Origin of the sequence: Rhodococcus sp. B50, from assembly GCF_013602415.1 — a bacterium.
Taxonomy (GTDB): Bacteria; Actinomycetota; Actinomycetes; order Mycobacteriales; family Mycobacteriaceae; genus Rhodococcus.
The window spans coordinates 4939867-5053255 of record NZ_WPAG02000002.1; the positions used below are offsets into that span (position 1 = coordinate 4939867).

The 113389-nt window shown below is 68.3% G+C and carries 108 protein-coding genes and 1 riboswitch (1 of these 109 cut by a window edge); of the genes, 52 read left to right on the plus strand and 56 right to left on the minus strand.

What is annotated here, in order from left to right; translation table 11 throughout:
- The first annotated feature begins 10 nt into the window (after nucleotides 1-10).
- From fgd to GON09_RS22990, 3 genes are all read left to right on the plus strand, one after another.
- Nucleotides 11-1024, plus strand: a complete 1014-nt coding sequence (gene fgd, locus GON09_RS22980; protein WP_213933910.1) for a glucose-6-phosphate dehydrogenase (coenzyme-F420) — start codon at nucleotides 11-13, stop codon at nucleotides 1022-1024.
- Between the two features lie 124 nt (nucleotides 1025-1148).
- Complete coding sequence (pta, locus tag GON09_RS22985) at nucleotides 1149-3233, plus strand: phosphate acetyltransferase (protein WP_213933911.1); 2085 nt, start codon at nucleotides 1149-1151, stop codon at nucleotides 3231-3233.
- The gene (locus GON09_RS22990; RefSeq protein WP_213933912.1) at nucleotides 3230-4444 is read left to right on the plus strand and encodes an acetate/propionate family kinase; all 1215 of its coding nucleotides are present in this window, start codon (nucleotides 3230-3232) and stop codon (nucleotides 4442-4444) included. The genes pta and GON09_RS22990 overlap by 4 nt, the downstream gene beginning before the upstream one ends.
- Before the next feature lie 7 nt (nucleotides 4445-4451).
- Here the strand turns inward: GON09_RS22990 and GON09_RS22995 are convergent, their stop codons facing one another.
- From GON09_RS22995 to GON09_RS23005, 3 genes are read right to left on the minus strand one after another with little or no spacing between them, the layout of a single operon-like run.
- Entirely contained in the window at nucleotides 4452-6779 is a 2328-nt protein-coding gene (locus GON09_RS22995) for a serine/threonine-protein kinase (protein ID WP_244865619.1), read from the minus strand.
- A 5-nt stretch (nucleotides 6780-6784) separates the two neighbouring features.
- Nucleotides 6785-7747, minus strand: a complete 963-nt coding sequence (locus tag GON09_RS23000) for a glutamate ABC transporter substrate-binding protein (protein WP_213933913.1) — start codon at nucleotides 7745-7747, stop codon at nucleotides 6785-6787.
- On the minus strand, nucleotides 7744-9096 hold the full coding sequence (locus tag GON09_RS23005) for a hypothetical protein (protein ID WP_213933914.1): 1353 nt from the start codon (nucleotides 9094-9096) through the stop codon (nucleotides 7744-7746). Before GON09_RS23005 ends, GON09_RS23000 begins: the two co-directional genes overlap by 4 nt.
- A gap of 135 nt (nucleotides 9097-9231) precedes the next feature.
- Between GON09_RS23005 and GON09_RS23010 the strand changes: the two genes are divergently transcribed.
- Nucleotides 9232-10110 (plus strand): NUDIX hydrolase, encoded by an 879-nt coding sequence (locus GON09_RS23010; protein ID WP_213933916.1) that lies wholly within the window; start codon nucleotides 9232-9234, stop codon nucleotides 10108-10110.
- Between the two features lie 69 nt (nucleotides 10111-10179).
- Here the strand turns inward: GON09_RS23010 and thiE are convergent, their stop codons facing one another.
- Nucleotides 10180-10869 (minus strand): thiamine phosphate synthase, encoded by a 690-nt coding sequence (gene thiE, locus GON09_RS23015; RefSeq protein WP_213933917.1) that lies wholly within the window; start codon nucleotides 10867-10869, stop codon nucleotides 10180-10182.
- A gap of 26 nt (nucleotides 10870-10895) precedes the next feature.
- Nucleotides 10896-11008: riboswitch (TPP riboswitch) on the plus strand.
- On the opposite strand from thiE, the gene thiO reads away from it, so the two are divergent.
- From thiO to GON09_RS23045, 6 genes are all read left to right on the plus strand, one after another.
- A complete protein-coding gene (gene thiO, locus GON09_RS23020) occupies nucleotides 11005-12069 on the plus strand; it encodes a glycine oxidase ThiO (RefSeq protein WP_213933918.1) in 1065 nt (354 codons plus the stop codon). Its footprint overlaps the riboswitch before it by 4 nt.
- Nucleotides 12066-12281, plus strand: coding sequence for a sulfur carrier protein ThiS (gene thiS / locus GON09_RS23025; RefSeq protein ID WP_213933919.1), 216 nt, complete (start codon nucleotides 12066-12068; stop codon nucleotides 12279-12281). The genes thiO and thiS overlap by 4 nt, the downstream gene beginning before the upstream one ends.
- A complete protein-coding gene (locus GON09_RS23030) occupies nucleotides 12274-13059 on the plus strand; it encodes a thiazole synthase (RefSeq protein ID WP_307854474.1) in 786 nt (261 codons plus the stop codon). The genes thiS and GON09_RS23030 overlap by 8 nt, the downstream gene beginning before the upstream one ends.
- A gap of 211 nt (nucleotides 13060-13270) precedes the next feature.
- Entirely contained in the window at nucleotides 13271-14200 is a 930-nt protein-coding gene (locus tag GON09_RS23035) for an ABC transporter ATP-binding protein (protein ID WP_213933920.1), read from the plus strand.
- On the plus strand, nucleotides 14200-14979 hold the full coding sequence (locus GON09_RS23040; RefSeq protein WP_213933921.1) for an ABC transporter permease: 780 nt from the start codon (nucleotides 14200-14202) through the stop codon (nucleotides 14977-14979). Before GON09_RS23035 ends, GON09_RS23040 begins: the two co-directional genes overlap by 1 nt.
- Before the next feature lie 71 nt (nucleotides 14980-15050).
- The gene (locus GON09_RS23045) at nucleotides 15051-16523 is read left to right on the plus strand and encodes a M20/M25/M40 family metallo-hydrolase (protein WP_244865620.1); all 1473 of its coding nucleotides are present in this window, start codon (nucleotides 15051-15053) and stop codon (nucleotides 16521-16523) included.
- Nucleotides 16524-16535: 12 nt separating this feature from the next.
- Here GON09_RS23045 and thiD read toward each other — a convergent pair whose 3' ends face one another.
- Nucleotides 16536-17381 carry a bifunctional hydroxymethylpyrimidine kinase/phosphomethylpyrimidine kinase gene (gene thiD, locus GON09_RS23050; protein WP_213933922.1) on the minus strand — a complete coding sequence of 282 codons (846 nt, stop codon included), beginning with the start codon at nucleotides 17379-17381 and terminating at the stop codon, nucleotides 16536-16538.
- 156 nt (nucleotides 17382-17537) lie between these two features.
- Here thiD and GON09_RS23055 point away from each other — a divergent pair, with 156 nt between their 5' ends.
- Nucleotides 17538-17921 carry a GNAT family N-acetyltransferase gene (locus GON09_RS23055; RefSeq protein ID WP_213933923.1) on the plus strand — a complete coding sequence of 128 codons (384 nt, stop codon included), beginning with the start codon at nucleotides 17538-17540 and terminating at the stop codon, nucleotides 17919-17921.
- Here the strand turns inward: GON09_RS23055 and GON09_RS23060 are convergent, their stop codons facing one another.
- Genes GON09_RS23060 through GON09_RS23070 form a run of 3 tightly spaced genes read right to left on the minus strand, consistent with a single transcriptional unit; the run spans nucleotide 17922 to nucleotide 20319 of the window.
- Nucleotides 17922-18725, minus strand: coding sequence for an exodeoxyribonuclease III (locus tag GON09_RS23060; RefSeq protein WP_213933924.1), 804 nt, complete (start codon nucleotides 18723-18725; stop codon nucleotides 17922-17924).
- An 18-nt stretch (nucleotides 18726-18743) separates the two neighbouring features.
- Nucleotides 18744-19709, minus strand: a complete 966-nt coding sequence (locus GON09_RS23065) for an N-acetylglutamate synthase, CG3035 family (protein ID WP_213933925.1) — start codon at nucleotides 19707-19709, stop codon at nucleotides 18744-18746.
- A 10-nt stretch (nucleotides 19710-19719) separates the two neighbouring features.
- Nucleotides 19720-20319, minus strand: coding sequence for a peptide deformylase (locus GON09_RS23070; protein WP_213933926.1), 600 nt, complete (start codon nucleotides 20317-20319; stop codon nucleotides 19720-19722).
- A 132-nt stretch (nucleotides 20320-20451) separates the two neighbouring features.
- On the opposite strand from GON09_RS23070, the gene GON09_RS23075 reads away from it, so the two are divergent.
- The 4 genes from GON09_RS23075 (at nucleotide 20452) to GON09_RS23090 (ending at nucleotide 23506) form a co-directional block, all read left to right on the plus strand.
- Nucleotides 20452-20802 carry a DUF3263 domain-containing protein gene (locus GON09_RS23075; RefSeq protein WP_016935504.1) on the plus strand — a complete coding sequence of 117 codons (351 nt, stop codon included), beginning with the start codon at nucleotides 20452-20454 and terminating at the stop codon, nucleotides 20800-20802.
- A gap of 95 nt (nucleotides 20803-20897) precedes the next feature.
- A complete protein-coding gene (locus GON09_RS23080; protein ID WP_213933927.1) occupies nucleotides 20898-21545 on the plus strand; it encodes a LytR C-terminal domain-containing protein in 648 nt (215 codons plus the stop codon).
- A 91-nt stretch (nucleotides 21546-21636) separates the two neighbouring features.
- A complete protein-coding gene (locus GON09_RS23085; RefSeq protein WP_213933928.1) occupies nucleotides 21637-22284 on the plus strand; it encodes a superoxide dismutase family protein in 648 nt (215 codons plus the stop codon).
- A 100-nt stretch (nucleotides 22285-22384) separates the two neighbouring features.
- Nucleotides 22385-23506, plus strand: a complete 1122-nt coding sequence (locus GON09_RS23090; RefSeq protein ID WP_213933929.1) for a glutamate--cysteine ligase — start codon at nucleotides 22385-22387, stop codon at nucleotides 23504-23506.
- Between the two features lie 31 nt (nucleotides 23507-23537).
- Here GON09_RS23090 and mnhG read toward each other — a convergent pair whose 3' ends face one another.
- The 12 genes from mnhG to GON09_RS23150 all read right to left on the minus strand — a co-directional run bounded on the left by mnhG (nucleotide 23538) and on the right by GON09_RS23150 (nucleotide 39201).
- Nucleotides 23538-23867 carry a monovalent cation/H(+) antiporter subunit G gene (mnhG, locus tag GON09_RS23095; protein WP_213933931.1) on the minus strand — a complete coding sequence of 110 codons (330 nt, stop codon included), beginning with the start codon at nucleotides 23865-23867 and terminating at the stop codon, nucleotides 23538-23540.
- The gene (locus GON09_RS23100) at nucleotides 23864-24124 is read right to left on the minus strand and encodes a monovalent cation/H+ antiporter complex subunit F (protein ID WP_213933932.1); all 261 of its coding nucleotides are present in this window, start codon (nucleotides 24122-24124) and stop codon (nucleotides 23864-23866) included. Before GON09_RS23100 ends, mnhG begins: the two co-directional genes overlap by 4 nt.
- Nucleotides 24121-24669: a Na+/H+ antiporter subunit E gene (locus GON09_RS23105; protein WP_213933933.1), complete on the minus strand. Its 549-nt coding sequence runs from the start codon at nucleotides 24667-24669 to the stop codon at nucleotides 24121-24123. Before GON09_RS23105 ends, GON09_RS23100 begins: the two co-directional genes overlap by 4 nt.
- Nucleotides 24669-26258, minus strand: coding sequence for a Na+/H+ antiporter subunit D (locus GON09_RS23110; protein WP_213933934.1), 1590 nt, complete (start codon nucleotides 26256-26258; stop codon nucleotides 24669-24671). The genes GON09_RS23105 and GON09_RS23110 overlap by 1 nt, the downstream gene beginning before the upstream one ends.
- A complete protein-coding gene (locus GON09_RS23115; RefSeq protein WP_213933935.1) occupies nucleotides 26255-26935 on the minus strand; it encodes a Na(+)/H(+) antiporter subunit C in 681 nt (226 codons plus the stop codon). The genes GON09_RS23110 and GON09_RS23115 overlap by 4 nt, the downstream gene beginning before the upstream one ends.
- On the minus strand, nucleotides 26932-29769 hold the full coding sequence (locus tag GON09_RS23120) for a Na+/H+ antiporter subunit A (protein WP_213933936.1): 2838 nt from the start codon (nucleotides 29767-29769) through the stop codon (nucleotides 26932-26934). Before GON09_RS23120 ends, GON09_RS23115 begins: the two co-directional genes overlap by 4 nt.
- A 202-nt stretch (nucleotides 29770-29971) precedes the next feature.
- Complete coding sequence (locus tag GON09_RS23125) at nucleotides 29972-31165, minus strand: hypothetical protein (protein ID WP_213933938.1); 1194 nt, start codon at nucleotides 31163-31165, stop codon at nucleotides 29972-29974.
- Nucleotide 31166: 1 nt separating this feature from the next.
- Nucleotides 31167-33365 (minus strand): AAA family ATPase, encoded by a 2199-nt coding sequence (locus tag GON09_RS23130; protein ID WP_213933939.1) that lies wholly within the window; start codon nucleotides 33363-33365, stop codon nucleotides 31167-31169.
- 46 nt (nucleotides 33366-33411) lie between these two features.
- Nucleotides 33412-34317 (minus strand): CDP-alcohol phosphatidyltransferase family protein, encoded by a 906-nt coding sequence (locus GON09_RS23135; RefSeq protein ID WP_213934606.1) that lies wholly within the window; start codon nucleotides 34315-34317, stop codon nucleotides 33412-33414.
- Nucleotides 34318-34325: 8 nt separating this feature from the next.
- The gene (locus GON09_RS23140; protein WP_213933940.1) at nucleotides 34326-35048 is read right to left on the minus strand and encodes a phosphatidylserine decarboxylase; all 723 of its coding nucleotides are present in this window, start codon (nucleotides 35046-35048) and stop codon (nucleotides 34326-34328) included.
- 116 nt (nucleotides 35049-35164) lie between these two features.
- Nucleotides 35165-35629, minus strand: a complete 465-nt coding sequence (locus GON09_RS23145; RefSeq protein WP_213933941.1) for an SRPBCC family protein — start codon at nucleotides 35627-35629, stop codon at nucleotides 35165-35167.
- Between the two features lie 92 nt (nucleotides 35630-35721).
- Nucleotides 35722-39201 (minus strand): TM0106 family RecB-like putative nuclease, encoded by a 3480-nt coding sequence (locus GON09_RS23150; RefSeq protein WP_213933942.1) that lies wholly within the window; start codon nucleotides 39199-39201, stop codon nucleotides 35722-35724.
- A 172-nt stretch (nucleotides 39202-39373) separates the two neighbouring features.
- Here GON09_RS23150 and GON09_RS23155 point away from each other — a divergent pair, with 172 nt between their 5' ends.
- Nucleotides 39374-39877 carry a pyridoxamine 5'-phosphate oxidase family protein gene (locus GON09_RS23155; protein WP_213933943.1) on the plus strand — a complete coding sequence of 168 codons (504 nt, stop codon included), beginning with the start codon at nucleotides 39374-39376 and terminating at the stop codon, nucleotides 39875-39877.
- A 23-nt stretch (nucleotides 39878-39900) separates the two neighbouring features.
- Nucleotides 39901-40701: an SDR family oxidoreductase gene (locus tag GON09_RS23160; RefSeq protein ID WP_213933944.1), complete on the plus strand. Its 801-nt coding sequence runs from the start codon at nucleotides 39901-39903 to the stop codon at nucleotides 40699-40701.
- Here the strand turns inward: GON09_RS23160 and GON09_RS23165 are convergent.
- Nucleotides 40643-41227 (minus strand): DUF1707 SHOCT-like domain-containing protein, encoded by a 585-nt coding sequence (locus GON09_RS23165; RefSeq protein ID WP_213933946.1) that lies wholly within the window; start codon nucleotides 41225-41227, stop codon nucleotides 40643-40645. The genes GON09_RS23160 and GON09_RS23165 overlap by 59 nt on opposite strands.
- 108 nt (nucleotides 41228-41335) lie before the next feature.
- On the opposite strand from GON09_RS23165, the gene GON09_RS23170 reads away from it, so the two are divergent.
- Nucleotides 41336-41884: a PadR family transcriptional regulator gene (locus tag GON09_RS23170; protein WP_213933947.1), complete on the plus strand. Its 549-nt coding sequence runs from the start codon at nucleotides 41336-41338 to the stop codon at nucleotides 41882-41884.
- On the opposite strand, the gene GON09_RS23175 is transcribed toward GON09_RS23170, so the two are convergent.
- On the minus strand, nucleotides 41859-43109 hold the full coding sequence (locus GON09_RS23175) for an NAD(P)/FAD-dependent oxidoreductase (protein WP_213933948.1): 1251 nt from the start codon (nucleotides 43107-43109) through the stop codon (nucleotides 41859-41861). The genes GON09_RS23170 and GON09_RS23175 overlap by 26 nt on opposite strands.
- A 122-nt stretch (nucleotides 43110-43231) precedes the next feature.
- Between GON09_RS23175 and htpG the strand changes: the two genes are divergently transcribed.
- The 5 genes from htpG to GON09_RS23200 all read left to right on the plus strand — a co-directional run bounded on the left by htpG (nucleotide 43232) and on the right by GON09_RS23200 (nucleotide 49788).
- Entirely contained in the window at nucleotides 43232-45157 is a 1926-nt protein-coding gene (htpG, locus tag GON09_RS23180; protein ID WP_213933949.1) for a molecular chaperone HtpG, read from the plus strand.
- A gap of 22 nt (nucleotides 45158-45179) precedes the next feature.
- Complete coding sequence (locus GON09_RS23185; RefSeq protein ID WP_213933950.1) at nucleotides 45180-45956, plus strand: HAD-IIA family hydrolase; 777 nt, start codon at nucleotides 45180-45182, stop codon at nucleotides 45954-45956.
- A 115-nt stretch (nucleotides 45957-46071) separates the two neighbouring features.
- On the plus strand, nucleotides 46072-46596 hold the full coding sequence (locus GON09_RS23190; RefSeq protein ID WP_213933951.1) for a DUF6764 family protein: 525 nt from the start codon (nucleotides 46072-46074) through the stop codon (nucleotides 46594-46596).
- A gap of 257 nt (nucleotides 46597-46853) precedes the next feature.
- Nucleotides 46854-48479: a chaperonin GroEL gene (gene groL / locus GON09_RS23195; RefSeq protein WP_024101799.1), complete on the plus strand. Its 1626-nt coding sequence runs from the start codon at nucleotides 46854-46856 to the stop codon at nucleotides 48477-48479.
- 292 nt (nucleotides 48480-48771) lie between these two features.
- Nucleotides 48772-49788: an alpha/beta hydrolase gene (locus GON09_RS23200; protein WP_213933952.1), complete on the plus strand. Its 1017-nt coding sequence runs from the start codon at nucleotides 48772-48774 to the stop codon at nucleotides 49786-49788.
- Between the two features lie 599 nt (nucleotides 49789-50387).
- On the opposite strand, the gene GON09_RS23205 is transcribed toward GON09_RS23200, so the two are convergent.
- On the minus strand, nucleotides 50388-50591 hold the full coding sequence (locus GON09_RS23205; protein WP_213933953.1) for a PspC domain-containing protein: 204 nt from the start codon (nucleotides 50589-50591) through the stop codon (nucleotides 50388-50390).
- A gap of 194 nt (nucleotides 50592-50785) precedes the next feature.
- On the opposite strand from GON09_RS23205, the gene GON09_RS23210 reads away from it, so the two are divergent.
- Nucleotides 50786-51628: an NADPH-dependent oxidoreductase gene (locus tag GON09_RS23210; protein WP_213933954.1), complete on the plus strand. Its 843-nt coding sequence runs from the start codon at nucleotides 50786-50788 to the stop codon at nucleotides 51626-51628.
- A 13-nt stretch (nucleotides 51629-51641) separates the two neighbouring features.
- On the opposite strand, the gene GON09_RS23215 is transcribed toward GON09_RS23210, so the two are convergent.
- Nucleotides 51642-51995 (minus strand): hypothetical protein, encoded by a 354-nt coding sequence (locus GON09_RS23215; protein WP_213933955.1) that lies wholly within the window; start codon nucleotides 51993-51995, stop codon nucleotides 51642-51644.
- A 160-nt stretch (nucleotides 51996-52155) separates the two neighbouring features.
- Here GON09_RS23215 and GON09_RS23220 point away from each other — a divergent pair, with 160 nt between their 5' ends.
- Entirely contained in the window at nucleotides 52156-53013 is an 858-nt protein-coding gene (locus GON09_RS23220; RefSeq protein WP_138844132.1) for an alpha/beta hydrolase family protein, read from the plus strand.
- Here GON09_RS23220 and GON09_RS23225 read toward each other — a convergent pair.
- From GON09_RS23225 to GON09_RS23240, 4 genes are read right to left on the minus strand one after another with little or no spacing between them, the layout of a single operon-like run.
- Nucleotides 52999-54828: a bifunctional sugar phosphate isomerase/epimerase/4-hydroxyphenylpyruvate dioxygenase family protein gene (locus tag GON09_RS23225; protein WP_213933956.1), complete on the minus strand. Its 1830-nt coding sequence runs from the start codon at nucleotides 54826-54828 to the stop codon at nucleotides 52999-53001. The two genes, GON09_RS23220 and GON09_RS23225, sit on opposite strands and share 15 nt — an antisense overlap.
- Nucleotides 54828-55694, minus strand: coding sequence for a shikimate dehydrogenase (locus tag GON09_RS23230; RefSeq protein ID WP_213933957.1), 867 nt, complete (start codon nucleotides 55692-55694; stop codon nucleotides 54828-54830). Before GON09_RS23230 ends, GON09_RS23225 begins: the two co-directional genes overlap by 1 nt.
- A complete protein-coding gene (aroQ, locus tag GON09_RS23235) occupies nucleotides 55691-56185 on the minus strand; it encodes a type II 3-dehydroquinate dehydratase (protein ID WP_213933958.1) in 495 nt (164 codons plus the stop codon). The genes GON09_RS23230 and aroQ overlap by 4 nt, the downstream gene beginning before the upstream one ends.
- Nucleotides 56182-57540 carry an MFS transporter gene (locus GON09_RS23240; protein WP_033096161.1) on the minus strand — a complete coding sequence of 453 codons (1359 nt, stop codon included), beginning with the start codon at nucleotides 57538-57540 and terminating at the stop codon, nucleotides 56182-56184. Before GON09_RS23240 ends, aroQ begins: the two co-directional genes overlap by 4 nt.
- Before the next feature lie 100 nt (nucleotides 57541-57640).
- Between GON09_RS23240 and GON09_RS23245 the strand changes: the two genes are divergently transcribed.
- Entirely contained in the window at nucleotides 57641-58645 is a 1005-nt protein-coding gene (locus GON09_RS23245; protein WP_213933959.1) for a LacI family DNA-binding transcriptional regulator, read from the plus strand.
- A gap of 53 nt (nucleotides 58646-58698) precedes the next feature.
- Here GON09_RS23245 and GON09_RS23250 read toward each other — a convergent pair whose 3' ends face one another.
- Nucleotides 58699-60717: a prolyl oligopeptidase family serine peptidase gene (locus GON09_RS23250; RefSeq protein ID WP_213933960.1), complete on the minus strand. Its 2019-nt coding sequence runs from the start codon at nucleotides 60715-60717 to the stop codon at nucleotides 58699-58701.
- On the opposite strand from GON09_RS23250, the gene GON09_RS23255 reads away from it, so the two are divergent.
- Both GON09_RS23255 and GON09_RS23260 read left to right on the plus strand, forming a co-directional pair.
- Nucleotides 60716-62050 carry a wax ester/triacylglycerol synthase domain-containing protein gene (locus GON09_RS23255; protein ID WP_213933961.1) on the plus strand — a complete coding sequence of 445 codons (1335 nt, stop codon included), beginning with the start codon at nucleotides 60716-60718 and terminating at the stop codon, nucleotides 62048-62050. The genes GON09_RS23250 and GON09_RS23255 overlap by 2 nt on opposite strands.
- A gap of 30 nt (nucleotides 62051-62080) precedes the next feature.
- Nucleotides 62081-62926 carry an SDR family oxidoreductase gene (locus GON09_RS23260; protein WP_213933963.1) on the plus strand — a complete coding sequence of 282 codons (846 nt, stop codon included), beginning with the start codon at nucleotides 62081-62083 and terminating at the stop codon, nucleotides 62924-62926.
- A 37-nt stretch (nucleotides 62927-62963) separates the two neighbouring features.
- Here GON09_RS23260 and GON09_RS23265 read toward each other — a convergent pair whose 3' ends face one another.
- A complete protein-coding gene (locus GON09_RS23265; protein WP_213933964.1) occupies nucleotides 62964-63254 on the minus strand; it encodes a hypothetical protein in 291 nt (96 codons plus the stop codon).
- Between the two features lie 204 nt (nucleotides 63255-63458).
- Between GON09_RS23265 and lpdA the strand changes: the two genes are divergently transcribed.
- The 5 genes from lpdA (at nucleotide 63459) to GON09_RS23290 (ending at nucleotide 68893) form a co-directional block, all read left to right on the plus strand.
- The gene (gene lpdA, locus GON09_RS23270) at nucleotides 63459-64862 is read left to right on the plus strand and encodes a dihydrolipoyl dehydrogenase (protein WP_213933965.1); all 1404 of its coding nucleotides are present in this window, start codon (nucleotides 63459-63461) and stop codon (nucleotides 64860-64862) included.
- 269 nt (nucleotides 64863-65131) lie between these two features.
- Entirely contained in the window at nucleotides 65132-65944 is an 813-nt protein-coding gene (locus tag GON09_RS23275) for a class I SAM-dependent methyltransferase (RefSeq protein WP_213934607.1), read from the plus strand.
- Nucleotides 65944-66276 (plus strand): cupin, encoded by a 333-nt coding sequence (locus GON09_RS23280; RefSeq protein WP_213933966.1) that lies wholly within the window; start codon nucleotides 65944-65946, stop codon nucleotides 66274-66276. The genes GON09_RS23275 and GON09_RS23280 overlap by 1 nt, the downstream gene beginning before the upstream one ends.
- Nucleotides 66277-66345: 69 nt before the next feature.
- Nucleotides 66346-67443, plus strand: coding sequence for a ferredoxin reductase (locus tag GON09_RS23285; protein ID WP_213933967.1), 1098 nt, complete (start codon nucleotides 66346-66348; stop codon nucleotides 67441-67443).
- Between the two features lie 28 nt (nucleotides 67444-67471).
- Nucleotides 67472-68893 (plus strand): fatty acid desaturase family protein, encoded by a 1422-nt coding sequence (locus tag GON09_RS23290; protein ID WP_307854475.1) that lies wholly within the window; start codon nucleotides 67472-67474, stop codon nucleotides 68891-68893.
- Between the two features lie 72 nt (nucleotides 68894-68965).
- Here GON09_RS23290 and atzF read toward each other — a convergent pair whose 3' ends face one another.
- The 13 genes from atzF to GON09_RS23355 form a co-directional block, all read right to left on the minus strand.
- Nucleotides 68966-70654, minus strand: a complete 1689-nt coding sequence (gene atzF / locus GON09_RS23295) for an allophanate hydrolase (RefSeq protein WP_213934609.1) — start codon at nucleotides 70652-70654, stop codon at nucleotides 68966-68968.
- 65 nt (nucleotides 70655-70719) lie between these two features.
- On the minus strand, nucleotides 70720-74361 hold the full coding sequence (gene uca / locus GON09_RS23300; protein ID WP_213933968.1) for an urea carboxylase: 3642 nt from the start codon (nucleotides 74359-74361) through the stop codon (nucleotides 70720-70722).
- A 101-nt stretch (nucleotides 74362-74462) separates the two neighbouring features.
- Nucleotides 74463-74993: a carboxymuconolactone decarboxylase family protein gene (locus tag GON09_RS23305; RefSeq protein ID WP_213933969.1), complete on the minus strand. Its 531-nt coding sequence runs from the start codon at nucleotides 74991-74993 to the stop codon at nucleotides 74463-74465.
- A gap of 65 nt (nucleotides 74994-75058) precedes the next feature.
- Nucleotides 75059-75742 carry a GntR family transcriptional regulator gene (locus GON09_RS23310; RefSeq protein ID WP_213933971.1) on the minus strand — a complete coding sequence of 228 codons (684 nt, stop codon included), beginning with the start codon at nucleotides 75740-75742 and terminating at the stop codon, nucleotides 75059-75061.
- Nucleotides 75742-76434 (minus strand): urea ABC transporter ATP-binding subunit UrtE, encoded by a 693-nt coding sequence (gene urtE / locus GON09_RS23315; protein ID WP_213934610.1) that lies wholly within the window; start codon nucleotides 76432-76434, stop codon nucleotides 75742-75744. Before urtE ends, GON09_RS23310 begins: the two co-directional genes overlap by 1 nt.
- Complete coding sequence (gene urtD, locus GON09_RS23320) at nucleotides 76434-77216, minus strand: urea ABC transporter ATP-binding protein UrtD (protein WP_213933972.1); 783 nt, start codon at nucleotides 77214-77216, stop codon at nucleotides 76434-76436. Before urtD ends, urtE begins: the two co-directional genes overlap by 1 nt.
- The gene (urtC, locus tag GON09_RS23325) at nucleotides 77213-78349 is read right to left on the minus strand and encodes an urea ABC transporter permease subunit UrtC (RefSeq protein WP_213933973.1); all 1137 of its coding nucleotides are present in this window, start codon (nucleotides 78347-78349) and stop codon (nucleotides 77213-77215) included. The genes urtD and urtC overlap by 4 nt, the downstream gene beginning before the upstream one ends.
- Nucleotides 78349-79233, minus strand: coding sequence for an urea ABC transporter permease subunit UrtB (gene urtB / locus GON09_RS23330; protein WP_213933974.1), 885 nt, complete (start codon nucleotides 79231-79233; stop codon nucleotides 78349-78351). The genes urtC and urtB overlap by 1 nt, the downstream gene beginning before the upstream one ends.
- Nucleotides 79234-79266: 33 nt before the next feature.
- The gene (gene urtA / locus GON09_RS23335; RefSeq protein WP_213933975.1) at nucleotides 79267-80541 is read right to left on the minus strand and encodes an urea ABC transporter substrate-binding protein; all 1275 of its coding nucleotides are present in this window, start codon (nucleotides 80539-80541) and stop codon (nucleotides 79267-79269) included.
- 235 nt (nucleotides 80542-80776) lie between these two features.
- A complete protein-coding gene (locus GON09_RS23340) occupies nucleotides 80777-81658 on the minus strand; it encodes a type IV toxin-antitoxin system AbiEi family antitoxin domain-containing protein (RefSeq protein WP_213933976.1) in 882 nt (293 codons plus the stop codon).
- Nucleotides 81659-81821: 163 nt separating this feature from the next.
- Entirely contained in the window at nucleotides 81822-82223 is a 402-nt protein-coding gene (locus GON09_RS23345; RefSeq protein ID WP_213933977.1) for a PPOX class F420-dependent oxidoreductase, read from the minus strand.
- Between the two features lie 19 nt (nucleotides 82224-82242).
- Nucleotides 82243-83655, minus strand: a complete 1413-nt coding sequence (gene ramB / locus GON09_RS23350) for an acetate metabolism transcriptional regulator RamB (protein WP_213933979.1) — start codon at nucleotides 83653-83655, stop codon at nucleotides 82243-82245.
- Between the two features lie 53 nt (nucleotides 83656-83708).
- Nucleotides 83709-84854, minus strand: a complete 1146-nt coding sequence (locus GON09_RS23355) for a globin domain-containing protein (protein ID WP_307854477.1) — start codon at nucleotides 84852-84854, stop codon at nucleotides 83709-83711.
- A 534-nt stretch (nucleotides 84855-85388) separates the two neighbouring features.
- Between GON09_RS23355 and aceA the strand changes: the two genes are divergently transcribed.
- The 4 genes from aceA (at nucleotide 85389) to GON09_RS23375 (ending at nucleotide 91245) form a co-directional block, all read left to right on the plus strand.
- Nucleotides 85389-86678: an isocitrate lyase gene (gene aceA, locus GON09_RS23360; RefSeq protein ID WP_016931981.1), complete on the plus strand. Its 1290-nt coding sequence runs from the start codon at nucleotides 85389-85391 to the stop codon at nucleotides 86676-86678.
- A gap of 137 nt (nucleotides 86679-86815) precedes the next feature.
- Complete coding sequence (locus GON09_RS23365) at nucleotides 86816-87712, plus strand: 3-hydroxybutyryl-CoA dehydrogenase (protein ID WP_213933980.1); 897 nt, start codon at nucleotides 86816-86818, stop codon at nucleotides 87710-87712.
- A 105-nt stretch (nucleotides 87713-87817) separates the two neighbouring features.
- Entirely contained in the window at nucleotides 87818-90109 is a 2292-nt protein-coding gene (gene metE / locus GON09_RS23370) for a 5-methyltetrahydropteroyltriglutamate--homocysteine S-methyltransferase (protein WP_213933981.1), read from the plus strand.
- A gap of 77 nt (nucleotides 90110-90186) precedes the next feature.
- Nucleotides 90187-91245, plus strand: a complete 1059-nt coding sequence (locus GON09_RS23375) for an NAD(P)-dependent alcohol dehydrogenase (protein WP_244865622.1) — start codon at nucleotides 90187-90189, stop codon at nucleotides 91243-91245.
- A gap of 55 nt (nucleotides 91246-91300) precedes the next feature.
- On the opposite strand, the gene GON09_RS23380 is transcribed toward GON09_RS23375, so the two are convergent.
- Together GON09_RS23380 and GON09_RS23385 are read right to left on the minus strand one after the other, a co-directional pair.
- Nucleotides 91301-92083, minus strand: a complete 783-nt coding sequence (locus GON09_RS23380; protein WP_213933982.1) for a SigB/SigF/SigG family RNA polymerase sigma factor — start codon at nucleotides 92081-92083, stop codon at nucleotides 91301-91303.
- Nucleotides 92080-92499 (minus strand): ATP-binding protein, encoded by a 420-nt coding sequence (locus GON09_RS23385; RefSeq protein ID WP_213933983.1) that lies wholly within the window; start codon nucleotides 92497-92499, stop codon nucleotides 92080-92082. The genes GON09_RS23380 and GON09_RS23385 overlap by 4 nt, the downstream gene beginning before the upstream one ends.
- Before the next feature lie 307 nt (nucleotides 92500-92806).
- Between GON09_RS23385 and GON09_RS28795 the strand changes: the two genes are divergently transcribed.
- Nucleotides 92807-93250, plus strand: a complete 444-nt coding sequence (locus GON09_RS28795; RefSeq protein WP_213933984.1) for an STAS domain-containing protein — start codon at nucleotides 92807-92809, stop codon at nucleotides 93248-93250.
- Between the two features lie 188 nt (nucleotides 93251-93438).
- Complete coding sequence (locus GON09_RS23395; protein WP_213933986.1) at nucleotides 93439-93945, plus strand: hypothetical protein; 507 nt, start codon at nucleotides 93439-93441, stop codon at nucleotides 93943-93945.
- Nucleotides 93946-93969: 24 nt separating this feature from the next.
- Here GON09_RS23395 and GON09_RS23400 read toward each other — a convergent pair whose 3' ends face one another.
- Together GON09_RS23400 and GON09_RS23405 are read right to left on the minus strand one after the other, a co-directional pair.
- Nucleotides 93970-95223 (minus strand): glycosyltransferase, encoded by a 1254-nt coding sequence (locus GON09_RS23400; RefSeq protein WP_213934613.1) that lies wholly within the window; start codon nucleotides 95221-95223, stop codon nucleotides 93970-93972.
- A gap of 124 nt (nucleotides 95224-95347) precedes the next feature.
- A complete protein-coding gene (locus GON09_RS23405) occupies nucleotides 95348-95704 on the minus strand; it encodes a hypothetical protein (protein ID WP_213933987.1) in 357 nt (118 codons plus the stop codon).
- 278 nt (nucleotides 95705-95982) lie between these two features.
- On the opposite strand from GON09_RS23405, the gene GON09_RS23410 reads away from it, so the two are divergent.
- The gene (locus GON09_RS23410; protein ID WP_060650863.1) at nucleotides 95983-96183 is read left to right on the plus strand and encodes a hypothetical protein; all 201 of its coding nucleotides are present in this window, start codon (nucleotides 95983-95985) and stop codon (nucleotides 96181-96183) included.
- Nucleotides 96184-96258: 75 nt separating this feature from the next.
- On the opposite strand, the gene GON09_RS23415 is transcribed toward GON09_RS23410, so the two are convergent.
- From GON09_RS23415 to GON09_RS23430, 4 genes are all read right to left on the minus strand, one after another.
- Nucleotides 96259-97701 carry an alpha,alpha-trehalose-phosphate synthase (UDP-forming) gene (locus GON09_RS23415; protein ID WP_213933988.1) on the minus strand — a complete coding sequence of 481 codons (1443 nt, stop codon included), beginning with the start codon at nucleotides 97699-97701 and terminating at the stop codon, nucleotides 96259-96261.
- Nucleotides 97702-97839: 138 nt separating this feature from the next.
- Entirely contained in the window at nucleotides 97840-97986 is a 147-nt protein-coding gene (locus GON09_RS23420) for a hypothetical protein (RefSeq protein ID WP_213933989.1), read from the minus strand.
- 76 nt (nucleotides 97987-98062) lie between these two features.
- Nucleotides 98063-98629 (minus strand): type 1 glutamine amidotransferase domain-containing protein, encoded by a 567-nt coding sequence (locus GON09_RS23425; RefSeq protein ID WP_213933990.1) that lies wholly within the window; start codon nucleotides 98627-98629, stop codon nucleotides 98063-98065.
- Between the two features lie 93 nt (nucleotides 98630-98722).
- On the minus strand, nucleotides 98723-100249 hold the full coding sequence (locus GON09_RS23430) for an FAD-dependent oxidoreductase (protein WP_213933991.1): 1527 nt from the start codon (nucleotides 100247-100249) through the stop codon (nucleotides 98723-98725).
- Between the two features lie 188 nt (nucleotides 100250-100437).
- Between GON09_RS23430 and GON09_RS23435 the strand changes: the two genes are divergently transcribed.
- Nucleotides 100438-101493 (plus strand): alpha/beta hydrolase, encoded by a 1056-nt coding sequence (locus GON09_RS23435; protein ID WP_213933992.1) that lies wholly within the window; start codon nucleotides 100438-100440, stop codon nucleotides 101491-101493.
- 55 nt (nucleotides 101494-101548) lie between these two features.
- Here GON09_RS23435 and surE read toward each other — a convergent pair whose 3' ends face one another.
- Together surE and GON09_RS23445 are read right to left on the minus strand one after the other, a co-directional pair.
- Nucleotides 101549-102340 (minus strand): 5'/3'-nucleotidase SurE, encoded by a 792-nt coding sequence (gene surE, locus GON09_RS23440; protein ID WP_213933993.1) that lies wholly within the window; start codon nucleotides 102338-102340, stop codon nucleotides 101549-101551.
- Nucleotides 102337-103293 carry a 1-phosphofructokinase family hexose kinase gene (locus GON09_RS23445; protein ID WP_213933995.1) on the minus strand — a complete coding sequence of 319 codons (957 nt, stop codon included), beginning with the start codon at nucleotides 103291-103293 and terminating at the stop codon, nucleotides 102337-102339. The genes surE and GON09_RS23445 overlap by 4 nt, the downstream gene beginning before the upstream one ends.
- 115 nt (nucleotides 103294-103408) lie before the next feature.
- On the opposite strand from GON09_RS23445, the gene GON09_RS23450 reads away from it, so the two are divergent.
- The 4 genes from GON09_RS23450 (at nucleotide 103409) to GON09_RS23465 (ending at nucleotide 106537) form a co-directional block, all read left to right on the plus strand.
- Nucleotides 103409-103852: an SRPBCC family protein gene (locus tag GON09_RS23450; protein WP_213933996.1), complete on the plus strand. Its 444-nt coding sequence runs from the start codon at nucleotides 103409-103411 to the stop codon at nucleotides 103850-103852.
- Complete coding sequence (locus GON09_RS23455; protein WP_213933997.1) at nucleotides 103849-105441, plus strand: phytoene desaturase family protein; 1593 nt, start codon at nucleotides 103849-103851, stop codon at nucleotides 105439-105441. The genes GON09_RS23450 and GON09_RS23455 overlap by 4 nt, the downstream gene beginning before the upstream one ends.
- 198 nt (nucleotides 105442-105639) lie before the next feature.
- Nucleotides 105640-106266: a HemK2/MTQ2 family protein methyltransferase gene (locus GON09_RS23460; protein WP_213934614.1), complete on the plus strand. Its 627-nt coding sequence runs from the start codon at nucleotides 105640-105642 to the stop codon at nucleotides 106264-106266.
- A gap of 4 nt (nucleotides 106267-106270) precedes the next feature.
- Entirely contained in the window at nucleotides 106271-106537 is a 267-nt protein-coding gene (locus tag GON09_RS23465) for a CDGSH iron-sulfur domain-containing protein (RefSeq protein ID WP_213933998.1), read from the plus strand.
- Between the two features lie 209 nt (nucleotides 106538-106746).
- On the opposite strand, the gene GON09_RS23470 is transcribed toward GON09_RS23465, so the two are convergent.
- Complete coding sequence (locus GON09_RS23470) at nucleotides 106747-106902, minus strand: DUF6131 family protein (protein WP_006552398.1); 156 nt, start codon at nucleotides 106900-106902, stop codon at nucleotides 106747-106749.
- 219 nt (nucleotides 106903-107121) lie between these two features.
- Here GON09_RS23470 and GON09_RS23475 point away from each other — a divergent pair, with 219 nt between their 5' ends.
- The 3 genes from GON09_RS23475 to GON09_RS23485 all read left to right on the plus strand — a co-directional run bounded on the left by GON09_RS23475 (nucleotide 107122) and on the right by GON09_RS23485 (nucleotide 109161).
- Nucleotides 107122-107667 carry a Dps family protein gene (locus GON09_RS23475; RefSeq protein WP_213933999.1) on the plus strand — a complete coding sequence of 182 codons (546 nt, stop codon included), beginning with the start codon at nucleotides 107122-107124 and terminating at the stop codon, nucleotides 107665-107667.
- Between the two features lie 34 nt (nucleotides 107668-107701).
- The gene (locus GON09_RS23480) at nucleotides 107702-108808 is read left to right on the plus strand and encodes an NAD-dependent epimerase/dehydratase family protein (RefSeq protein ID WP_213934000.1); all 1107 of its coding nucleotides are present in this window, start codon (nucleotides 107702-107704) and stop codon (nucleotides 108806-108808) included.
- 80 nt (nucleotides 108809-108888) lie between these two features.
- Nucleotides 108889-109161, plus strand: a complete 273-nt coding sequence (locus GON09_RS23485; protein ID WP_213934001.1) for a hypothetical protein — start codon at nucleotides 108889-108891, stop codon at nucleotides 109159-109161.
- A gap of 79 nt (nucleotides 109162-109240) precedes the next feature.
- Here the strand turns inward: GON09_RS23485 and GON09_RS23490 are convergent, their stop codons facing one another.
- Nucleotides 109241-110260 (minus strand): iron-containing redox enzyme family protein, encoded by a 1020-nt coding sequence (locus GON09_RS23490; RefSeq protein ID WP_213934002.1) that lies wholly within the window; start codon nucleotides 110258-110260, stop codon nucleotides 109241-109243.
- Nucleotides 110261-110353: 93 nt separating this feature from the next.
- Here GON09_RS23490 and GON09_RS23495 point away from each other — a divergent pair, with 93 nt between their 5' ends.
- From GON09_RS23495 to GON09_RS23510, 4 genes are all read left to right on the plus strand, one after another.
- The gene (locus GON09_RS23495; RefSeq protein WP_213934004.1) at nucleotides 110354-111211 is read left to right on the plus strand and encodes an SDR family oxidoreductase; all 858 of its coding nucleotides are present in this window, start codon (nucleotides 110354-110356) and stop codon (nucleotides 111209-111211) included.
- A 71-nt stretch (nucleotides 111212-111282) separates the two neighbouring features.
- Complete coding sequence (locus GON09_RS23500; protein ID WP_213934005.1) at nucleotides 111283-112218, plus strand: helix-turn-helix transcriptional regulator; 936 nt, start codon at nucleotides 111283-111285, stop codon at nucleotides 112216-112218.
- Nucleotides 112215-112778 carry a dihydrofolate reductase family protein gene (locus tag GON09_RS23505; protein ID WP_213934006.1) on the plus strand — a complete coding sequence of 188 codons (564 nt, stop codon included), beginning with the start codon at nucleotides 112215-112217 and terminating at the stop codon, nucleotides 112776-112778. Before GON09_RS23500 ends, GON09_RS23505 begins: the two co-directional genes overlap by 4 nt.
- A gap of 63 nt (nucleotides 112779-112841) precedes the next feature.
- Nucleotides 112842-113063, plus strand: a complete 222-nt coding sequence (locus tag GON09_RS23510) for a hypothetical protein (protein ID WP_213934007.1) — start codon at nucleotides 112842-112844, stop codon at nucleotides 113061-113063.
- 61 nt (nucleotides 113064-113124) lie between these two features.
- On the opposite strand, the gene GON09_RS23515 is transcribed toward GON09_RS23510, so the two are convergent.
- Nucleotides 113125-113389, minus strand: the final stretch of a protein-coding gene (locus GON09_RS23515) for a polyphosphate kinase 2 family protein (protein ID WP_213934008.1). The gene runs 593 nt beyond the window's last position; 265 of the gene's 858 nt are visible here — the last part of the coding sequence; the start codon falls outside the window, past its right edge; its stop codon occupies nucleotides 113125-113127.

Genomic DNA, 113389 nt, shown 5'->3' on the forward strand with positions numbered 1-113389 from the left:
GGAGGAATCGGTGGCTCAGGGTCTGAAGTTGGGATACAAGGCGTCGGCGGAGCAGTTCGGTCCGCGTGAGTTGGTGGAGTTGGGTGTGTTGGCCGAGGCGCACGGGATGGATTCGGCGACGGTGTCGGATCATTTCCAGCCGTGGCGGCACAACGGGGGGCATGCGCCGTTCTCGTTGGCGTGGATGACCGCGGTCGGGGAACGCACCGAACGCTTGCAGCTGGGCACGAGCGTGCTGACCCCGACGTTCCGGTACAACCCGGCGGTGATCGCGCAGGCCTTCGCGACGATGGGGTGTCTGTATCCGGGGCGGATCTTCCTCGGGGTCGGCACCGGTGAGGCGCTCAACGAGATCGCCACCGGATATTCCGGGCAGTGGCCGGAGTTCAAGGAGCGTTTCGCCCGGCTGCGGGAGTCGGTGCGGCTGATGCGTGAGCTCTGGCAGGGCGATCGGGTGGATTTCGAGGGGGAGTTCTATTCGACGAAGGGCGCGTCGATCTACGACGTGCCCGAGGAGGGTATCCCGGTCTATATCGCCGCGGGGGGTCCGGTGGTGGCCCGTTATGCCGGGCGGGCCGGGGACGGGTTCATCTGCACCTCGGGCAAGGGCATGGAGCTCTATACCGACAAGCTGCTGCCGGCGGTGGCGGAGGGGGCGGGCAAGGCCGACCGGGATGTCGCCGGGATCGACAAGATGATCGAGATCAAGATCTCGTACGACACCGATCCGGAGCTGGCGTTGGAGAACACGCGGTTCTGGGCGCCGTTGTCGCTGTCGGCGGAGCAGAAGCACAGCATCGACGATCCGGTGGAGATGGAGGCGGCGGCCGATGCGTTGCCGATCGAGCAGGTCGCCAAGCGGTGGATCGTGGCGTCGGATCCGGACGAGGCGGTCGAGCAGGTCGCGGCGTATGTGGAGGCGGGGTTGAATCATCTGGTGTTCCATGCTCCGGGTCATGATCAGAAGCGGTTCCTGGAGTTGTTCGAACGGGACCTCGCTCCGCGCCTGCGCGCACTCGGTTGATATCCACGGAAGAAGGTGCCGCCTCTCCGCAGGGAGAAGCGGCACCTTCTTCCGTGTCATCAGCTTTCGGGGCATGTGGGTGGGTACAGCGGACGGAGCAAAGTTTGCCGTTAGGGTGGGATCCATGAGTGCTGCTGCAGAGTCCGTCTCGAGCATCTACATCGCAGCTCCGGAGGGGGACACGGGGAAATCGACCGTCGCTCTGGGCGTGCTGCAGACGCTGTGTGCGTCCACCGCCCGCGTCGGCGTCTTCCGGCCCATCGCGCGCTCCGACAGCGACACCGACTACATCCTCGAACTGCTGCTCGAACACACCACCGTCGATCTCGGTTACGAGGACTGCATCGGCGTCACCTACGACGACGTCCACGACGACCCCGACGCAGCGCTCAGCGACATCGTCGGCAAGTACCACGCGGTGGCAGACCGCTGCGACGCCGTCGTCATCGTCGGCAGCGACTACACCGAGATCGCCAATCCCAGCGAACTGTCGTACAACGCCCGCATCGCGGCGAACCTCGACGCTCCTGTGCTGCTCGTCCTGCGTGGCGCCCGGCGCACGCCTGCCGAGGTGGCCCAGCTCGCCGGGGTCTGCGCGAACGAACTCGCGGCGCAGCACGCGCATCTCGGTGCGGTCGTGGTGAACCGCTGCGATCCCGACGCTCTCGACGACATCGCGAAGGCGCTCGGCGACCGCACCGAACCGGTGTGGACGCTCCCGGAGGTCCCGGCGCTGGTCGCGCCGACGATGGCGGAACTGCAGACCGCGATCGGTGGGGAACTCTACAGCGGCGACCCCGACCTGCTGCAGCGTGAAGCACTGCGCATCATGGTCGGTGGCATGACCGCCGAGCGGATCCTCGAGAGACTCACCGACGGCATCGTCGTGATCGCACCCGCAGATCGCTCCGACGTCATCCTCGCACTCGTCAACGCCAATGCCGCCGAAGGATTTCCGACGCTGGCCGGCATCATCATGAACGGCGGTCTGCTGCCGCACCCGATGATCGCGCAGCTCGTCGCCGCTCTGAAGCCGTCGTTGCCGATCCTCACCACCGACCTCGGCACCTTCGACACCGCGTCGGCCGCCGACCGCACCCGCGGTCGCATGGCACTCGGTGCGCAACGCAAGATCGACACGGCGCTCGCGCTGATGGAACGGCACGTCGATTCCCACGCCCTGCTCGACCGGCTGCGACTGCCGCGCCCGTCCGTGACCACCCCGCAGATGTTCGAGTACCAGCTCATCGACCGGGCGCGGGCCCAGCAGCGCCACATCGTGCTGCCCGAGGGCGAGGACGACCGCGTCCTCCGGGCGGCGGGGCGCGTGCTCCAGCGCGGCATCGCGAAGCTGACGATCCTCGGCGACGAGGCGGCCGTCCGCCAGCGGGCGTCGGAACTGGGGGTCGACCTGTCGGAGGCGCAGATCCTCGACCCACGCACCTCCGAGCATGCCGACCGCTTCGCGGAGGAATACGCGCGGCTGCGTGCCCACAAGGGCATGACCGTCGATCGCGCACGCGAGATCATGCGCGACATCTCGTATTTCGGCACGATGATGGTGCATCTGGGTCTGGCCGACGGCATGGTGTCGGGTGCGGCGCACACCACCGCCCACACCATCCGTCCCGCACTCGAGATCATCAAGACCGAGCCCGGCGTCTCGACGGTGTCGAGCATCTTCCTGATGTGCCTCGCCGACCGCGTGCTCGCCTACGGCGACTGTGCCGTCGTACCCGACCCGACCGACGACCAGCTCGCCGACATCGCGATCTCGTCGGCCGCAACCGCGGCCCGGTTCGGGATCGATCCCCGGATCGCGATGTTGTCGTACTCCACCGGTGAATCGGGTTCGGGTGCCGACGTCGACAAGGTCCGCACCGCTACGACATTCGTGCGGGAGCGGCGATCCGACCTGCTCGTCGAGGGGCCGATCCAGTACGACGCGGCGATCGAACCGACGGTCGCGAGCGCGAAACTCCCCGACTCCGACGTCGCCGGCCGCGCCACGGTGTTCATCTTCCCGGACCTGAACACCGGCAACAACACCTACAAGGCCGTGCAGCGCAGTGCCGGTGCCATCGCCGTCGGACCCGTCCTGCAGGGTCTGAACAAACCGGTCAACGATCTCTCTCGAGGCGCCCTGATCCAGGACATCGTCAACACCATCGCCATCACCGCGATCCAGGCGCAGGAGGAAGACGCGTGAGCAGCCCGAACCCCGCTACCGCAGGGACCGTCCTGGTCCTCAATTCCGGATCGTCGTCGATCAAGTTCCGGTTGATCGAACCGGAGAGCGGGAACTCGTCGGCACACGGACTGATCGAGCGCATCGGAGAGTCGGAGGGCAGGATCGTCTTCCACCACACGACAGGTGTGGACGAACGCAACGATGCGATCCCCGATCACCGGACCGGACTGCGTGCGGTGCTCGAGATGCTCGAAGGGCTCGGCCGGCCCCTGCACGAGGTGGGCATCGTCGCGGTCGGCCATCGACTCGTGCACGGCGGCAAGGTCTTCTACGAACCCACACTCATCGACGACGACGTGGTGCGCGCCGTCGACGAATTGTCGGTCCTCGCGCCCCTCCACAATCCGGCGAACGTCGTCGGGATGGAGGTCGCCCGGGAGGAACTTCCCGAGGTGCCCCACGTGGGTGTCTTCGACACCGCCTTCTTCCACGGTCTTCCGGCACGCGCCTCGACCTACGCGATCGACCGTGACGTCGCCCGCAAGCACGACATCCGGCGGTACGGATTCCACGGCACGTCGCACGAATACGTGTCGGGGCGTGCCGCGGAGTTCCTCGGACGCGACATCGCGGACCTGAATCTGATCGTGCTCCACCTCGGCAACGGTGCGTCGGCGTCGGCGATCGCGGGCGGGAGTCCGATCGACACCTCGATGGGGCTGACCCCGCTCGAAGGTCTCGTCATGGGTACGCGCAGCGGTGACATCGACCCGGGTGTCGTCATGCACCTCAACCGGGCGGCCGGACTGAAGGTCGACGCCATCGACGACCTGCTCAACCGGCACTCGGGCCTGAAGGGGCTGTCGGGTGTCAACGACTTCCGGGCCCTGTTGAAGCTCGTCGGCGAAGGCGACGAGGACGCGCGACTCGCGTACGACGTCTACGTCCACCGCATCCGGAAGTACCTGGGCGCCTACACCTTCGAACTGGGGGGTGTCGACGCGATCGTCTTCACCGGCGGCGTGGGTGAGAACAACGTCGATGTCCGGCGCGACAGTCTCGCCGGTCTCGATCGCCTCGGCATCGTCGTCGACGACGTCCGCAACACTGCCGACGAGAACGGGGAACGCCGGATCTCGGCGGACTCGTCGCACGTGGAGGTGCTCGTGATTCCCACGAACGAAGAACTCGCCATCGCCCGAGCCGCAGTGCAATTCGCTCGACGCTGATCCTGGGTCAGGTCAGGCTGCGCGGCCGGATCGCGTTCGCGAGATCGACGAGTGTGTAGCGGTGTGTGCGGGAGGGTGCGTTGCGCGCCAACTGCCGCAGGGCCGCTTCGGCGCCCAGACGGAGTCCCTTCTCGGTGAACGGCACGTCGAGGATACGGTCGTATTCGCGACTCGACGCCCGCCCGCTGCGCACCCATTCGAGCGCCGTCCCGAGCACGAGCGCGCGCATCTGCAGGGCGCGGCCCTCGTCGGGTGGCAGCGACGCGATCCGGTGTGCGGCCTCGCGCAGATCGACCTCCGAGATCTCCTCGACACGACCGCCCCGCAACAGGACCAGAGCGGCGGTCATGGTCGCGGCGCTGTGATGCCGGGAGGTCATCGGCACTTCGTCGAGAACGTCTACTGCGGCGCGGATCTCGTCGCGGGCGGTGAGTTGGCGCGCGAGCCCGAAGGCGGCGCTGACGACGGCGTGATCGGTGCGCCACACGACCCGGTAGGACTCCTCGCAGAAGCGTCGCCACGCGGCCGGATCGTCGCTCTCCCAGTGCTGGAGCGTCAGTTCGGCGGTGGCCCCGAGCGCGATCTTCGGGGCGATCTCGCCCGGGAGTGCCTGCAGCACCTTGTCGAACCGCGCGAACGCTGCCTCGTAGTCGTCCTGCAGCAGTTCGGCGATGCCTGCGTACCAGTCCATTCGCCAGTCGTTGCCGAAGTCGCGTTCGAGGCGGGTGAGGATCTCGACGGCGCTGTCGACCTGCCCGAGATCGAGATACGCGCGGGCCTCGGCCAATGTGATCTCCCTGGAGAACGACACGTCGGACGCCCCGACGACCCGCCCGACACCGTTCTCGCGCGCGTGCCGGAGGGAGTCGAGGGTCTGCTGTGGTTCGCTGTGCACCGCGGCGGCGAGGAGCGCGGCACTCGGATCGTTCGGATCGAGCAGAGGGACCGGCAGCGCGGCCGCGACATCCTGTCCCCGCAGCTTGGCGTCGCGTTCGATTCCGTCGGCGTACACATCGGTGGGCACGAGCGCCTCGTCGGTACCGAAGGTCGTCCGGGGTGGGCTGAACACACCGGACAGGCCGGGATGTTCGGTGCCGAGCTTCTTCGACAGGATCTCGCGCAGCACACCCGTGAGCTGTCCCTGTAGTTCGTCGGCGGACGAGAAACGCTGCTGAGGATCGGGATTCGTGGCCCGTAGGAGCAGTCGGTGGAAGGAGTCGAACTCGGCGAGCAGGGGTGCCTGCTCGGGAGTGGGCAGACCGTCGCGGTAACGTCCCTTGTCCGACGGCATGTCGAGGGTGAGCACTGCGAGGGTGCGTCCGACCGTGTAGATGTCGCTCGCCACCGTCGGCCCGGTCCGGACGATCTCGGGTGCCTGGTATCCCGGCGTCCCGTACAGATAGCCGTATCCCTCGATCGCGGAGACCGCGCCGAGGTCGATGAGCTCGATCTGCTCGTCGGTGACCATGACGTTCTCGGGCTTGAGGTCGTTGTAGACCAGTCCGATGTCGTGCAGATACTGCAGCGCCGGAAGCACTTCGAGCATGTACGCGATGGCCTGCTCGACGGGGATGCGGTTCGGTGGAGGATAGTTGTCGAGCACGGTACGCAGGGTGTGACCACCCAGGTACTCCATGACGATGTATCCCATCGGGGTGCCGTCCGGCGAGGGATGCTCGACGAAGTTGTAGATCTGCACGATGCTCGGATGGCTGACCTCGGCCAGGAACTGGCGTTCGGCCACCGCGACCGCCTGGGCTTCGGCGTCGCCGCCCTGCAGCAAACCCTTCAGGACCACCCAGCGGTCGCTGACGTTGCGGTCGATCGCCAGGTAGATCCACCCCAGTCCGCCGTGCGCGAGGCAGCCCTGCACCTCGTACTGCCCTGCGACGAGATCGCCGCGGTGCAGGGCCGGCGTGAACTCGAAATGGGTGCCGCACTTCGGGCAGTCGCCCTCGGTGGGCCCCGGACCCGAGGGGGTACTGCGGCCCACCGGTTGTCCGCACTTGGAGCAGAACCGCTTTCCCTCGGACACGTGGGGGTCGCGGAGCACTGCCTCGACGGGGTCCTTCGCGGTGGGGACCGGCACGTCGACGAGGCCGGCGATGCGGCGACGCTGGGTTCCGCGCGGACGCACGCGGCGGCTCGACGAGCGTTGCGAGGACGAACCGGACCAGATCGAGGACCGCTGGGTGGATTCGGGCAGCGTGGTGGGGGCGGGGCTGCGTTCGGTGGAGGGGCCTCGTTCGGTGGCAGGCCCGGAGTCCACTGTCCGTTCGGTGGCGGGCCCGGAATCGACCGACGGGGTGTCGGCCGGTTCGGGTTCGTCGGACATGGCCGTCACTCCCGGTAGTTCGGTGTCGGGGGTGGCGGTGTCGGACCGAGCACCCGCAGGTACTTCTCGTACAGCGCCGTCCACGTACCGTCGGAACGGATCCGTTCGAGGGTCGCATTGACGAACCGTACGAGCTCGTCGCTGCCCAGCCGGATCCCGATACCGTACGGCTCGGATCCCAGGGAGGGACCGACGAGTTCGAGATAGGGGTCCTGCGAGGCGAGGCCGGCGAGGATGGTGTCGTCGGTGCTCACGGCGTCGACCTGCTGTTGCTGGAGGACGACGAGACAGTCGGCCCACGACGGCACGGTGAGGATCGACGCCGACGGCTGCACCTCCCGCATCCGGAGCAGCGACGTGGTGCCGTCCACGATGCAGACGCGCCGGCCGGCGAGATCGGCGGCGGCGCGGATGTCGGAACCCTTGACGACGAGTACTCGTTGCTGGGCGCGGAAGTACTCCGTGGAGAAATCCACCTTCTCGCGTCGGGCACACGTGATGCTCATCGTCTTCGCGACGATGTCGACCGTCGAATCCTGCAGCGCCTTCTCGCGTTCTGCCGAGCTCAGGATGCGGTAGTCGACGAGGTCGGGGTCGCCCAGGAGGTCGCGGGCGATCTCACGGGCGATGTCGACGTCGAAGCCCGTGATCCGTCCCGTCGCGGGATCGCGGTAGCTCATGAGATTGCTGCCCGTGTCGAGGCCGACGATCAGCCGGCCGCGCGCCCGGATCCGATCGATCGCGGGTCCGGTCGCGCCCGGATCAGGCGGCAGGGATGCGGTGGGGTCGCCGCAGTCGGGAGCGGGCGGCGTGGCCACCGAGGACTCCAGCAGCCGCGCGTTCTCGGGGAGCGGGACGGATGTCGTCGAACCCTGGAGACCGGGGGCGCGCGGTGGGGGATCGGTCGCGCACCCGGCGGCGAGTGCGGCGACGACGCACAGGCCCACGGCGAGAACGCGCTCTCTCACTGGTACTCCTTCAACCGGGGCCGGAGACCGACCCACACTCCGACGAGCGCCACCGTCAGCAGGATCACCGACATCGGTGTGAGACCGGCGAGGGTGCGTGACGCGCGGAACTCGTTGTCGCGCAGTTCGGTGCGGGTGCCGTCGATCGCTTCCGTCAGGGCTCCGTCGAGGGCGACGAACCGGGCGGTGGATTCGCCGGGACCCGCCCCGACCGCGAGGACCGAGGCGGCCGCGTAATCCCCGCGCGCGAGGGCGTCGACCATGCGTGCGTGCGAGTTGATCCAGGCTTCGTGCGCAGACCGGGCCGCCGTGACCGCCTCGGCGCCCGCCTCCAGGACGGACTCGCGTCCGTACACGTCGAGGATGTCGCCGAGTCTCGACATATTGGTCCCGAAGGTGTCGTCGTACGCGCCGGTGGTGTCGCGCCGGGCGATCAGCAGGGTTTCGGCGGTGCGTGACTGCTGGGCGAGGATCCGTCCCTCGGTGAGATCGGCGAGCGGTGCCGCGCCCCGTTCGATGGCGCGTTCGGTGGCGCTCGACGAGGCCAGGCCGGCGACGAGCAGCCAGCACAGCAGCGCCCCGGTCGCACCGATCGCGACGATGAGCCCGGGATTCAAGGTGCGACGACTGCGGCGGCTCACCACGACGTGCGCTGCGCACAGTGCGGCGACGGTGACCAGGAGCAGTCCGATGGCGAGCCAGGGTGGTCGCACCGCGTCGCGCTGGGTGTCTTCGACGGCGGCGACACCGCGCGTGTGCAGTTCCTGTGCAGCCGGGAGCAATTCGGTCTGCATCAGATGCGAGGCCTCGCCCAGATAGGCGGAGCCGACCGGATGCCCGGTGCGATTGTTGGTGCGGGCCGTCTCGATCAGCCCGGTGTAGACGGGCAGCAAGCGCCCGATCTCGGTGAGGTTGTGCGCCGTCTCGCGGTCGGCGTCCGTCAGGCCCGTCGCTGCGATGACGAGATATTCCGCCGCCTCGTCGGTGGCCCTGATGTAGCGACTCCGCACCGCCTCCGGTTCGAGCCCGCCCGAGATGAATCCCGTCACAGCGGCGGCGTCGGCCACCGAGAGCGCGCTGTAGAGATTCTGGGCCGCGCTCGCGAGCGGTTCGACGGACATGAGGAGACGGTCGTGGGTGGCCTGCCGGCCGGCGACGGTGGTGGCGGACACCGCGGCCGAGGCCACGAGCAACACCGTGAGCACCGCCCCGAGTATCAGCAACCGGACCGGGGTCGAACGCAGCAGGGCGCGGAAGCCGTTCAAACGGGCGTCCGGATCGTCCGTACCCGCGGTCTCGCGCACGTGGCTCTCGATGGGAGCGAAGGGAGGGGTGATCCGCACGTCCACCGGGCGCTCCCTTCTTCGTGTCGAGCGGTCTGAGGGGAGCATATAAGCAGCCCGGCGGTATTGTTGCCGTCCACGGACGGCGGGATCCGGTACCGGGCACAGGTCCGGGCGAGGTGGATCGGAGAGGCGGACGCAATGCGTGGAGACGGCGACGGCTGGGCGGTCGGCCCGGACGGCGAGAAGCGCTGGGGACGACACGGCGCCGCAGGCCTGCTGCTGCGCGCTCCGCTGGCGGACGGTCGCCCCGCGGTACTCCTGCAGCACCGGGCGGCATGGTCGCACCAGGGTGGGACCTGGGCCCTTCCCGGTGGTGCCCGCGACTCGCACGAGAGCACCGTCGACGCAGCCGTGCGGGAGGCGCACGAGGAGGCCGGGATCGACGTCGAGGCCGTGACGGTGCGAGCCGAACGCGTCACCTCCGGTCTCGCCGGTGGGTGGACCTACACCACCGTCGTCGCCGATGCGACCGAGACGCTCGTGACCAGCCTCAACCAGGAGAGCACCGAACTGCGCTGGGTGCCGGAACCGGACGTCGAGACGATGCCGCTGCACAGCGGCTTCGCCGAGGCGTGGCCGTTGCTGCGTACCTCACCGGTGCGCATGCTGCTCGACACGGCGAACGTGCTCGGGGCCAGTGGCCCCACCGGGTGGTGGCGCGACCGCCCCGGTGCGACCGATGCCCTGCTCGCCGACCTCGCCGCGGCGCTGCCCCGCACCGTCGAATTTCCCGACGGCTCGTTCGGCTGGGTGCCCCGCGTCGAGGCGGTCCTCGAAGGGCACGCCCGCGACGCGACGATCGACGACGTCCGGATCCCGGTGCACACCGCGGACGGCAGCGGCGACGACGAACTGGCCCGGCTCGCCGCGATCGCGACGGCCGTGGTCGATCCCGGCGTGACGGTTGTGGTCGACCCGGGGGTGACGGTCGTGGTCACCGCGGATCGTGGCCTGCGCGCGCGGTTGCCCGAGGGCACGATCGCGATGTCACCCTCGGCCGTGCTGGGCTGGCTGTAGCCCTCAGGCCGGCAGAGCTGCCTGCTGTACCGACGCTCAGGCCGGCAGAGCCGCCTGCTGTACCGACGCTCAGGCCGGCAGAGCCGCCTTCAGTGCAGCCGCGGCTGCCCGCGGATCGTCTGCCTTCGTGATCGCCCGGACCACCGCGACTCGCGTAGCACCGGCGTCGAGCACCTCGGGGAGCCGCTCGAGGTCGATCCCGCCGATCGCGAACCACGGTCGTGCCGGCTGCGACTGTGCGACCTCGCGCGTCACCTCCAGCCCCGCGGCGGTACGGCCCGGCTTGGTCGGGGTGTCCCATACCGGTCCGGACGCGAAGTAGTCGACGCCCTCCTCGATGTCGGCGAGCGCGGCCTGCGCCCGGCTCGACGTCGAACGGCCGATGACGATCTCGTCGCCGAGGATCTGCCGCGCGTGCCGCACCGGCAGGTCGCCCTGACCCAGGTGCAGGATGTCGGCGCCCGCTGCGAGCGCGATGTCGGCGCGGTCGTTGACGGCGAGGAGCGCTCCGTGGCGCGCGCACGCCTCGCCGATGATCTCGAGGGCGGCGAGCTCGTCGCGTGCCTCGAGCCGTCCGAACTTCTTCTCGCCGGCCGAGTCCTTGTCGCGCAACTGGACGATGTCGACCCCACCGGCGAGGGCCTCCTCGACGAACCGTGCGAGGTCGCCGGTGTCCCGGCGGGCGTCGGTGCACAGGTACAGCCGGGCGGTCGCGAGTCGGCCGCGCGGGTCGGGATGGTTGCCGCGATAGGTGGTCACGGACAAGACGGTAGCCTCTAGGGCGAAAGTGACGACACGGGAGTCCCGGGGATCGCGGGGCTGAGAGGGGGCCTGCCGGCCCCGACCGTTATGACCTGACCCGGATCATGCCGGCGCAGGGAGTGAGGTGGACCAATGGCAACTGTGGCCGTCGTGGGTGGCGGAGTGATCGGGCTGTCGATCGCATGGCGCGCGGCCCGCGCGGGGCACGTCGTGACCGTGCACGACCCGAACCCCGGTAGCGGAGCCTCGTGGGTGGCCGGAGGAATGCTGGCACCGTTGTCCGAGGGCTGGCCCGGTGAGGACCACGTCCTGTCCCTGGGTGCGGCCTCTCTCGACCGCTGGCCAGGCTTCGCGGAGGCGCTGCGCACGGAGACCGGCGTCGACGTGTTCACCGCCGAGGCGTCCCTGACCGTCGCGCTCGACGCGGCCGATGCGGCCGACCTGCGGACCGTCGCCGAATGGGTGGGGGAGCAGGGGCACGAGATGCAACTGCTCTCCCGCGCCGAGATCCGGGAGTTCGAGCCGTCCCTGGGCCCGAAGGTCCGTCTCGGGCTGCTCGCCCCCACCGAGTCGTCGGTCGACAACCGTGCGCTCGTAGACGCCCTGCATGTCGCGGCGACCGGCGCCGGGGTCCGTTTCTCGGGCGCCGCCGTGCACGACCTGGCCGACCTGCCGGACGACCAGGTGGTGCTCGCGGCCGGGGTGGCTTCGGCACGTCTGTGGCCGGACCTTCCGGTCCGCCCGGTCAAGGGCGAGATCCTGCGCCTGCGGGTGCGGCCGGGCGCGACCCCGCCGCCGCAGCGCACCGTGCGCGCGAGTGTCCACGGGCGCCCCGCCTATCTGGTTCCGCGCCACGACGGTCTCGTGGTGGGGGCGACGCAGTACGAAGCGTCCGACACGCAGGTCACGGTGGCGGGCGTGCGCGATCTGATCTCCGATGCCGAGATCATCTTTCCGGCGCTCGGCGAGTACGAACTGTCCGAGGCGAGCGCGGGCCTGCGCCCGATGACCCCCGACAATCTGCCGCTGATCGGCCGGGTCTCCGATCGTGTCGTCGCCGCGACCGGGCACGGTCGCAACGGTGTGCTGCTCACGCCGCTCACCGTCGACGCGGTGCTCGCCGAACTCGGCGGGCGGTCGCTGGCCGATGCGAAACACGCCTGTCCCCGACGAATTACGGAAGCGAGTGTGGGATGACGAACGAGGTGTCCGTGGGCATCACCGTCAACGGTGAGGACAAGTACTACGACGCGGCGCCGACGGTGTCGCAGCTGCTCAACGAGCTCGGTCTGCCCGAGAAGGGGATCGCGGTCGCCGTCGACGGTGTCGTGTGCCCGCGAGGACGCTGGTCGGAGCCGGTGTCCCGGGGTGCGAACGTCGAGATCCTCACGGCGGTCCAGGGTGGCTGACACACGCGATCCCGGCGCCGACCTGCCGGAACTGACCATCGCCGGCCGCACCTTCGGATCGCGGCTGATCACCGGTACCGGCGGTGCGGCGAACCTGGCCGTGCTCGAGGAGGCGCTCGTCGCGTCGGGCACCGAGCTCACCACCGTCGCGATGCGCCGTGTCGACGCGGCCTCCGGAACCGGTGTCCTCGATCTGCTTCGCCGCCTCGATATCGAACCGCTGCCGAACACGGCCGGTTGCCGCGGCGCGAAGGAAGCGGTGCTGACCGCGCAGCTCGGCCGGGAAGCACTGGAAACCGACTGGGTGAAACTCGAGGTCATCGCCGACGAACGGACACTGCTGCCCGACGCCATCGAACTCGTCTCGGCGGCCGAACAACTCGTCGACGACGGCTTCGTCGTCCTGCCGTACACGACCGACGACCCGGTCCTGGCGCGACGCCTCGAGGACGTCGGATGTGCCGCGGTGATGCCGCTCGGCTCGCCGATCGGCACAGGTCTCGGTATCTCGAACCCGCACCACATCGAGATGATCGTCGAGGCGGCGGGCGTGCCGGTGATCCTCGACGCAGGGATCGGAACCGCCTCCGACGCCGCGCTCGCGATGGAACTCGGGTGCGACGCAGTCCTGCTCGCCACCGCCGTCACCCGCGCGAAGGATCCCGCGTTGATGGCCTCGGCGATGCGGCACGCCGTCGAAGCGGGATTCCGGGCGCGGCACGCCGGACGGATCCCGAAACGCTTCTGGGCCCAGGCATCTTCACCGATGGAACCGTGACCGCTACGGGAAACCCCTGAGCACCTTGGTGTTCAGGACGGTTCCGATTATTCCGCGACCGGATACCGTTCGGTCTGTACGATCCCCGGGCATGACAATTGCACAGGAACCGCCTTCGACGGCCCGCTCGACGAGTCCCCTGACGCACCGCGTACGGCTCCGGGGTGTGTGATCGGATGCGCTCGCCCGAGCCGCACGTAGGGTGGTGCGCATGATCGAAGTGACCGGCTTGACCAAGACCTTCGGGTCCACGACCGCGGTCGACGACCTGACGTTCACGGTCCGTCCCGGCATCGTCACCGGCTTCCTCGGCCCCAACGGGGCGGGGAAGTCCACCACGATGCGCATGATCCTGGGACTGGACCGGCCGACCTCGGGAACCGCACTGATCGAAGGGAAGCCGTACCAGGAGCTGACGCGGCCGCTCACCACCGTCGGGGCGCTGCTCGACGCGAAGTGGGTGCATCCCAATCGATCGGCGCGGTCCCATCTCGCCTGGCTGGCCGCGTCGAACGGACTGCCCGCCTCCCGCGTCGACGAGGTGTTGCGCCAGGTGGGGTTGACGGAGGTCGCGGGCAAGCGTGCGGGTGGTTTCTCGCTCGGGATGTCACAGCGCCTCGGCCTTGCCGCCGCGCTGCTCGGCAACCCGCGCGTCCTGCTGTTCGACGAACCGGTCAACGGCCTCGACCCCGAGGGCATCGTGTGGATCCGGCGGTTCATGCAGGCTCTCGCCGCAGAAGGCCGCACGGTGCTCGTGTCCAGTCACCTGCTTTCCGAGATGGCGCAGACCGCCGAACATCTCATCGTCATCGGCCGCGGCCGGCTCATCGCGGACACCTCGGTGAAGGAGTTCGTCGACCGGGCGTCCGACTCGTTCGTGGTGGTGCGCAGCCCGCAGCTCGGTGAACTGCGCTCCGCGCTCTCCGAGCGCGGGCACACCGTCCGGGAGGACGACGGCGCCCTGCACGTCTCGGGAGCTCCGGCGGCGGAGATCGGCGAACTCGCCGCGGCCCGGTCGATCGTGCTGCACGAACTCGCGGGACGCAACGCGTCGCTCGAGGAAGCGTTCATGAAACTCACCGGTGGCGAGGTCGAATACCACGGATCCGGAGTCGACGACGTCATGAAGGGTGGACTGTGATGAGTACGGCACTCGACACACTGCGGGCCGAACGGATCAAGCTCACGTCGGTGCAGTCGCCGCTGTGGTGCACCGTCGTCATCGTCGCTCTCGGGTTGGGGCTCGCTGCGATCCTCGGCTCGGTCTCCCGCGCGTCTGCGGGGATGGACGACGAGATGGGGCAGTTCTATCCGACCGTGGATGTCGCGGTCAGTGGAGTCACCGGCTTCGGCGTGCTGGTGCTGATGGTTCTCGCGGCGCTGTCGGTCACGAGCGAGTACCGCTTCGGGGTCATCCGCACGACCTTCCAGGCCACCCCGAATCGCAGTCTGCTCCTGACGATGAAGGCCCTGCTCATCGGGGTGCTGGGCGCTCTGCTGACGGTCGCGGTCTCGTTCGGGGCCTTCTATCTCGCGAAGGCGCTGGCCGGTCCCGACGCCGGGCGTGATCTCGTCCTGAGCGGTGACACCGCGTGGCGTGCGGTCTACGGCACCGCGATCTACGCGTTCCTGTGCGTCTTCCTCGCGGTCGGCGTCGGCACCCTGTTGCGGCAGTCGGCGGGCACGATCGCGCTGCTCATGCTGTGGCCGCTGCTCCTCGAGTCGTTGTTCGCGCTGTTCGGTTCCGTGGGCCGCGAGATCCAGCCGTTCCTGCCGTTCGCCAACGCGAACAACTTCCTGGGTATCGGTCAGGGAATCGAATTCCATTGGGGTCCATGGGGATCGCTCGTGTACTTCGCCGCCTTCTCCTTCCTGGTGTTCGCAGCGTCGCTCGTGGTGGTCAACCGTCGCGACGCCTGACACTCCCGCACCGCCGCACTGCGCCGCACGGATTCCCCGTGCGGCGCAGTGCTTTTTTGTACGCTCGGACGATGGCGCGGGCGCAGACGAGATACGGCATGCGGGGAGCGGCGCTGATCGCCGCCGGGGTGCTCCTGACGGCGGGATGCTCGGAGGCGGAGGTGGAGGCGCCGCCCGTGGATCCGGCGGCGCTCGCCGACGCCGTGCAACTCGACGCCGTCACGGCGCACCTGACGGAACTCGAACGCATCGCCGCCGAGAACGACGGCAACCGCGCGCTCGGTACTCCCGGTTACGACGCGAGCGTCGACTACGTCGCCGGAGCTCTGCGTGGCGCCGGATTCGACGTGCAGACACCGGAGTTCGACTCGACGTTGTTCGCGGTCGAGAACGAGCAGCTCGTCGTCGACGGGGACCCGATGGGCGTGAGCGCACTCGGTATGTCGCCGTCGACGGGACCGGACGGGCTCACCGCACCCGTCGTGCGCATCGCCCCCGACGACACCCCGGGCTGCGAACCCACCGACTACGACGGCGTCGACGCGACCGGCGCGGTGGTGATCGTCGATCGCGGCGTGTGCACCTTCGCCGTCAAGGAGCAGGTCGCCGCCGACCGGGGAGCGGCCGCGCTGATCGTCGCCAACAACGAGGACGGGCCGCTCGATGCCGCCGGTCTCGGGGCGGAGTCGAACCCTCGTATCCCGGTCGGGGGTGTAGCCGGGGCCGATGCGGAACGCCTCTCCGCCGCGACCACCGTGACGATGACGCTCGAGACCCGCACCGAGGATCAGAAGTCACGCAATGTGATCGCCCAGACCCGCACCGGCTCGACCGACGACGTGGTCGTCGTCGGCGCGCACCTCGACAGCGTGCCCGAAGGGCCGGGGATCAACGACAACGGCACCGGCGTCGCCGCCGTCCTCGAGACCGCGCGGCAGCTCGGCAGCGAACCGGGAGTGACCAACGCCGTGCGGTTCGCGTTCTGGGGTGCCGAGGAGGTCGGGCTGGTCGGCTCCACCAGGTACGTCGAGTCGCTGTCCGAGGAGGAGCGACTCGACATCGCGCTGTACCTGAACTTCGACATGCTCGGCTCACCCAACGCCGGATATCTGGTGTTCGACGGCGACGACTCCGATTCCGTCGGCGAAGGACCCGGGCCGGAGGGCTCGTCGGGGATCGAACGGACCTTCGCGCAGTTCTTCGACGAACGCGGAATCGACGTCGGAGGAACGGATTTCGACGGCCGCTCCGACTACGGTCCGTTCGTCGCCTTCGGCATCCCCGCGGGCGGGGTGTTCACCGGTGCCGACGACGTCAAGACCCCCGAGCAGGCCGAGCTGTGGGGTGGCACCGCCGACCAGCCCTTCGACCCGAACTATCACACCCCCGAGGACACCCTGGCCGGCATCGACCGCGACGCGTTCGCGGCAGCAGCCGCCGCCGTCGCCTACGGCACGGCCGTCTACGCGAACTCGGTCGACGGACCCGACGGGGTCCCCACCGGCGACCGGCGAGCACAGGTGCGCGCCGAGTTCACCGAATGAGGGCGGGCGTCGTCAGCGCTCGTGCAGGCGCCACAGCGGGTTGACCGGCCCATGGCCGTGCCCGAGGTCGTAGGCCCACTCGAGGCACTTCGTGATCCATTCCTTCGCGAACTCGACGGCTTCGGGCACCGACCGGCCGTGGGCGAGGGCCGACGTGATCGCGGCTGCGAGCGTGTCGCCGCCACCGTGATCGTTGCCGGTGTCTATGCGAGGCGTGCTGAACTCGAGGAAACGGTCGCCGTCGAACAGCAGATCGGTGCTCATCTCCGAGCTGCGCAGATGGCCACCCTTGACGATCACCCACTGAGCGCCGAGCGCGTGCAGAGCTTCGGCGGCGCGGCGGGCCGAGGCGTCGTCGACGACCTCGATGCTCGTGATCAGCCGTACCTCGTCGAGGTTGGGGGTGACGACGGTGGCGAGGGGGACGAGCACACCGCGGATCGCGTCGAGGGCGTCGGCGTGCAGCAGCGGATCACCGTGCATGGACGCGCACACCGGGTCGACGACGAGCGGCACCGTCCGGTCGCGGCCGATGCCTACCTCGCAGCACACCTGGGCGACGGCCTCGATGATCTGTGTGGAGGCGAGCATGCCCGTCTTCACCGCGGACACACCGATGTCCTCGACCACGCAGCGCACCTGATCGGCCACGGTCTCGGCGGGGATCTCGTGGAACCCACGGACTCCGACCGAGTTCTGGACCGTCACGGCCGCGACCGCGACGCATGCGTGCACACCGCACATCGCCATCGTGCGCGAATCGGCCTGGATGCCGGCTCCACCCCCGGAGTCGGTGCCGGCGATGGTGAGGGCTCGAACCGGGGTCTCGCCTCGAGGCGACAAGGGCAGAAGTTCCACGCAGACACCCTACCGAGGGTGTGTTCGATCACGGCCGGGCGGCGCTGAGGCGGGCTCCCGTTGCGAAACACGACAGCGTTACCGGCGGTCCCCTCCGCAGTGTTCTATAGTGGCACAGGTCACAGTTCGATCACGCAACACCTTTTGGAGGCGCTCATGAACACGAGTTCGCCGGACCTCGACGTGTCGGACAACGCCGACCAGAACCGGTTCGAACTGCGCCTCAACGGTGACCTCGTCGGCATCCTGGGGTACTACGACTTCGAACGTGCTCCGGCGCCGAACCCGCCGGTCGTCGACTTCATGCACACCGTGATCGTCGAGGACTTCGGTCATCGTGGTCTCGCGGCCGTCCTCGTCGGTGGTTCGCTCGATCTCGCGCGCCGGCGGGGTTGGCGGGTGCGGCCGGTGTGCACCTATGTGCAGCGGTTCCTCGCGTCGCACGAGAACTACCGCGACGTCGTCGTGCCCCTCGAGCCGCCACGCAACGAACCGCAGCGCAAGGCGTCGCGGCACAAAGTGCCCGCCCGCAAGGCCTGATCAGACGTCGAGGTCGACGATCACCGGGGCGTGGTCGCTCGCGCCCTTGCCCTTGCGCTCGTTGCGGTCGATCTCGGCGCCGGTCACGCGCGCCGTGAAGGACGGCGAGCCGAGGACGAAATCGATCCGCATACCCTGCTTCTTGGGGAACCGCAGCTGGGTGTAATCCCAGTAGGTGTACACCCCGGGGCCGGGGGCGTACGGACGGACCACGTCGGTGTAGCCGACCTCGGCGAACGCGTGGAAGGCGTCGCGCTCGGGTTGCGAGGTGTGCGTCTTGCCCTCGAAGAAGGCCGGATCCCACACGTCGTCGTCGGTGGGGGCGACGTTCCAGTCGCCGACCAGCGCGATGGGCTGCTCGGGAGCCGCGGTGGCCCAGGCGTGGGCGTCGGCGCGCAGCTTGGCGAGCCAGTCGAGCTTGTAGGTGTAGTGCGGGTCGTGCAGGTCGCGGCCGTTGGGGACGTACAGGCTCCACACGCGCACACCCGCGCACGTCGCGCCGATCGCCCGCGCCTCGAGCGCGGGGTCGGTCTCCGGGTCCTTGGAGAAACCGGGCTGGTCCTCGAAGCCGATCTGCACGTCGTCGAGGCCCACGCGCGACGCGATGGCCACACCGTTCCACTGGCTCAGCCCGACGTGCGCGACCCGGTAGCCGAGTTCTTCGAAGCGCTCGTACGGGAACTGCTCGTCCTTGCACTTGGTTTCCTGCATCGCGAGCACATCCGTGCCGGTTCGCTGCAGCCAGTCGAGGATGCGGTCGGTACGGGCACGGACGGAGTTCACATTCCAGGTAGCAAGGCGCACACGCCCACTGTAGGCGACCTATCCGACGGGTTCGGCGGCGTACCGGTAGCGGTGGTGGTCGACGAAGCCGAGTTCGCGGTACAGGGCGCGGGCCGCCGTGTTCGACTCCTCGACCTGCAGGTATGCGTGAGTCGCGGCCTGCTCGCGGGCCCATCGCAGGACGGCGCCGCACACGAGCGTGCCGAGTCCGCGGCGCCGGTGCTCGGGCGCGACCTCCAGGGCCGACAGACCCACCCAGCGTCGTCCGTCCGGGGCGTCGGTGATCGCCGCGCGGCAGATCGCCAGGGGCGGCTGCCCGGGTGCCCCGATACGGCCGAACCCGAGGACGCCGGCGGCCACCGCACCGAGCACGTCCTGCGCGACCGCCGGATCGTCACCGGTCCGGTAGAGCGACATCCAGTCGGCGTCCGGTCGGTCGGTGATCGTGACCGGTGTGGGCTCCGGGGGCAGCGGCACGTTCCCGAGGTCGGCTCCCATCACGAGCACCGGCTCGGAGGTCGGCCAGCCCTCGGGGATCCGGCCGAGCCGATCGGGCACCAGCAGCCGCAGCGGCAGCCCGCGTGCCGCGAACCACCCGCGCAGCCGGGCCCGCACGGCCGGGTCGGCGGGATCGGCCACGGTGCCGCGTTCACCCAGCGGCGTCGCCGAGTTGGCACGCCTGGTGAAGCCGCGCCCGGCCCGCACGAGCCACCCGTCCACCCAGTCCGACTCCAGACCGGGCCACCCGGCCGCGGCGGCGTGTTCGAGCGCGCGGATCTCCGAGACGCGGATCGGCCGCGCCGCGATCGGTTTGAGCGCGACGACCGAGGTGGGGGACACCTGGACGACACGACCGTCGGCGGTGCGCACCGCGATCACCGGATCGAGGGAGACGAGCTCGCCGATGACGTCGGTCATCGGGTGGCTGTAGCCGGCGGGAAGCCTGTACCGCAGCACCACCCGGGTGCCGAGAGGGACGGGCGAGGCCGATCGATCGGTGGTCATCGACTCTGCGTCAGTCGTCGTCTTCGTCGTGACCGAACGGGTCCTCCACCGAACCCGGCAGCCAGGTCAGGCCCGGAACACCCCAGCCGGCCCGCTTGATGGTCTTCTTCGCGGCGCGGGCGTTGCGTCCGATCAGCACGTCGACGTACAGGAAACCGTCGAGATGCCCGACCTCGTGCTGCAGCATGCGGGCGAAGAAACCGTGGCCCTCGATCTCGACGGGCTCTCCGTTCTCGTCGGTGCCGGTGACCTTCGCCCAGTCGGCGCGTCCGGTGGGGAAGTTCTCGCCGGGCACGGACAGGCAGCCCTCGAGATCGTCCTCGGGGTCGGGCATGGTCTCGGGGATCTCGGAGGTCTCGAGGATCGGGTTGACGACGACGCCGCGTCGCCGGACGACCGAGCCGGACCCGTCGCGGTCGGGGCAGTCGTAGACGAACAGGCGCTTGCCGACGCCGACCTGGTTGGCGGCGAGTCCGACGCCGTTGGCCGCGTCCATCGTCTCGAACATGTCGGCGATCAGCTCGGCGAGTTCGGCGGGTGACTCGGTCACCGGCCGGGTGGGATTGTGCAGGACGGGGTCGCCGACGATGACGATCGGAAGAATGGCCATGGTGACACAGGATAATGGGATCGACTCGCGGTGTTCTCGGACCGGTATGTGTCGCTACCCCGTGGTTGAATGACTTCCGCCGAGGCGCAAGGACTCTTCGTCACGGTGTGATCCAGTCAGTCGAGGAGGGAAATGGACGGCGCAGCAGCGCACGGCAACGACCGGTCCGATCTCGTGTCCCCGCAGGGCGACGGCGCACTCGCGCAGGAACCCACCGGCGACGAGGCGAACGGCCTGAGCCGTCGCGATCTCGACATCCTGGCGTTCGAACGGCAGTGGTGGAAGTACGCCGGTGCCAAGGAGGACGCCATCAAGGAACTCTTCGGTCTGTCCGCCACCCGCTACTACCAGGTGCTCAACGCCCTGGTGGATCGTCCCGAGGCACTCGCCGCCGATCCCATGCTGGTCAAGCGGCTGCGGCGGTTGCGTGCGAGCCGCCAGAAGGCGCGTGCGGCCCGCCGTCTCGGTTTCGACACCCGCTAGCAGAGTCTCGGCGTGCCGCGCACCAGTGTTTTCGCGCGGCGAGACGAAGTCGACACGCGCGGCCGGTCGGCAGCGCTGTGTGTGCTCGGGCAACTATGGTCGAGGTCGTGAGCAGAACCCCCGAGATCCCCAGCCGCGCGCCCACCCCCTCGGGACCGCCTCTGCGTGCGTTCGCGATGGTCCTGATCTCCCTGGGCATCCTGTTCGCCGGTCTGGGTTTCGCCTCACTGGGTGATTCGGACGACGAGCCCGCTCCCGCGGCCGCACCCACGACGACCGCTGCCGTACCGGCCGCGCCCTCTCCGCCCTCTCCGCGCTCGGCCGCGGTGCCGTCCGCCCCCGCTGCCGGGAACGGGGCTACGTCCGCCCCGGCGCCGGCCGGTGCGACCACCTCCGCTGCCGTTTCCTCGGTTCCCTCACTACCTGCGGCGAGCGGAACCTCGCTCGCCGCCGACACGTCTCCGGCCGCGACGGCACCCGTCCGCGTGTTCAACAACTCGGAGGTCGCGGGCCTCGCCGCGCAGACCGCCACCTACCTCGAGGACGAGGGCTTCACCATCACCGAGACCGGCAACTACAGCGAGGGTCTGCTCCCGCAGACCTCGGTGTTCTACGGGTCGTCTCCCGGCGAGCAGCAGACCGCGACGGCCGTCGCCGAGTCGCTCGGTGTCACCGCGCAACCGCGCTTCGAGGGCATCCGCGACGCTGCCCCCGGAGTGATCGTCATCGTCACTTCGCGTTAGCGTCGGAACCGTGTCGGTCCGCCACCGGGTGGGCGCCGGAGACGCCCGGTTATGATCGGGTGACTTTTCGGCACTTCGAAGGAGCGGTTTGATGGTCTCCAGTTCCACCCGTCGCATGTCCTGGCGTGCTCTGGCCCCGATCGTCGCGATCGCCGCGGTGGGCCTGACTGCGTGCTCGAACAGCGAGGAGGCGAGCACCGAGCCGGGGACGACTCCGCCGGTGTGGACGGGATCCGCCGCGCCCGCTGCCGAGGCCCACGCCGACGACCACGGTACCGAGGGCGGAAACGAGTCGCCGGCCGGTGGTGCTGGTGCAGCTTCCGCCGCGGCGCTCACCGCTGAGCTGGCCACGGTCGACGGTGACTCGGTCGGCACCGTGTCGTTCGCCGAGAACGGCGGCGACGTCCAGGTGACCATCGAGGTCGAGGGTCTCGAGCCCGGCTACCACGGTGTCCACATCCACGAGTTCGGTCGTTGCGAGCCCGACTCCACCGCGCCGAACGGCGGCGAGCCCGGCGCGTTCCTGTCGGCCGGTGCCCACCTGCAGGCCGGGGGCAACACCTCCGTCCCGGAGAGTGGCGACCTGATCTCGCTCGTCGTGCGTGAGGACGGCGCCGCCACCGCTACCGTCACCACCTCGGCCTTCGGTCTCGAGGACCTCGAGGGCGAGGACGGCACCTCCGTGGTCGTGCACCAGGACAACCTCGGCGCACGCCTCGCGTGCGGCGTCATCGAGTGAGCGGAGTTCGAATCTCCCGAGGCTCGATCCCTGGGTAATTCCTGACACAGGGCCCCGCAGACGGTCATCCGTCGGCGGGGCCCTGTGGTTGGATCGAGACGTGGCAGTCGCGTTTCCGGGATCACCTCGTCCCACGATCGGTGTGGAATGGGAGATCGCACTGGTGGACAAGACCACCCGCGATCTCTCGAACAGCGCGGCGGTCGTCTTCGACAGGGTGAAGGAGATCGCAGGGGAGACCCCGCGACTGACCAAGGAATTCCTGCGCAACACCGTCGAACTCGTCACCGGCGTGCACGACACCGTCTCCGAGGCGGTCGACGATCTGTCCGAGTCGCTGTCGCTGTTGCGACGCGCCGCCGACCCGCACGGGGTGGACCTGATGTGTGCCGGTACCCACCCGTTCGCGCAGTGGACCGACCAGACCGTGACGCCTTCCCCGGACTACGACGAGATGATCAACCGTACCCGGTGGTGGGGACGGCAGATGCTCATCTGGGGAGTGCACGTCCACGTGGGGATCTCCTCGGCGGAGAAGGTCATCCCCATCCTCAACGCGATGCTCGTCAAGTATCCCCACATGCTCGCCCTGTCGGCCTCGTCGCCGATCTGGGCGGGCTACGACACCGGCTACGCGAGCAACCGGGCGTTGATGTTCCAGCAGCTGCCGACCGCCGGCCTGCCCTATCACTTCGCCGACTGGTCGCAGTACGCGGAATTCATTGCCGACCAGCTCAAGTCCGGCGTCATCAGCCATCCCGGGGGCATGCACTGGGACATCAGGCCCGCACCGAAATGGGGCACCCTCGAGGTCCGGGTCTTCGACGGCATCACCAACCGCGCCGAGCTGGCCGCCCTCGTCGCGTTCGTGCATTCACTCGTCGTCTACTTCGACGAATGTCTCGAGCGGGGAGAGGAACTGCCCGTGCTGCAACCGTGGCACGTCAAGGAGAACAAGTGGCGTGCGGCGCGGTACGGACTCGACGCCGAAGTCATCCTCGACCCGGTGTGCACCGAGCGGCTCGTCACCGACGACCTGCACGATCTGCTCGAACAGATCACTCCCACCGCCGTACGGCTCGGATGCGCCGACGAACTCGCGCGGGTCGCGGACATCCCGGTTCGGGGAGCGTCCTATCAGCGTCAGCGCCGACTCGCGGAACGGACCGGCGGCGATCTCGTTGCCGTGGTGGACTCCCTGGTCGAGGAACTCGACGCATGATCCGCCGGGCAGGATCCTGCCCGAACACGCGTCAGGCTCCGCCCGGCGCGTCCTCGTCGAGCAGGCCGTCGCGACCCAGCTGCTCCCGGTAGGCGACGCGACCGACGCGGTGTGCGATCACCGGTGCGGTGAGGACCATGAACATGCCCGACAGCGCCATCATCCAGATGTCGATCGAGCTGCGCAGGATGATCATGGCCCCGCCCAGCACGAACAGAAGACCTACTACCTGGGGTTTCGTGGCGGGGTGCATACGCGAGAGGGTGTCGCGGAACCGGACCACGCCGATCGCGGCGGTCAACGAGATCACTGCTCCGATGAGGATCAGGATGTGGGCGAAGGTATCGAGGATCGTCGTCACTGTTCGTCACGCACCCGGAATCGAGCCACGGACACCGAACCGATGAAGCCGACCAGCGACAACGCCACCGTGGCCGGCAGGACCGTCGTATCACGTGTGTACACGGCCCAGATCGCGATCCCGCAGATGCCGAGGGCGAGCAGGGCGTCGACGCCGACGAGCCGGTCGAGAGAGTTGGGTCCCGCGATCACGCGGTAGGTGATCAGGACCGCGGAGACGAACAACAGTGCCCCCGCGATCGCCAGTGTCACGGTCACGTCAGTTCCTCCGTTCCGCTGCGCCAGGGGCTGGCCTGCCATTCCGACTCGCGTTCGAACGTCCGGATGAGGAGACGCTCGATCAGCCGGGCGGAACGGTAGAAGTCGGCCACGGCCTTGTCGGTACTCACGTCGAGGACGTGCACGTACATGATCCGCCGCACCTGATCGATCTCGAGCACCATGGTGCCCGGGATGTTGTTCATGATGTCCGTCCACAGTGTCAGCACGAGGTCGGACTTGATGGTGAGCCGGCACCGCAGCACGCCGGTGACCGGCGGCGGGGCCGGCCGGATCGCGAGCCATGCCACGTTCGTCGTCGAACGGATCGTCTCGAGGAAGATCACCCCTCCGAGCCGCATCGCGGACCAGATGTGCACGCGGCCTTCGACGGGTACGCGCGGTAGCGGCAGCACGAACATGACGACGAGCGAGACGACCATACCGCCGAGGATGTTGGCGATGCTGAAGGTGCCCCACAGCAGCACCCAGACCAGAGTCGTCCATCCCAGAACGAACAGTCTCAGGACGTTGGCGCGTTTCATCATTCCTGCTCACCCCCCAACACGGCCTCGATGTACACCGTGCGGTCGAGCAGGTTCTCGGCGGCACGGTTGCTGATGTCGAGCAGTGGGCCGGCGAAGACGGTCAACGACACACCGATCGCCACGAGCCAGATCGTGGGGACGAGCATCGCGGCCGGCATCCGGCCGACGTCCGGGCGTTCCTCGAACGAGATGTCGGTGGCGGACTCGTCGATCAGCGCCGACGGGCCGATGTCGGCGAGGTCGCCCTCGGGGGCGTCGGCGCGTGCCCGCCAGAATGCCTTCGTCCAGATACGCGCCACGACGTACAGGGTCAGCAGGCTGGTCACGATACCGCCGCCCACGAGGACCCAGGCGAGGACCGATCCGCTCTGTGCACCCGCTTGCAGCAGGGCGACCTTGCCGATGAACCCGGAGAACGGCGGAATGCCGCCGAGGTTGAGCGCCGGGATGAGGAACAGGACCGCGAGCAGCGGACTCATGACCGCGAGGCTGCCGAGGCGACGCAGCGACGCCGAGCCGGCCTGACGTTCGATAAGACCCACCACGAGGAACAGGGTGGTCTGCACGAGGATGTGGTGACCCACGTAGTAGACGGCACCCGCCAGGCCGGTCTGCGACGACAGGGCGACACCGAAGATCATGTACCCGATGTGGCTGACGAGCGTGAACGACAGCAGACGCTTGATGTCGTTCTGCGCGATCGCGCCGAGGATGCCGACGATCATCGTGAGCAGACCGGCGACGAGCAGGACGTCGTCGAGTTCCCCGCCCGGGAACAGCAGGGTGTGTGCCCGGATGATCGCGTACACGCCGACCTTCGTCAGCAGGCCGGCGAAGACGGCCGTGACCGGTGCGGGTGCTGTGGGGTAGGAGTCGGGCAGCCACGACGACAGCGGGAACACCGCGGCCTTGATGCCGAAGGCCACGAGCAGCACACCGAAGATCGCCGCCCGGGTGCCCGACGAGACGTCGTCCATCCGCAGTGCCATCTGGGCGAGGTTCAGGGTGCCCGTGGCGGCGTAGGCGAAGCCGATGCCCACAAGGAACACCAGAGAGGACACCATCGAGACCATGACGTACGAGACGCCGGCGCGGACGCGGTCGGCGCTCGCGCCCAGCGTCAGCAGGACGAACGATGCGGCGAGCAGCACCTCGAAGCCGACGAAGAGGTTGAACAGGTCGCCGGCGAGGAAGGCGATGTTGACGCCCGCGGTGAGCGCGAGATAGGTCGGCAGGAAGATCGAGACGGGCTGTTGCTCGTTGCCGTCGTGGATACCCTGACCGACCGCGTACAGCATCACCGACAGCAGCACGATCGCCGAGACGACCAGCATCAGCGCGGACAGACGATCGACGACCAGTGCGATGCCGATCGGCGCCTCCCACCCGCCGATCTGCAGTACGGCGATGCCGTCGGCGTCGGCGTAGTACAGCAACGCCACGCACACGACCAGCGAGGCGACCAGCGCGAAGACGGTGATCCACCGCTGGGCGCGGGGACGCCGGCCGACGATCAACGTGGCGGCCGCGGCGAGCAGCGGGATGAGAACGGGAAGGGGGACGAGGTTCGCGACGCTCAGGTTCATCGGCGATCCTCCTTCCCGCTCTTCTCGTCGTCCTCGGCTCGGTCGCTCTCGGCAGGATCGGGTTTGTCGGGAGCCGGGTCGTCCGCCCGGGCGTCCTCGGCGGAACGGGCCCCGTCCTGGTTCTGGGCGTAGGCCGAGTCGGTCGGGTCGTCGAAGTCGCCGTCGTGCAGGTCCTCGTACGCCTCGAGGTCCTCGATGTTCTTGAGCTGATCGAGCGGGATGGGATTGCCCTCGGCGTCGAAGGCGTCGCCGCTCTTGCTCGGGATACCGGTGAGCGGGTCGTCGGACCGGTCGCGCGACGGCAGGTCGGCGAGACTGCGCCGCTGTGACACGAGGGTGTCCTCGGGGTCGTTCTCGATCTCGTCCCGTGCCCGGTAGGTGTACGAGCGGTAGGTCAGGGCCAGGACGAAGGCGGCGATGCCCATCGTGATCACGATCGCGGTGAGGATCATCGCCTGGGCGAGGGGATCGGCCATGTCCTCGTTCAGGTCGCTCTCGACGCCGACGATGGGGGCGTGGCCCGCGGGACCGCCGAGCGTGAGCAACAGCAGGTTGATGCCGTTGCCGGCCAGCAACAGGCCCAGCAGCATCTTGATGATGCTGCGTTCGAGCAGCAGGTACACGCCGGCCGCGACGAGTACGCCGACGATGGCGAGGAGCGTGATGTTCGCGGTCATCGGCTCTCACCCACCGTCTCGGCGTCGAGACGCGCGCCGAGGCTGCGCAGCACGTCCAGGATCAGGCCGACCACGATGAGGTACACACCGAGGTCGAAGAACAGCGCGGTCACGATCTTGATGTCGCCGAGCAGTGGCAGTGTCATCTCGAGGGTCGCCGACGACAGTGCCGGAGCGCCGAGGAACATCGACACCAGAGCGGTGCCCGCCGCGAAGGTGAGTCCGAGGCCGAGGATCTTGCCGGCGTCGATGGGAACCGCCTCTCCGAGCTCGTAGCGTCCGCCGGCCAGATACCTCAGGACGAGCGCGAGACCGGCGACGAGACCGCCCGCGAAGCCGCCACCGGGCGCGTTGTGCCCGGAGAAGAAGAAGTACACCGACAGGATCATCATGGTGGGGAAGACCAGCCGGGTGGTGACCTCGAGGACCAGCGAGCGGTAGCGCGGATCGATCAGATCGCCGCCGAGCAGCCAGGTCGTCTCGTTGCTGGCCGAGACCGCGTCGAGCTGCGCGGCGGGAGCGTCCGCCACACGCGGCGCGGTACCGAAACGGCGGGTGCGGAACACCAGGCTGGCCACGCCGGTCGCGGCGACCAGCAGCACCGAGATCTCACCCATGGTGTCCCAGGCGCGGATGTCGACGAGCAGGACGTTGACGATGTTCTTGCCGTCACCGCCGTAGTAGGCGGCATCGGGCAGCAGCAGCGAGATCGGCTCGGTGGTGCGTGCCGCGACCGCGTAGGCACCGATCCCGACGACCACGGCGCCCACGGCGATGCCGAGCAGGGCGCGGGCGAACTTGCTGCCCATCGCCGCAGCCGGGTCGCTCTCGGCGGGCAGCTTGCGCAGGACCAGGACGAACATCACGAGAGTGACGGTCTCGACGAGGAACTGGGTGAGCGCGAGGTCGGGGGCGCCCTGGAGAGCGAACAGCACCCCGAGCCCGTAGCCCGTCACACCGACGACCAGCACCGCGCCGAGCCGGTTGCGCAGGACCATCGCGGTGATTGCGGCGGCCATCATGATCAGTCCGACACCGAGCTGCCAGATCGAATCCCACGCACGCGCCGAGGGCAGGGTGCTGACCCCGAAGAAGAACATCAGCATCGTCGGGAGCGCGACCAGCGTGACGAGGATGGTCGCCTGGGTCAGCGGGAGCGAACCGCGCTGCAGGAAGGCGGTCAGGCGCAGGGACAGGGTGTCCATGCCCTGCAGGGTCGCGTCGTACATCCGGTCGGCGTTGCCGAGCGGGGGATGCTCGAAGCGCAGGCGCGCGATGGTGCGGTGGGCGAGGAACAGTGCCGTGCCGCCCACGATCACCACGGCGGTCAGACCGAGCGGCAGGGTGAATCCGTGCCACAGCGCAAGGTGGTAGGGCTTCGCGAGGTCGGTGGGCAGCTCGTCGGCGTAGGGGGCGATCAGGTGATCGATCCACGAGCTCGCGAAGCCCGCGGCGAGACCGGCGAATGCGAGGACGCTCGGCGCGGCGAGCAGCAGCGGTCCGGGGGCGTGCAGGTTCTGCACCGAGGGGCTCGGCCGCTTGAGCTGCTTGCGGCCGAAGGCGCCCCAGACGAAGCGGATGCTGTACGCGAGGGTGAGGATCGAACCCACCACGATGCCCGCGGTCATGGCGATCCGCGCCCAGTCGGGCAGCACCTCGGCCACCAGCGCCGACTCCAGCGCGGCTTCCTTCGCCACGAAACCGATGAACGGCGGCAGACCGGCCATACTCGCCGCCGCGAGTATCGCGATCACCATCAGATAGGGGGCGGCGGAGCCGAGATGCGCGAGTTTGCGAATGTCGCGAGTGCCGGTGGAGTGGTCGATGATGCCGACCACCATGAACAGGCACGCTTTGAACAGTGCGTGGGCGATCACCATCGCCAGGCCCGCCAGCGCCGCTTCCCGGCTGCCCGTGCCCACCAGGGCCGTGAGGAAACCGAGCTGGCTGACAGTGCCGAAGGCCAGGATCAGCTTGAGGTCGAAGGCGCGGAACGCCCGCCAGCCGGCGAGAATCATCGACGCGAGACCGAGACCGATGACGATCGGACGCCAGGCTGCGCTGTCGGCAAAGCCGGGTGCGAGGCGGGCCACGAGGTAGATGCCGGCCTTGACCATCGCAGCGGCGTGAAGATATCCGGAGACCGGGGTGGGGGCGGCCATGGCGCCGGGCAGCCAGAAGTGCAGCGGGACGACGGCGGACTTCGACAGTGCGCCGACGAGAACGAGCACCACGGCCACGCCGGCGAGCCACCCGTGGGGTGCTGCCGCGACTACGTCGGAGAGGTTGTAGCTGCCGACCATCTCGCCGAGGATGATGATGCCGACCAGCATCGCCAGACCACCGGCCGTGGTCACGAGCAGAGCCTGGGTGGCGGCACGGCGACTCGACGCTCGCTCGGCGTAATGGCCCACGAGCAGGAACGACAGGACGGTCGTCAGTTCCCAGAAGATGTAGAGCAGCAACATGTTGTCGCTGACGACCAGGCCGAACATCGCGCCCGCGAAGGCGACCATCTCGGCGGCGAAGATTCCGAGGCGGGGCTCGTCGTCCTCGAAATAGCGCGAACAGTAGAGCAGGATCAGCGAGCCGATAGCCAGGACGAGCACGCACATGATCGCCGAGAGCGTGTCGAACCGCAGATCGAAGTTCATCGACAGAGTCGGGGCCCACGCGATCTGCAGTTTCTGGTCGGTTCCCCAATTGGCGACGACCCAGCCGAGACTCGCGAGAGGCACCAGCGCGAGTGGCAGGAATGCATTTCTCCCCATGACTCTGACCAGAAGCGGCGCCAGAAGAGCAGCAACCGCATGGGCGACGAGTATGGCGATCAAAAGGCACTCCGTCGGGGTCGGGCCTGTCGGCGGGGTGAAACGGACTGCGGGTCGTGGGACTCGCTGTCGTCACAGCGGACGGCACACCGCCGAAACGGGGATCGCCCCGACATGCACGCCGCTCGCCGTCATCGGGCAAAACGGATTGTTCCTATCCTAACGGTTGTCTTCGCACGCTTGCGAATCGGGGAGGTGAGAGCATCTAACGCACTTGCCACGCACAGATCACGGCGGCGGCGAACAATGCGAGCGCCGACCACTGCGGGTTCGCCGGCAGCATCCACACCGCTCCCACGACGGCCGTCGCCGGCACCGGCAGTGCCAGTCCGAGCGCCGCGACGGAGGCCGAACCCGGCAACGACGCACCGAGCGCGAGACCGGTGCCCAGGGCGACGAGCGCGACCCGCACCGCGAGCGGAATGCCCTCGCCGATCTCCTCCGGCCACCACACCGTCGCCGCCGAGATCGACGCGGCGAGCAGCAACCCGGGAAGCGCGTACGGCATGGAGGGGGCGAGCCGGACCCCAGCGACCACGGCGGCAACCGCGACCAGCAGCACCCACCACGGCACGCTCGCCGACTGCATGCCCGACCACAACTCCACGAGCACGGGGTACGCCGCGGCCACGGCGCCGGTGACCGCGAGGACGAACCGGTCGTCGCCGGGCGGGACGAGACGCGCGACGACCTCGGCGCCGACGACCGCCACCGCGAGCGCGCCGCCGGCGATCAGCCACGGAAGCACCCCCGTGCCGGTCGCGCGGGAGCCCACGAACTCACCCAGCAAGCGGTACCCCACGGAGAGCACCACCGCGGCGGTCACCATGATCGCGAGCAGTCGCGGATCGGCCCGCTGCACGCGCAGGCCGGTGGGCACCGTCAGCGCGGCGGCGACCGTTGCCACGAGTGCGAAGGCCAGCGTCCACTGCGGCACCGTCCAGCGCATCGCGTCGACGGGAACCGCGGAGCCGACGGCCGCGGCGGTGAGGAAGGCCGCCCACCCGCCGGCGATCAGGGCCCACTGGCCGGTCGCCGAGCCCCACGAGCCCGCGGTCGCCGCCCCGAGCAGCACACCGGTGATCGCCGCGATCACCCATCCGGCGACGGTCAGGCTGTCGGCCGAGATACCGGAGGGAACGAGGTATCGGATCGAGCCGAGGACCACGACCGACGCGGCGGCCAGCATCCATGCGGTGCGCCGGGAGCCGGTCCGTTGCAGCCCGGCCGCCGAGAGGACGGCCAGCGCGGCGGTGACCACGGGAGCCCACTCGCTGCGGGCACCCTCCGGCAGTACCGACTCACCCGCGGCAGGGACGAGGATCGCGACCGCAGCCGCGAGGAACGCCGCGAGGACGGCTGCGGGGCCGGCGACGCGGACCGCGGTGGAGACGGGCATCTCAACGGCCCTCCGCGTAGGCCTGCAGATGCGCGACCTGCACGGGATCGAGCGAGGGCCGCACCTTGTCCCGGGCCACCGCGACGTCCTCCGCGGTGACGACGGCGGCGTCGACGTTGCGCCGCATCGCCGCGAGCGCCGCCTCGCGCAGCAGCGCCGAACAATCCGCGGCCGAATAACCGTCGAGCCCGACGGCGAGCTCGTCGAGGTCGACGTCGTCGTCGAGCGGCACCGATCGACCCGCGGTCTTCAGGATCGCGGCGCGGGCGTCGGCATCCGGCGGCGGCACGAACACGAGCCGTTCGAGCCGGCCGGGACGCAGCAACGCCGGATCGATCAGGTCGGGCCGGTTGGTCGCTCCCACCACCACGACGTCGCGCAGTGGCTCCACACCGTCGAGTTCGGTGAGCAGCGATGCGACGACCCGGTCGGACACCCCGGAATCCGAGCTCTGCCCGCGACGCGGCGCGAGGGCGTCGATCTCGTCGAGGAACACCAGGGCCGGTGCCGAGTTGCGGGCCCGCTCGAACAGCTCACGCACCGCCTTCTCGGAAGCACCCACCCACTTGTCCATCAGTTCGGCGCCCTTGACGGCGTGGACGCTCAGGCGTCCGGTGCCGGCGAGAGCGCGGACGAGATAGGTCTTGCCGCAGCCGGGCGGGCCGTACAGCAGCACCCCGCGCGGCGGCTCGACACCGAGACGTTCGAACGAATCCGGGTGCTGGAGGGGCCACAGCACGGCTTCGGTCAGGGCCTGTTTCGTCTCGGCCATGTCGCCGACGTCGTCGAGGCTCACGCTGCCGATCGCGAGTTCCTCCGTGCCCGAGCGCGACAGGGGACGGATCACTTCGAGGGCACCGAGCAGGTCGTCCTGGACGAGCGACGGTTCGTCGTCGTCGCGGTTCGCCCGGGACGCCGCGCGGAGTGCGGCCTCGCGGCACAGCGCCGCGAGGTCGGCGACCACGAAACCGGGAGTGCGACCCGCGACGGCGGTGAGATCGAGATCGGTGGCGGGCACCGACCGCAGCAGCACGTCGAGCAGGGCGCGACGGGTCGCGCCGTCGGGCAACGGCAGGGACAGTTCGCGGTCGCAGATCTCGGGGGCCCGCAGCCGGGAGTCGACGTCGTCGGGGTGCGCGGTGGTCGCGATCAGCACCGCACCCTCGGTGTCGACGACCCGCCGTAGCTCGTCGAGGATCAACGTCGCGACGGGTTCGGTGTCGGCCGGCAGCACGGCGTCCACGTCGGTCAGCAGCAGGACACCACCGCTGCGCACCGATTCGGCTGCGGCGGAGATCCGGCGGAGCCGTTCGTCGGCGGCGAGCGCACCGACGCCCGGTCCGTCGACCTCCACCAGACGCCGGCCCGAGACGACCGAGCGCACGAAGGTCGCCTTACCGACCCCGGCGGGACCGGTGACGAGCACACCGAGATGCGGCGACGCCCCGAGGGTGCGCAGCAGTTCGGGTTCGTCGAGCGAGAGGGTGAGCCATTCGGACAGCTTCGCGACCTGGGCCTGCACACCCACGAGGTCCTCCACCGGAGGCGGCGGTGCGGCGGCCGGTTCGGGCCGGCCGGTCCCGGGGGGCGAGGCGACGAATCCGGAGACGGACGGCACGGAAGCGGACGGCAGGGCACCTGGGCCGCCACCCCACACCACGGCGGTGTTCGGCTGCACGCTCACCGGTCCGGCCGGATCGACCGACGAGACGGTGAGCAGTTCGGTGGTCCATGCGATCGCGAACGTCCGTGAGAGCGCCCGCGTCGTCTCGGCGTTGCTCGTGCCCGGACCGAGATCGCGCGGCAGCAACGACACCGCGTCACCGACGGTGAGGACCTTGCCGAGCAGTGCCTGACGCAGCGTGGTCTCGGGGATCGACTGCCGGGCGAGCGTGGATCCGGTGACCGTCACCGTGCGCGCGCCGTACACCGTCACGGGCGCGACGACGACGGTCGCGTCCTCCTTCAGTCCCGTATTCGACAGCACCACGTCGTCGAGCAGGATCGTGCCGGTGGGGGTGCCGGCCGGTGCGAGACCCGCCACGACCGCTGTGCGACGCGCTCCCACCAGGGCGATCGCGTCCCATTCCCGCAGGCCCAGCGCGGCCAGCGCTTCGGGGTGCAGACGCACGACACCGCGACGCGCGTCGGCGGCGGAGGTGTTGAGCCGGACGGTGAGTGAGAGTTGTGGGGTCGTCACCCCGCCGAGCCTAGAACGTGACCAGCGTCCGCGCGGGCCGCGCGGGTCAGCGTCCTCGCGGGCGACGCAGCCCGAGCCGCGCTTGAGATCGTGCCGTCGTGGCGACGCGCCGGGCCGCGACGCGACGCGGACGTTCGGCGCGGTTGCGGGCGCGCAGTGCCCGTCGTTCCGAGGGCTTGATGTCCCAGGTCTCGGGCCGGGCCGCGACCCAGCGCCGGGACCGCACCGCGAAGGGGATGTGCGCGAGGTAGATCGCGACCAGCACGAGCATCAGGATGAACGGGTAGGTGACCAGCGCGGCCGCCGCCACCGCGACCAGCACGAGCAGCACTACGGCGAGTCGTGCGGGCACCGACGCCGACTTCATCGCGAAGGTCGGGATCCGGCTGACCGCGAGGCCGGCCGTCCCGAGGATCCACACCGCGACCAGCGCGTAGGTGGTCCACCAGCCGTCGCCCCACTGGATGTAGGCCGCGACAGGCGCGAGCGCGACGAGAGCGGCCGCCGGGGCGGGCACGCCGACGAAGTACTCGCGGGCGTAGGCGGGGACGCTGTCGTCCTCGAGGAGGGTGTTGAAGCGCGCGAGTCGCAGGATCAGGCTCACCGCGTAGAGCAGGGCGACGATCCAGCCGAAGGGGCTGCCGTCGAGCATCGTCACGTACAGCACCAACGCCGGCGCCACACCGAACGCGACAGCATCGGACAGCGAGTCGAGTTCGGCGCCGATCTTGCTGGTCGCGTCGAGCATGCGGGCGATGCGGCCGTCGAGTGAGTCGAGGACGGCCGCGGCGCCGATCATGCCGAGCGCGGTGCCGAGCTGCCCGTCGAGCGCGAACTTCACCGCGGACAGTCCGGCGGAGAACGCCAGGATCGTGATGACGCTCGGCAGCAGGCGGACGACGTTGGGTCGATTGCGGGACCGTGAGGTCGCGACCGCGCGCGCACCCTGCATGGGCGGACTCACGACACCGTGGGCAGCTGAGCGAGAACGGTCTCGGCGCCGATCGTGCGCTGACCGCGTTCGACCAGCAGGGTGCTCCCGGCCGGCAGATAGGTGTCGACCCGGGAACCGAAACGGATCAGGCCGTAGGTATCGCCGATCGGCAGGGTGTCGCCGATCTGCGCGTCGTTGACGATGCGACGGGCCAGCAGCCCGGCGATCTGGACGACGGCGACCTCGGCGCCGTCGCGGGTCTCGATCAGCATGCTGGTGCGTTCGTTGACCTCGCTCGCGTCGGCGAGATCGGCGGAGAGGAACTTGCCCGGCGTGTGGACCACAGAGCGGACCGTGCCGCCGACGGGGCTGCGCTGCACGTGCACGTCGAGGACGGACAGGAAGATGCTCACCCGCGGGCGTTCCTCGCTGCCGAGTCCGAGTTCGGCCGGCGGCACCGCATGGTCGACGAGAGCGATCTCACCGTCGGCGGGGGCGACGACCACACCGGCGCGGTTCGGGGGTACGCGGTGCGGATGCCGGAAGAAGGTGGCGCTCGCGAGGGCCGATGCGAGACCGGCACGGCGCAGCCACGGCGTGCGGCGGCCGAGTGCCGCCACGGCCAATGGAGCTGCGACGAAGGGGATGCCACCCGGGTGCATGGGCGGTACGACATGTCTGACCAGGTCGACCATGTGGGCTACCCCGCTGGTGGGGGGTGTTCCGGCGGGCGTCGGCTTACGTGCCACGGGCTCCTCTTATCGCTGGCGATCGGTGAGCTGCGACCGCAGTGGACCCGCCCGTCGTACGGGCGGGTCCTGTCGGTCCACAGGCACTCCAGCGTACGTGAGCCGAGCGTCGAAGGTCAGACTCGCGCACCCGCTTCGATCTCGTTCTTGAGACGCGCGAGAGTCGCGTTCATCCCCATCACCAGTTCGTCGTCGAACGCCTCGGTGCCGCCGAGAACATACTTCACGAGGGTCTGCGAGACCTTGCTGGTACCGGTGGGAGCCTCGCGCCGCTGGGTGACGCGGGTGCCGGTGGCGGTGGGTTCGAGGGTGAACGACCAGATCGTGCGGTTCTCGTTGATCCGGAAGCTCAGTCGTCGGCCGGGTTCGAAGGCGACGACCTTCGCGGTCGTGGGCCACACCAGCAGGCCCTTCTTGTTGATGTTGATCGTGGTGGTGCCGGCCGACACCGGTCCGCCGCGCACGATCATCCGGCGGCACTGCGGGCTCCACTCGCCCATCCGCTTCAGATCGGACACCACGCGCCACACCTGCTCGGGAGAGGCGGTGATCTCGATCGTGGCCTCGAGGGTCTTCGACACGTGTACTCCTGTTCTCGGGGGATCGGATCCCTTGTATCTGCTACCTGGGGTAACAGGATCGCCGTCGATCCTAACGGACGATGTGAGTGCGGTCACGTCCCGGTGGGGTGGGGTTCCGTCAGGCGCAGGAACGCCCCGAGTTCGACCAGACCGTCGGGCGTGGATGGGAGGTGATCGGTCAGCGCGCCGGACCGGACGATCACCGCCGTCCACTTGCCGCGTGAGAGCGCCACGTTCGAACGGTTGCGGGACAGCAGGAAGGACATCCCCCGAGGCACGTCCTCGACGGCGGAGGCCGTCATCGACACGAACACCATCGCAGCCTGGCGTCCCTGGAACTTGTCGACCGTGCCCACCTGTACCCGGTGCAGACCCGCCGCGGCGAGGTCCTGTCGCAGGCGGGTGACCTGAGCGTTGTACGGCGCGACCACCAGGATGTCCTCCTCGCCCAGGGGCCGCGGCGGCGAGTCCGCGTCGTCCCTCCATGCCGAGCCGAGCACGGACGCGATCCCGCGCACGATCTCGGCGCTCTCCTCGGGCGAGCAGGTCGCGTTGCCCTCATGGGCCACCTCGACCAGACGGACACCGGGCGGGACGCCGTCGAGCACGCGTCGTGCGGTGATCTCGGACTTCGAGTGCAGTCGTCCCTCGTACGACAGGTCGGACACCCGCGCGCACAGATCCGGGTGCATCCGCCAGGTCACCGGCAGGAAATAGCCACGGTCGGCTGGTAACGCGCCGTGCCCCTCGGCGAGCCACCCGAGGGCGGATTCGTCGACCGGCTCGGGGTGGGTGCCCTGCGAGACCTGGGGGAGTTGCCGGGGATCGCCGAGCAGCAACAGATTCGACGCGGCCGTGGCCACGGCGATGGTGTTGGCGAGACAGAACTGTCCGGCCTCGTCGACCACCAGCAGGTCGAGGCTACCGGGGTCGATGCAGTTCGGATTCGTGAAGTCCCAGGCGGTTCCGCCCACCACGTAGCCGGCTGTGGATGTACCGATATGTGCACCAAGGGTCTTCGCGTCCGGGAAGGCGGTCCACGTCGGTTCCGGGTTCTGACATTTCGCCTTGGCGACCCGCTCGCCCGGCACTCCCGCCGCGACGATGCCGGCCAGCATGTTCTCGACCACCGAATGCGATTGCGCGACCACGCCGACCCGCCAGCCGTGCTCGTTCACCAGCGACGCCACGACGCGGGCCCCCGTGTACGTCTTGCCGGTACCGGGTGGCCCCTGCACCGCCAGATACGAATCGTCCAGGGCGAGAACGGCCGTGACGATCGCGTCCGCGGTGTCGTCGCCGAGCGGCGGCAACGCGGTGCCGGAGCGCAGGCGAGGAGGGATGCGGCGCAGTACGTCCACCGCCGCGGTCGACGGCAGCGACGGCAATTCGCTGCACATCGCCTCGGCGGCGGAGGCGATCGCCGCTTCGATGTTCTTCGACGCGATCGGCGGGCCGGGCGTGACGGCGACCGGCAGTGCGGAGTACTCCTCGTCCGTCCGCAGCAACTCGTCCACGACGAGCATGTCGGGATGCTCCGTCCCCGTGATGCGTTCGACGACCTTGCCGCGCGACCACGCGCGCGTCCCGGCACCGCCGTCGGGCAGTCCGTCCGGCCCCGGCGCGTCGTACAGCAGGAAGACGTCCTGATCGGCCCGCAACGCGCTGCCCGGCTCGAACTCGCCCGCGAGGCGCAACCGGCGCCGGAGCAGTCGTTGCCGGGGGGTGGCCTTGTGCCAGTCGGTCTCGACGGTGGTCGTCGCCGCGACCAGTGTGTCGCGCCTGTCCGCCCATTCGTCCGGCACCGTGGCCAGGCGATCGAAGTGCGCCCACCAGAACGGTTTCCGCTCGCGCCGGTGGTAGCCCATGGCCGCGGCCAGGAGGGCGGCGGCCTGCTGCTCGGGGGTGCGGTCGCCGGCGAGCGCCCCGCCGACGTATTCGAGCAGTTTCGTCTCCGCGGGGTGCGCTTCCGCGTCGGGGGCGGCCTCGTCGTGCGTCACCTCGCTCGGGGAGATGCCGTGTTCACGGGCGTGGGTGAGCAGCCAGTCGCGCAGGCGCAGTGTCGAGACGCAGTCGTCCTCGTTGTAGGAGGCGATCGATGCGAGTTCGCGCTCCGCCTCCTCGTGACGTCCGGCGTCGCGCAGTGCGCAGTAGTCCGCGTACGCGACGATCGAGGCGCCCGCATCGACGACATCTCCGTCGCGCGCCTCGGCGTCGTCGGTGTAGAGCGGTTCGAGCTTCTTCAGCCCGTATGCCCGGGCACCTACGCGGATCGAGTTGCGCACCACGGGATACAGGTCGACGAGGACACCCTCGCGCAGCAGGTCGTCGACGATCTCCTCTCCGACGCCGTACCGGCCGGCCAGCCGCAGCAGAGCCGCCTTCTCGTAGGGGGCGTAGTGGTAGATGTGCATCCTCGGGTGCCGGCGCCGGCGGTCGGTGACGTAGTCGAGGAAATCCAGCAGCGCCTGCCGCTCCTGCCCGCGGTCGTGTGCCCAGAACGGTCGGAAGACCGGTGCGTCGGCGGTGCCCTCCACGACGCCGAACAGGTACTCGAGTCCCCATTCGGAACTGCCACCCTCGGACCACAGCGGGTCGCCTTCGAAGTCGAAGAAGATGTCGCCCTCGTCGGGGGTGGGCAGGAGGCCGAGTGCAGCGGCGTCGTAGACCTCGGCATAGGGCGTGCCCTGCTTTTCTTCCTCGAGCTGCGCCCGTGCCTGCGCTCGCAGGGTGTCGAAGGTGCGGCGCGCCATCCCGGCGACGGGTGTCTCACGTGCGGCGAGATCCTCGATGGTCGACACGCCTGCGTCGATCAGCCGCAGCCGCTGGGTGCTGCGCATCCCGGCGACCAGCAGCAGGTCGCGGTTGCGCTCGATCTCCGGCGCGCACTCGTCGCAGCGACCGCACGCGGCGTGCTCGCCCGATCCCCACCGCACCGGTCCGGTGGTGGCGCGGTGCGACGTGAGAAGGGTTTCGAGGCAGGCGCGTCGGTGCCGGTAGACCGGCAGGATCTCCGCGAGCGGGTAGGAAGCGATCGAACCGTCGCCGAGGACGAGATGTACGTGGGAGGACACCGCGGTCCCGGTGCGGGCGAGTGCGTCCGCATAGGCGGCGAGCTGCAGGAGCGCCTCGACCTTCGCGTGCCGGGACAGTTTGCTGTCGTACACGGCGTAGCCGTCGTCCTCGCGGACGAGGAAGTCGGAGAAGCCGATCATGCCGACCGGATCCGGGCCGGTGTCGAAGAACGCGCCCTGATAGACGACGGGTGCACCGGCGCGAACGGCCTCGAGGGTGGCCTGCGCCGCATCCGCGAGGGCCCGCACGGTGTAGTCGGGCCGGGGGATCTCGACGACCTTGTCCGTGCCCACCTGCGCGCGGAACCGGTCGAGGACGCGTCGTTCGTGGTGTCCGCCGAGCGCGGCGACGCGTTCGAGCATCGCGTCGGGTTCCGCCTCGGGGCGGGGAACGCGGCCGAGTGCCGAGTCGAGCGTGCGGAGCAGTGCGAACTCGCACGAGGCGGCGCGGGTGAGATCTCCGGCGCCGACCATCAGCCTGTCGTCGAGCAGAAACATCGGCGGCTCCGTCTCCGGCGTGCGGGATGCCCGGCATGGGCACGGCTCGTCCCGACTATCGCAGACGGGTCGGACCCGTCGGACTGTTGTTTTCGCGCTCGCCGGATGAGAACATCTCTCTCATTGAAGAGAATAAAGTTCTTGACCTGGATTCGTGCAGCTGGGAGGCCTGATGAGCGGAAGTGGCACGCTGCGCACGCGCGGCACCGGAATCTCGATGACGAAGGAGGAGATCGACCTCTTCCTCTCCGCCGAGAGGACCTGTCGCGTCGCGACGCTCGGCGGTGACGGGAGCCCGCACGTCGCTCCGCTGTGGTTCGTCTGGGACGGTGCCTTCCTGTGGCTCAACTCGCTCGTCCGCAGCCGCCGGTGGACCGACCTGCAGAAGGACTCGCGCCTCGCCGTCGTCGTCGACGGTGGGGAACAATTCACGGATCTGCGCGGTGTCGAGGTGCGCGGAACCGCCGTGAGCATCGGCGACGTGCCGCGCGGGTCCCGTCCCGACGCGGTGGCGCGCACCGTCGATGACGAACTGCTCCGCGGCGTCGAACTGTCCTTCGCCCGCAAGTACGCCGGTCGCGACGAATTCACGACGGACGGGCGCCACGCATGGCTGCGGGTCACTCCGCACAGCGTGCGCAGCTGGGACTTCGGAAAGATCCGCCGGTCGCGCTGACCTCGACGAACGGAGCCTCACCCATGAACATCGCCTCGGCGCGCCACGCCCTCGTCACCGGGGGTGCGAGCGGCATCGGCCGCGGTATCGCGGACGCCCTCGCGCGTCGCGGGGTGGCCGTGACGATTGCGGACATCGACAGTGCCGCACTCGAATCCACGCTCGCCGAACGGTCGGGGGTCTTCCGGCTCTTCCGCGGGGCCGTCCTCGACGTGCGCGACCGCGAAGCGTGGCGCACCGTCCGGCAGGAGGCGGAGGACTCCTTCGGCCCGGTCGACGTCCTCGTCAACAACGCCGGGATCGGTTTCAACGGAACCGACTTCGCAGACCTCGATCCTCACGTCTTCGACACCGTCATCGACATCGACGTCACCGGGGTGTTCAACGGTGTCTCGACCTTCGCGGGCGATATGCGAGCGCGCGGGCGCGGGCACATCGTCAACACCGCGTCGGTCATGGGACTGACCGCGGGTGTGCCGGGCCGTGGCGTCTACAGCGCCGCCAAGGCTGCCGTGGTCGCGATGTCCGAAGCGCTGCGTGCCGAACTCGCCCCGCACGGCGTCGGAGTGTCGGTCCTGTGTCCGGGACTGGTGCGTTCGGGACTCGACGACAGCACGGCCCGGCTCGGCGGCGAGGTACGGCGCGTGGACCACATCAAGGGCGGCAACGCCGGCATGGCACCGGAGACGGCGGGGGAGATCGTCGTACGCGGAATCTCGGTCGACGCCCCGTACATCCTCACTCACCCGCACTATCTCGGGAACATCAGTACCAGGTACGACTCGATCGCCCGCAGTGCTGATGCAGTGCATGCCGGTGCATGACGGCCGCGCGACGCAGATGCTCCCGGTGTAGACGCCGGGCGTACCGGACGCGTTCGTCCGCGCTGCGGCGGCCGGGCCCGCCCTCGATTCCGAGCACGGTGCGCACCGCCAGCACGATGCCCCATGGAACGATGACCCAGACCGGCCAGAAGTAGATCAGCGACGTGGTGCCCAGCGACACCAGCGCCCACACCGCGAGATTGATCGATCCCACGGTCGCCCAGGCGCCCCACTCGATGCGTTGGTGGAGCGGCAGGCGCAGACGAGTGAAGGTGGTCCCGGCGGGCCGGGACGGGGTGGGAGCAGGCGTGGGCGGCAGGTCGGCGAGGACGGTGACGGCGTCGTCCTGTGTCGTGGCGCGGTAGACCAGGGCCACGCGCTCGTCGAACTCGGTGATCGTCAACCGTCCGGCGGTGAGGTGGCGCCCCAGCTGGTCGACGATCGTCTCGCGCTCGGCGTCGGAGATGCGGAGCGGTGGGGCCGCAGTGCCGGAACCGGCCGGGACGGCGGGGGATGTGTGTTCCATGGTGCCCTCCGGGATCTTCCACAATGGAATGTCACCTGATTCCAGGGTGGATATGCCACAGTGGAATGTCAAGTGTTTTCGGTACCCGGATCGAGAGAGGAAACGGCCATGACCGGACGACCGCTCAACGCCACCGCCGCGTCACTGCTCGGCTTCCTCCACGAAGGCCCCAAGACGGGCTGGGACCTGGTGTCCACCGCGCAGACCCGCATCGGCAAGTTCTGGTCGCTGACGACGAGCCAGGTCTACCGGGAACTGGCCGCGATGGAACGGCAGGGCCTGATCGAGGCGGGAGAGAAGGGCCCTCGCGACCGCAAGCCCTACCTGCTGACCGAGGCCGGACGCCGGGCCTTCGCCGAATGGATCGACCGCGAACCGGGCGACGAGAACATCAGGCACCCGCTGCTGCTGACCGTCGCCTTCGGCGATCACCTCCCGCCGGAGCGCCTCGCCGCGATGCTCGCCGACCATCGGCGGAGACACGAGCAGCAACTCGCCGATTACGAACAGGAGGCGGCCGCGGGCCTCCTCCCGCCGCACGCCGCGGCGACGCTCGATTTCGGCATCCTCTACGAACGGGCGGTCCTCGACTGGTTCGACCGCGTGCGCGACCGGCTCGGAACCGATCCGGTCAGCGCAGCGGATCGAACGACCTGAGCAAGGGATCCGGCTCACCGGTCATCGATCCGGCGAGCAGCCGGCCGGTGAGGGGACCGAGCGCGACGCCCCACATCCCGTGCCCGCCGGCGACATACACCCGATCCGAGCGGGTCCGGCCGACCAGCGGGAGCCCGTCCGCCGTGCACGGCCGCGAACCCACCCACTCCTCGGTGCGCCCCTCCCAGTCGACGTCCCGCAGCAGCGGACGTGTCGCGTCGACGATCGCCCGGATGCGTCGCGGGTCGAGCGGGGCGTCAGGGCTGCGGAACTCCATCATTCCCGCGACGCGGAACCTGTCGTGGAGGGGTGTGCACGCCACCCGCTGCGCGGGGAAGTAGACCGGATTCTTCGGAATGCTCGGAGGCCGCACACTGAAGCTGTAACCGCGACCGGCCTGGACCTGGGTGCGCACACCGAACGGCCGGGCGAGCGGTCCCAGCCACGCCCCGTTCGCGAGCACCACGGCATCCGCCGAATGCCAGTCCCCACCGGCGAGGACGACGTCCACCCCGCGACCGGTGTCACGCACCTCCTCGACGTCTGCGCCCGTGACGATCTCCGCGCCCCGTGCGTGCACGGCGTGCGCCAGCGATGCGACGAACCGTGGTGGGTCGATGAACCGTTGTCCCCGGATACGGATGCCCACCCGCACCGCGTCCCCGAGCAACGGTTCGAGCGAATGCAGCGTGTCGGTGTCGAGCAGGTCGAAGTCGATCTCGCTGCCGGCGGTGCGCGCGTGTTCGAACTCCTCGACCAGCACGCGACGGTCGTCGTCCGAGGTGAACGCCGCGAGGAACGGATCGGCCGGCCGCGTCGGCTCGGTGACGATCGTGCCGTCGGAGCCGCGGGCGAGATCGTCGTAGGCGCCCAGTGCGAGGCGGTTGGCGCGCGCGAAGATCTCCATCGACGACGTCCAGCGCCGCGTCGTGCAGTGCCGGGCGAAGTCGGCGAGGAAACGCAGCAGCCGCAGGTCGGTCGTGGGCGGCACGTACACCGGCGACGACGGCCGGAACATCGACCGCAGCCCGTAGCGCAGCACCGCCGGCTCGGGCAGCGGCAAGGTCAGCGCCGGCGCGAGCCACCCGGCGTTGCCCCACGAGGAGTCGCCCGCCACCCCGATCCGGTCGAGCACCGTGACCTCGACGCCGCGCTCCTGCAGGAACCACGCGGTGGACAAGCCCACGATCCCCGCACCGACGACCACCGTCCGACGAACCGTCATCGCAACCTCCTGTGAACGACGAAGCCTGCACTTCCATCATGGACCCGGAAGTGCGAACGGGCCGGACTTGCGAACGGCTTACTATTTCCGGGGAAGTTCTGCTTGTGGAAAGGGAACCCGGAATGAGTACGAACGTCGAACAGCGTGAATTCCAGGCCGAGACGCGACAGTTGCTGGATCTGATGATCCACTCGATCTACTCGAACAAGGACACCTTCCTGCGCGAGTTGATCTCCAACGCCTCGGACGCCCTGGACAAGCTCCGGCTGGAGTCGTTCCGAGACAAGGACCTCGAGGTCGACACCTCCGACCTGCACATCGAGCTCGAGGTGGACAAGGACGCGCGCACCCTGACCGTGCGCGACAACGGCATCGGCATGAACCGTGACGAGGTGATCGATCTCATCGGCACCCTCGCGAAGTCCGGCACCGGGGAGCTTCGTCAGAAGCTGCGCGAGGCGAAGGACGCCGCCGCATCCGAGGAGCTGATCGGCCAGTTCGGTATCGGCTTCTACTCGTCGTTCATGGTCGCCGACAAGGTCACCCTCGTCACCCGCAAGGCCGGGGAGAAGACGGGTACACGCTGGGAGTCCAGCGGTGAATCCACCTACACCATCGCCGAGGTCGACGACGCACCCCAGGGCACCTCGGTGATCCTGCATCTCAAGCCCGAGGACGCCGAGGACCACCTCTTCGACTACACCTCGCAGTGGAAGCTCGAGGAGATCGTCAAGAAGTACTCGGATTTCATCGCGTGGCCGATCCGCATGGAGGTCTCGCGCACCACGAAGTCGGAGGACGGCACCGACGAGGTCACCTTCGAGACCAAGACCCTCAACTCGCAGAAGGCGTTGTGGGCACGCTCGAAGGACGAGGTCTCCGAGGAGGAGTACAAGGACTTCTACAAGCACATCGCCCACGCCTGGGACGAGCCGCTCGAGATCATCCCGCTCAAGGCCGAGGGCACCTTCGAATACCAGGCGCTGCTGTTCATCCCGGAACACGCGCCCTTCGACCTGTTCGCGCGCGAACGGCGGACCGGTGTGCAGCTGTACGTCAAGCGCGTGTTCATCATGGACGACTGCGAGGATCTCGTCCCCGAGTACCTGCGTTTCGTCAAGGGTGTGGTCGACGCTCAGGACCTGTCGCTCAACGTCTCACGTGAGATCCTGCAGCAGGACCGGCAGATCCGTGCGATCCGGCGGCGCCTGACGAAGAAGGTGCTCTCGACCGTCAAGGACATGGCGGCGAAGGATCAGGACAAGTACACGACGTTCTGGCGCGAGTTCGGCCGGGTCGTCAAGGAAGGCCTGATCTCCGACACCGACAACCGCGACACGCTGCTGGCGATCTCGTCGTTCGACTCGACCGCGAGCGAGGAGGAGCAGACCACGCTCGCCGGATACGTCGAGCGCATGAAGGACGGCCAGGACGCGATCTACTACCTGACCGGCGAGTCGCGGCAACTGCTCGAGAGCTCGCCGCACATGGAGGCCTTCCGCGACAAGGGCATCGAGGTTCTGCTCCTGACCGACCCCGTGGACGAGATGTGGGTGACCTCGGTTCCGGAGTTCGAGGGCAAGCGCTTCCAGTCGATCGCCAAGGGCGACGTCGATCTCGGCACCGAGGACGAGAAGAAGGCCGCCGAGGCCGAACGCGAGGAGAAGGAGAAGGAGTTCGGCGACCTGCTGTCGTGGATGAAGGAGACCCTCGACGAGCACGTCAAGGACGTGCGCCTGTCGTCGCGCCTGACGACCTCCCCGGCGTGCATCGTCGGCGACACCTTCAGCATGTCGCCCGCGCTCGAGCGGATGTACAAGGCGTCGGGTCAGCCGGTGCCGCGGGTCAAGAGGATCCTCGAGCTCAACCCCGACCACCCGCTCGTATCGGGTCTGCGCACCGCCCGGGAGCAGCGCCCGGACGACACCTCGCTCGCCGACGTCGCCGAACTGCTCCACGGCATGGCGCTGATCGCCGAGGGCGGTGAGGTGGAGGATCCGGCGCGGTTCACCCGCCTGCTCGCCGAGCGTCTCGCGGGAAGCGTCTGAGTCCGGCGGATAGGCTCGACGCATGACGCATGTGGACGGGGTGTTGTTCGATATCGAAGGTGTGCTCGTCACCGAGTGGCAGCCTGTCCCGGGCGCGGCGGACGTCCTGGCACGACTACGTGCCGACGGTGTCCGCCGCGCCTTCCTCACCAACACCACCTCGCGGACGTGTGCCGAGATCGCGCAGCGGCTCACGGATCTGGGGATGGAGGTGGCGCCGGACGAGATCGTCACGGCGGTGTCCCTCACCGTCGACCATGTCCGGCAGACCTATCCGGGTCTGCGCTGCTGGGTCCTCAACGAGGGCGACATCGCCGCGGATCTCGACGGTCTCGTCCTGGACGAGGACGATCCGGAGGTGGTGATCCTCGGCGGAGCGGGGGATGCCTTCACCCACCGGACGATGAGTCGCGTCGCCGAATTGATGCTCGAGGACGTCCCGGTGGTCGCGATGCACCGGGCGCTCGCCTGGCAGGCGGCGGACGGGCTGCGGATCGACACCGGGGTCTACCTCGCGGGACTCGAGGAACTCACCGGACGGTCGGTGGTGGCGGTGGGCAAGCCGTCGCTGCGCGGTTTCCTCGTGGCGTCGGAGCGAATGGGCGTCGAACCCGATCGGATGGTGGTCGTCGGGGACGATCTCGCCGGGGAGGTCGTGCCGGGGCAACGCCTCGGGATGACGGGAATCCTGGTGCGCACCGGCAAGTTTCGGCAATCGGTATTGGACCTGGCCGTCGATCGTCCCGACCACGTCGTCGACTCGGTCGCGGACCTTCCCGGACTTCTCGACAGTCTGTGACACGCGGTCTCGCGTGAGACGGATGTGATCGGTACCCTACCGCCGGGGCGTTCGCCCCTGTTCAGCGCAGACGCAGCCTTTCGCGTAGAGGCACTCCAGTGCAGAGGAGCCGTTCTTGTCCATTCGTTCCTTCCGTTCCGCTCTCACCGCGCGCCGCTCGCTCCGGGCCGGTGTACTCGTCGCCGTCGGTGTGGCCTCGGCCGCGCTCTTCGGTGGCGGTACCGCCGCGGCCGCGCCGGTGACCTGCGTGTCGCCTCCGTCTGCCAACGACATCCTCGTGTCCGATACCGCCAGCTGCGGCGCCACCGCCGAGGGCGCGTTCGCTCGCGCGTATGCGGCCGACAGCGGCACCGCGGTGTCGGTGGCCGAGTCGGCCGGCGCCGCCGAAGCCCATGCGACGGGCTTCGGCACGGCGCTCAGCGCTGCCCGCGACGGCGGCCGTTCGTTCGCGTACGCACTCGGCGGGGGACTGAGCCACTCGTGGGCGCAGGGTCCCGCGACGACCCTCTCGGTGGCCGGCTGGGGTTCGGGCGCGACGGCCGACACCACCGGCGTCACGTGCGTCGGCGCCCAGTCGTTCGCGGTCAACACGGCGACGGGGCAGTGGTGTGCCGTGGGAGTCGGTTCGACGCTGCGGTGAGTGGCTGCGCAGTAGCTCCTTCACGGATTTCGTGACGGGGGGTGGCGGGTGCCGGTAATCTTGCACTCGCCACCCCCGAGTGCTAAGAATGCACTTAGCACTCGCAACACGTGAGTGCCAGGTCGGTAGGGTGAGACCGGGTTTTCGACACCCCTGGTCGTCCGTCGCGGGCACCGCTTCCGGCCGAAGGCGTACATGGAGCGATCCGACGAGCGATCGCTCCGGTGTCACCCCCATACCCGGAGGATCACTTCGCAATGGCCAAGATCATCGCGTTCGACGAAGAGGCCCGTCGCGGCCTCGAGCGTGGCCTCAACAGCCTCGCCGACGCAGTCAAGGTGACGTTGGGCCCCAAGGGTCGCAACGTCGTTCTCGAGAAGAAGTGGGGCGCCCCCACGATCACCAACGACGGTGTCTCCATCGCCAAGGAGATCGAGCTCGAGGATCCGTACGAGAAGATCGGCGCCGAGCTGGTCAAGGAAGTTGCCAAGAAGACCGACGACGTCGCGGGTGACGGCACCACCACCGCTACCGTGCTCGCCCAGGCGCTCGTCCGCGAAGGTCTGCGCAACGTTGCTGCGGGTGCCAACCCCCTCGGCCTGAAGCGCGGCATCGAGAAGGCCGTCGAGGCCGTCACCGCCAAGCTGCTCGACACCGCCAAGGAAGTCGAGACCAAGGAGCAGATCGCTGCCACCGCAGGCATCTCCGCCGGCGACCCCGCGATCGGTGAGCTCATCGCCGAGGCCATCGACAAGGTGGGCAAGGAAGGCGTCATCACCGTCGAGGAGTCCAACACCTTCGGCCTCCAGCTCGAGCTGACCGAGGGCATGCGCTTCGACAAGGGCTACATCTCCCTCTACTTCGCCACCGACGCAGAGCGTCAGGAGGCCGTGCTCGAGGATCCCTACATCCTGCTCGTCAGCTCCAAGATCTCCACGGTCAAGGACCTGCTGCCGCTGCTCGAGAAGGTCATCCAGTCGGGCAAGCCGCTGCTGATCATCGCCGAGGACGTCGAGGGCGAGGCTCTGTCCACCCTGGTCCTCAACAAGATCCGTGGCACCTTCAAGTCGGTTGCCGTCAAGGCTCCCGGCTTCGGTGACCGCCGCAAGGCCCAGCTCGCCGACATCGCGATCCTCACCGGTGGCGAGGTCGTCAGCGAAGAGGTCGGCCTCTCCCTCGAGACCGCCGGCATCGAGCTGCTCGGCCAGGCCCGCAAGGTCGTCGTCACCAAGGACGAGACCACCATCGTCGAGGGCGCGGGCGATCCCGACGCCATCGCCGGTCGCGTCAACCAGATCCGCGCCGAGATCGAGGCGTCGGATTCGGACTACGACCGTGAGAAGCTGCAGGAGCGCCTCGCGAAGCTGGCCGGCGGCGTCGCCGTCATCAAGGCCGGTGCCGCGACCGAGGTCGAGCTCAAGGAGCGCAAGCACCGCATCGAGGACGCCGTCCGCAACGCGAAGGCTGCCGTCGAGGAGGGCATCGTCGCCGGTGGTGGCGTGGCCCTGCTGCAGGCCGCTCCGGTTCTCGACGACCTCAAGCTCGAGGGCGACGAGGCCACGGGTGCCAACATCGTCAAGGTCGCCCTCGAGGCGCCGCTGAAGCAGATCGCCTTCAACGCCGGCCTCGAGCCCGGCGTCGTCGCCGAGAAGGTCCGCAACCTCGAGGCCGGCCACGGCCTCAACGCTGCGACCGGCGACTACGAGGACCTGCTCGAAGCGGGCATCAACGACCCGGTCAAGGTCACCCGCTCGGCGCTGCAGAACGCTGCGTCCATCGCGGCTCTGTTCCTCACGACCGAGGCCGTCGTCGCCGACAAGCCGGAGAAGGCCGCCGCTCCCGTGGGCGACCCGACCGGCGGCATGGGCGGCATGGACTTCTGATCCGCCCCTACGGACGGAAGGGACTTCTGATCCGCCCCTACGGACGGAACGGACTTCCGATCCGTCCTCGATAGCCACACGAGGCCCGATCCCACTCCGGTGGGGTCGGGCCTCGTGTTCTTCCCCAATCGTTCCGGCCGCTCGTACCGAACGATGACACATTCGTTACGAAACCGACCTCGCGGACGATGAATGTCACGAAAGTGTCACTTCATCCGGTTCCGGCGGTTCGTACCGATCCGGCGCCGGACGGCAGTGTGCAGGCAGACGGATCCACGAGGGGAAGAGAAACATGCGGTCGTCCTGGTTGCGGCGAGTACTGCTCACGATGGCGGTGGGAACGTCGATGGTCTTCACGACTCCCGGAGGCGCCGTCGCGCAACCGGGAGAGCCCGGCGAACGGCCGGTCGGGGAGTTGACCTCAGTCGAGCGCGAGAGCGACCGCACCGTGATCGCGAACGTCTACTCGCCGTCGATGGACAAGGTGATCCCCCTGCGGGTCCGGATGCCCGCCGACGCGAGCGAACCCCGTCCCACGCTCTATCTGCTCAACGGCTCGGGAGGCGGGCAGGGAGCCGCCACCTGGGAGAAGCAGACCGATGTCGAGGACTTCTTCTCCGACAAGAACATCAACGTCGTCACGCCGCTGTTGGGTGGCTACAGCTACTACACCGATTGGCGCAACGACGATCCCGCGCTCGGCCGCAACATGTGGACGACCTTCCTGACGCACGAACTCCCGCCGGTCGTCGACGCGGAATTCGGGACGTCGGGCCGCAACGCTATTGCGGGCCTGTCCATGTCGGGCACGTCGGTGCTCGGCCTCGCCACGGCTGCGCCCGAGTTGTACGAGGCGGTGGGGGCGTACAGCGGGTGCGCCGAGACGAGTACGCCGCTCGGCCAGTCGTACGTGCAGGCCGTCGTGCGGGTCAAGGGCGGAGATCCCGAGAACATGTGGGGCCCGGCGGGGGATCCGGGTTGGATCGAGAACGATCCGTACATTCACGCGGAGAAGCTTCGCGGCATCGACCTGTACATCTCGTCGGGTTCGGGTCTGCCCGGTGAGTACGAGCGGCTCGGATCACGGTCGGTGAACAACGACCCGATCGGTCTCGTCGGTCAGGTGGTCGTCGGTGGGAGCATCGAAGCGGCGGTCCACCACTGCACACAACGGATGGCCCAGCGCCTCGAGGAACTGGACATTCCCGCGCACATCGACATCCGCCCGGCGGGCACGCACTCGTGGGACTACTGGGAGGACGATCTGCGCAATTCGTGGCCGGTGCTGTCCCGAGCGGTCGGACTGTAGCGTCCTTCCGCGGCGCGCCGAAATGCCCGGTTCGACCTCCGTCGAACCGGGCATTTCCGTTCGGTAGACATATTTCCGGTGGACCCGGCAATTCGCCCATCTCCGATCGGGAAACGGGATCAATCGGGTCGATCGGAAATATCGATCCCGAAACGGAATTATAGGTACGGACGTTCCGGTTTCTTTTTGCAGCGCTCTGAACTGGGGTTTTGAAAGATCGCCCGGATGTCTGGGATGAGTGTGAATGTCATCACACCAGTTTTTCGCATTCTCGGGTCGCGAAAGGGTGAGAAATGTGACCAGAATCTATGCGAGCCCGACGGAATCCACCTGGAATTCCGGGCTGGCGAAAAGCGATCGGACGAAATCCGTCCGGTATGCGATCGGACGAAGGAGATTCACATGGAGATCATCGAACTCATCGGCTCCGCCCTCGAACTGCTCGGCGGCACCGAACTTCTGGGCACCCTGCTCGACAGCGGCAGCGCTCTGCTGGGCAGCACCCAGCAGTAGTTCACCCCCGCTGCCACCCGCAGCGAAGCTCGCGCCCCCCGATGGACGTCCATCGGGGGGCGCGTGTCTTCGGGGTCGGGTGTCGATCAGTGCTCGGGGATGATCATCCACAGTGCGAGGTAGAGCAGCACAGCGGTACCACCTGTGACGAAGGCGGTGAGGACTGCGCCTGCGCGCACGAGGTTGAGGTCGATGCCGAAGTACTCGGCCAGTCCGGCGCACACACCACCGAGCATGCGCTGGGACGAGGAGCGGGTGAAGGGGCGGGGAGCCTGGTTCTCGAAGTTCATGCATTCATCCTGTCGCCGTGACGATCCCACCACATCCGGGAACGGCCCGGATCTTCACCCTGATCTTCGACTCGGGGTCGGCCGGACGTTCACCGGAGAAGCGCTGGAATCATCCTGAGGGGAACCCTCGGAGACAGAGTCCGGACGAGGCAGACTCGACCGCCGGTACCTCGATCAGAAGGAGAACTTCCACCATGACCGACGTCGTCCTCGACGAACAACTCGCCGCCCTGCGCCGTCGGTACGGCACCCGCGGGGCCGTGCAGGCGGCCGGTGGTTCCGGAGCCTGGAACGACGTGCTCGCTCTTCAGCTCGCACATCGCTCGGTGCGGAAATTCCTTCCCGATGCGGTCTCCGAGGACGATCTGCGCGCGATCGTGGCTGCGGCCTCGTCCGCCGCGAGCTCGAGCAACTTGCAGCTGTGGAGCGTCGTCGCCGTCACCGACCGCCACCGGCTGGCCCGGATCGCGACTCTCGCCGGCCACCAGTCGGCCGTGCGCGACGCGCCGTTGCTACTCGTGTGGGTGGCCGACCTCGCCCGCGCGGCGAGGGTCGCCGAGCAGCACGACAAAGCCCTCGTCAATGTCGACTACGTGGAGTCCGCGCTGCTCGGGGTGGTCGATGCCGCGCTCGCTTCGCAGAACGCAGTGCTCGCCGCGGAATCCCTCGGCCTGGGCACCGTGTACATCGGGGCCATCCGTAACCACCCGCGCGAGGTGGCCGCGGAACTGGCTCTGCCCGACCACAGTTTCGCTGTGGTCGGGCTGGTGGTGGGCCGTCCCGATCCCGAGGTGGAGTCGGAGGTCAAGCCGCGGCTGAGTCAGGATGTCGTGTTGCATCGCGAGCAGTACTCGACCGAAGAGCGGGATGCCGGCCTCGTCGCGTACGAGGAGGAGATTGCCGACTTCTACCGCGATCAGGGCCTGGCGGAGAGTTGGGTCGAACGTGTACTCGGGCGCTTCGCGTCGCCCGGCGCGCTCGGAAGTCGCGAAGGGATGCGAGATGCTCTACGAGAGCGCGGTTTCGGTCTGGAATGACCTTCGGAACGGGTCAGCGGCACACGACCGTCAGGCCGACGCCTCGCCATACCTGACGTTCGACGCGGTCGAACTCGTTGTCGTCGCTGTCGTATTCGTACTCGACGACGGTCCGGTACCCCCGGTCGCGCTGAGCGGTCACCGTGCAGTCGCCACCGACGGAACCGGATCGGTTGACGATCGAATACGGCACATCGTTCGCGGCGAGCACCTCGACTGCGGCCTGCTCGCTCATACCCACGACGCCTGGAGCGGGTTGTGCTGCGGCAGTTCCTGTTCCGAGAACGGTTGCGGCGGTTCCCATCGACAGGACGGCGCCGGCGAAGGCGAGGGTCGCAAGACGGGAACGGGTGGAAGGGGTACGCATGGGATCCTCCGAAGGGTCGCTGGACCGGACATTTCGATCGTCCGCCGCGACCGGGCCCGAGCACATCCGGGCACGACCCCCATCCCGACCCTGAATTCCGGCCTCGGGGTGGAGGAGGAAACCGGCAACCGCCCCGCCCGGATCGGCCTAGTCTGAGGCCGTGGAGACCGTACCGATCCAGCTTCCCGGCGGCACCACGGTGCCGGTGCGCCTCTTCGCGGGACCCGACCACGAACACGAGACACGCCGCGACGCTTCCCGTGCCGTCGTGGTCGTCGTGCCGGGTCTCGGGATCCCCGCCGGTTACTACGAGCCGTTCGCACAGGCGTTCACCGAGCACGGATTCGACGCGGCGATCTGTGAGCTCGCCGGTCAGGGCGACAGCCGTCCGAGGCCGGGACCGGACAGCACGTACGGCTACCACGAGATCGTCGCGACGCATTTCCCCGCCGTCTTCGAGGTGGTGCGGGAGCGCTTCCCCGACTCGACGCCCTACCTGCTCGGTCACTCCATGGGTGGGCAGCTCGGCGCGCTCTACGCCGCGCGCATCCGCGGGCGGCTCGGCGGCCTGATCCTCGTCGCGTCGGGCACGCCCTACTACCGGCATCACGGGGGCGTCCGCGGCCCGGGACTGTGGCTCGGATCGACGGCGATGTCGCTGACCGCCGCGGTCGCCGGATTCTGGCCCGGCGACCGGATCGACGTCGCCGGGTTCGGCCGGCAGTCGCGCGCGCTGATCTCCGACTGGGCGCGACTGGCCCGCACCGGCCGATTCGAACCGACCGGTGCGGACATCGACTACGAGGAACGGATCGGGCGGCTCACGCTCCCCGTCCTGTCGATCACGATCGAAGGCGACGAACTCACTCCCGTCGCGTCCGCGCAGCACCTGCTCGAGAAGCTGCCGTCCACCGAGATCACCCGATGGCACAATCCGCGGGCACTGGGCCACAACGGCTGGATCCGCGACAACGACGACACCGTCGCGACGATCGTGGCGTGGTTACGTGACCGCTGAGCCCGCGCGGGCGGCCGCCGCGAGCCGGACGTGGGCGTTGGGGGAGCCGTATCCGGTGTAGCCGCCACGCCGTTCGAGGAGTTCGACCTGGAATCCGCCCTGCACCGGGAGCGTGTAGGCGTGCAGGAATTCACCTCCGTCGTCGTTTCGGTCGTAGAGCAGGCCGTTGCTCTGCAGGACGGCGAGCAGCTCGGGGTCGAGCGCGAACCGCGCATCGAGATCGGCGTAGTAGTTCGTGGGTGGTCGAAGGAACTCCACACCGCGCGCACGCGCGTGGCGCACCGAGTCGGCGACGTCTGCCGTGGCGAAGGCCAGCTGGGTCACCCCGGGCGGCTGTGGCGTCGCACCGGTCTCGGAGACGTTCAACGCGACGCGCAGGTCCCCCTTCTCCGCACGCAGGGCACGGATGCGGAGGCGGCCCTGCGGCTGGATGTACTCCTCGGGGTCCTCCGGGCGCAGCCCGAACAGGGTGCGGAAGAACGACAGCTCCTGGTTCAGATCGTCCGCGGCCACCGTCACGTCGACGTGGTCGAGACCGAGCCATCCCTCGTCCGCCGCGGGAGTGTCCGGGGCGTCACCCGCCACGAAGTCGTTGTGCCAGTCGTCGGTCTCCCCGGGCTCGGCACTGACGAAGACGTGCAATCCGGAGGGGGAGGTGATGCCCGGCAGACCCGCTTCACCCTCGCCGCGGGTGCGGTCGACCGCAGGCCACAGCAGACTCGCGGCCCGCTCGGCTACCGCGGCGACGTCGGGCGCGACGAGTCCCAGCGCGGTCGCGGCCGGACCCGGTGCGGGTTCCTCGTTGAGGACGACGTTCGCGCCTCCGTTGCGCCACCACGCGACCGGCTTGCTGCGGTGCCGGCCGGCGACGTGGAAACCGAGTCCGGTGAGCAGCGCCGGGTAGTCGGTGCGGTCGGGGGCGGCGAGTTCGACGAACGCCGCATCGGTGCGCGCCGGTACCGGCGGGGCCACCGTCACCTTCTCGCGTGCGGGACCGGTGACCCGCGCACCGAGCCGGTCCTCGAGGAACAACAGCGACCGCATCGCATCGCGCGCGGTCACATGCGGATCCGCTTCGCGCACCACGTCGCTGAAGACCTCGAGCGACAGCGGGCCGTCGTAACCCGAGTCGAGCACGGCCGCGACGACCCCGGAGACGTCGAGCATGCCCTGCCCCGGGAAGCAGCGGAAGTGCCGGCTCCATTCGAGGACGTTCATCTCGAGCACCGGGGCATCGGCGACCTGCAGGAAACCGATACGCTCGCCCGGGATTCCGGCCAGGGCGCGTCCGTCGTCGCCGCGCGCGAGCATGTGGAAGGTGTCCACGGCCAGCGTCACCGCCGGGTGATCGGCGCGTTCGACGAGATTCCACGCCTGCCCGACCCGGTTGACGTGACGCCCCCAGGCCAGCGCCTCGTAGGCGAAGGTGACCCCGTGCGAGGCGGCGAGCTCACCGACGGCGCGCAGCTGCTCGGCGGACAGCTCCGGGTCGTCGATCGCGTTCGGCAGCGCGTTCGAGCACGCCAGGAAGGTCGTCGAGCCGAGCTCGTTCATGACCTCGAGCTTGCGGCGGACGCGATGCAGGACGTCGGGGAACCGCCGCGGGTCGACGCCCTCGATGTCGCGGATCGGCTGGAACAGATCGATCGACAGGCCGAGATCGGCGCAGCGCCGGGCCACCTCGGTGGGGGACAGCGGCGACGCGATGAGGTCGTTGTCGAAGATCTCGATTCCGTCGAATCCCGCGGCGGCGATCGCGTCGAGTTTGTCGGCGAGAACACCGGAGAGCGAGACGGTGGCGATTCCGCGGCGCATCAGCTGGTCAGCTCCTCGAAGTGTCGGACCATTCGTTCGGCGTCGGGTTCGACGCCCGTGAAGTACTCGAAGGCCCCCACGGCCTGGAAGACGGCCATACCACCGCCGGGTACGACGCGGCATCCGCGGGAGCGGGCGAGGTGGATCAGTTCGGTCTCCAGCGGGAAGTACACGACATCGGAGACCCACAGATCCTCGCGGACGAGGTCGGCGGGAACGGGGAGCCCGGGGTGGCCGGTCATGCCCGTCGGGGTCGCGTTGACCAGGCCCTGTGCGCTTGTCAGTGCACCGGCGAGGTCGGTGGTCGCGCGGACCCGGTCGTCGCCGAACCGTTTGGCGAGGCGGGTCGCGCAGGCCTGGGCCTTCTCCACGTCGACATCGACGATCGACACGTGCTCGGCGCCCTGCTCGAGCAGCGCGTAGCCGACGGCCGACCCGGCACCGCCGGCCCCGACCAGCACGGCCCGGTCGGCGACGGCGTCGGGCAGGCGCCGGCGGAACGCGCGCCCCCAGCCGGACCAGTCGGTATTGCGACCGAGTGCGCGTCCGTCGCGGAAGACCACGGTGTTGACGGCCCCGAGATCGTGGGCGTCGTCGGACAACTCGTCGAGCAGCGGGATGACGACCTGCTTGAACGGATGCGTGATGTTGAGCCCGTCGAACCCGAATCGCTGTGCCCAGTCGAGCATCTCGGCCAGATTCTCGGCGCCGTAGCCGAGACGCTCGGCGTCGACGAGGCGGTAGGTCAGGTTCAATCCCGACGCGAAGCCCTCCCGTTCCTGCATGGCCGGGGTGAGCGATCCGCCGATTCCGGCGCCGAACAGGCCCAACAGGAAGGACGTACGTGCGGGCGCGGCGGTGGTCATCGGGAACTGTCCTTCGTATCGGTGTCGATTGCCGTGCCGGTGCCGGCGTCGGTCGCGAGCGCGGCCAGGTGGCGGATGGCGAACTCGTATCCGTCGGGGCCGCAGCCGGCGATGACGGCCTTCGCGACGGGAGCGACGTAGGAGCGGTGCCGGAACTCTTCGCGGGCGTGGACGTTGGTCAGGTGCACTTCCACGATCGGTGCCGTGACGGTGGCCAGCGCGTCGTGCAGCGCCACCGAGGTGTGCGTGTAGGCCGCGGCGTTGACGACGAAGCCGGCCGCCGATTCGCGCAGGTCGTGGATCGAATCGATCAGGGCGCCCTCGTGGTTGGTCTGCCGGAAGTCGACGTCGAATCCCAGGTCGTCGGCGGTGCGGCGGCACGACTTCTCGATGTCCGCCAGTGTTGCGGTGCCGTAGAGACGGGGTTCGCGCTTGCCGAGCAGGTTCAGATTGGGCCCGTTGAGCACGGCGATGATGGGACGCGCACTCACGATGCGGCCCCGGCGGGGACCGGCGTGGTGTTGCGGTCGTGGGGGAGCAGGCCGATCTCACGGGTGGGGACCTTGTGGGTTCCGGACGGTCCGGTGGCCACCGCGATCAACGAGATGACGACGGCGCCGACACAGAACAGGGCCACGCGGTACCAGTTGTCGGCGTTGCCGTCCATGAGCGACCCTGCGATGGCCGGGGTGAAGCCGGCGAGCGCGAAGCCGAACTGGGTGCCGATCGCCATGCCCGACAGTCGGACGCTGGTGGGGAAGTACTCGGCATAGGTCGCGGGCCACACCGCGTTCGGCATGCTGTAGATCACGCCGGCGAGGAGGATGCCGGTGACGAGGACGAGCGGCACGTCGCCCCGCGAGATCGACCACAGGAAGGCCGTCACCATCACGGCGCTGCCGATCAGGCCGGAGACGAAGACCGGTTTGCGGCCGATGCGGTCGGACAGCATGGCCCACAGTGGGATGGTGCCCACGGCGATGATGTTGGCGACGATTGCCAGCCACAGCATCGTGGTGTCGCTGATGCCGATGCCGTATTCGTCGGCCGTGGCGAAGTTGAGGGCGAACACCTGGAAGGCCGTGTTCACCATGGCGATGAAGGCCGCGAAGAAGACCCGCAGGACGCCGGTCCAGTGGTGGCGGAAGAGCACCGCCAGCGGCGCCTTGGGTGCCTCGGCGTGCGCCTTCTCGGCGTGGAACTCGGGGGTCTCGTCGAGGCTGCGGCGGATGAGGAAACCGATCAGCACGATCACGGCGCTGATCCAGAAGGGCACTCGCCAGCCCCACGACTGCAATTGCTCCTCGGACAGCAGGGCGATCACCGGCAGGAACATCAGCGGTGCGAGCACCTGGCCGCCCTGCGTGCCGCTCAGCGTCCAGCTGGTGAAGAAACCACGCCTGTCGTCGGGGGCATGTTCGAACGACATGGAGTTCGCGCCGGCCTGCTCACCCGCGGCGGACAGTCCCTGGAGCAGTCGCAGCACGACCAGCAGGATCGGTGCGAGCATGCCGATCTGTCCGTAGGTCGGCAGGCAACCGATGAGGAATGTCGAGACACCCATCAGCAGCAGCGTGCCGACGAGGATCAGCTTGCGGCCGAAGCGGTCGCCGATGTGGCCCATCAGGATGGACCCGAACGGGCGCGCGACGTAGGCGACGCCGAAGGTGGCGAGCGACGCGACGGTCGCGACCGCCTGGTTCCCTTCGGGGAAGAAGATCTTGGGGAAGACGAGCGCAGCGGCGGTGCCGTAGATCGCCAGGTCGTAGTACTCCAGTGCGCTGCCGCTCCACGCGGCGAGTGCCGCCTTGCGGGGCGTGCGCTGCACGGTGGTGTTTTCAGTCATCGGATGCCTCGGGGGTGGGTCTTCAGTATCGGATACAGGGACGGTAGGGGTGTGGCGCAGCACACGGCAATCGTTTGCCATTTTTTGCCATACTGTCCGCATGTCGGCTGCTCCGCGTTCACGGAAACGCGCCACCATCACCGTTGTGGCCCGCGAGGCGGGGGTCGCAGCGTCCACGGTGTCTCGCGCCTTCACCAACCCGGGCCGGGTCAATGCCGCCACCCGCGACCACATCCTCGAGGTCGCCGACCGGCTCGGCTACGCCCCCAACCCCGCTGCCCGCGCCCTCGAATCGGGACGCACCAACACCCTGGCGCTGCTCGTCCCCGACATCACGAACCCCTTCTTCTCCGGCGTGATCAAAGGAGCCGAGCGCGCCGCCGTCGCCTCCGGGCGGACCCTCGTCCTCGCCGACACGCAGGAGAGCGCGGCCACCGAAGCGCACATCATCCGGCGGTTGGGGCCGGCCGTCGACGGCTTCGTCCTGGCGGCCGCGCGCATGCCCGACGACGAGCTCCGCCGCGTCGCGGAACTCGACGCCGTAACCCTCGTGAATCGCGCGATCCGCGGAATATCCTGCGTCGTCGCCGATTACGAGACGGGCACGCGCCAGATCGTCGACCACCTCGCATCGCTGGGGCACCGCTCGCTGCTGTTCCTCGGCGGCCCGCCCGAGTCGTGGTCGGGAGCGCGACGGTGGGCCGGTCTGCAGACGGCGGCGCAGGCCCACGACATCGTGGTGCGCCGCTTCGGTCCGTACTCGCCGACGCTCGGAGGCGGTGCCGCCGCGGCCGACGCCGCGGTGGCCGCCGGTGCCACCGCGGTGGTGTGTCACAACGACATGCTCGCGATCGGAGTGTTGCGCCGGCTGCGCGAACGCGGGGTGTCCGTGCCCGAGCACGTGAGCGTGCTCGGTTTCGACAACATCTTCGGGTCCGACCTGTGTCAGCCGTCGCTCACGACACTCGCCGAACGCACCGAGGACGCCGGGGCACGGGCCATCGAGATGCTCGCCCGGCAGGCCTACGAGCGCGTCGCGGTGGCCGACGAACTCGTACTTCCGACCCAACTGGTCGTCCGCGAGTCCACCGGCCCCGTGAGATGAGGGAGGTTGTGTGCGTGTTCAACGACGGAAAACGCCCACAACCTCCCCGAAGTTCACCGGTTCGCGAGCGTGTCGGCCAGGAAGGTGAACGTCAGCGCCGACTTGAACGCGGCCTGGGCGTTGTCGGCCGCGCCACCGTGACCACCCTCGATGTTCTCGTAGTACGAGACCTCGTGTCCCTGTTCCTCCAGGCGCGCGACCATCTTCCGTGCGTGCCCGGGATGTACCCGGTCGTCTCGCGTCGACGTGGTGACGAGGATCGGCGGGTAGGCGGCGTCGGGATCGGTGTTCTGGTACGGCGAGTACTTCGACAGGAACTCCCACTCGGCAGGATTGTCGGGGTCGCCGTACTCGGCCATCCACGAGGCTCCCGCGAGCAGCAGGTGGTAGCGCTTCATGTCGAGCAGCGGCACCTGGCACACGATCGCCCCGAACAATTCGGGATAGCGCGTGAGCATCACGCCCATGAGCAACCCGCCGTTGCTGCCGCCCTGGGTGCCGAGCTGCGCGGCGGTCGTGATCCCACGTGCGACGAGATCCTTCGCGACCGCGGCGAAGTCCTCGAAGACCTTGTAGCGGTTCTCCTTCAGCGCCTGGGTATGCCAGGTGGGGCCGTACTCGCCACCACCGCGGATGTTGGCGATGACGTAGGTGTAGCCCTTCTCGAGCCATGCCCGCCCGACGCCGCCGCTGTAGGCCGGCACCATCGAGTTCTCGAACCCGCCGTATCCGTACAACAGTGTGGGCGAAGGGATTCCGGTGTTGCTGCCGACCACGAAGTAGGGCACCTGTGTGCCGTCGTCGGACGTCGCGAAGTACTGCTCGACCGTGATGCCCTCGGCGTCGAAGAACGACGGCGCCTGCTTGATCGCCTCCACCGCGCCGCCGACCGTCCCGGACAACAGGGTCGCCGGGATCGTGAATCCGCTGGAGTTGAGGAAGAAATCGTCGCCGGTGCGCGGGTCGACGTCGATGATCGAGGTCGACGTGGCATCGGGGACACCGGGCAGTTCCTCGTCGGACCAGCCGTCGTCACCGGGCGTGAGCACCCGCACGCGGGTCTGCACGTCGCGCAGTGTGACGACGAGCAAATGGTTCTTCGTCCACGCGTACTGCTCGAGCGAGGTGTGCTCGTCCGGGGCGAACAACACCGTCACCTCGCGCGAGCCGGCGAGGAATGCCGGATAGTCCGCTGCGAGCAGCGTGCCGGCGGGATATCCGAGCCATTCGGATCGGGTACGCACGAGCAGGTGGTCGCGGTAGACGCTCACCCGGGCGTCGTCGGGAACGTCGAGCCTGACGAGTTCGCCGTCCGCGGTGAGTTCGAACCGGTGCGCCCGGTAGAAGTCGATCGCGCGGTCGACGAAGGTGCGTTCGTATCCGGGAGTGTCGTCGTACCAGGCGGAGACGGCGACATCGCTGCGCTCACCCTCGAAGACCGTCTCGGCCTGCTCGATCGGCGTGCCGCGACGCCACTTCTTCGCGAGACGCGGGTAGCCGGAGTCGGTGAGCGACCCGTCGCCGAAATCGCTTCCGACGTAGACGGTGTCGGCGTCGATCCATCCGATGTCCGTCTTCGCCTCGGGCAGTTCGAAACTGTCCGGGCCCGAGAGGAATCGTCGCTCGAGGAGGTCGAACTCGCGGATCACGCTCGCGTCGGCACCACCGCGCGACAGGCTGATGAGCGCGCGGGTCTGATCGGGCCTCAGCACCTGGGCTCCCGACCACACCCAGTTCTCGCCCTCCTCCTCGGCGACGGCGTCGAGGTCGACCAGGACGTCCCATTCGGGTTCGTCGCGCAGGTACTGCTCCATCGTCGTGCGACGCCACAGGCCGCGTACGTGCTCGGCGTCCCGCCAGTAGTTGTAGAGGTACTCACCCCGCCGACGGGCGTACGGAATGCGGGCGTCGGTGTCGAGCACCTCGCGGATGCGGGATTCGAGCTCGGTGAAGCCGTCGGTGCGGGTGTACGCCTCGACCGTTCGGTCGTTCCGGGCACGCACCCAGTCGAGTTGTTTCTCGCCGGTGACGTCCTCGAGCCACAGGTACGGATCGGTCGTGTCGTCGCTCATGACCCATTCATACCCGCACCGCACCTGCCGCGAGTGGCAGGCAGACTGTGACCTCGTGCAGATGCATCCGTCGGACGCGCGCCGAGAATGGCTCGGCGACCGCATCCCGGGCGACCTGTTCGCCCTCTACTGTTTCGACGCCCCCGCGGTTCCGGTCGCCGAGGTGCTCGCCGAACTGCGGTCGCGGGTGGCGGTGATGGGGGAGCTGCAGGTGCGGATGGCCGAGGTACCCGCGGGTCTCGACTATCCCTACTGGACAGCGCACACGCCCACCGAGGATCGGCTCCTCGTCCACGAATCCGGTAGCTACGGCGACGTGCTCGATGTGTTGTCCGGGCTCGTCGCGACCCGCGTCGACGTCACCGTCTCACCGTGGCGACTACACGTCTTCCCGCAGGTCACCGATGCTCCGCGCGGAAGCGATCCCGCGCTCGTCGTCGTCCTGCAGCTGTCGCACGCCTTCGCGGACGGGGTGCGCACCTCGGCGCTGGCCCGGGACCTGCTGTCGGGCACCGCGACACCCACGACCCCGCCGCGTGCCCCCTCGCCGGCCGGGATGCTCGCGCGGGCCGCGCTGCGGCTGCCCTTCTCGATCCCGCGGGTGATCGCCGACGGGCGACGTGCGGTGGAGGCGGCGCGACGGCTCGCCGATCCGTCGGTGCCGCAACCCACGCCGGGGAGGCCGCTGGTCGCCGTGAACACCGCGCCCGGACCGCGCCGGACGGTCCGCACACTCGTGCTCGACGTCGCCGACCTGCGTCGCGTCGGCACGGTCACGGTCGGCGCGCTCACCGCGATCGGCGCTGCCCTGTCGGAGTTCCTCGGCGTCGACGAACTGTCCGCCGAGGTGCCGGTGGCGGTCCCCGCCGCGACTGCCCGGAACAGCTACCGCAACGTGGGCGTCGACCTGCACTGCACCATCCGCGACCCGCACGAGCGTGCCGCGGCGATCGCCGCCGACCTGGCGTTGCAGCGGATCCGTGCGTGTCACCCCGCGATGGCGGTGCGCGCCCGGACCGACGATCACGTTCCCGCGCCGCTGCTGCGGTTCGGCACCGACCGCCTCGACCTGTCCGTGGTCCCACCCACCGTCACCGGCAACACCGTCGTGTCGAGCGTCGACCGCGGGCCGGCAGACCTGGAACTCGGTGGCGGACGGGTGCGGTTCACCTCCGGCTTCCCCGGCCTGTCGCCGGTGCAGGCACTCACGCACGGCGTGCACGGAATAGGCGAGTCGGTGACCCTGTCGGTCACGACCTCCCCGAAAGTGGTCGACGCGGCCGGTCTCGCTCGGTACGTCACCCTGCTGCGCGAGGCGGTCGCCTCGCTGTAACGTGCGCCGAATCCGATGATGGAGGGTCACATGGCGGTATATGCGGTGACGGGTGCCGCGTCGGGAATGGGCAGGGCGAGCGCGGAGCGGTTGCGGGCCGCCGGGCACACGGTGATCGGTATCGACCTGAAGGACACCGAGGTCACGGCGGACCTGTCCACTCCGGAGGGCCGTTCCCACGCCGTCCGGGAAACGCTCGAGCTGGCAGGCAGCCGTCTCGACGGTGCCGTGCTCGCCGCCGGGCTGGGCCCCACCCCGGGCAAGGAGAAGATCATCGCGCAGGTCAACGTGCGGGGCGTGATCGACCTGCTCGTCGGCTGGCGACCGGCTCTGGCCGCCTCCGTGAACAGCAAGGTCGTGGTGTTCGGATCCAACTCGACGACCACGACACCGGGCGTGCCGAACTCGGCGGTGAAGGCCTTCCTCGCCGGCGATATGGACAAGGGCGTCGCCCGCGCCACGCGTATTCCGCAGGCGGGTCCGCCGTTCACCTACGCGGCGTCGAAGATCGCCGTGACCCGATGGGCGCGCCGGGCTGCGGTGACCCCCGAGTGGGCAGGGGCCGGCATCCGCCTCAACGTCCTCGCACCGGGAGCGATCTCCACCCCCCTGCTCGACGCGCAGCTCGACAGCCCGCTCAAGAAGGCGGTGGAGAGCTTCCCCGTTCCGCTCGGGGGTTTCGGGAAGCCCGAGGAGATCGCGCAGTGGGTCGAGTTCATGCTGTCGCCGGCGGCGGACTTCATGACGGGCAGCGTCGTGGTTGTCGACGGCGGCACCGAGGCGTACTTCCGACCCGACGACTGGCCGGTGCGGGTCCCGCTCCGGTCGATCCCGCGGTACCTGCTCGGCATGCGGAGGTTCGGGCGCCGGAAGTGAGTTTCCGCGCGACGCGGACCCGCGCCGACCTGTCATTTCAGGCGAAATAGTCGCCGAATCCGTAGATCGCGTCGAACGCGCTGGTCGGCAACACGTCCACCGCGTTCACGCGGTAGGACGGGTACGAGGCCTGCATCAGGTCGCGCACGAACCGCAGGGCGTGGATCGAGTCAACGGCGTCGACGGTGATGGTGAGCTGGACGCGGCCGTTGTCGCTGCGCCCCACCGCCCCGTGGTGCGGGACGATCGGTTCGATGAGGTCGACGGTCTCGTCGTCGGTCAGGCGATCGAGGTGGGCGTCGAGTTCGATCATCGCGTTGTATTCCATGTGGGTTCTCCCGTGTCGAACACCCGAGCGGCCTCGCGCCGCACGGGTTGATCTCGACGGGGAACACGCACGGCGACATCATGCCCGAACCGGACGACACGCGCCGTCATCCGATCGGCGGACAGTGGATCGTGACGGTGGCTACCCGCGGGTAACCGGACCATCGGCAGACACCGGAATCGGGCGGGACTACCCTGTATATCCGTGACCTCACACTATGACGTCGTTGTCCTCGGAGCCGGTCCCGGTGGGTACGTCGCTGCTATCCGCGCGGCACAGCTGGGATTGAGCACCGCCATCATCGAGCAGAAGTACTGGGGCGGTGTCTGCCTGAACGTGGGCTGCATCCCCTCCAAGGCGCTTCTCCGCAATGCCGAGCTGGCGCATCTCTTCAACAAAGAGGCCAAGACCTTCGGCATCTCCGGTGACGTGTCCTTCGACTTCGGTGCCGCCTACGACCGCAGCCGCAAGGTCGCGGACGGTCGCGTCAAGGGCGTGCACTTCCTCATGAAGAAGAACAAGATCACCGAATACGACGGTCTGGGGTCGTTCGTCGACGCCAAGACCATCGAGGTGGCCCTCACCAAGGGCGGCACCGAACAGGTGACCTTCGACAACGTCATCATCGCCACCGGCTCCGTCACCAAGCTGCTGCCGGGCACCGAGCTCAGCGAGAACGTCGTCACCTATGAGGAGCAGATCCTCACCCGCGACCTTCCCGAGTCCATCATCATCGTCGGTGCAGGTGCCATCGGCATGGAGTTCGGCTACGTCCTGAAGAACTACGGGGTCGACGTCACCATCGTCGAGTTCCTCGACCGCGCGCTGCCCAACGAGGACGCCGACGTCTCCAAGGAGATCGCCAAGGCGTACAAGAAGCTCGGCATCACCATCAAGACCGGCGCTGCCGTCCAGAAGATCTCGGACGACGGCTCGAAGGTCACTGTCGAGATCAAGGACAACAAGTCCGGCAACGTCGAGACCGTCACGGTCGACAAGGTGCTGCAGTCGGTCGGCTTCGCGCCGCGCGTGGAGGGCTACGGCCTCGAGAACACCGGCGTCGAGCTCACCGATCGCGGTGCCATCGCGATCGACGAGCGCATGCGCACCAACGTCAAGGGCATCTACGCCATCGGCGACGTCACCGCGAAGCTGCAGCTCGCGCACGTCGCGGAGGCGCAGGGTGTGGTCGCGGCCGAGACCATCGGCGGTGCCGAGACCCTCGAGCTCGGCGACTACCGCATGATGCCGCGCGCGACCTTCTGCCAGCCGCAGGTCGCCTCCTTCGGGCTCACCGAGGAGCAGGCGAAGGCCGAGGGCTACGACGTGAAGGTCGCGACCTTCCCGTTCACCGCCAACGGCAAGGCGCACGGCCTGGGCGATCCCACCGGTTTCGTCAAGCTCATCGCCGACAAGACGCACGGAGAGCTCATCGGCGGCCACCTCATCGGTCCCGACGTCTCCGAGCTGCTGCCCGAGCTGACTCTCGCCCAGAAGTGGGACCTGACGGTCGACGAGCTCGCGCGCAACGTCCACACGCACCCGACTCTGAGCGAGGCGCTGCAGGAGGCCATCCACGGCCTCGCAGGACACATGATCAACTTCTGAGGACCGCGGGCCCTGCAGGCCCGCGTCCGACATTCTTCCGTGCGGGCGGATCCCCGCTCGGATGTACCGGCTCAGCCCGTGACGACCCGACCGTCGTCGCGGGCTGACGTCGTTCCGGACTCCTGCTGCGGAGCCTGAGGTGAGGGTGGCCTTACTTTCGGGTGGGAATCCTCTATAGTCGTCGCAAGGAAGGCCGCAGCCGGCTCGTGATCCGCGCCGCGGCCGACCGGATCGTCTCCGTACTCGGACGAGCGAGAGCAGGTACGGCCATGCCGGACGACGACGCTTCGGAAGGTGCACTGCCCCTGGCGGGCAGGGCCACCGCCGACCTGCCGGGGCACTGGCTGCTCGCCCGTCTGGGCAAGCGCGTGCTGCGGCCGGGCGGCAAGGAGCTGACGACGCGTGTGCTCGCCGACGCGCGGTTGCGCGGCGCGGACGTCGTCGAGTTCGCGCCGGGACTCGGCCGGACGGCGCAGGAGATCCTCGCCTACGCGCCCGGTAGCTACACCGGTGTCGAATCCGACGAGACGGCAGCAGAACTGACCCGCAAGGCCATCGGGGGCAAGGGCAGGGTCGTCAGCGGTGAGGCATCGAAGACCGGACTCGGCGGCGAGGTCGCCGACGTCGTGGTCGGTGAGGCGATGCTCACCATGCAGACCGACAGGCACAAGGCCGAGATCGTGCAGGAGGCCCGCCGGGTGCTCCGCCAGGGCGGGCGATACGCCATCCACGAACTCGCGATCGAACCCGACGCGATCGACGACGAGGTCAAGACCGAGATCCGCAAATCGCTCGCCCGCTCGATCAAGGTCAACGCCCGCCCTCTCACCGCAGCGGAATGGCGAAGCTTGTTCGAGGAGAACGGATTCGAGGTCGAGAAGGTCGGCTTCGCCCCCATGGCGCTGCTCGAACCGAAACGCATCCTCGCCGACGAGGGACTGCCGGGCACCCTGAAGTTCGTCCGCAACGTCCTTCGAGACTCCGATGCCCGCAGCCGGATCCTCCGGATGCGGTCGACGTTCACGAAGTACAAGAAGCATCTGGTCGCGATCGAGATCGTCGCCACGAAGAAGGACGCGTGATGAGTACACAGCAGGTCGACGGCAAGCTCACCCGGATCGAGGGGCTGGCGGAACTCCACCCGGCCGAGGGGAGCGGACCACGGATCGAGAAGCTCGCGGCGGTCACCGGCGCGACCGTCGTCCGACTGTCCTTCACCGCCGGACAGGCGATGGACGACCACAAGGCCGGCGCCCCGATCCTCGTGCAGACCCTCACCGGGGACATCTCGTTCAGCACCGCAGACGAGACCGTCTCGCTGGTGCCGGGAACCGCGGTCCACGTCGACGCGGGCATCGTGCACCGCCTCGTCGCGAACGCCGATTCGGTGGTGTCGCTGACGATCCTGCGTTGACGATTGTCGCCGCTTCCAGCGGGAAACGAATCCGCACATGCGGAGTGTATGCACGCGTAGTGTGTCGCCATGGCGGAACGCGGCGCTCGCCCACATGTGCACCCGGTTCGGAGATGGTTGCTGCGCACGGTGCGGCACCTGTTCACACCTCTGCGTCCCGACGACTATCTCGAGATGATCAACCCGCTGTGGACGACCCGCGAACTCCGCGGCCGTGTCGAGCGGGTGGTCCCCGAGGGTGGCGACGCGGCGTCGGTGCTCATCCGCCCGGCCTACGAGTGGCGGGGGCACGAGCCCGGCCAGTACGTGCGGCTCGGCGTGATCATCGACGGCGTCTACCACTGGCGGGCATATTCGCTCACCTCCGACCCGGATCCGGTCGACGGACTCATCAGCGTCACGCCCAAGCTCGTCGAGAACGGTGTGGTCTCGCCATATCTCGTCCGCAAGCTCGAGCCCGGCGACATCGTCCGGCTCGGCGAGGTGGAGGGCGTGTTCACACTGCCCGACCCGCTGCCCGAAAAGATGCTGTTCATCAGCGCAGGCAGCGGGATCACGCCGATCATGAGCATGCTGCGCAGTCTCGACCACCGCGACCGCGTCGACGATGTCGTCGTCGTACATTCCGCCCGCACCCCCGACGAGGTGATCTTCTCGTCGACCCTGCACGACCTCGACGACCGTCATCCCGGAATGCGCCTCGAAGTGTGGCTCAGCGGTGAGCGTGGCCGCATCACTCCCGGCGACCTCGACGAGCTGTGCCCCGACTGGCGCGAGCGCGACGCCTTCTGTTCGGGGCCGCGCGACCTGCTCGACGCCCTCGAAGAACACTGGGACGAACACGGCGATCCCGAAAGATTCCACCTCGAACGTTTCCAGCCGATCATCGGTGGGAATGCCGGGAGCGGCGAAGGCGGCACCATCAACTTCCTCGACAGCGAGAAAGAGGTGGAGTGCGACGGCGGAACACCCATCCTGGTCGCAGGTGAGAATGCCGGCCTGAAGTTGCCGTACGGCTGTCGTATCGGCATCTGCCACACGTGCGTCGGAACGCTGAGGTCCGGACAACTCCGGGACCTGCGAACCGACGAGGTGAGCGAGCCCACCGGGGCGGCGGTGCGTACCTGCATCCACACCGCGGAGGGTGACATCGAAATCGAACTGTGAAGCAACCGGCTTCGAAGCAGGGGGCGTCGTGACGAGAAGCATCGACAGGGCCGATACCGGGTCGCGGGAACTGCAGAGTCCGCTCGCGCATCTGAGCGACGACGATCTCGAGCAGATCGCGAAGGAGTTCGACGCCATCCACGACGAGGTGTACTCGAGCCTCGGCGACAAGGACCGGCAGTACATCAAGAACGTCATCGCGGCGCAGCGTCAACTGGTAGTGGCCGGACGGGTGCTGCTGTTCGCGTCGTCGTCCAAGCCCGCATGGGTGGCCGGGACTACCTGTCTCGGACTGGCGAAGATCCTCGAGAACATGGAGATCGGCCACAACGTCATGCACGGCCAGTGGGATTGGATGAACGATCCGGACATCCACTCGTCGGTCTGGGACTGGGACACCGCCTCCACCGCGGAGGCCTGGAAGCACTCGCACAACTACATCCACCACACGTTCACCAACATCCGCGGTCTCGACAAGGACCTCGGCTACGAGATCATGCGGATCGACCCGCACCAGAAGTGGCACCCCGTCTACCTCGCCCAGCCCGTCTACAACGCACTGCTCACCGTGCTGTTCGAGTGGGGCGTCGCGCTGCACGACCTCGATCTCGAAGCGTTGTGGGCCGGCGAGAAGTCGACCGCGCAGGTCATCGGGGAACTGAAGGGTATCGCCGGTAAGGCCCGCGCCCAGTTCGTCAAGGACTACGTCGGCTGGCCGCTCGTGAGCGCCGCACTGTTCGGCCTCGCGCAGATCGCGCTGCAGGGCCGGTTACCCCAGCCGAAGACCTCGCGGTTGGGCCGGCGACTGCGGTCTATGGGTAAGGGCCGTTCCGGAAAGTTCGGTACCGCAGCCGATCTCGCCGACCGGTATCTGCCCGGCATCGAGAAGACCTTCCTCGCGACGGTTCTCGCCGACGTCACCGCCAACATCATCCGCAACGTGTGGGCACACGCGATCATCTTCTGCGGACACTTCCCCGACCAGACCTACACCTTCTCCAAGAAGGAGGTGGAGAACGAGTCGCGCGGAGGATGGTACGTACGCCAACTCGTCGGTGCCGCGAACATCGAGGGCACTCCGCTGTTCCACGTCATGAGCGGCAACCTCGGCTACCAGGTGGAACACCATTTGTTCCCCGACATGCCGAGCACCCGCTACGCGGAGGTCGCGCCGAAGGTCAAGGACATCTGCGAGCGCTACGAACTGCCCTACAACTCGGGCCGGCTGGGCAAGCAGTGGTTCATGGTGCACCGCACGATCGCCCGGCTCGCCTTCCCGGGCGGTAAGCCCCGACCGAAGCCCGGACCGTACCGTCGCTCACAGGATCCCCAGGGTGGGCCCATTCCCAGTGAGGCCGCGCGGTTCCGGAACCGGCTGCCCGCCGAACATCCCGACGCCGGACCGGAACACGACGGTGGTGGGGTGAAGGTCGATCCGCCGCCCCGCTGACCGTCGGCCGATGCGCAGTTCTCGTCGACGATTCGCACCATTCTCGACGGGAACTGCACATCGGAGCCGAGGTCAGGACGCCCGGTAGGCCTTCCAGCCGCCGAACTCGGTGATGTCCACCGCGTCCGCCGCGGCGTCCTGCGTGCATCCGAAACCGACGACCCACCGCCCGTCGGCCAGTTCGACGCTCGTCAGCGTCATCGGGGCGGGCAGCGCGGCGAGGAATCGGCCCAGACCGGCCTCCGACAGGCGGAACAGTTCGCCGACGATCGCGGCACCCTCACCCGGCCCGTGTCGCACGAGTCCCGGCTTCGGTGGCGTCGTGTTCAGCGCCGCCAGTCGATATGCGTCGGAGGTGTGCACCTCCTCGACGAACCGCGCTCCGAGTTCCTCGAGCTGGAAGTGCAGCGGCTGACCGCGCAGATGCGCACCGAAGACGGCGAGCTCGACCCCGGACTCGACGACCGATGGCGCGTCCACACCGTTCAGTGCGGCCGCGACGTCCACGGCCACCTGGTCGGCGAAGGCCGGCACCACGATCATGACCCCGAAGGGCTCACCAGCCGTCGTGGGTGCACCGGGCACCGCTACCGCAGCCATGTCCAGCAGATTGCAGAAGTTGGTGTAGGTGCCCATCCGACGGTTGATGGCGATCGGGTCGTCCTGCACCGCCGCGATCGTCGGGTGTTCCGTCGTCGTCGGGAGCAGTAACCCGTCCACCCCGGCGAGCAGTTCGCCGGCGCTGACCTTCACACGGGTGAGGGTGTCGAGGTCCTCGACGAGTTCGTATGCGGCGGGCCTCTTCGCGCCGGCGACGATCGCGGCAACGGTGGGATCGGCGCCCTCCGGCCCCGTCGACAGGAACTCACCGACGGCCGCGTAGCGCTGCGCCACCACGGCACCGTCGTACAGGAGCAGGGCAGCGTCGAGCAGCGGCGAGATGTCCACCTCCACGATCTCGACGCCGGACTCGCATGCCGCGGCCACTGTGCGGGTGAAGGCGTCGCGGTACCCCTCGGACAGGGCCTCGAGGTCCTCGCCGCGTGGCACCGCGATGCGCAGGGTGTTCGATGCGGCGAGTCGCACGTCCGCGGGCCATGTCCTGCTGCGTGGGTCGCGGGGCTCGGGTCCGGTCATGATCCGGACCGCGGTCGCCGCAAGGTCGAGCGACATCGCGAAGACCGTGAGGCAGTCGTAGTCGATGCACGCCGGGACCACACCGTGCGCCGGGATCACTCCGAGAGTGGCCTTGACGCCGACGATTCCGTGCAGTGCGGCCGGCACACGTCCCGAACCGGCCGTGTCGGTGCCCAGGCCGATGTCGGCGATGCCGAGTGCCACCGCGACCGCCGAACCCGAACTCGAACCGCCCGAGACCTTCTCGGGATCCCACGCGCACCGCACTGCCCCGTACGGACTGCGCGTCCCGACGAGACCGGTGGCGAACTGATCGAGGTTGGTCTTGCCGAGCACGACGGCGCCTGCGGCTACCAGACGCTCGACACCGGACGCCGTCTCCTCGGGGACGTACGCGAATTCGGGACATGCCGCGGTGGTGGGGATTCCGGCGACGTCCACGTTGTCCTTCACCGCGACGACCAGACCGGCGAGCGGAAGCGACTCACCGGCGGCGACCCGGGCATCCACCGCGGCGGCGTCGGCGAGGAGATCCTCGGCGCTGCGCAGGGTGATCCACACTTCGGGCCGGTCGGCCTCGTCGATCCGGCGCAGTGCGGCACGAACGCGATCGGTGGCGGACATCCTCACCGAGGAGGCGGGCGCAGCGAGTCCGACGTCCGGGTTGTCGAGGGTACTGCCGAGGCTCATCAGACTGCTCCGATCACGAGAAGGGGGGTCCCGGGTGCAACCTTCGTGCCCGGGCTCACGAGAACTTTCAGGACCGTGCCGGTGGTCTCCGACGACACGGGCATCTCGAGTTTCATCGCCTCGAGGATCACCGTGGTGTCGCCGGTGGCGACGGTGTCGCCCTCGGCGACCTCCACGCGCCACACGTTGCCGACCATCGGTGCCTCGACCACGACGGCACCGGGCGGCATTGCGTCCAGGGGGTCGCCCACGGCGGACACCTCGATCGGTTCGCTGTCGACGCGGTCGAACTCTCCCGCGTCGCGCCAGGCCTGCTTCTCCACCTCGAACGCACGGGATTGCACGGCGTGGAAGGCGTCGATGGAGTCGGCGTTGTCCTCGAGGAAACGCAGGTGGTCGGCGAGCGCGAAGGTGCCGTCCGAGATGTCGGCGTCGAACCGACCCGCCTTCGCCGCGGCCCGGTATTCGAGCAACTGCTCGGGCGTCACCGGTTCCCAGACGATGCGGTCGAAGAACCGGAACAGCCACGGCTTGTCCTCCTCGAAGGGCCCCGTCTGCCGGTATCCCGACCAGATCGGGATCGTCCGGCCGACCAGCTGATAACCACCCGGCGACTCCATGCCGTACACGCACAGGTACTTGCCGCCGATGCCCACCGCGTCGGACGGTGTCCACGTGCGGGCCGGGTTGTACTTCGTCGTGACGAGCCGATGTCGAGGATCGAGTGGAACAGCCAGGGGTGCACCGAGATACACGTCGCCGAGACCGAGGACCAGGTATTCGGCGTCGAAGACGGTGTCGCGGACCTGCTCGACCGAATCGAGACCGTTGATGCGTCGGATGAACTCGGTGTTCGACGGCAACCACGGTGCCTCGTCGCGCACCCCGCTGCGGTACCGCGAGATCGCTTCGGCGATCGACGGATCATCGAACGACAGCGGCAGGCGGACGGTGCGGCTCGGCACCACCAGATCGCGCGTCGCGGGCAGTTCCGTCTCGAGATCCTGCAATACCCCGAGCAGGCGGGACTGCGGCAGCACGTCGGGATCGAAGTGGATGTGCAGCGAGCGCACACCCGGCGTGACATCGATGATCCCGGGCAGCGTCGTGGCGGCCAGCGCCTCCGACAATGCGTGCACACGCATGCGTAGGCCGAGATCGAGAACCATCTCGCCGTACTCGACGAGGATGTTGTCGTCACCGCCCCGCAGGTACACGACCTCGGGATGGTCGAGGAACGGCTCGATACGACCGAGTCGGCCGCCGTCGGGTGCGGTCTGCCGGGCGACCGGCGGCAGGTCGGCGCCGCGGACCGCACTGGTGCGCAGCTCGACGGCGCCCTCGTCGGTGACCGGCACGAACCGCAGCGAGTCGCCGGGGCGGATCTGGCCGAGCTTCCAGCGATGCCCGGCGACCACGGTGAGCGGGCACGCGAAGCCACCGAGGCTGGGTCCGTCCGGGCCGAGCAGGATCGGGGTGTCGCCGGAGACGTTGAGCGCCCCGACGCTGTACGGGTTGTCGTGCAGGTTGGACGGGTGCAGACCGGCATCGCCGCCGTCGGAGCGCGACCAGGTCGGCTTCGGGCCGTCGAGCCGGATACCGGTGCGGTTGGCATGCGTCTGCACGGTCCACGTCGCGTCATAGAACTGCTGCAGGTCCTCGGCGGTGAAGTATGCCGGGGCCGGCTGCGGGCCTTCGGTCACCGCGAGATGCCAGATGTGCCCGAACTCCGGACGGACATCGGCGGGGACGGGCGCAGGATCGGCGACCGGCTCGCCGGACGCGAGACCGAGCACATCGCCGGTCGCGACGGCCCTGCCGGTGGGCCCACCGAAGCCGCCGAGCGTGAACGTCGATGCGCTGCCGTGGTAGAGCGGCACGTCGAGTCCACCGCGGACCGCGATGTAGGTGCGCAGGCCGGCGTCGATGGGGGTGCCGACCTCGAGGATCGAACCGGCCGGGACCTCGACGGGCTCCCACATCGGCACCGGCGCACCGTCGACGGTGACCTCGGCGCGGGCGCCCGTGATGCACACGGTCGTCGGATCGGAGAACTCCAGACGCGGACCGAGCAGGGTGCATTCGAGTCCGGGCGTGCCCTCCGGGTTGCCGACGGCGACGTTCGCGGCGCGGAACGACAGGTCGTCCATCGGACCGGACGGAGGAATCCCCACCTTCCACAGCCCGATCCGTCCCGGGAAGTCCTGGACGGTCGTCATCGTCCCGGCACGCAGCACGTCGATGCGACACCCGACCGGGGGGATCTCCGCGAGTGTGGTGGTGACGTGTCGTGCATCGAGAACCGCTTCCTCGGAGCAGATCCTGCGCAACTGCGGCAGGTTCGTCTGGACACCGTGGATCCGGGTCTCGCCGAGTGCCTCCGACAACCCGGAGAATGCCGTACGCCGCGACTCGCCGCGCACGATCACCTTCGCGAGCATCGGATCGTAGAACGAACCGACCTCGGTGCCCGTGTTCACCCAGGTCTCGATACGCGTGTGGGCGGGGAACTCGACATGGGTGAGCAGACCCGCGCTCGGCCGGTGGTCGCGACCGGGATCCTCCGCGTACACACGGGCTTCCACCGCGTGCCCGGTGATCTCGGGTCCGGAATCGGGCAGGCCGTCGAGCATGCTCTCGTCACCGCGTGCGAGGCGCAGCATCCACTCGACGAGGTCGACGCCCGTGACCTCCTCGGTCACCGGATGCTCCACCTGCAGGCGGGTGTTCATCTCGAGGAAGGACACCTCGTTGCGGTCCACGTCGTAGACGAACTCGACGGTACCGGCCGATCGGTACTGCACCGACGACGCGAGAGCACGTGAGCACGAGAGCATCTGCTCGACGATGCGATCGGGGAGGTTCGGTGCGGGTGCCTCCTCGACGACCTTCTGGTTCCGGCGCTGCAGCGAGCAGTCGCGGGTACCGAGGCTGATCGTCCGGCCGTGTCCGTCACCGAAGACCTGCACTTCCACGTGCCGGGCGCGTGGGACGAACCGCTCGAGGAAGACGCCGGAGGACGAGAAGTTCGCGGCGGCGAGCCGAATGACGCGTTCGTACGCCTCACGCAGGTCGTCGGCGCTGCGGCAGGCCTGCATCCCGATGCCGCCGCCACCGCCGACGGCCTTGAGCATCACGGGATATCCGATGGTCTCGGCCGCGGTGAGCGCGTCCTCGAGGGTATCGAGCAGACCGCTGCCGGGGACGAGGGGCGCGCCCACGGCGCGGGCGGCCTCCCGGGCGGTGTGCTTGTCGCCGAAGACGCGCAGCTGGCCGGGAGTCGGGCCGACGAACGCGATACCCGCCGCTTCGCAGGCGGCGGCGAATTCGGCGTTCTCCGAGAGGAATCCGTAGCCCGGGTGGATCGCTCCGGCGCCGGTGGCCAGTGCTGCCTCGATGACGAGATCGGCCCGCAGATAGGACTCGGCCGCGGGAGCCGGGCCGAGTCGGACTGCGATGTCGGCGAGTTCGACGTGTGCGGCCGCTGCGTCGGCGTCCGAGTAGACAGCAACGGTCTTGAGACCCAGCTTGTGCGCAGACCGCATGATGCGGCACGCGATCTCGCCGCGATTGGCGACGAGCAGGCTGTCGAAGGCGAAGGTCGGGGGGACCGGCACTTCTGTATACGTCTTTGTGGACATGGCTGTATACGTTATGGACCAGCAATGACGACGCTGTGACGTTGTGTAACAGCCTTGTTAGGGATGCCCTCTCCGGCCGGACACCGGCATGTGCGAACCGATCAGAAGTCGCGATCGATCTGCAGGACACCGATGGTCGTGGCAAGGGCGTCGTATTGCGTGACCAGAAGGCATAATTCGATGAGCCTACGGTCGTCGTAGTACTGCGCGAGCGACGACCACGTCTCGTCGGACAGGTGCTTCGTGGTCACGAGTTCGTCGACGGCGGCGAGAAGCGTGCGGTGCCTCGGCTGCCAGCCGGCCGCGTCGGGTCCGGCGACGATACGGTCGCGCACCTCGTCGGTGATCCCCGCACGGCGGCCCAGACGGGTGTGGTGGTCGAACTCGTAACCGCACTCGCGCAGATGCGCTACCCGCAGGATGACCATCTCCGACTCGAAGCGGCCGAGGCGGCCGAAGGGCATGAGCATGCCCGCATAGTGCAACCATCCGCGGAACAGTCGCCCGGTGCGGCCGAGGGTGCTGAACAGGTGGGCGTCCGAGGTTCCGCCGGCAGCGGACAGTGCCTTCCATGTCACCCAGTTGAGAGGGCCGAGTTCCTTGAAACGTCCGGGCTGGATGCGGGGTGTCATGAGCGTCAGTGTGCCCGAACGAGCCCGTCAGGTCACACGGAACGACCGGGACCTATCGATGCGGGTCAGTCGCGGACGGCGCGGGCCATCCGGGCGAAGGCGCGTGCCTCCTCGGCGCGTCGCACGACCACCGATCGTGAGGTGTCGATGTGGGCGAGCAGCAGGTCGTGGGCGTCGTGGAGCTTGTCGGCGAGTACGAGTTCGGCCACCTCGATGTGCTCGTCGACGGTGGCGACGATGCGATCGGGTGTCAGGTAGTCGAACATCCGCACCGGACGCACCTTGGCGTTCACCGAGGCCAGGGCGTCGCACAGGGCGCGATTGCCGGAGGCGGCGAGCAACGTCGTGTGGAAACGCTCGTCCAGCGTGACGAAGCCGGCGTCGGGTTCGGGCGGATCCCTGCGGATCTCGTACCAGCGGTCCAGCTCGGGGCCGAGGACGTCGGGGTCGTGCCGTACCGACTCGTCGTCGAGCGCACGGCGGATGCCCCGCAATTCCAGGGTGGTGCGCAGTTCGTAGAGATCGGCGAGATCGTCGAAGCGGGGCCGGTAGGGATACAGTCCGTGCTCGCGGCGTTCGACGAGTCCGTCGGACACCAACCGGGCGAGTGCCTCTCGAACCGGTGTGCGCGACACCCCGTACTGTTCGGCGAGCCGTTCCTCGCTGAGTCGCTCATCGGGGGACGACGTGCCGGACATGAGATGCGAACGCAGAGCCTTGTAGACCCGTTCGCGGCGGGTGTCGGCCATCAGATCGCCATCGCTGCGCGGACGGTGGTGGCGGCCTCGACACCACCGTCCCCGGTGGAGGTGACGCGCCCGGATTCGAGGACGTAGTAGTGCAGGGCGTTGTCGAGGGCGAAGCCGATGTGCTGTTCGACGAGGAGCACGCCGAGATCGCCCGTGCGGCCGAGCTCGACGATGGTGTTCTCGATCTCGGCGACCACCGACGGCTGGATACCTTCGGTGGGCTCGTCGAGGATGAGCATGCGCGGCTCGGTGATCAGGGCGCGGGCGATGGCGAGCTGTTGCCGCTGACCGCCGGAGAGCAACCCGGCGCGCCGATCGAGCAGCGGGACGAGGGCGGGGAACAGGTCGAGCATGTCGGCGACGAGCGCGCGGCCGTTACGGCGGGTGTCCGCGACGACCTGCAGATTCTCGCGGCAGGTGAGCTGGCCGAAGGACTGCTGCCCCTGAGGCACGTAGGCGAGCCCACGGGCGACGCGGGCGGACGGTCGCAGCGACGTGACGTCGTCGCCGTCGAAGAGGATCTTCCCCTCGGTGACGGGCAGCAGGCCGACCGCGGCGCGCAGCAGGGTGGTCTTGCCGGCGCCGTTGTGACCCATGACCGCGACGGACTTGCCGGACGGGACGGTGAGGGAGATGCCGTGCAGGATCTCGGTGCGGCCGTAACCGGCGTGGACGTCGACGAGTTCGAGCATCATGCCTCCTGAGGAGCGGTGGCGGTCCCGAGGTAGACCTGCTGGACCTGCGGGTCGTTCTGGACCTGGTCGACGGTGCCGTCGGCGATGACCTTGCCGCGGGCGAGGACGGTGACGGAGGTGGCGAAGGCTCGCATGAAGTCCATGTCGTGCTCGACGACGACGACCGTGCGCTGGGCGCCGATGCGGCGCAGCAACTGTCCGGTCTCCTCGCGTTCGTCGTGGCTCATGCCGGCGACCGGTTCGTCGAGGAGCAGCACGTCGGCATTCTGGACGAGCAGCATGCCGATCTCGAGCCACTGCTTCTGTCCGTGGGCGAGGATTCCGGCGGGCGTGTCGCGGTGGGCGGTCAGGCCGATCGTCTCGAGGGCGTCCTCGATCTCGGGCAGGACGTCCTTGCGGCGGCGCAACAGCTGCCAGGGGGAGCGACCCGCACCGGCTGCGATGTCGAGGTTCTGCAGGACCGACAGCTCCTCGAAGACCGAGGCGGTCTGGAAGGTGCGGCCGACGCCGAGTCGCGCGATCTTGTGGGTCTTCTTGCCGAGCAGTTCGACACCGGATTTGGTGATCGAGCCGGTGGCCGGGACCAGGCCGGTGACGGCGTCGACGAGGGTCGTCTTGCCGGCGCCGTTGGGGCCGATGAGGAACCGCAGGTCGCCCTGGAGGAGGGTCAGGTCGACGCCGTCGACGGCGGTGAAACCGTCGAAGGTGACACGCAGGTCGCGGATCTCGAGGTAGTCGCTGCTCATTCCGGCGTTGCCGCCGTAGACGGGTTTGCTCATCGAACAGGCTCCATCTCGGGAAGATCGGTGGGCTCGGGTTCGGCCGGAGGTGTGGATTCCGGCGGGGTGGTGCGACGTCGGCGACGGAGCAGGGTGATCACCCCGGCGAGGCCGGCGGGGAAGAAGCCGACGACGACGATGAACAGCAGGCCTTGCGCGTAGGTCCAGGCGGAGGGGAAGTTCTCCGACAGGGTGGTCTGCGCCCAGGCCACACCCACGGCACCGAGGACCGGGCCGAGCAGGGTATTGCGTCCGCCGATGGCGACACCGATGAGGAATGCAATGGACGGGACGATGCCGACGTCGGCGGGGGAGATGATGCCGACGATGGGCACGAACATCGCCCCGGCGATCCCGGCGAAGAACGCCGCGACGGTGTAGGCGACCACCTTGATCAGGGCGGGGTCGTAGCCCAGGAAGCGGACACGCTCCTCCTGGTCGCGCACCGCGACGAGCAGCTCGCCGTAACGGGACTGCATGAGCTGGCGGGTCGCGGCGACGACGAGCAGCAGGATGGCGGCGACGATGAAGAACAGCATCCGCTTGTTGACCGGGTCCGACAGGTCGTACCCGAAGAAGGTGCGGAACCGGTTGAGGCCGTTCGATCCTCCGGTGGACTGCTGTCCGATGAGCAGGATTGCGAAGGCAGCGGCCAGGGCCTGGGACAGGATCGCGAAGTAGGCACCCTTGACGCGGCGGGCGAACACACCGAAGCCGAGCAGCGCGGCGATCAGGGCCGGCACGATCAGGATCGCCAGCAGCGTCACGGCGGGCGAGGCGAACGGCACCCAGTAGGCGGGTAGTTCGCGGATGCCGGCGATCTGCATGAAGTCCGGGACCGAATCGCCGCGGAGCTGCGCGTCGGCGATCTTCAGGTGCATCGCCATGATGTAGGCGCCGAGGCCGAAGAACACGCCCTGGCCGAGGGTGAGCATACCGCCGCGGCCCCAGGCGAGACCGATGCCGACGGCGACGATCGCGAAACACAGGAACTTGCCGAGCAGACCGAGCCGGAAATCGGAGAGCACCGCCGGGGCGAGACCGAACAGGATCAGTGCGGCGAGCGCGAAACCTGCTGCGGTGCGTACGGGTCCGGGTTGGGTTAGCGTGCGGGTCGAGAAGGTCGCGGGCATCAGACCAGGCTCCTCGTCTTGACGGCGAACAGGCCCTGCGGACGGACCTGCAGGAAGATCACGATGAGCACGAACACGATCACCTTCGCGATCGACGCGGTCGTGGAGTACTCGATGAACGAATTGAGAAGTCCCAGTGCGACGGCTGCGAGCACCGCGCCCTCGATGCGGCCGAGACCACCGATGACGACCACGAGGAAGGCGTCGATCAGGTACGACTGCCCGATGGTCGGGCTGGTCGAGCCGATCAGGGTCAGGGCGACACCGGCGAGACCGGCCAGGCCGGAGCCGAGGAAGAAGGTGGTGATATCGGTGCGGCGGGACGAGATTCCCACGGTCTCGGCGAGATCGCGGTTCTGCACCACCGCGCGGATCCGTCGTCCCATCGGCGTGTACTTCATCGACGCGATCAGGGCGATCACGCAGATCACGGCGAGCGCGAGGATGAACAGGCGGGTCTTCGGGACCACGGCCCCGAAGATCTCCACCCCGCCGGAAAGCCAGGACGGGGCGACGACGTTGACGGCGGGGGCGCCGAAGATGTCGCGGGCGGCCTGCTGAAGCAGCAGGCCCACACCGAAGGTCACCAGCAGGGTGTCGAGCGGGCGGTGGTACATGCGGCGGATGAGGGTGACTTCGAGTAACACCCCCATCGCGCCGCCGACCAGGAAGCCGACGAGCAGGGAGACGAACAGGGACACCCCGGCCGAGGAGATCACCTGCTGCACGACGAAGGCGGTGTAACTGCCGGCCATGATGAATTCGCCGTGGGCCATGTTGATCACGCCCATCTGGCCGAACGTCAGCGACAGCCCCAACGCCGCCAGTAGCAGGATCGATCCGATACTCAAACCTGTGAACAACTGTCCTACAAGGACATCCATGTCGTCTCCCCTCGTCGACTCGGCGGTCGGGTGTCAGTTACCGGACAGGCCCGCGGCCCAGTCGTAGGACTCGAGATAGGGGTCGGGCTCGATCGCACCGTCGGACTCCCACACGGTGTAGATCAGGCCGTCGCCGCGGATCTCACCGATGCGGGCGGTCTTGGTGATGTGGTGGTTGTCGCCGTCGATCGTCACGGTGCCCTCGGGTGCTTCGAAGGACACTCCGTCGGCAGCTGCGATCACGTCGTCGACCTCGAACGATCCGGCCTTCTCGACCGTGTTCTTCCACAGGAAGACCGAGGTGTAGGCGGCCTCCATGGGATCGGAGGTCGGCTTGTTCGCGCCGTACTTCGCCTTGTACGCCTCGACGAAGGAGGTGTTCTCGGGCGAGTCGACGGTCTGGTAGTAGTTCCACGCGGTGAGCTGGCCCTCGATGTTCTGCGCACCGATGCCGCCCACCTCCTCCTCTGCGATCGACACCGAGACGACCGGCATGTCCTTCGCGTTCAGGCCGGCGTTGGTGTACTCGCGGAAGAACGCGACGTTGGAATCGCCGTTGAGGGTGTTGAAGACGGCGTCGGCGTCGGCCGTGCGCACCTTGTTGACGATGGTGGAGAAGTCGGTGGAGCCGAGCGGGGTGTAGTCCTCGCCCTTGATCTCGATGCCGTTGGCCTCGGCGTAGGCCTTGATGATGCGGTTGGCGGTCTGCGGGAAGACGTAGTCGCTACCGACGAGGTAGAGCGACTTCACGCCCTGTTCCTTCAGGTAGTCCAGGGCGGGCACGATCTGCTGGTTGGTGGTCGCGCCGGTATAGAAGATGTTCGACGACGACTCGAGGCCCTCGTACTGGACGGGGTAGTACAGCAGCGCGTTGCGGTCCTCGAAGACCGGCAACATCGCCTTGCGGCTCGACGACGTCCATCCCCCGAACACCGCTGCGACACAGTCGGATCCGATGAGCTTCTCGGCCTTCTCTGCGAACACGGTGGGCTCGGATGCGCCGTCCTCGGAGACGATCTGGATCTGCTTGCCGAGGACTCCTCCGTCGGCGTTGATCTCCTCGACGGCCAGTGCGATCGAATCGCGGACGGTGACCTCGGAGATGGCCATCGTGCCCGACAGCGAGTTGAGCGAGCCCACCTTGACGGTGTCGCCCGAGGTGTCGACGCACGACGCAGCACCGGAGGCGGCGGTGCTGCCCTCGTCGCCCGCGCGGCTTCCGCAGGCGGACAGGACGAGTCCGACTGCGACGAGTGCGGCGGGGGCCGCGATGGCGCGGGTGGCGAGCCTGGACCTGACAACAGACATGTAGAGCCCTTCCTTCGAAGGTGTGGCCGGGAGGACCCGGTGTATCCGGGCGGCGTATACAGCGCTGTATCCGTGAGGCCACACAGTAGAAGGGAGTTGTTGCGCGGGAATATCTTCCGGTCACGGTTTCGTGACGCAGATTTCGCGTGTGTTACGAAGTGCGCACACATAGCCGCTCCGGCCTTTGCTATCCGCTACGGCAAACAACCGCAGCGGATGGCAAAGACGGTAGCGACTACCTCCGGGCGCGGGTGACGGCGCGATCGAAACGGGCGCGGACGACGTCGAACCGGAACAGTTCCGGCCACGTCCAGCGGATCACCTCGAAGCCGAGATCACGCAACGCGTCCTCGCGCCGCTTCTCTCGTCGGACCGCCTCGATACCGCCCTCGTCGTACTTGCTCATGCCGTCGAACTCGCCGACGACGCCCTCCTCCCAGTAGAAATCGGCTCGGCCCACGAAGAGGCCACCAGTGGTTCTGATCTCCTTCTGCAGGATCGGCGAGGGCATGCCGAACTCCTGCATGCGCACGCGGCTGAGCGACTCGCCAGGACTTTCACTGCGACCGTCGACGAATGTTGCCAACCGCCGTGCCGCGGCGATGCCCGTACGAGGGCCCGACTCGGCGAGGCAACGGGCGAGAGCTTCCGTGAACCCCGGCTGACGGGCCGCGGCGGAGTCACCCGCGATCACCGCTTCGTCGAAGTCGAGCGTGCAGGCGAGGTCGACGACCGTCCGGGCCATCGACGTGCAGGAAACTCCGTCCACCTCCGAGCGGTCGTCGGTGGGGAGTGGCGCGACGTGCAGGTGGCGACTTGCGGTCCTGCGTCCACCACCACACCTGTCGCGGCTGACGTGCACCCGCGTGAGGTCCGGCTTCCACAGGGCGAGTCCGTGCAGGACGGCGGCGGACTCGTGGCTGGTCACGGTGTCGGCGGACAGGCGTGCACCGACGGACCGGACGCGCATGCGGTAACGGTCGAGGTCGTCGAGGGATGTGTCGGCGATGTACACCCCGGGTTCGAGTCGTTCGAGTTCACCGTTGCGCAGGGCTCGGCGGATCTCGGTGTCGCTGAGGCCGGTCGTCAGGGCGTCGGCGCGCAGGATGGGCTGCATGGCGACCACCGTGCCCCACGTCCGCCGCCGAAAAGCCGCGGACGACACGGATTCCGATCGATCTGTGGATGAGGCGGCGCCCTGTGGACAACGCGTTCGCTACATCTTTCGTCATCCGCTACAGCAATTGCGGTAGCGGATGGCAAAACCTGTAGCGGATGGGTCAGGACGCTTCGAGGACCGAGCCCATGACGCGCTCGACTGCGATCTCGATGACGACGCGGCGGGGGTTCGGGCGGGGCTCGCGGTAGCGAGCGGCGTAGCGACGCTCACCTTCGCGGACGTCGGCCGGCTCGCGCGTCACGCGGGCCGGGCCCTCGAGGGTGAGCCAGCGGCCGCCGTCGACCTGACTGACGACGGCGTAACCGCCGCGCTCCACGTTGAGCGTCTTCTGCGAGCCCTCGAAGGTGATGACCCGTGCGAGGCCGGCCTCTCCGTCCCACGTGAACCCGACGGCGACGACGTGCGGCGAGCCGTCCTTACGGAGGGTCGTGAGCGTCGCGAGGTGGTACTCGGAGAGGAACTCGAGCGCCTTCGGACCTATCGCGTCGGGGGTGCGTGCCATGCGACGAGCCTACCGACGCTCAGCGCACCAGATACGGCGAGACCGAGGAGCGGTGCTCGTTGATGTCGATCTCCTTGCCCAGGGGCGGGAACGCGCGCTGAGGGCAGTTCATCCGCTCGCACACGCGACAACCGGAGCCGATCGGTGTGCCGGGGTTGGAGTCGTCGAGGTCGAGACCGTCGGCGTAGACGAGACGATGCGCGTGCCGCAGTTCGCACCCGAGCCCGATCGCGAAGGTCTTCGACGGCTGGCCGTACCGCGCGGCGCGACGCTCCACGGTGCGCGCGACCCACAGATAGCGGCGACCGTCAGGCATCTGCGCGATCTGCGTCATGATCTTGCCGGGATAGGCGAAGGTCTCGTAGACGTTCCACAACGGGCACGTGCCACCGCTCGTGGAGAAGTGGAAACCGGTGGCGGACTGCCGCTTCGACATGTTCCCTGCGCGGTCGACGCGAACGAACGAGAACGGGACGCCCCGCAGTTTCGGGCGTTGCAGGGTCGAGAGCCGGTGCGCAATCGTCTCGTAGCTGACGCCGTAGAAGGCCGACAGGCGCTCGATGTCGTACCGGAAGTCCTCGGCGATCTCGTGGAACTGCGTGTACGGCAGGATCAACGCGGCTGCCCAGTAATTGGCGAGCCCGAGGCGGGCCAGTGCTCGCGAGGGGTCGCTGGTGAACGAGCCCTCCGCGACGAGACGGTCGATGAGCTCTCCGCACTCCAGATACGCGAGTTCGAGGGCCAGCTTGAACACCTGCTGGCCGCCGGACAGTTGCGGCGCGACCTCGAGGACGCGGGTCTCGGGGTCGTAGCGGTGCAGGATGTTCTCGCCGAGGTCGATGCGCTTGACGATCTGCACGTCGTGGGCCGTGGTCAGGCGTCGGGCGATCTCGCCGCCGACATCGCCGCGGTGGAATCGGATGCGGTTGGCCAGTTCCTCGGCGGCGGTGTCGAGATCGTGCAGGTAGTTCTGCCGCTGGTAGAAGTAGTCGCGCACCTCTTCGTGCGGCATGGTGATCGCGCCGCTGCCGCTTCCGTCGCTGTACCGCTCCTCGGTGGCAACGGCGAGCTGGGCGGTGGTGTTACGGAAGCGCCGGTGCAGGTTGACCATCGCCCGCGCGAGGGTGGGGTGGGCGGCGACCATCTCGGCGATCTCCTGAGCGTCGGCTTCGATGCCCATCTCCCGGTCGAGTGCGACCTCGCGCATCTCGGCGATCAGGCGCGTGTCGTCCTGCGAGGAGAAGAAGGTGGCGTCCACCCCGAAGACCTCGCTGATGCGGAGCAGGACGGGCACGGTCAGAGGCCGGACGTCGTGCTCGATCTGATTGAGATAGCTCGCGGAGATCTCGAGGGTCTTGGCGAGCGCCGCTTGGCTGAGTCCTCGCTCGGTGCGTAGCTGCCGCAGCCGGGCGCCTACATAGGTCTTGGCCATTCGCCCAGGGTAGAACTGCCTGGCAGCCTTCGCAAGGTGACGTTCGCAGCGTGTTAATCGACGGTGTCCGGTGACGTTTCGAGGCCGAACCACGAACCGGGTGCGAACGCCTCGAACCGGATCGACGCCGGGGCGACACCGGAGGCGACGAGGTCGGTGCGGATCGCGCGCATGAACGGGATCGGACCGCACACGTAGGTGCGGGCGTCACCCGGAATCATCAAGCCGGACAGGGGAGTTCGTCCGCCGCTGCGGATCTCGTCGTATTCGGTGTAGCGCACGTGGAGTCGGGCGTTCGGCAACGAGTCGACCAGGGTCCGGATCTCGGTCCGGTGCGGTTGCTCGTAGGGGGTGCGGTCGAGATGGACGACGTCGACGCTCCGGCCGTCCTGGCGGGACTGCAGGTCGCGCAGCGCGGCGATGGTCATCGTCACGCCCACCCCCGCGGAGACGAGAAGCAGCGGTTCGCTGCCCGGGTCGACCACCACGCTGCCGAAGGGTGGTGACACGAGGAGGTGGTCGCCGACCCGCACACCGTCGCACAGCATCGGGGAGACGAGTCCGCCCGGAATCCGCTTGACGGTGACCGCCCACTCGCCGCTCGCCCGGCCTGGGAACACCGTGTACTGGCGGATCTGCTCGGTCCCGTCGGGGAGCGCGACCCGCACCGAGATGTACTGCCCGGGAAGGAAGACCGGCAGTGGTCCACCGTCGACGGAGCGGAGGTGGAGGGTGGCCGCGTGCGCACCGTCGTATTCGTGTGCGGTGACGAACACCCGACGCCAGATGTCGCCGGGTGCGACACCGGCCTGCCGGTACAGCTTCGTCTCCTGCTCGACCAGGGAATTCGCCATCATCGTGTACACCTCGTGCCAGGCCACGGCGACCTGCGGGGTGGCGGCCGCGCCGAGCACCTCGGCTATCGCGGCGAAGAGGTGGGTCCGCACGATCTCGTAGTGCGCGGACCGCACCCCGAGGGAGGCGTGTTTGGCGGCGATCCGCTCCATGATCGGGTCGATGTCGGTCGGCGCGTGGGTGACGAGAAGCGACGCGAAAGCGGCGATCGAGTCGGCGAGTGCCCGTTGCTGGGCGCCGTTGGCCTGGTTGGTGCGGTTGAAGGTGTCCCGCAGGGACGGGACGGCCCGGAAGAGCCGGTTGTAGAAGACACGTGAGATCGTGCCGATCTCGGCGCCGACCACCGGCAGGGTCGCTTGGACGATCGACCGCGACGTACTCGAGAGAATGTCGACTCCTCGTGTTCGGGGGCTGTTCGGCCGGGGCGCGGACGGACGAAGCAGTACGACATGCCGGCCCCGATCCGGCCGGAGACATGTTACGGGTGGGAGTCGAGGGGTCAATGGGGCTCACAGTGGACGATCGCCCCTGTGTGAAGGCAGTCACAGACGGATGTCCGATCCGTCCGCCGATGGGTGATTCGGCGGGGCGATGCGTCCCGGCATCCACGCGAGGGTCGGAGCGGTAAAACCCGAGGTAGTTCCTACTCGCCGGTAATAAACCTGTGCCCGATTCGGGTAGTTGGACCGACCATCGATTAGCAATATTTGCAATGCCTGCCACGAAAATAGCCGAGATTGGCATTAGCAACAGGTAGACGGGGTTTTTGCGCTGTGTCATTGTCGTTCTTGTACATCCGAACGGCACGCAAAGGATGTGAAGTCGTACAAGCGTACTGCTTCATCCCGAGCGGGGCAGATCTAGAGAGTGGAGATTTGATGTCGACCACCGGCACCCCGAGGACTGCAGAAGAGATCCAGAAGGATTGGGACACCAATCCGCGCTGGAAGGGGGTCACCCGCAACTACACCGCCGAGCAGGTCGCCAAGCTGCAGGGCACCGTCGTCGAGGAAGCCACCCTCGCCCGCCGCGGTTCCGAGATCCTGTGGGATCTCGTCAACAACGAGGACTACATCAACTCGCTCGGTGCCCTCACCGGTAACCAGGCGGTCCAGCAGGTCCGCGCAGGCCTGAAGGCCATCTACCTTTCCGGGTGGCAGGTCGCCGGCGACGCCAACCTGTCCGGCCACACCTACCCGGACCAGTCGCTGTACCCGGCGAACTCGGTTCCGCAGGTCGTTCGCCGCATCAACAACGCACTGCTGCGCGCCGACGAGATCGCCAAGGTCGAGGGCGACACCTCCGTCGAGAACTGGCTCGCCCCGATCGTCGCCGACGGTGAGGCCGGCTTCGGTGGCGCCCTCAACGTCTACGAGCTGCAGAAGGCCATGATCGCGGCCGGCGTCGCCGGTTCGCACTGGGAGGACCAGCTCGCGTCGGAGAAGAAGTGCGGCCACCTCGGTGGCAAGGTGCTCATCCCCACCCAGCAGCACATCCGCACCCTGACCTCGGCTCGCCTCGCGGCCGACGTCGCCGACGTCCCCACGGTCGTCATCGCCCGTACCGACGCCGAGGCCGCGACCCTCATCACCTCCGATGTGGACGAGCGCGACCGCGAGTTCCTCGACGGCACCCGCACCGCCGAGGGCTTCTTCGGCGTCAAGAACGGCATCGAGCCCTGCATCGCCCGTGCGAAGGCATACGCTCCGTACTCCGATCTCATCTGGATGGAGACCGGCGTGCCGGACCTCGAGGTCGCGAAGAAGTTCGCCGAGGCCGTTCGCAGCGAGTTCCCGGACCAGCTGCTCGCCTACAACTGCTCGCCGTCCTTCAACTGGAAGGCTCACCTGGACGACGCGACCATCGCGAAGTTCCAGAAGGAGCTCGGCGCGATGGGCTTCAAGTTCCAGTTCATCACCCTCGCCGGCTTCCACTCGCTCAACTACGGCATGTTCGACCTGGCCCACGGCTACGCCCGTGAGGGCATGACGGCCTTCGTCGACCTGCAGGAGCGCGAGTTCAAGGCGGCCAAGGAGCGCGGCTTCACCGCCATCAAGCACCAGCGTGAGGTCGGTGCCGGCTACTTCGACAGCATCGCCACCACCGTCGATCCCAACACCTCCACGGCTGCCCTGAAGGGCTCCACCGAGGAAGGCCAGTTCCACTAGGAACAAGCGCCACCCCGAGGTCCACCACCCCGCGGCGGGATCCACAGGTCCCCATGTCCCGCCGCGGGGTGCGTGCGTATCCGGCGCATGTCGATCTACGGCCTCGGCCACGACCCCCACAACGAGAAGGAGCTGACGTGACCAGCGAAAAGATTCAGCGCGTCGGCGTGATCGGCGCCGGCATCATGGGCGCAGGTATCGCCGAGGTGTGCGCACGCGCTCATGTCGACGTACTGGTGTTCGAGCAGACCCGCGAACTTGCGGCTGCCGGACGCGCCCGCATCCTCCGGTCGCTCGACCGGGGTGTGAGCAGCGGGAAGATCACCGAACGAGAGCGTGAGCAGGCCGCATGGCGTCTGCGCTTCACCTCCGATCTCGGTGACTTCGCCGATCGGCAGCTCGTCGTGGAGGCCGTCGTCGAGGACGAGAAGGTCAAGAGCGAGATCTTCGCCGAGCTCGACAAGATCGTCACCGATCCCAACGCGGTGCTCGCCTCGAACACCTCGTCGATCCCGATCATGAAGCTCGGTATCGCGACCCGTGCTCCCGAGCGTGTCATCGGTATGCACTTCTTCAACCCGGTGCCGGTGCTCCCGCTCGTCGAGCTCGTCACCACCCTGAAGACCGGATCCACCGTCTCCAAGCGCGCCGAGGCCTTCGCGGCCGACGTGCTGGGCAAGCAGGTCGTGCGGTCCTCCGATCGCGCAGGATTCATCGCCAACGCCTTGCTGGTGCCGTACCTGCTCTCGGCGATCCGGATGGTCGAGTCCGGTTTCGCCACCAAGGAGGACATCGACAAGACGATGGTCCTGGGCTGTGCCCACCCGATGGGTCCGCTCGCCCTGACCGACCTCGTCGGTCTGGACACCGTCAAGTCGATCGCCGACTCCATGTACGAGGAGTTCAAGGAGCCCCTGTACTCGGCACCGCCGCTGTTGCAGCGCATGGTCGAGGCGGGACTCGTCGGTAAGAAGTCGGGCGCCGGCTTCTACGAGTACGCCGACAACGGCCGCACGGTCAAGAAGGCCGGCTAGCCAGGTAGCACCACCGCACACGGCGCCCGTGCCCGGCGACAGTGTTCCGCACACTGGTCATCGGTGCACGGGCGCGGTGTGCATGAGGGAAAGGTCGACGCCGACATGGCAACTCCTGCCGACGGATACGGATCGAGCATCCTCGGGTACCCGCGTATCGGACCCCGCCGGGAGCTCAAGTTCGCCCTCGAGGCCTACTGGCACGGGGAAAGCACTCGCGACGAGCTCGTCGCGGTCGCGCGCGAGCTCCAGGAGAACACCTGGCGCGAGCTCGCCGCCACGGGTCTGACCCAGGTACCCGGCAACACGTTCTCCTACTACGACCACGTCCTGGACAACGCCCTGTTGTTCGGGGCGCTCCCCGAGCGGTTCCGCCCGCTGGTCGACGAACTCGACCCGCTCGATCTGTACTTCACGCTGTGCCGTGGACGTGAGGACTTCCCGCCGCTCGAGCTGGTGCGCTGGTTCGGAAGCAATTACCACTACCGCCAGCCCGAACTCGACGACAAGACCGTCTTCGAGTTGAATTCGGCGGCCCTGCTCGACGAGTTCGAGCGCGCGAAGGCCGAGGGTGTCGAACTGCGGCCCGTGGTGCTCGGTCCGGTCTCGCTGCTGCTGCTGTCGAAGGTCACACCGACTTCGACGACGGACGGCTTCCGCGCCCTCGACCTGCTCGACGCGCTGCTCCCCGAGTACGAGAAGCTCTTCGAGCAGCTCGCCCGGGCCGGCGCGACCTGCGTGCAGCTCGACGAGCCGTCCTTCACCGAGGACCGCAGCGAAGAGGAGCTCGCAGCTCTCGCGCGTGCCTACGACGTGCTCTCGCACGCTCCGCTGCGGCCGCGCCTGCTCGTCACCGGTCCGTACGGGCATCTCGGTGAGGCGCTGCCGATCCTGGCCGCGTCGAAGGTCGAGGCCATCGGCCTGGACCTGGTCAACGGACGCATCGGGGCGGACGAGTTGGCCGCCGTGCCCGGCCTGAAGCGCAAGCGCATCTACGCCGGTGTCGTCGACGGCCGCAACGTGTGGAAGGCCGACCGTCACCGCACACTCGAATACCTGAAGTCGATTGCCGCGGTCGCACCGGATCTCGTCGTGTCGACCTCGTGCTCGCTGCTGCACGTGCCCTACGACCTGCTCGTCGAGTACGACATCCCCGGCGACGTCGCCGATCGTCTCGCGTTCGCGAAGCAGAAGGTGGGGGAGGTGGTCTCCCTCGCCAAGGCGCTCACGACCGGAGCCGAGGAGCGTTGGCGCAAGCCGCCCGTGTCGGTGCACTTCAAGCAGAAGCACACCGTGCGTGCGCGTCTCAACGCGGTCACGCCCGCCCATCGGGTGCGCGCGCCGTACGAGGAGCGTCAGGTCGCGCAGCGCAAGCGCCTCGATCTGCCGCCGGTGCCGGCGACGACCCTCGGGTCGTTCCCGCAGACCGCGGAGATCCGCAGGGCGCGAGCAGAACTCGGTCGTGGCCGCATGTCGTACGACGAGTACGTCAAGCGGATCCAGGAGGAGATCGAGTCCACCATCCGTCTGCAGGAGGACATCGGTCTCGACGTCTTCGTCCACGGCGAGCACGAACGCAACGACATGGTGCAGTACTTCGCCGAACTGATGGAGGGCTTCGCCACCACGCACTTCGGCTGGGTGCAGGCCTACGGTTCGCGGTGCACGCGTCCGCCGATCCTGTACGGCGACATCGTGCGTCCGAAGCCGATGACGGTCGAGTGGATCGCGTTCGCGCAGTCGCTGACCGACAAGCCGGTCAAGGGCATGCTCACCGGCCCGGTGACGATGCTGGCGCGCTCGTACGTGCGTCAGGATCAACCGCTCCACGAGACGGCCGATCAGCTCGCGCTGGCCATCCGCGACGAGATCGCCGATCTCGAGCGGGCGGGCATCGCGATCATCCAGGTCGACGAACCGGCCATCCGTGAACTGCTGCCGCTGCGGCAGGACGGACGCGCCGAGTACCTCGACTGGGCGGTCGACGCCTTCCGTCTCGCGACCGGGGGTGCGAAGCCGGAGACGCAGATCCACACGCACCTGACCTACTCGGGTCAGGCGTCGGTGGTCGACGCGATAGAGCGACTCGACGCCGACGTCACGGCGATCGTGGCGACGCGCTCGATCCGCTGGGTGCTCGAGGCGATCAAGGACCGCGCACTGTCCCACGGTGTCGGCCCCGGCGTCTACGAGTCGCGGTCCGCGCGGATCCCGGACATCGACGAACTGGACGAGCTGCTCACCGAAGCGGCCGAATCGGTGGAACTCGACCGGTTGTGGGCCAACCCGGACGGCGGTCTCAAGACCCGTCACTACTGGCAGCTCGAGCCGTCGCTGCGCAATCTCGTCGCGGCAGCTCGTCGACTGCGCCGGCGGGCCGAACAGCAGGCCGGATAGAAGTACTCACCGGAAGACACGCACCCGCGGGGCTCCCGCGGGTGCGTGTCTTCGTGAGGGGGAGTAATTGTGGAGAGATGACGCCCTCATCCACCACGACCACCGTCGCCGCCTACGCTGCCACCGCGCCCGATTCGCACCTGTCGAAGACCACCGTCGAACGACGTGCCCTCGGCCCGCTCGACGTGCTCATCGCCATCGAGTTCGCCGGCATCTGTCATTCGGACATCCACACCGCGCGGAACGAATGGGGCGGAACCAAGTACCCGATCGTGCCCGGGCACGAGATCGTCGGCACCGTCGCTGCGGTCGGTTCCGAGGTCACTCGCCACGCCGTCGGGGACCGGGTGGGCGTGGGCTGTTTCGTGAACTCGTGCGGCGAATGTGATCCCTGCCGAACGGGTTTCGAACAGCACTGCACCAATCGCGCCACGGGAACGTACAACTCCGTCGACCGCGACGGCACCGTCACCCAGGGCGGCTACTCGACGCACATCGTCGTCACCGAACACTTCGTCCTGAAGATCCCGGACGGGCTCGACCCGGCCGCCGCAGCACCGCTGCTGTGCGCGGGGATCACCCTGTACTCGCCGTTGAAGCGGTGGAACGCGGGTCCGGGGAGCAAGGTCGCGATCATCGGGATGGGCGGCCTCGGGCACGTCGGTGTGAAGATTGCGGCGGCGATGGGTGCGGAGGTGACCGTGCTCGGTCACTCGCTCTCGAAGAGGGACGACGGCCTACGGTTCGGTGCCGTCGACTACCGCTCCACCGAGGACCCGGAGACGTTCTCCGAGCTCCGCGGCAAGTTCGACCTGATCCTCAACACCGTCTCGGTCAACCTCGACCTCGACCGTTACCTGTCGTTGTTGCGGCTGCACGGCACCTTCGTCGGCCTCGGGCTGCCGGAGAAGCCACTGTCGGTGCGGGCCTTCTCCCTGGCGATGAACGACCGTGCGATGGCCGGATCGAATGTCGGCGGCATTCCCGATACGCAGGCGATGCTCGACTTCTGCGCCGAACACGGCATCGGTGCGGAGATCGAACTGATCTCGGCGGACCGGATCAACGAGGCGTACGACCGCGTCGTCGCCAGCGACGTGCGCTATCGCTTCGTGATCGACGCCTCGACGTTCTGAACGACGTTCCGAACGAGAGTCGGCGTCCCGGGCACAGCCCGGGACGCCGACCCCGTCAGAAATTGTCGCCGAGTTGCTCACGCAGCTGGGCGAGGGTCTTCGTCAGCAGACGTGACACATGCATCTGCGAGACACCCACCCGCTCGGCGATCTGCGTCTGCGTCATATTGCCGAAGAAGCGCAGCAGGACGACCGTGCGCTCCCGGGCCGGAAGGGCCTCGAGCAGTGGTCGCAGCGCCTCGTGGTTCTCGACCTCGTCGAGCGCGGCGTCGTAGTCGCCCAGGGTGTCGGCGAGGGTGAGTCCGTCGTCGCCGGACGGGGACGAACGATCGACCGACACCGTCTGATAGGCGTTGCCGGCCACGAGACCCTGCAGCACCTCCTCCTGGTCGATGCCGAGTTCCTCGGCGAGTTCGGATGCGGTGGGCGCACGGCCGAGCTGCTGGGAGAGCTCGGATGTGGCCTTGCTCAGAGACAGATGCAGTTCCTTCATCCGCCTGGGCACACGAACGGCCCAACCGGCGTCACGGAAGTGCCGACGCACCTCGCCCATGATCGTGGGGACCGCGAAAGAGACGAAATCCGAACCTCGTTCGGGGTCGAATCTGTCGACCGCGTTGACCAGGCCCAGACGCGCGACCTGCAAGAGGTCCTCGAACGCCTCACCGCGGCCGTCGAAACGACGGGCGATGTGCTCGGCGAGCGGAAGGCACCGTGCGACCACTTCGTCGCGAATGCGGATACGGCCCGGATCGTCCTCGTCGAGCGCGAGGAGTGTTCTGAGGGTTTCGGTGACGTCGGCGTATTCGTCGCTCGATCTACCGTTGTTGCGCGTCACCGATCGGCGCTGCCTTCGGCGATGGACATGTCGATCGTGGCGCGCGAGTCGTTGCTGATCACCGAGATGGACTCGGTCAACGAGTTGAGCACGTGCCATCCGAAGGATCGCGGCTGTCCGATCGCGGAGGGGTCCTTCGTCGGTGCCGACAGACTGATGTGCAGCAGCGGGAGGGCCGCCCGGAAGGAGCACGCCAGGATCGCGTCCTCGGGAGCGCCCATGATCAGCCGCGTGGCCGCTTCGTCGACGGCGAGCTTCACATCGGCCACGGTGTCGAGGTCGAAGTCGTGCTGCAGCGCGATCGCGGCGGCTACAGCGCGGAGCACTGCGAGCTGATCGGGATGGGCTTCTACTCGCAGTTCGACTACCGGGGGATTGTGGTCGCGTGCCGATTCGATCGACGCGGATTTTGCCATGAGCCTGATGTCTCCAGTACGGGAGTTGGGGTACGGGCGGTCGTGTCTGTCTGGTCGTCGGAGAGATTACCCAGATGCCGCGAATCCAATCCATCCGCCGTGACCTGCGCGGGGTGCGCGACTCGCCCGATATGCCCGATCGACCTGTTGAGTGCCGACGGTTGGTGGACTACTGTCGGGGGAAGAAGGTTGAGCACACAGCCGAGAACGCGGAAGCGCCACCCGTAGCGGGAGGGTTCCGATCGATCGCCGGTTGTGCCTGTCTCGTCGGTCGCGCTTCCTGAAATTTTCGATGTTGGGAAGTGCTATGACAGTTCCTCAGCGAATTGCCGCACAGGTAGATTCCGTCCCATCCGCATGGTCGGCTAGGCCGATCAGGTCCGATATCCCCGCAGAGCGGGTCGTCGGGGCGGAATTCAGTGCCCAGAGGATCGAGCCGGATCTGGTCTGGGTCGGCGTGCGAGGCGAGATCGACATCCGTAACGCACACGCTCTGCACGCATTCACGCACCGACAGCTCGAAGAGTCGATCCGCATGGTGGTGGACCTCGCGGCTGTGGAGTTCTTCGGTGCGGCCGGGTTGTCGGTCTTCGAGGATCTCGACGAACGTGCTCGTGCTCTGAACGTCCGCTGGGTTCTCCTGAGCGGGCGACCCGTGGAACGGCTTCTCCGGATTGCCGATGCGAACCTCGCGGCCAAGGCCTGCACGACACGCGAAGCAGCGATCGCTGCGGTCGCTCCTGTGACGTAAGAGGTCGGGAGAGTCGACCACACGGCGTGGCCTGCAATCCGCCACGCCTCTCCATACCGTTGCCGTTCGGGACACCCGGGCGGCAACGGTTCTGTTCTGGGCCGGCCCGTCCCGTGCCGTCCGGCTCGACCTGCCCGTTTCGTCGCTTCGGCCCCGGGGAACCCGCTGGTGAACCTGAGGAGGTCGAGATGAGCACGAACGACTGGATTCTGCTGGTGATAGCGGTGGTCGTCGCGTTGGTGCTGCTGGCGGTGGTGGTGTGGACGCTCCGCAACCGACGTGCCGAGCGTCGGCGCGCCGAAGCCGAGCGGCTGCGTCGCAGTGTCGAGGAGAACAAGCCGGGAGTCGAGCAACGAGCCGCGTCGGCCGAACGTACCGAAGCGGAAGCCCGTCGCGCCGCGGCGGAAGCCGAAGCGAAGGCGGCCGAGGCGGAGCGGCTGCGTGCCCGATCCGAGGAAGAGCGACAAACAGCCGACGCCGCACGGGCCGAACTCGACGAACGTCGTCGCCGGGCAGAAGAGCTGGATCCCCGTTCGGCGAACCGTGCCGAGGCCGCCGACCACCGCGCGGAATCGACTCCGCGCACGGTCGGTTCGTCGGACCAGGTCCCGAATGCTGCGCCCACGGGTGAGGGTCGCATCGACGACGCCGGCCGGGCAGGTGCCCACCGGAACGATCAGGACTACCGTCGCTGATCGTTCCGGCGTCCCTATCGGACGCTACTGCACACCGGTCCGTGCGGTCCGGTGTGCAGTGCGCCGGACCGGCACGCACCGCTCGTAGGCGCGAAGGGTGTCCTCGGCCACGCGATCCCAGGTGTATCGGGCCAGTACGCGATCGCGTCCTGCGATCCCGAAGGTGGCGCGGGTCGTCGCATCGGCGAGGAGTCGGCGCGCGGCTGCAGCGACGGCCTCGGGGGAGTGGGTGGGCACGAGGATGCCCGTGGCGTCGTCGAGAACCGTGTCGAGCATTCCTCCCGAGGCCGACGCGATCACCGGGCGACCACATGCCATCGCCTGCAGGGCGAGCATCCCGGACGGGTCGTGCCAGGGGGTGGATACCACGGCATCGGCGGAGCGGAGCAGTGCGGGCATCTCGTCCCGACCGACGTCGCGCCGGATGTGAACGCGTCCGTGCACTCCGCGCGCACGCGCGAGTTTCGTGAGACGGGACTTCTCCTGCTCGTCGGATCGGCGCGACACGTAGGCGGGAGCCGGATGAGCGGCGATGACCAGTTCGGTATCGGGAAGGCCTGCCAGAGCCTCGATGGCGGTGTCGAATCCGGAACCCGGTTCGAGAGGGCCGGCTGTGACGAGACGATGCCGGCGGGTCCGGGTGGTGTCGGGAGCCACGGCAGTGCCGTAGTGTGCGGCGTCCACTCCGCTCGGGACCACCGTGGTGCGCGTGCGGGGAAGTCCCATGCGTGCCAGTTCGAAGACTTCGTCCGAGCTCGTCGCGATCATGCGTGTCGCACCTCGGGCGATGAGTCGCTCCAAGCGGATTCGGTCGCGTGAGGGTGTATCCGTCGAGGTCTTCTCGCGGATCCGTTGCTCGACCGTGCCCAGCGAGTGGAACGTCTGGACCGTGGGAATGCCCAGTGACCGGGTGGCGAGCTGGGTGGCCAGACCCGACAGCCAGTAGTGAGCGTGTGTGATGTCCGGTGGTCGGACGCGCCATTCCCGATCCAGGAAGGTGCCGAATTCACCCATGGCAGAAGCCGTTTCATCGGGATGCAGCGGGGACGGCGGCCCTGCCGGTACCTGCACCACCTGGTATCCGCCGGGGGCGGAGATCCGGTCGGGGCCGGTGCGGTCCTCGCGGCGTGTGTACACCACGACCTCGTGTCCGGCCCGGGTGAGGGCGGAGGACAACTCGGTCAGGTGGACATGCAGTCCTCCAGGAGGTGCGCTCGCGTGCGCACCGTGACCGAGCAGGGGATTCACTTGTCCGGCAACCATCGCGATCTTCACCACAGCGGTATTCCCGTGGGGGAAGAGGGATAAACCCGTCACGGTGGGTCGGTACGAACCGAAATATGCTGTTGTCCAGCGAATTCGTTTTCGTCGGGGTCGTGGTCTCCGGCGTTCGGAACGGTGGTCAGATGACGGCGCGGACGGAGATGGTGGCGTAGACGACCATCAGGACGAGCAGTGCCCATCCCGCGCCCTGCCAGATCGGCCAGCGTCCTCCGCGCTTCCAGGTGCGGTAGGCCGTCAGCAGCGCGCCGAGTCCGCCGAGCAGCAGGACGAGTGCGGGTCCGAAGACCAGGATCTGGCGGGCGGGATCCGTGCAGACCGCGAAGGCCGCGTCGGTGCAGTCCTGTCCGGAATTCGTACCCCAGAGGATGGCAGCACCCATCAGCGCGAGTGCCACCACGATCACGCCGACGGCGTAACCCGTCGCTTTACGTGCCGTGCGGGGGTCGTTCCAGCGTTTCTCCACGTCCTGGGTCATGATTCGGCTCTCCTCATGTCGAAGGGCGCGCGTGCGCGCAACCGGCCGGCGCAGCGCCCGGCGCGACTCGACCTTCGGGTACCCCGGACCGGGCCGCTCAATCGGTGTATGGAGCGATCATGCGGTATCTCCGGTCCGGGATTCACGCGGAACGCTCCGGAATCCGATCGTTGCGTCCGGTATGGCCGGATCGTGCTTCCGGGTGCGTTTGTTCGATTTCCGTCTCGGGTATCGCTACCGGGCCGGACGGTCCGGCGTGTGAGACGGATCGAGGTGAGATCGTGCGATTGTTGAGTCTCGTGGTCCTGGTCTGGTTGATCATCGGTGCGGTGGCGGCCGGTCAGCGCGGCTACTTCAGCGACTCGGACCAGAACTGCAGCAGTCTCGCGACGGTGGCGGTCACGGTCGTGGCCGGGCCACTCAACTATGCGGGCGTCAACCCCGAGGTCGAGTGCGAGGTGCCGCAGCCGAGTCAGTAGGCCTGCAACTCTGTCTCGGGCCCGGCGGGTCTGTGTGGTTTCCTCTCCGGTGCGTACCGGAGAGGAAACCACATATCAACTGCCGGAGACGCCGACGCGGGCACCCGAGGCGGCCTTCAGATCCTCGAGAAAAGTGCGCGACCATCGGGCGACGTCGTGCTCCATGACGTGCGCGTGCATGGTCTTCATGCGCCGTGTACGTTCGGCGGGATCCTCCTCGATCGCCTCCACGATCGCGCGCTTGACCCCTTCGAGGTCGTGCGGGTTGACGAGGAGAGCGCGGCGTAGTTCCGCTGCTGCCCCGGCAAATTCGCTGAGCACCAGCGAACCGCTACCGTCGCCGTGACACGCGATGAACTCTTTCGCGACGAGATTCATGCCGTCACGCAGGGGAGTGACCAGCATGACGTCGGCGCCGGTGTACATCGCGAGCAACTCGTCGCGGTCGACCGAGGAGTGGAGATAATGGACCACCGGCGATCCGAGACGTGCGAACTCGCCGTTGATCCGGCCCACTTCGCGCTCCACCTGGTCACGGAGTTGCGCGTACGCCGTCAACCGTTCACGACTCGGCGTGGCCAATTGCACCATCACGACCTTCTCGGGGTCGAGGGTGCCTTCGGCGAAGAGTTCGTGCAGAGCCGTGAGGCGGACGTCGATCCCCTTGGTGTAGTCGAGTCGGTCGACGCCGAGCAGCATGACCTCCGGATCGCCCAGATCCCTGCGGATCTCGGCAGCACGGTCGCGGATGGCCTTCTCACGCGAGCGATCCCGGAGTTGAGCGGAATCGATGGAGATCGGGTAAGCGCCGACACGAACCTTCCGGTCGCCGAGATCGATGGTCCCGCCGGACGAGGTTCCGCGCGGTGCCGGGAGACCGAAGAGCCGGTTCGCGAGATAGATGAAGTTCTGTGCCCCGCCGGGAAGGTGGAAGCCGACGAGATCGGCACCGAGCAACCCGTCGACGATCGCCGTACGCCACGGCAACTGCAGGAAGAGCTCGGTCGGCGGGAAGGGGATGTGGAGGAAGAATCCGATGGTGAGGTCGGGCCGGAGATCGCGCAGCATCCTGGGGACGAGCTGGAGCTGGTAGTCGTGCACCCATACCGTCGCCCCGGGGGCCGCAGCTCGGGCCGCGGCTTCCGCGAACCGCTTGTTGACGTCGCGATACGTGCGCCACCAGTGGCGATCGAAAGTCGGTGGGATGAGAGCGTCGTGGTAGAGCGGCCACAGGGTGTCGTTCGAGAAGCCCTCGTAGTACTCCTCCACCTCCTGCGCGGACAACTGGACCGGATACAGCGAGAGCCCGTCCTCTTCGAAGGGATCGAGCGCCACATCGGGGGTGCCGGGCCATCCGACCCAGGCGCCGCCGCTGGAACGAAGAACCGTTTCCATCGCGGTCACCAGACCTCCGGGGCTGCGTCGCCACACCGGTGGGCTGCCGTCGGCCGGCGTCTCCAGATCCACCGGCAAGCGATTGGCTACAACGACGAAATCGTCGGAGTTCGGCTCGTTCATAATCCCGCCTTCGTGCAATTGCCTCACGGCGAACCAACCCACATGTTCGAAATCGATTACTTCTTGCTATCAAGGTGGGTTGGGTAGCGCAAACCGCGAGAGCCGCTGTGATCCTTCGAACAGCAGGTTTTCGAGATGTCAGCTCTCACTCGCCACGGGTGCCGCCGAGTTGTCGAACATCTCGTCGATGCGCCTCTTGATCTCGGCGGTGCTGAACCGCACACCCTGGGGGAGGGCTGCGGAGGAAGAGGTGGTGACGCCGGAAACAGGGCTCTGCTCGAGCATCGTCGAGGTCCTTTCGGAAGGCAGGTGGGGACGACTGCGACCTCGGTGGTCGCAGCCCGGCAAATCGGAAGAGGGTTCAGCCCGCGCGGTGCGAGGCGAAGAGATCGATGAGGGCCCCGCAGAAGGCAGGCAGGTCGCCAGGATTGCGGCTCGACACGAGGTTGCGATCGACGACCACCTCCTGATCGACGACGTTTCCGCCGGCGTTGCGGATGTCGGTCCGAACGCTCGGATACGACGTGAGGGTGCGGTCGCGCACCACATCGGCCTCGACGAGCGTCCACGGTCCGTGGCAGATCACGCCGACGGGACGCCCGGACGTCACGAATTCCCGCACGAAGGAGACGGCCTTCTCGTCCTGGCGCAGGTGGTCGGGATTGGTGGTCCCGCCGGGAAGGACCAGACCGTCGAAGTCCTCGGGGGACACCTCGGACACGAGGCGATCGACGGTGTACTTCCCTGCAGCGTGGACGTCCTTCTCCATGGCCTGGATCTCGCCCTGCTCGATCGAGACGAGCCGGACGGTGGCGCCCTCGTTCTCGAGAGCCCGGCGCGGCTCGACGAGCTCGACCTCCTCGACCCCGTTCGTCGCGAGAATTGCGACGGTCAGTCCGGACAGTCGTGCCCCATCGGCGGAATTCATGGTCGTGTGGTCCTTTCTCGGCTGCTGTCAGATCTACCCGGCTCGCCGGGGAGTGAAACGCGGAGGCTTTCACCCGTGGTTTCACCCTCGGCGTCACCTGGGGGAGAGGTCGCTGGTCGCCGGACCCTCCAGCCGGCCGCCGTCGGCGGCGAACCGGGAGCCGTGCAGCGGGCAGTCCCATGACGACTCTGCGTCGTTCCACCGCAGGATTCCGCCGAGGTGCGGGCAGACCGCGCTCACGCGGTGGGTCCGGCCGTCGACCGTCGAGATCCCGACGGGCCGCCCGCAGCTGCGCACCACCCGGCCCTGTCCTTCCCCGGGTTCCGATCCCGAGGACGTCACGGCCTGCCACCAGCCCTTCGCCATGTGCAGCGCGACGGTGGCGTTGAGACGTGCGGCCGTGGGAGCTCCGGTCACCAGTTCGGTGCGCCAGGACGCCATCGCGTGGGCCCACCCCTCGACCTCGGGATCGGGCGACTCCGAGAACCGCGACGCGATGATGTGGGCCGCCGCGACGCCGCCGGTCATTCCCCACTTGCCGAAGCCGGTCGCCACCCAGATCCGGTCGGCGCCGGGCAGGATCGGCCCGACCTCGGGGAGGCTGTCCATGTTCGTGTAGTCCTGCGCCGACCAGCGGTACAGCTCGCGGGCTCCGGGGAACGTCCGCTGGCTCCACCGCAGCAGGTCGTCGTAGGCGGCGCGGGCCGAATCGTGCCGGCCCACCACGTGCCCGTTCCCGCCGACGAGCAGCAGGCGATCCGCCGACGCGGACGTGCCCGCCGCCGAAGCGGTGCGGAGCGACCTGGTGGGACTGTCGGCGGACAGGAACATTCCCTCCGGGGGGCCGCCGGGTACCTCGACCGCGATGGAGTACGAGCGGTCGGGTTCGACGCGGGCGAAGAACGCGCCGCGGTCGAGGATGGGGATGCCGGTCGCGAGTACGACGCGATCGGCGCGGACGTCGCCGTCGTCGGTCCGGACGATGCATCCCGCGTCGTCGGTGTCCACGGTCTTCACGCGACGCCCGACGAACACCTCGGCACCGGCGGTGCGTGCCCGGTCGACCGCCGTGAACAGGATGGGCATGGGGTCGACCTGGACCTGCTCGGGGATCATGACCGCGGCGGCCACATCGAAGGGGAGCGGGATCTCGCCGACCCGTTCTGCCGGCAGGCCCGCGGCGCGACAGTGGTGGTACTCCGCGTCGATCATGCTCACGTTCGACGGGTCCTGCGCGTAGGTGTAGGCGTCCGCGCGGTCGAAGTCGAGTCCGTGCTGCGTGCAGAAGTCGACGACCCACCGTTGCGCCGCGAGAGTGCCGTCCACATATCCCTGACGGATCGCATCCGAATGTCTGCGGCCGATCTGCGACAGGCGCGTGCCTTGCAGGACGCTCACCTTGCCGGTGGTGTTTCCGGTGGTCACGGCCCCGATGTCCCGGGCCTCGGCGACCGCGACGCGCAGTCCGCGCTCCGCGAGGAGCAGGGCTGTCACGGTACCCGTGATCCCGGCGCCGACGACCACGACGTCGTAGCGCTCCCGGCGGGCCGTCCAGTCGTCGTATGTCGCGGTCCGCGGGGCGCGATCCCGCCACAGGGACACCGTGGTCTCGGTTGGCATACGTGCTGGTTACCTCTCCACCCGGGCCGGTAAACGGGCCCGGTCGGAGTGCGGATCGTCCGTCGTTCCGGGTTCGCCGTCCGGGTCGGGTGTTTCGATCCCGGACAACTGTGGGTAAACCGCAGTACCACGCTGCGTAAGGCGAAAGAAATCAACGAGTTTCGTGGGGTGATCCACAGGAGGTTCCAGTGCTGTCTTCGGAGATCGACGATGCCGGTGAGTGTGGAGGCGTCAGCCGCACCCATCGCGGAGGTAGCGTGCGCTCGCGGGTCGTGCGGGGTGCGGTGCGCGCACTCGCGAAGCCGGTCGTCGGGGCGTGGATGGCCCGGCCGGAGCTCGCATGGCCTCTGTCGGTCGTCGACGGCGCTGCGTCGTTGCTTCCCAAGCCCTCCGGAGCGCAGTACGTGAACGTCGACCTGGGTACGTGTAGTGCGGAGTGGATTCGGGCGGAGGGACGGTCGACCAAGCGCGCGGTGCTGTATCTGCACGGTGGCGCTTTTCTCATGTGCGGCCTGAACACCCACCGCTCGCTCGCAGTGAGCCTGTCGGATCGCGCGGACGGTGCGGTTCTCAGCGTCGACTACCGGATGCTGCCGAACGCTCCCATCGCGCACGCGGTGGACGATGCGGTACGCGGTTACGAGTGGTTGTGCGAGAAGGGCTACCGGGGAGAGGACATCGTCATCGCAGGGGACTCCGCCGGTGGCTATCTGGCGTTCATGACGGCCCTGGCGATCGCGGAATCCGATCTGCCCCGCCCGGCGGGGATCGTCGCACTCTCCCCGCTCATCGATCTCGATTCGGATCGGCGCGCCGAACACGACATGCGGGCGGCCTGCCCCATGTTCCCGGGATCGGCCGTGCAGTCGCTCGTACGGTACATCGAGGGCACCCACACCCGGCTGACCGTCGACGGAGAACCCGGACCGCTGATGTGCCCACTGGACAACGACCTCAGTGTGCTTCCGCCGGTGATGATCCACGCCGGTCACGACGAATTGCTGCGCAGCGACGCCGAATCCATGGCCCGGGCCGTGCGGGAGGCCGGCGTGAACTGCGACCTGCATCTGTGGCGGCACCAGGTGCACGCGTTCCCGATCTTCGCCGACAGTCTTCCCGAGAGTCGGCGCGCGATCGCCGAGGCCGGTAGTTTCGTGCGGTCGGTGACGGAATCGGCCGGTCGCGCGGAGAAGTCCGTGGTGACGCCGATCTCCGGTTTCGTGTCGAATTCCGCGGTGGCCTGATATCTTTCGTGGTCCGATCGCTCGGTCACGGCATCCGTGACCGAGCGATCCGGACCTACGGCTGTGAACTGTCCGAGTGGGCGAACTCCAGGGCACCGAGGTCGGCCTCCGCCGCCTCGAAGGGCATCGTCAGCACGGTGGCGGTCGCCCACCCCTGGCACACGAGAACGGCGTCGCTGTCGTGGGATTCGTCGAGTTCGACCGCCCGGAAGGTGACGGGCACGGCACGTGAGATGTCGCCGTCGTTCTCGACCTCCCCGATCTCTGCCTGGACGGCACCGAATTCGGCGAGCGGAGCACTGCGCAGTCCGCGGAGTTCGTAGACCGGGATGTCGGGGATGTTGACGTTCAGTACCGCGCCCGGACGGCCGTGCTCGATCGCCCATTCGAGAGCCCGGCGTGCCACCAGTTCGGCCGTCTCCCATTGGGACGGAGCAGTTCCGTTGAGGGACAACGCGACCGCCCGGGCTCCGTGGCTCGCCGCGGTGAGGGCCGCGCCCACGGTGCCCGAGTGCAGGATGGCGTGACCGGTGTTGGGGCCCAAGTTGATCCCGGACAACACGATGTCGGGTGCGGTCCCGAACGCGCCGTACGAGGCGAGGAAGGTGATCAGCGCCGGAGAGGCTTCCACCGCATAGGATTCCACGTCGGGCAGGCCGTCGAGTGGGCGGCGGCTCAACAGGAGTTTTCCTTCGTCCTGGAGAGCGGTCAACGATGCACTGGCACCGCTGCGCTCGACGTGGGGCGCCGCCACCTGCACATCGAATCCCGCGTCGACGGCGATGCGGGCGAGCAACGCGAGACCGGGGCTGTCGATGCCGTCGTCGTTGACGATCAGTGCTCTCATGAACGCTTCCCCTTCAACTTCCTGACCTGTACTTTCTCGGCCATCTTCTCGACTGCGGAACGATGCCCCGTCGCCAGGCCACGACGGGTGACGTTGACCGCACCCGCGGCAGCGCCGAGACGCAGCGCGTCCTCGAACGTCGCACCCGCGGCATAGGCCGACGCGATGCCTGCGGTCATCGAATCGCCGGCGCCGTGATGATCCACCGTCTGCACCGAGGGGGCCTCCACCTCCCAGAGGTTCCCGTCGTCCAGTGCGATCGCCGGGTCGCCGGCCCGGGAGATGACCACCGAGGCGGCACCCTCGTCGTGGAGTTGGTGCATGGCCTCGATGAGATCGTCGAGCGCGTCGGACTCGGCACGACCGTCCTCGATGAGATCCTCGTGGCTCACCTTCAGCACGGTCACCCCGCCTTCGAGGGCAGCGCCGAGGGTAGGGCCGGACAGGTCGGCCACGACCGGTATGCCCAGCGCCCCCAGATCGGAGCACAGCCGTGCGTACACCTCCGTGGGCACGGCTTCGTCGCAGTGCGGCCCACCCAGCATCGCGACCTTCGCACACATCGCGGACGCGAGTGACGCGCTGAACAGGTCGTCGGTCTCATGCCGGGTGAGTGCCGGCGGGGCGATCTCCACGATCTCCCTGCGTTCGCCTTCGCGACGGTCGTGGATGTAGGAACCGTTGGCCGACGCGGTCTCCACCGGATGCACCGTCAGGCCTTCCCGATTGATCATGTCCACGAGGATCGAACCCGATTCACCACCGAAGGGCCCGCACAGATGCACGTCCATTCCCAGAGTCGCGGCCATGCGCCCGATCCAGAAGCCCTGACCCCCCGGGTGGACGTGCAGCTCGGTGCTTCCGTCCGGTGCTTTCTCGAGCGTCACCGTGAGCAGGGGGGAAGGGGCGAAGACGAAGGCGTACGGGTTCGCGGACGGGTTCTCGGTTTCCATGCCGGTCCGTATACCCCCTCCGAACAGCTATGACACCCGATCTCGTGTGACATCTGCGGTGGCGGGGTATGCGTCAGCCGCAAGCGAGCTGTCGTCCAGGGGATGAGGAGCGGGCATGGCCAGGATCGCGACGATCGAGACTTCGGTGGCGCCGGCGCGAGTGTGGGAGATCCTCGCGGACGGCTGGCGGTACGCGGGATGGGTCGTGGGGGCGTCCCGCATTCGGGCGGTGGACCAGGCGTGGCCCGAAACGGGTACACGGATCCACCACTCGGTGGGCCTCTGGCCGTTCCTGCTCGACGACCACACCGAGGTCTGCGCGATGGTGCCCGAGCGAGAACTCGTGCTGCGCGCACGCGCCTGGCTGTTCGGTAAAGCCGAGATAGCGATCACCGTCGAACCTACACACGAAGGCGGTACGCGCGTGGCGATGGCCGAGCACATCGTCGCGGGACCGTACGCACACGTCCCCGATCGTGTTCAGGAGGAACTGGTGTTGCCACGGAACCAGGAATGTCTGCGGCGGCTGGTGCTGCTCGCCGAAGGCGCCACCGAATGAGCGACACGACGGTCGATGCGGTCGTCATCGGGGCCGGGCAGAACGGCCTGACGGCCGCCGCGGTACTCGCCGACGCCGGGTGGGACGTCCTCGTGCTCGAAGAGCAACCCGAGCCCGGCGGGGCGGTACGCAGCGCCGAACTCCATCCCGGATTCCGTGCCGATCTGTTCAGCGCGTTCTATCCCCTCGGTGTGGCCTCACCTGCCTTCCAGGCCCTCGATCTGGAGTCGCACGGCCTCCGGTGGGCGCGATCGCCCAAGGCATTCGGTCATCCGCTCGGGCCGGACGACGAGGACGCGATCGTCGTCTCGCCGGATCCGGCGGACACGGCAGCCGATCTCGAGCGCCGCTGCGTCGGTGACGGTGCGGCGTGGCTGGCGCTGTTCGAACAGTGGAAACAGGTGCGCGGCGCACTGCTCGAACTGCTCCTCGGACCCTTTCCACCGGTTCGGGGCTCCGTGGACCTGCTACGGACCATGAAGACGGGGGACCTGCTGCGCTACGCACGCATGCTCGCGTTGCCCGTCACCCGGATGTCCGCCGAACTGTTCGGTGGTTCGTCGGCGAGGCTGCTGCTCCTGGGCAATGCGATGCACGCCGACACGCCGCCCGAAGCGCCCGGCAGCGGCGTCATGGGGTACATGCTCACTATGCTCGCGCAGGACGTCGGCTTCCCCGCCCCGGTCGGTGGCGCGGGGGCCCTCACCGACGCGCTGGTCCGGCGTGGCAGCTCGGTGGGTGCCGAACTGCGATGCAACTCGCCCGTGGTCGGCGTGGAGGTGCAGGCCGGGAAGGTGTCCGCCGTGCGCACCGCGGGTGGTGACCGGGTGAGGGTGCGACGCGCCGTCCTCGCCGACGTCTCGGCTCCCGCTCTGTACACGCAGCTCCTGCCGGCCGACGCCGTCGGTTCGCGCGTGCTCGACGACCTCCGGAAGTTCGAATGGGACACCCCGGTGGTGAAGGTGAACTACGCTCTCGACGGCCGCGTGCCGTGGCGTTCGCCGTCGCTGAGTGGTGCCGGCACCGTGCACGTCGGTGCCGACACGAACGCGATGATCAGGTGGTCGGCCGATCTGTCCACCGGCGTCGTCCCCGAATCGCCCTTCCTGTTGTTCGGGCAGATGACCACGACCGACGCCACGCGGTCGCCGGAGGGAACCGAAAGCTGCTGGGCCTACACACATCTGCCGCGTGGCGTCACCGACGACGCGGCAGCCGATCTCCTCGCCGAACGCGTCGACGCGCAACTCGAGTCCTACGCACCGGGATTCGGTGCACGTGTGGTCGGGCGACACGTACAGCGACCCGGTGACCTCGAAGCGGCCGACGCGAATCTCGTCGGCGGCGCCGTCAACGGGGGAACCGCGCAGGTCCACCAACAGTTGTTCCTCCGGCCCACTCCTGGATTCGGCGGACCGCGAACTCCGGTCGACGGTGTGTATCTCGCCGGCGCGGGTGCGCATCCGGGCGGTGGAGTCCACGGTATGGGTGGCTGGAACGCCGCACACGCCGCGCTCGCGGACGGGAAACGCACAGCTCCGGTGACCCGTCGCGTGCGAAATGTTGCCCGTCGGGTGCTGTTCTCGTGACACAGGGCGCCGCTCGCGGATCGGTGGCGTGTTTCACACGGAAGTCGTGCGGGTATCCGCCCGCGAACGGACGGATCCGGGTCTTCGGCCCGGTGTGGTGGAGATGCCGTCGGGCTCGAGATACCGAGGTGGTGTGACGTGACAGCTTCCCTGGCGCTGGACGGATCGGATTCGCCGCGGGTATGGCGCCTTCCGGGTGTGTACCGCCCCCAGGAGGATTCGTATCTGCTCGCAGGTGCGCTTGCGGACGCAGGCGGCACGAAAGGTGCGAAGGTACTCGACTTCTGTACCGGGACAGGGTTTCTGGCGGTGAATGCTGCCATCCTCGGTGCTTCCTCGGTGACGGCCTTCGACATCAACCCACGCGCGGTGCTCAGTGCACGCCTCAACGCGTGGGCGCGTCGACTGCCGATCCGTGCCCGGCAGGGGGGCCTGGACGAGGCGTTGCGCCACGGTCCGTTCGATGTCGTGCTGTCGAACCCGCCGTATGTTCCATGTGAGGGCGAAAGCCGTGATCCGCGCTGGGATGCCGGCGCCGACGGACGCTGCGTTCTCGATCCGCTGTGCGACAGCCTGCCCTCGTTGCTCGCTCCGGGCGGATTCGCGCTGATCGTGCACTCCGAGTTCTCCGGTGTGGATGCGACGGTGTCCCGTCTGCGCGATGCGGATCTCAAGGCGTCCGTCGTCGCCCGTAGCCGGATCCCCTTCGGGCCGGTACTCCGCAGCCGCGCCGGATATCTGTACTCGTCACAGCTGGCGGAACCAGGGGCTCTCACCGAGGAAATGGTGGTCGTGCGCGCCGACCGTCCCCACACGAGGAGTTGAGAACGTGAGCAGGGCACCGAAGATCACGCAGTTCACCGCGGACGGTGAACGGGAAGCACACGTGGTGCGGCAGGTGCGGGGTGGCCCGGCCCTCGTCGAGGGCCCGGTTCGGATCGTCGCCGAGGACGGCGCCGAGACCGTGTCGGACCGATTCGTGGTGGCTGTGTGCCGTTGTCACCGGAGCGCCTTGTACCCCCTCTGCGACACCAGTCATCGCGCTCTCCGGACGCCGAAGACGGCGGCTGCGCGCACCGATACCGAACATCACTGAGACGGAACCGCGAGTCCGGGCCGGTCCCTGCACGGGGGCCGCCCGGATGTCGTCCTGGGGAGTGCGGTCGGCCGGTCGAGGCGTCCTACGGGTGCACGTCCGGCGGTGGACGGTCCGGATACGACGGATCCCGGGTGCTCGGAAGCACCCGGGATCCGAACTCCGGCCTCGTGCCGGACGTCTCCTTCCGGCACGGACGATCGAAGGGGTCAGTACCAGTGTGCGCGTCCGCCGATCGCACGGCCCGTCGCGCCCAGGATCGCAAGGATCACGCCGATCACCAGGAGTATCACTCCGAGTGTGGTGAGGATCGAGATGCCCGTGAAGAACCCCACCACCAACAGAATCAGACCCAGAATGATCATTGTCGCCACCTCAGATGTCATGTCCGAGACCTGGAAGTCTCGGAGCCCGGCGATCGAATAACCGGGTTGGTCCGTTTCCAAACGTTTGTGACAGGAGAAATTCGGACGAAAGTCCTTCCGGCGCCGGCCGAAGGTCGTCGAGCGAGCCCGAATGTTTGGATCTTGCCGTGTCTCGGGTATTCGCCTGCCGACACACCCGAGAGCATTCTGGAGGAAGATATGTCGAAGTCGAGCTACACGGTCCCCGGCCTGAGCGATGCCGACGGCTCGCGCACCGCGCAGATTCTCCAGGAGCGCCTGAGTGCCTACAACGACCTGCACCTCACGCTGAAGCACATCCACTGGAACGTCGTCGGCCCTAACTTCATCGGCGTCCACGAGATGATCGACCCGCAGGTCGAGCTCGTACGCGGCTACGCGGACGAAGTCGCCGAGCGGATCGCCGCGCTCGGTGCGTCCCCCAAGGGCACACCCGGCGCCATCGAGAAGAACCGCACGTGGGACGACTACTCGGTCGGCCGTGACACTGCGCAGGCGCACCTCGCCGCCCTCGATCTCGTCTACGACGGGCTGATCACCGACAACCGTAAGGCCATCGACGAGGTCGGCAAGCTGGATCCGATCACCGAGGACGTCCTGATCGGCCAGACCGGTCAGCTCGAGAAGTTCCAGTGGTTCGTCCGTGCACACCTGGAGAACGCGTCCGGCGCTCTCTCGAACGCGGACGCGAAGACGGAGAAGGACGCAGCGGAATCGGCCCGCTGACCGAGACACTCGGACGACACGGACGGCGCTGACGATGCAGATGGCCTCGACGTCCCGGACCGGACTGCCACGACGCATCGTCGTCACCGGAGCGAGCGGAAACGTCGGCACGGCGCTTCTGCGCCGGCTGGCCGCTCATCCCGCACAACTCGATATCGTCGCGATCGCGCGCCGGATTCCTCCGGCGCGCGATCCGTATTCGGCGGCGACGTGGTGTGCCGTCGACCTCGCGGATCCCGATGCCGCACAGGTGCTGGCGCCGATCTTCGCGGGAGCCGATGCCGTCGTCCACCTGGCGTGGGGATTCCAGCCCTCACACCGCCGCGACTACCTCCGCCGGGTCGCCGTGGACGGTACCCGCGCCGTGCTGACCGCCGCTGCCGACACCGGTGTCGGGCACGTGATCCACATGTCCTCGGCCGCCGTCTACTCCGGGGGCGCATACGGCCGGGAAGTCGACGAGTCGTGGGCCCGCGACGGTGTGCCCACCTGCGTGTACAGCGTCGACAAGGTCGCGGCGGAGAAGTTCCTCGACGACTACGAGACGGGTACGAGCGTTCCCGTTCTCACGCGCTTCCGGCCGGGGTTCATCGGACAACTGGTCTCCGGCTCGGGCCTCGAACGTTACGTGCTGCCCGAGTTCGTGCCCGCCGGCATCACGAACCACCTGCCGGTGATCCCGATCGACCACGGTCTCACCATTCCTGCCGTGCACTCCGACGATGTCGCGGACGCGCTGGTCGCCGCGCTCGAGCGTCGGGCGCCCGGTCCGTTCAATCTGGCGGCGCCGACTCCGGTGGGAGCGCGGGATTTCGCCGCTCCGTTCGATTGCCCCACGGCCCCGGTGCCGCGATGGGGGCTGTCGGTGCTCGCCGAAGCGACCTGGCGCCTCCGGCTGCAACCGGTGCAGGGTGGCTGGATCGACCTCGCGTACTCCTGCCCGCTGCTCGACTGCGGCAGGGCTCGGGAAGACCTCGGGTGGTCGCCGAAACACGATGGTCCGGATGTCTGGGCCGAGACGGTACGCGGAATGCGCAGCGCGACGGGCACGGACAGTCCTGTCCTTTCTCCGCGCAGCGCACGGCAACGCCTTGCCGCACTCGTCGAGCGTGGACCCATCGACCGTCGGATTCCGTCGTAACACTTTCCGGCGCAGAATCATCCGCGTCCAGTTCGGTCGCCCTGTGGTTTCGCGGACGGCCGGATGCGGTATCCACGACCATGACGAAACCATCGAATCGAGCTCACGCTCCCACCACTGCTTCCCGAGCTTCGGGCTGGATCGGATACGCCTGCATCCTCGCGGGGATCGCCGTCGTCGCTCTCGTCCTCTACGCGGCGGGCGACGGCTTCGAAGGATGGGTGCTCGTCGGTGCCGTCGCCGCGGCCGTGCTCATCGTCGTCGGCGTCGTGATGTCCGCTCTCAATCTCCGTCGACGCCGCCTCCGCGGCTCCGGTGGTACCCCTACACACGAACCCGGTCTCCTCGACTGAGCCGGATCCCGGCACGAACGACGTGGAGCCTCGGGATGCAGTGCCCCGAGGCTCCACGTCGCTGCCGCGTGTCCGCCCCTCAGACCGGCGCCCCGGCCGGCGTGAGAAGCGAGCTGCGTCCCGCTGCCCAGCTGCCCAGTAGATGGCTCCCGAGCCGGCCCTCCAGGAACTCGATGGCCTGCGCGCCGAACGAGATGTCCTGCGCCCGAGCCGGATCCTGTTCGAGGATGTAACCCACCACGTCGTGCCGCAGGACGAGCTCGTGGACCGCGTCCGCCTCGATGTGCTCGGAGTAGAACAGGACGCACGCGTCGTCCGCACCCAGGCGTTCGAGCGCTTCGACCATGCGTCGGGCGCTCGGGGCGGTGGTGATCTCGGCGGCGGCGAACATGCCGACCAGCATCGGTGTGTACGCGCGGTGCAGGCCGCACAACGACATGAAGTTGACAGTGGCGAGGGTGACAGCAGGAACGACATCGAGATATCCCAGATAGTCGTCCTTCAGGCCGGCCGCGAGCAGCAGGTCGGCGAACAACCGCGAATGCATGCGCTCCGCGCGGCCGCCGCCGTACTCGTCGAACTCGACGGCGACCAGCGCAGCCTTCGCGCGACCGGACAGCCGGGGGATCGCGAGAGCGTGCGGGTCGGCCTCCTTGAGGTGGTAGATCGAGCGGTGGACGAAGAACTCGCGCATCATCTCCCACGTGCCGTTCGCGGCGAGTTCGTGGGAGACGCCCCACGAGTCGTCGGGTTCGCGGCACAGGTCCTCGAGGACGCTCTGCGGGTCGTCCGAGGCCGGTACGTCGGCACGCAACCGATCGAGGAAGATGCGTTCGAGCCGCGTCCGGACGCCGAGGGGGCCCGGTGCCCACTCCCATGCGGGGTCGACACCCGCGAAGCCGCGGTAGTGGAGCTCGTAGAGAACGGCCAGGGCGAGTTGGACGTCCTCGCCGTAGGCATCCGCGCCGTCGGTCGCGACGTCCCACGTAGCATCGTCCACCGGGCCGCCGAGTCGCTCGACGATCTCGGCGGAGATGGGTCCGCGGGGCGTGGGAAGCGGAGCGTCGTGCACATCGCACATCCGGGTCTCATGGGCCATGCGGGCGGATTACCCTCTCGGAGGCTCGCAAAAACGACCCGGCGAGCGGTGCCGGCTGTGAATACCGGAACGGCCTGTGGGTATCCGGCGGCCATGAGCGAGGACCGCGAACGAGAACCCCACACCATCGACTATCCCGGCGAAACCGACGACATGGCCGAGCGTCCCGCCGACGAGATGCGCGGCTACGTCGGACGCGGGTTGCTGTCGGGCCGCAAGGCCCTCGTCACGGGCGGCGACTCCGGAATCGGACGTGCGGTCGCGGTCGCCTTCGCGAAGGAGGGCGCCGACGTCGCGATTGCGTACCTCGAAGAACACCGCGACGCCGAGCGCACCGCCGACCTCGTGCGACGCGAGGGTCGGAAGTGCCACGTCATCGCGGGTGACCTCGGGGACGCGCAGCACTGCCGGTCGGTAGTGGCCGAGACGGTGGAGCAACTCGGCGGACTCGACATCCTCGTCAACAACGTGGGCACCCAGCAGCCTGTCGACGACCTCGCCGAGCTGAGCGAGGAACAGTGGCGGCACACCTTCGCCGTGAACATCGACAGCTTCTTCCACGTGACCAAGGCGGCGCTGCCGCACCTGACGCCGGGTGGCTCCGTCATCAACACCGCGTCGGTCAACGGACTGCGTGGCAACAAGACGCTCATCGACTACTCGGCGACGAAGGGCGCCGTGATCGCGCTGACCTACTCGCTCGCGCAGGCGCTGCAGGACAGGCAGATCCGGGTGAACTGCGTGGCGCCCGGACCGGTGTGGACCCCGTTGATCCCGGCGACCATGGACGCCGAGAAGGTGTCGGAGTTCGGGCAGCAGGCACCCTTCGGGCGCGCCGCGCAGCCCGACGAGATCGCCCCGTCCTACGTATTCTTCGCGTCGGAGACGATGTCCTCGTACTACAGCGGCGAAGTGCTCGCCCCGCTCGGCGGCGAGACCATGCCGGGCTGAATCCGGGGTGGGGTGGGCAGAGAGCAAGAACGGTCGGGCGGCGGCCGGGGTCTGCGCGCGACACTGAACGCATGACCCTCGGCCGTGACCGACTCCGGGAACTGCTCGACGCCGTTCTCGACGAGAACAACGCAACCCTCGAACGGATGGCGCAGCACGCCTACGCCTCGCCGTGGCACTTCAGCCGCACCGTCGCGGTCGGTACCGGCGAGTCGCCGGTGGCGTTGCGGCGCCGGGTGATGCTCGAACGCGCCGCCTGGCAGCTGCGTCACGGCAGGTCGGTCACGGATGCGGCGTTCGCCGCCGGTTACGACAGCGTCGAAGGATTCGGACGCGCCTTCGCCCGCGCCTACGGATATCCACCGAGCGTGGCCGCCCGGGTGCTCGGCACGGGCGGGAGCGACCACTGGCTTCCCGCCCCCAACGGCGTCCACTTCCATCCACCCACCAATCTGTGGGTCGAGGAGGACGGGCGACGGCCCGCGGCGCCCGACTATCCGGCAGCCGAGGTCCTGGCGCAGATGGTGCAGCACGATCTCGCGGACACTCGCTATCTCCTCGGCCGGGCCGCGGAACTCGACGACGACGAGCGCGAACGGATCCGGTTTCCCGGCCTCGTCGTGCTCGAGTGGGACGGCCCCGAGGAATCCGTGTCGCGGGTGCTCGGCAACCTCGTGCGAGCGAAGGAGGTCTGGCTGGCCTCGATGATCGGTGCCGACCAGCCGGTGGAAGAGGACGGCGGAATCGACGTGCTGGCAGCACGTTTCGAGGATGTCGCGCCGCGGTGGGTGGAGACGATCCGCGACATCCATCGCCGTGGGGCCTGGGGCGACGTACTCATCGACGCCCTGTGCGACCCTCCCGAGAGCTTCGTCCTCGCAGGGGTGGTCACCCATGTCCTCACCTTCGCCGCGCACCGCCGCCAACTCGCCCGGCACATGATGCGGGCGGCCCGCCTCGACGTCGATCACGGCGATCCACTCGACTGGAACAGGAGCACCCCGTGACCCGGATGATCTACTACACCGCAAGCACACTGGACGGCTTCCTCGCGACCGAGGACCATTCGCTCGACTGGCTGCTCACCCGCGAGACGGGAGACAGCGGACCCGTAGGGTACGAGGAGTTCATCGCCGGTATCGGCGCCATCACGATGGGGTCGTCGACCTACCGCTGGGTTCTCGACCACGCGGGTGAGGACAAGTGGGAGTACGACCTGCCCTGCTGGGTGTTCACGCATCGCGACGACCTGCCCGTGGCCCGGGCAGGGGACGAACCCGGCGACATCCGCTTCACACAGAAGGACGTCCGGCAGGTCTACGCCGAGATGGCCGCGGCCGCGAACGGCCGCGACCTGTGGATGGTGGGCGGCGGTGACCTCGCCGGACAGTTCGCCGAGCACGGCCTGCTCGACGAACTCGTCGTCTCGTTCGCGCCGGTGACCATCGGATCCGGCCGGCCGTTGCTCCCGCGGCACGTGGAGATGCGTCTCGTCGAGATCGGGCAGAGCGGGGAGTTCGCCGTCATGCGCTACGAAGTGTTCAAGGACGCCACCAGTCGGTTGTGATGTGCGTCACCTGCAGGTACCGTCGGCATCGAGAGGGACACACCTCGTCCAAGGAGGCCGGTCGTGAAACTCAATCTCTTCGTAGCGTGGAGCGCCTACGCGCTCGCCCTGGCTTCGGTCCTGATGATCGCCCTGACGATCGTCGCGGCCGGTTACGGATTCGAGGGCTGGGCGATCATTGCGGCAATCGCTGCGGTCGTCGCGCTCGGAGCGGCATTCGGCATGGTCGCCGGAACCGTTCGCCGCGACCACAAGCGGCATTACGACACACCGCACCTGTTCTGAGGGTCGTACGAGACGCGAGTCGGTGAGAGCCGGCTCGCGTCCCTCACCCCGCACGACCTCCTCATGACTCTGCGAGTCGGCGTTTCTCCGTTTCGATGTCGAAAGTGGGCTCCGGCCAGTCGAGGTCGAGACGTTCGAAGGCGTCGATGAGCAGTTCCGTGACCGCGAGGCGGCTGTACCACTTGCGGTCGCACGGAATGACATACCAGGGCGCGACGTCGGTACCCGTCCGGTCCAGCATGTCCTGGTAGGCCTGCTGGTACTGCGGCCACAGTGCGCGTTCCGAGACGTCGCTCGGGTCGTACTTCCAATGCTTGTCGCGGCGC

Excerpts from the sequence above, each read along its gene's own strand:
- pta (WP_213933911.1), top strand. The coding sequence starts at position 1,149 with ATGAGTGCTGCTGCAGAGTCCGTCTCGAGCATCTACATCGCAGCTCCG.
- GON09_RS22995 (WP_244865619.1), bottom strand. The coding sequence starts at position 6,779 with ATGTCCGACGAACCCGAACCGGCCGACACCCCGTCGGTCGATTCCGGG.
- GON09_RS23010 (WP_213933916.1), top strand. The coding sequence starts at position 9,232 with ATGCGTGGAGACGGCGACGGCTGGGCGGTCGGCCCGGACGGCGAGAAG.
- thiO (WP_213933918.1), top strand. The coding sequence starts at position 11,005 with ATGGCAACTGTGGCCGTCGTGGGTGGCGGAGTGATCGGGCTGTCGATC.
- thiS (WP_213933919.1), top strand. The coding sequence starts at position 12,066 with ATGACGAACGAGGTGTCCGTGGGCATCACCGTCAACGGTGAGGACAAG.
- GON09_RS23035 (WP_213933920.1), top strand. The coding sequence starts at position 13,271 with ATGATCGAAGTGACCGGCTTGACCAAGACCTTCGGGTCCACGACCGCG.
- GON09_RS23040 (WP_213933921.1), top strand. The coding sequence starts at position 14,200 with ATGAGTACGGCACTCGACACACTGCGGGCCGAACGGATCAAGCTCACG.
- GON09_RS23045 (WP_244865620.1), top strand. The coding sequence starts at position 15,051 with ATGGCGCGGGCGCAGACGAGATACGGCATGCGGGGAGCGGCGCTGATC.
- GON09_RS23055 (WP_213933923.1), top strand. The coding sequence starts at position 17,538 with ATGAACACGAGTTCGCCGGACCTCGACGTGTCGGACAACGCCGACCAG.
- GON09_RS23065 (WP_213933925.1), bottom strand. The coding sequence starts at position 19,709 with ATGACCACCGATCGATCGGCCTCGCCCGTCCCTCTCGGCACCCGGGTG.
- GON09_RS23070 (WP_213933926.1), bottom strand. The coding sequence starts at position 20,319 with ATGGCCATTCTTCCGATCGTCATCGTCGGCGACCCCGTCCTGCACAAT.
- GON09_RS23075 (WP_016935504.1), top strand. The coding sequence starts at position 20,452 with ATGGACGGCGCAGCAGCGCACGGCAACGACCGGTCCGATCTCGTGTCC.
- GON09_RS23080 (WP_213933927.1), top strand. The coding sequence starts at position 20,898 with ATGGTCGAGGTCGTGAGCAGAACCCCCGAGATCCCCAGCCGCGCGCCC.
- GON09_RS23085 (WP_213933928.1), top strand. The coding sequence starts at position 21,637 with ATGGTCTCCAGTTCCACCCGTCGCATGTCCTGGCGTGCTCTGGCCCCG.
- GON09_RS23105 (WP_213933933.1), bottom strand. The coding sequence starts at position 24,669 with ATGAAACGCGCCAACGTCCTGAGACTGTTCGTTCTGGGATGGACGACT.
- GON09_RS23110 (WP_213933934.1), bottom strand. The coding sequence starts at position 26,258 with ATGAACCTGAGCGTCGCGAACCTCGTCCCCCTTCCCGTTCTCATCCCG.
- GON09_RS23115 (WP_213933935.1), bottom strand. The coding sequence starts at position 26,935 with ATGACCGCGAACATCACGCTCCTCGCCATCGTCGGCGTACTCGTCGCG.
- GON09_RS23125 (WP_213933938.1), bottom strand. The coding sequence starts at position 31,165 with ATGCCCGTCTCCACCGCGGTCCGCGTCGCCGGCCCCGCAGCCGTCCTC.
- GON09_RS23135 (WP_213934606.1), bottom strand. The coding sequence starts at position 34,317 with ATGCAGGGTGCGCGCGCGGTCGCGACCTCACGGTCCCGCAATCGACCC.
- GON09_RS23150 (WP_213933942.1), bottom strand. The coding sequence starts at position 39,201 with ATGTTTCTGCTCGACGACAGGCTGATGGTCGGCGCCGGAGATCTCACC.
- GON09_RS23155 (WP_213933943.1), top strand. The coding sequence starts at position 39,374 with ATGAGCGGAAGTGGCACGCTGCGCACGCGCGGCACCGGAATCTCGATG.
- GON09_RS23160 (WP_213933944.1), top strand. The coding sequence starts at position 39,901 with ATGAACATCGCCTCGGCGCGCCACGCCCTCGTCACCGGGGGTGCGAGC.
- GON09_RS23165 (WP_213933946.1), bottom strand. The coding sequence starts at position 41,227 with ATGGAACACACATCCCCCGCCGTCCCGGCCGGTTCCGGCACTGCGGCC.
- GON09_RS23170 (WP_213933947.1), top strand. The coding sequence starts at position 41,336 with ATGACCGGACGACCGCTCAACGCCACCGCCGCGTCACTGCTCGGCTTC.
- GON09_RS23175 (WP_213933948.1), bottom strand. The coding sequence starts at position 43,109 with ATGACGGTTCGTCGGACGGTGGTCGTCGGTGCGGGGATCGTGGGCTTG.
- htpG (WP_213933949.1), top strand. The coding sequence starts at position 43,232 with ATGAGTACGAACGTCGAACAGCGTGAATTCCAGGCCGAGACGCGACAG.
- GON09_RS23185 (WP_213933950.1), top strand. The coding sequence starts at position 45,180 with ATGACGCATGTGGACGGGGTGTTGTTCGATATCGAAGGTGTGCTCGTC.
- groL (WP_024101799.1), top strand. The coding sequence starts at position 46,854 with ATGGCCAAGATCATCGCGTTCGACGAAGAGGCCCGTCGCGGCCTCGAG.
- GON09_RS23200 (WP_213933952.1), top strand. The coding sequence starts at position 48,772 with ATGCGGTCGTCCTGGTTGCGGCGAGTACTGCTCACGATGGCGGTGGGA.
- GON09_RS23205 (WP_213933953.1), bottom strand. The coding sequence starts at position 50,591 with ATGAACTTCGAGAACCAGGCTCCCCGCCCCTTCACCCGCTCCTCGTCC.
- GON09_RS23210 (WP_213933954.1), top strand. The coding sequence starts at position 50,786 with ATGACCGACGTCGTCCTCGACGAACAACTCGCCGCCCTGCGCCGTCGG.
- GON09_RS23215 (WP_213933955.1), bottom strand. The coding sequence starts at position 51,995 with ATGCGTACCCCTTCCACCCGTTCCCGTCTTGCGACCCTCGCCTTCGCC.
- GON09_RS23225 (WP_213933956.1), bottom strand. The coding sequence starts at position 54,828 with ATGCGCCGCGGAATCGCCACCGTCTCGCTCTCCGGTGTTCTCGCCGAC.
- GON09_RS23230 (WP_213933957.1), bottom strand. The coding sequence starts at position 55,694 with ATGACCACCGCCGCGCCCGCACGTACGTCCTTCCTGTTGGGCCTGTTC.
- GON09_RS23240 (WP_033096161.1), bottom strand. The coding sequence starts at position 57,540 with ATGACTGAAAACACCACCGTGCAGCGCACGCCCCGCAAGGCGGCACTC.
- GON09_RS23245 (WP_213933959.1), top strand. The coding sequence starts at position 57,641 with ATGTCGGCTGCTCCGCGTTCACGGAAACGCGCCACCATCACCGTTGTG.
- GON09_RS23255 (WP_213933961.1), top strand. The coding sequence starts at position 60,716 with ATGACCCATTCATACCCGCACCGCACCTGCCGCGAGTGGCAGGCAGAC.
- GON09_RS23250 (WP_213933960.1), bottom strand. The coding sequence starts at position 60,717 with ATGAGCGACGACACGACCGATCCGTACCTGTGGCTCGAGGACGTCACC.
- GON09_RS23260 (WP_213933963.1), top strand. The coding sequence starts at position 62,081 with ATGGCGGTATATGCGGTGACGGGTGCCGCGTCGGGAATGGGCAGGGCG.
- GON09_RS23265 (WP_213933964.1), bottom strand. The coding sequence starts at position 63,254 with ATGGAATACAACGCGATGATCGAACTCGACGCCCACCTCGATCGCCTG.
- GON09_RS23275 (WP_213934607.1), top strand. The coding sequence starts at position 65,132 with ATGCCGGACGACGACGCTTCGGAAGGTGCACTGCCCCTGGCGGGCAGG.
- GON09_RS23280 (WP_213933966.1), top strand. The coding sequence starts at position 65,944 with ATGAGTACACAGCAGGTCGACGGCAAGCTCACCCGGATCGAGGGGCTG.
- GON09_RS23285 (WP_213933967.1), top strand. The coding sequence starts at position 66,346 with ATGGCGGAACGCGGCGCTCGCCCACATGTGCACCCGGTTCGGAGATGG.
- atzF (WP_213934609.1), bottom strand. The coding sequence starts at position 70,654 with ATGTCCGCCACCGATCGCGTTCGTGCCGCACTGCGCCGGATCGACGAG.
- uca (WP_213933968.1), bottom strand. The coding sequence starts at position 74,361 with ATGTCCACAAAGACGTATACAGAAGTGCCGGTCCCCCCGACCTTCGCC.
- GON09_RS23305 (WP_213933969.1), bottom strand. The coding sequence starts at position 74,993 with ATGACACCCCGCATCCAGCCCGGACGTTTCAAGGAACTCGGCCCTCTC.
- GON09_RS23310 (WP_213933971.1), bottom strand. The coding sequence starts at position 75,742 with ATGGCCGACACCCGCCGCGAACGGGTCTACAAGGCTCTGCGTTCGCAT.
- urtE (WP_213934610.1), bottom strand. The coding sequence starts at position 76,434 with ATGCTCGAACTCGTCGACGTCCACGCCGGTTACGGCCGCACCGAGATC.
- urtD (WP_213933972.1), bottom strand. The coding sequence starts at position 77,216 with ATGAGCAAACCCGTCTACGGCGGCAACGCCGGAATGAGCAGCGACTAC.
- urtC (WP_213933973.1), bottom strand. The coding sequence starts at position 78,349 with ATGCCCGCGACCTTCTCGACCCGCACGCTAACCCAACCCGGACCCGTA.
- urtB (WP_213933974.1), bottom strand. The coding sequence starts at position 79,233 with ATGGATGTCCTTGTAGGACAGTTGTTCACAGGTTTGAGTATCGGATCG.
- urtA (WP_213933975.1), bottom strand. The coding sequence starts at position 80,541 with ATGTCTGTTGTCAGGTCCAGGCTCGCCACCCGCGCCATCGCGGCCCCC.
- GON09_RS23340 (WP_213933976.1), bottom strand. The coding sequence starts at position 81,658 with ATGCAGCCCATCCTGCGCGCCGACGCCCTGACGACCGGCCTCAGCGAC.
- GON09_RS23345 (WP_213933977.1), bottom strand. The coding sequence starts at position 82,223 with ATGGCACGCACCCCCGACGCGATAGGTCCGAAGGCGCTCGAGTTCCTC.
- ramB (WP_213933979.1), bottom strand. The coding sequence starts at position 83,655 with ATGGCCAAGACCTATGTAGGCGCCCGGCTGCGGCAGCTACGCACCGAG.
- aceA (WP_016931981.1), top strand. The coding sequence starts at position 85,389 with ATGTCGACCACCGGCACCCCGAGGACTGCAGAAGAGATCCAGAAGGAT.
- metE (WP_213933981.1), top strand. The coding sequence starts at position 87,818 with ATGGCAACTCCTGCCGACGGATACGGATCGAGCATCCTCGGGTACCCG.
- GON09_RS23375 (WP_244865622.1), top strand. The coding sequence starts at position 90,187 with ATGACGCCCTCATCCACCACGACCACCGTCGCCGCCTACGCTGCCACC.
- GON09_RS23385 (WP_213933983.1), bottom strand. The coding sequence starts at position 92,499 with ATGGCAAAATCCGCGTCGATCGAATCGGCACGCGACCACAATCCCCCG.
- GON09_RS28795 (WP_213933984.1), top strand. The coding sequence starts at position 92,807 with ATGACAGTTCCTCAGCGAATTGCCGCACAGGTAGATTCCGTCCCATCC.
- GON09_RS23395 (WP_213933986.1), top strand. The coding sequence starts at position 93,439 with ATGAGCACGAACGACTGGATTCTGCTGGTGATAGCGGTGGTCGTCGCG.
- GON09_RS23405 (WP_213933987.1), bottom strand. The coding sequence starts at position 95,704 with ATGACCCAGGACGTGGAGAAACGCTGGAACGACCCCCGCACGGCACGT.
- GON09_RS23415 (WP_213933988.1), bottom strand. The coding sequence starts at position 97,701 with ATGAACGAGCCGAACTCCGACGATTTCGTCGTTGTAGCCAATCGCTTG.
- GON09_RS23420 (WP_213933989.1), bottom strand. The coding sequence starts at position 97,986 with ATGCTCGAGCAGAGCCCTGTTTCCGGCGTCACCACCTCTTCCTCCGCA.
- GON09_RS23425 (WP_213933990.1), bottom strand. The coding sequence starts at position 98,629 with ATGAATTCCGCCGATGGGGCACGACTGTCCGGACTGACCGTCGCAATT.
- GON09_RS23430 (WP_213933991.1), bottom strand. The coding sequence starts at position 100,249 with ATGCCAACCGAGACCACGGTGTCCCTGTGGCGGGATCGCGCCCCGCGG.
- surE (WP_213933993.1), bottom strand. The coding sequence starts at position 102,340 with ATGAGAGCACTGATCGTCAACGACGACGGCATCGACAGCCCCGGTCTC.
- GON09_RS23445 (WP_213933995.1), bottom strand. The coding sequence starts at position 103,293 with ATGGAAACCGAGAACCCGTCCGCGAACCCGTACGCCTTCGTCTTCGCC.
- GON09_RS23450 (WP_213933996.1), top strand. The coding sequence starts at position 103,409 with ATGGCCAGGATCGCGACGATCGAGACTTCGGTGGCGCCGGCGCGAGTG.
- GON09_RS23455 (WP_213933997.1), top strand. The coding sequence starts at position 103,849 with ATGAGCGACACGACGGTCGATGCGGTCGTCATCGGGGCCGGGCAGAAC.
- GON09_RS23470 (WP_006552398.1), bottom strand. The coding sequence starts at position 106,902 with ATGATCATTCTGGGTCTGATTCTGTTGGTGGTGGGGTTCTTCACGGGC.
- GON09_RS23475 (WP_213933999.1), top strand. The coding sequence starts at position 107,122 with ATGTCGAAGTCGAGCTACACGGTCCCCGGCCTGAGCGATGCCGACGGC.
- GON09_RS23480 (WP_213934000.1), top strand. The coding sequence starts at position 107,702 with ATGCAGATGGCCTCGACGTCCCGGACCGGACTGCCACGACGCATCGTC.
- GON09_RS23485 (WP_213934001.1), top strand. The coding sequence starts at position 108,889 with ATGACGAAACCATCGAATCGAGCTCACGCTCCCACCACTGCTTCCCGA.
- GON09_RS23490 (WP_213934002.1), bottom strand. The coding sequence starts at position 110,260 with ATGGCCCATGAGACCCGGATGTGCGATGTGCACGACGCTCCGCTTCCC.
- GON09_RS23495 (WP_213934004.1), top strand. The coding sequence starts at position 110,354 with ATGAGCGAGGACCGCGAACGAGAACCCCACACCATCGACTATCCCGGC.
- GON09_RS23500 (WP_213934005.1), top strand. The coding sequence starts at position 111,283 with ATGACCCTCGGCCGTGACCGACTCCGGGAACTGCTCGACGCCGTTCTC.